Source organism: Pseudomonas sp. 06C 126, assembly GCF_001855215.1.
Taxonomy (GTDB): Bacteria; Pseudomonadota; Gammaproteobacteria; order Pseudomonadales; family Pseudomonadaceae; genus Aquipseudomonas; species Aquipseudomonas proteolytica.
In genome coordinates this window covers 1-111376 of the sequence record NZ_MIFU01000073.1, presented here as the reverse complement: position 1 = coordinate 111376, position 111376 = coordinate 1, and the positions used below count along the sequence as shown (strand labels likewise).

The 111376-nt window shown below is 61.4% G+C and carries 93 protein-coding genes, 1 tRNA gene and 1 pseudogene; 27 read left to right on the top strand and 68 right to left on the bottom strand.

The annotated features are described in order from the left end of the window. The first annotated feature begins 344 nt into the window (after positions 1–344). Positions 345–1970, top strand: coding sequence for a glucan biosynthesis protein D (locus BHC62_RS08820; protein ID WP_070994766.1), 1626 nt, complete (start codon positions 345–347; stop codon positions 1968–1970). A 47-nt stretch (positions 1971–2017) separates the two neighbouring features. On the opposite strand, the gene BHC62_RS08815 is transcribed toward BHC62_RS08820, so the two are convergent. After that, positions 2018–2203: a hypothetical protein gene (locus BHC62_RS08815; RefSeq protein WP_029296308.1), complete on the bottom strand. Its 186-nt coding sequence runs from the start codon at positions 2201–2203 to the stop codon at positions 2018–2020. Between the two features lie 253 nt (positions 2204–2456). Here BHC62_RS08815 and BHC62_RS08810 point away from each other — a divergent pair, with 253 nt between their 5' ends. Further along, on the top strand, positions 2457–3053 hold the full coding sequence (locus BHC62_RS08810; protein ID WP_070994765.1) for a TetR/AcrR family transcriptional regulator: 597 nt from the start codon (positions 2457–2459) through the stop codon (positions 3051–3053). A 2-nt stretch (positions 3054–3055) separates the two neighbouring features. Continuing rightward, positions 3056–4234, top strand: coding sequence for a DUF418 domain-containing protein (locus BHC62_RS08805; RefSeq protein WP_070994764.1), 1179 nt, complete (start codon positions 3056–3058; stop codon positions 4232–4234). A 79-nt stretch (positions 4235–4313) separates the two neighbouring features. On the opposite strand, the gene BHC62_RS08800 is transcribed toward BHC62_RS08805, so the two are convergent. The 3 genes from BHC62_RS08800 to BHC62_RS08790 form a co-directional block, all read right to left on the bottom strand. Continuing rightward, positions 4314–5420, bottom strand: a complete 1107-nt coding sequence (locus BHC62_RS08800) for an NADH:flavin oxidoreductase/NADH oxidase (RefSeq protein WP_029296302.1) — start codon at positions 5418–5420, stop codon at positions 4314–4316. Between the two features lie 170 nt (positions 5421–5590). Then, positions 5591–7300, bottom strand: coding sequence for a single-stranded-DNA-specific exonuclease RecJ (recJ, locus tag BHC62_RS08795; RefSeq protein ID WP_029296300.1), 1710 nt, complete (start codon positions 7298–7300; stop codon positions 5591–5593). Positions 7301–7474: 174 nt separating this feature from the next. Then, a complete protein-coding gene (locus tag BHC62_RS08790; RefSeq protein WP_029296298.1) occupies positions 7475–8017 on the bottom strand; it encodes a YaeQ family protein in 543 nt (180 codons plus the stop codon). Between the two features lie 147 nt (positions 8018–8164). Between BHC62_RS08790 and BHC62_RS08785 the strand changes: the two genes are divergently transcribed. Together BHC62_RS08785 and BHC62_RS08780 are read left to right on the top strand one after the other, a co-directional pair. Further along, positions 8165–9364: a CaiB/BaiF CoA-transferase family protein gene (locus tag BHC62_RS08785; protein ID WP_070994763.1), complete on the top strand. Its 1200-nt coding sequence runs from the start codon at positions 8165–8167 to the stop codon at positions 9362–9364. Between the two features lie 25 nt (positions 9365–9389). Then, entirely contained in the window at positions 9390–10274 is an 885-nt protein-coding gene (locus BHC62_RS08780; protein WP_070994762.1) for a TIGR02285 family protein, read from the top strand. Positions 10275–10444: 170 nt separating this feature from the next. Here BHC62_RS08780 and BHC62_RS08775 read toward each other — a convergent pair whose 3' ends face one another. Next, positions 10445–10729, bottom strand: a complete 285-nt coding sequence (locus tag BHC62_RS08775; protein WP_070994768.1) for a DUF3509 domain-containing protein — start codon at positions 10727–10729, stop codon at positions 10445–10447. A gap of 206 nt (positions 10730–10935) precedes the next feature. Here BHC62_RS08775 and BHC62_RS08770 point away from each other — a divergent pair, with 206 nt between their 5' ends. Beyond that, a complete protein-coding gene (locus BHC62_RS08770; RefSeq protein WP_029296289.1) occupies positions 10936–11598 on the top strand; it encodes a response regulator transcription factor in 663 nt (220 codons plus the stop codon). Positions 11599–11656: 58 nt separating this feature from the next. Here the strand turns inward: BHC62_RS08770 and BHC62_RS08765 are convergent, their stop codons facing one another. The 12 genes from BHC62_RS08765 to ffh all read right to left on the bottom strand — a co-directional run bounded on the left by BHC62_RS08765 (position 11657) and on the right by ffh (position 25562). Beyond that, a complete protein-coding gene (locus BHC62_RS08765; RefSeq protein ID WP_029296287.1) occupies positions 11657–12886 on the bottom strand; it encodes an EAL domain-containing protein in 1230 nt (409 codons plus the stop codon). Between the two features lie 86 nt (positions 12887–12972). After that, positions 12973–16554: an ATP-binding protein gene (locus BHC62_RS08760; RefSeq protein WP_070994761.1), complete on the bottom strand. Its 3582-nt coding sequence runs from the start codon at positions 16552–16554 to the stop codon at positions 12973–12975. Between the two features lie 154 nt (positions 16555–16708). After that, positions 16709–18118 carry a threonine synthase gene (thrC, locus tag BHC62_RS08755; RefSeq protein ID WP_029296283.1) on the bottom strand — a complete coding sequence of 470 codons (1410 nt, stop codon included), beginning with the start codon at positions 18116–18118 and terminating at the stop codon, positions 16709–16711. Positions 18119–18184: 66 nt separating this feature from the next. After that, on the bottom strand, positions 18185–19489 hold the full coding sequence (locus BHC62_RS08750; protein ID WP_029296281.1) for a homoserine dehydrogenase: 1305 nt from the start codon (positions 19487–19489) through the stop codon (positions 18185–18187). A gap of 127 nt (positions 19490–19616) precedes the next feature. Beyond that, a complete protein-coding gene (locus BHC62_RS08745) occupies positions 19617–20348 on the bottom strand; it encodes a thioredoxin fold domain-containing protein (RefSeq protein ID WP_029296279.1) in 732 nt (243 codons plus the stop codon). 141 nt (positions 20349–20489) lie between these two features. Continuing rightward, the gene (xerD, locus tag BHC62_RS08740) at positions 20490–21386 is read right to left on the bottom strand and encodes a site-specific tyrosine recombinase XerD (protein WP_029296277.1); all 897 of its coding nucleotides are present in this window, start codon (positions 21384–21386) and stop codon (positions 20490–20492) included. Between the two features lie 108 nt (positions 21387–21494). Next, positions 21495–21908: an acyl-CoA thioesterase gene (locus tag BHC62_RS08735; protein ID WP_070994760.1), complete on the bottom strand. Its 414-nt coding sequence runs from the start codon at positions 21906–21908 to the stop codon at positions 21495–21497. A gap of 82 nt (positions 21909–21990) precedes the next feature. Further along, positions 21991–22341, bottom strand: coding sequence for a 50S ribosomal protein L19 (gene rplS / locus BHC62_RS08730; protein ID WP_003175895.1), 351 nt, complete (start codon positions 22339–22341; stop codon positions 21991–21993). Positions 22342–22386: 45 nt separating this feature from the next. After that, complete coding sequence (gene trmD, locus BHC62_RS08725; protein WP_169852258.1) at positions 22387–23160, bottom strand: tRNA (guanosine(37)-N1)-methyltransferase TrmD; 774 nt, start codon at positions 23158–23160, stop codon at positions 22387–22389. Next, complete coding sequence (gene rimM, locus BHC62_RS08720) at positions 23142–23678, bottom strand: ribosome maturation factor RimM (protein WP_010565276.1); 537 nt, start codon at positions 23676–23678, stop codon at positions 23142–23144. The genes trmD and rimM overlap by 19 nt, the downstream gene beginning before the upstream one ends. A gap of 5 nt (positions 23679–23683) precedes the next feature. Then, complete coding sequence (gene rpsP / locus BHC62_RS08715) at positions 23684–23935, bottom strand: 30S ribosomal protein S16 (RefSeq protein ID WP_003175899.1); 252 nt, start codon at positions 23933–23935, stop codon at positions 23684–23686. A gap of 250 nt (positions 23936–24185) precedes the next feature. Continuing rightward, positions 24186–25562, bottom strand: a complete 1377-nt coding sequence (gene ffh / locus BHC62_RS08710) for a signal recognition particle protein (protein WP_029296179.1) — start codon at positions 25560–25562, stop codon at positions 24186–24188. 234 nt (positions 25563–25796) lie between these two features. On the opposite strand from ffh, the gene BHC62_RS08705 reads away from it, so the two are divergent. The 3 genes from BHC62_RS08705 (at position 25797) to BHC62_RS08695 (ending at position 29518) form a co-directional block, all read left to right on the top strand. Next, complete coding sequence (locus BHC62_RS08705) at positions 25797–26609, top strand: inner membrane protein YpjD (RefSeq protein ID WP_029296177.1); 813 nt, start codon at positions 25797–25799, stop codon at positions 26607–26609. Positions 26610–26621: 12 nt separating this feature from the next. Further along, positions 26622–27860, top strand: coding sequence for an HlyC/CorC family transporter (locus BHC62_RS08700; protein ID WP_029296176.1), 1239 nt, complete (start codon positions 26622–26624; stop codon positions 27858–27860). A gap of 347 nt (positions 27861–28207) precedes the next feature. Beyond that, positions 28208–29518: an MFS transporter gene (locus BHC62_RS08695; RefSeq protein WP_029296174.1), complete on the top strand. Its 1311-nt coding sequence runs from the start codon at positions 28208–28210 to the stop codon at positions 29516–29518. 79 nt (positions 29519–29597) lie between these two features. Here BHC62_RS08695 and purT read toward each other — a convergent pair whose 3' ends face one another. From purT to BHC62_RS08675, 5 genes are all read right to left on the bottom strand, one after another. Beyond that, entirely contained in the window at positions 29598–30779 is a 1182-nt protein-coding gene (gene purT, locus BHC62_RS08690; RefSeq protein ID WP_029296172.1) for a formate-dependent phosphoribosylglycinamide formyltransferase, read from the bottom strand. Between the two features lie 69 nt (positions 30780–30848). Beyond that, a complete protein-coding gene (locus BHC62_RS08685; RefSeq protein WP_029296170.1) occupies positions 30849–31316 on the bottom strand; it encodes a VUT family protein in 468 nt (155 codons plus the stop codon). Positions 31317–31581: 265 nt separating this feature from the next. After that, positions 31582–31797, bottom strand: a complete 216-nt coding sequence (locus BHC62_RS27325; RefSeq protein WP_071610014.1) for a DUF1289 domain-containing protein — start codon at positions 31795–31797, stop codon at positions 31582–31584. After that, positions 31794–32318, bottom strand: a complete 525-nt coding sequence (locus BHC62_RS08680; protein ID WP_070994759.1) for a gamma carbonic anhydrase family protein — start codon at positions 32316–32318, stop codon at positions 31794–31796. Before BHC62_RS08680 ends, BHC62_RS27325 begins: the two co-directional genes overlap by 4 nt. Before the next feature lie 35 nt (positions 32319–32353). Then, on the bottom strand, positions 32354–32956 hold the full coding sequence (locus BHC62_RS08675; RefSeq protein ID WP_029296164.1) for a CoA pyrophosphatase: 603 nt from the start codon (positions 32954–32956) through the stop codon (positions 32354–32356). Positions 32957–33102: 146 nt separating this feature from the next. Here BHC62_RS08675 and BHC62_RS08670 point away from each other — a divergent pair, with 146 nt between their 5' ends. The 8 genes from BHC62_RS08670 to BHC62_RS08635 all read left to right on the top strand — a co-directional run bounded on the left by BHC62_RS08670 (position 33103) and on the right by BHC62_RS08635 (position 47366). Further along, positions 33103–33651, top strand: coding sequence for an NUDIX hydrolase (locus BHC62_RS08670; RefSeq protein ID WP_070994758.1), 549 nt, complete (start codon positions 33103–33105; stop codon positions 33649–33651). A 23-nt stretch (positions 33652–33674) separates the two neighbouring features. Further along, a complete protein-coding gene (locus BHC62_RS08665; protein ID WP_029296160.1) occupies positions 33675–34178 on the top strand; it encodes a murein L,D-transpeptidase family protein in 504 nt (167 codons plus the stop codon). Between the two features lie 261 nt (positions 34179–34439). Then, complete coding sequence (locus BHC62_RS08660) at positions 34440–35198, top strand: GntR family transcriptional regulator (protein ID WP_029296156.1); 759 nt, start codon at positions 34440–34442, stop codon at positions 35196–35198. Between the two features lie 9 nt (positions 35199–35207). Next, entirely contained in the window at positions 35208–36314 is a 1107-nt protein-coding gene (nagA, locus tag BHC62_RS08655) for an N-acetylglucosamine-6-phosphate deacetylase (protein WP_070994757.1), read from the top strand. Beyond that, entirely contained in the window at positions 36295–37317 is a 1023-nt protein-coding gene (locus BHC62_RS08650; protein WP_029296152.1) for an SIS domain-containing protein, read from the top strand. The genes nagA and BHC62_RS08650 overlap by 20 nt, the downstream gene beginning before the upstream one ends. Before the next feature lie 37 nt (positions 37318–37354). After that, positions 37355–39868, top strand: coding sequence for a phosphoenolpyruvate--protein phosphotransferase (gene ptsP, locus BHC62_RS08645; protein ID WP_070994756.1), 2514 nt, complete (start codon positions 37355–37357; stop codon positions 39866–39868). A 26-nt stretch (positions 39869–39894) separates the two neighbouring features. Continuing rightward, the gene (gene nagE / locus BHC62_RS08640) at positions 39895–41610 is read left to right on the top strand and encodes an N-acetylglucosamine-specific PTS transporter subunit IIBC (protein ID WP_070994755.1); all 1716 of its coding nucleotides are present in this window, start codon (positions 39895–39897) and stop codon (positions 41608–41610) included. A 77-nt stretch (positions 41611–41687) separates the two neighbouring features. After that, positions 41688–47366, top strand: coding sequence for a membrane-targeted effector domain-containing toxin (locus BHC62_RS08635; protein WP_070994754.1), 5679 nt, complete (start codon positions 41688–41690; stop codon positions 47364–47366). A gap of 339 nt (positions 47367–47705) precedes the next feature. Here BHC62_RS08635 and BHC62_RS08630 read toward each other — a convergent pair whose 3' ends face one another. Together BHC62_RS08630 and purL are read right to left on the bottom strand one after the other, a co-directional pair. Then, positions 47706–48017, bottom strand: a complete 312-nt coding sequence (locus tag BHC62_RS08630; protein ID WP_015885716.1) for an NIF3 1 — start codon at positions 48015–48017, stop codon at positions 47706–47708. Positions 48018–48021: 4 nt separating this feature from the next. Beyond that, positions 48022–51918, bottom strand: coding sequence for a phosphoribosylformylglycinamidine synthase (purL, locus tag BHC62_RS08625; RefSeq protein WP_070994753.1), 3897 nt, complete (start codon positions 51916–51918; stop codon positions 48022–48024). Positions 51919–52205: 287 nt separating this feature from the next. On the opposite strand from purL, the gene mltF reads away from it, so the two are divergent. Beyond that, positions 52206–53666 (top strand): membrane-bound lytic murein transglycosylase MltF, encoded by a 1461-nt coding sequence (gene mltF, locus BHC62_RS08620; RefSeq protein ID WP_029298487.1) that lies wholly within the window; start codon positions 52206–52208, stop codon positions 53664–53666. Positions 53667–53804: 138 nt separating this feature from the next. Here mltF and BHC62_RS08615 read toward each other — a convergent pair whose 3' ends face one another. The 5 genes from BHC62_RS08615 to treP form a co-directional block, all read right to left on the bottom strand. Continuing rightward, on the bottom strand, positions 53805–54089 hold the full coding sequence (locus BHC62_RS08615; protein ID WP_029298489.1) for a PTS transporter subunit EIIB: 285 nt from the start codon (positions 54087–54089) through the stop codon (positions 53805–53807). Positions 54090–54091: 2 nt separating this feature from the next. Then, complete coding sequence (ptsP, locus tag BHC62_RS08610; protein ID WP_070994752.1) at positions 54092–56614, bottom strand: phosphoenolpyruvate--protein phosphotransferase; 2523 nt, start codon at positions 56612–56614, stop codon at positions 54092–54094. Positions 56615–56777: 163 nt separating this feature from the next. Beyond that, the gene (locus BHC62_RS08605; protein ID WP_029298493.1) at positions 56778–57998 is read right to left on the bottom strand and encodes a carbohydrate porin; all 1221 of its coding nucleotides are present in this window, start codon (positions 57996–57998) and stop codon (positions 56778–56780) included. 150 nt (positions 57999–58148) lie between these two features. After that, positions 58149–59795 (bottom strand): alpha,alpha-phosphotrehalase, encoded by a 1647-nt coding sequence (treC, locus tag BHC62_RS08600; RefSeq protein ID WP_070994751.1) that lies wholly within the window; start codon positions 59793–59795, stop codon positions 58149–58151. A 118-nt stretch (positions 59796–59913) separates the two neighbouring features. After that, positions 59914–61356, bottom strand: coding sequence for a PTS system trehalose-specific EIIBC component (treP, locus tag BHC62_RS08595; protein WP_070994750.1), 1443 nt, complete (start codon positions 61354–61356; stop codon positions 59914–59916). 310 nt (positions 61357–61666) lie between these two features. Here treP and treR point away from each other — a divergent pair, with 310 nt between their 5' ends. The 3 genes from treR to BHC62_RS08580 all read left to right on the top strand — a co-directional run bounded on the left by treR (position 61667) and on the right by BHC62_RS08580 (position 65925). After that, on the top strand, positions 61667–62371 hold the full coding sequence (treR, locus tag BHC62_RS08590; protein ID WP_029298502.1) for a trehalose operon repressor: 705 nt from the start codon (positions 61667–61669) through the stop codon (positions 62369–62371). Positions 62372–62436: 65 nt separating this feature from the next. Further along, a complete protein-coding gene (locus BHC62_RS08585; protein ID WP_070994749.1) occupies positions 62437–65496 on the top strand; it encodes a membrane-targeted effector domain-containing toxin in 3060 nt (1019 codons plus the stop codon). A 117-nt stretch (positions 65497–65613) separates the two neighbouring features. Continuing rightward, positions 65614–65925: a hypothetical protein gene (locus tag BHC62_RS08580; RefSeq protein ID WP_070994748.1), complete on the top strand. Its 312-nt coding sequence runs from the start codon at positions 65614–65616 to the stop codon at positions 65923–65925. Positions 65926–66073: 148 nt separating this feature from the next. Here BHC62_RS08580 and guaA read toward each other — a convergent pair whose 3' ends face one another. From guaA to BHC62_RS08560, 5 genes and pseudogenes are all read right to left on the bottom strand, one after another. Next, entirely contained in the window at positions 66074–67651 is a 1578-nt protein-coding gene (guaA, locus tag BHC62_RS08575; protein WP_070994747.1) for a glutamine-hydrolyzing GMP synthase, read from the bottom strand. A gap of 81 nt (positions 67652–67732) precedes the next feature. After that, entirely contained in the window at positions 67733–69202 is a 1470-nt protein-coding gene (guaB, locus tag BHC62_RS08570; RefSeq protein ID WP_070994746.1) for an IMP dehydrogenase, read from the bottom strand. A 122-nt stretch (positions 69203–69324) separates the two neighbouring features. Then, positions 69325–69411 (bottom strand): annotated as a pseudogene (locus BHC62_RS29295) (outer membrane lipoprotein carrier protein LolA); the annotation flags it as partial. 8 nt (positions 69412–69419) lie between these two features. Continuing rightward, positions 69420–69968, bottom strand: coding sequence for a sugar ABC transporter ATPase (locus tag BHC62_RS08565; protein ID WP_070994745.1), 549 nt, complete (start codon positions 69966–69968; stop codon positions 69420–69422). A 137-nt stretch (positions 69969–70105) separates the two neighbouring features. Continuing rightward, positions 70106–70873, bottom strand: a complete 768-nt coding sequence (locus BHC62_RS08560; RefSeq protein ID WP_070994744.1) for a sulfite exporter TauE/SafE family protein — start codon at positions 70871–70873, stop codon at positions 70106–70108. Positions 70874–70972: 99 nt separating this feature from the next. On the opposite strand from BHC62_RS08560, the gene BHC62_RS08555 reads away from it, so the two are divergent. From BHC62_RS08555 to leuA, 4 genes are all read left to right on the top strand, one after another. After that, on the top strand, positions 70973–71863 hold the full coding sequence (locus BHC62_RS08555) for a LysR family transcriptional regulator (RefSeq protein WP_070994743.1): 891 nt from the start codon (positions 70973–70975) through the stop codon (positions 71861–71863). Between the two features lie 30 nt (positions 71864–71893). Then, positions 71894–73273, top strand: coding sequence for an exodeoxyribonuclease VII large subunit (xseA, locus tag BHC62_RS08550; protein ID WP_070994742.1), 1380 nt, complete (start codon positions 71894–71896; stop codon positions 73271–73273). A 3-nt stretch (positions 73274–73276) separates the two neighbouring features. Continuing rightward, on the top strand, positions 73277–74098 hold the full coding sequence (locus tag BHC62_RS08545; protein WP_029298523.1) for a M23 family metallopeptidase: 822 nt from the start codon (positions 73277–73279) through the stop codon (positions 74096–74098). 382 nt (positions 74099–74480) lie between these two features. Continuing rightward, positions 74481–76160, top strand: coding sequence for a 2-isopropylmalate synthase (gene leuA, locus BHC62_RS08540; protein ID WP_070994741.1), 1680 nt, complete (start codon positions 74481–74483; stop codon positions 76158–76160). Between the two features lie 174 nt (positions 76161–76334). On the opposite strand, the gene BHC62_RS08535 is transcribed toward leuA, so the two are convergent. The 21 genes from BHC62_RS08535 to trmJ form a co-directional block, all read right to left on the bottom strand. Continuing rightward, the gene (locus BHC62_RS08535; RefSeq protein ID WP_070994767.1) at positions 76335–77126 is read right to left on the bottom strand and encodes an amidohydrolase; all 792 of its coding nucleotides are present in this window, start codon (positions 77124–77126) and stop codon (positions 76335–76337) included. Beyond that, positions 77114–78262, bottom strand: a complete 1149-nt coding sequence (locus BHC62_RS08530; RefSeq protein WP_070994740.1) for a pyridoxal phosphate-dependent aminotransferase — start codon at positions 78260–78262, stop codon at positions 77114–77116. Before BHC62_RS08530 ends, BHC62_RS08535 begins: the two co-directional genes overlap by 13 nt. 217 nt (positions 78263–78479) lie before the next feature. Then, positions 78480–79949 (bottom strand): ribosome biogenesis GTPase Der, encoded by a 1470-nt coding sequence (gene der / locus BHC62_RS08525; protein ID WP_029298532.1) that lies wholly within the window; start codon positions 79947–79949, stop codon positions 78480–78482. Positions 79950–80207: 258 nt separating this feature from the next. After that, the gene (gene bamB / locus BHC62_RS08520; RefSeq protein WP_029298534.1) at positions 80208–81359 is read right to left on the bottom strand and encodes an outer membrane protein assembly factor BamB; all 1152 of its coding nucleotides are present in this window, start codon (positions 81357–81359) and stop codon (positions 80208–80210) included. Then, on the bottom strand, positions 81352–81993 hold the full coding sequence (locus BHC62_RS08515; RefSeq protein ID WP_029298536.1) for a tetratricopeptide repeat protein: 642 nt from the start codon (positions 81991–81993) through the stop codon (positions 81352–81354). The genes bamB and BHC62_RS08515 overlap by 8 nt, the downstream gene beginning before the upstream one ends. A gap of 41 nt (positions 81994–82034) precedes the next feature. Continuing rightward, entirely contained in the window at positions 82035–83324 is a 1290-nt protein-coding gene (gene hisS / locus BHC62_RS08510; protein ID WP_029298538.1) for a histidine--tRNA ligase, read from the bottom strand. A gap of 23 nt (positions 83325–83347) precedes the next feature. Beyond that, the gene (ispG, locus tag BHC62_RS08505; protein ID WP_029298540.1) at positions 83348–84457 is read right to left on the bottom strand and encodes a flavodoxin-dependent (E)-4-hydroxy-3-methylbut-2-enyl-diphosphate synthase; all 1110 of its coding nucleotides are present in this window, start codon (positions 84455–84457) and stop codon (positions 83348–83350) included. A gap of 2 nt (positions 84458–84459) precedes the next feature. Next, positions 84460–85452: a RodZ family helix-turn-helix domain-containing protein gene (locus BHC62_RS08500; protein ID WP_070994739.1), complete on the bottom strand. Its 993-nt coding sequence runs from the start codon at positions 85450–85452 to the stop codon at positions 84460–84462. After that, positions 85452–86210: a type IV pilus biogenesis/stability protein PilW gene (gene pilW / locus BHC62_RS08495; protein ID WP_070994738.1), complete on the bottom strand. Its 759-nt coding sequence runs from the start codon at positions 86208–86210 to the stop codon at positions 85452–85454. Before pilW ends, BHC62_RS08500 begins: the two co-directional genes overlap by 1 nt. A 12-nt stretch (positions 86211–86222) precedes the next feature. Further along, complete coding sequence (gene rlmN, locus BHC62_RS08490) at positions 86223–87371, bottom strand: 23S rRNA (adenine(2503)-C(2))-methyltransferase RlmN (RefSeq protein ID WP_029298546.1); 1149 nt, start codon at positions 87369–87371, stop codon at positions 86223–86225. Between the two features lie 28 nt (positions 87372–87399). Next, positions 87400–87825, bottom strand: a complete 426-nt coding sequence (ndk, locus tag BHC62_RS08485; protein WP_017846179.1) for a nucleoside-diphosphate kinase — start codon at positions 87823–87825, stop codon at positions 87400–87402. A 91-nt stretch (positions 87826–87916) separates the two neighbouring features. Beyond that, positions 87917–88117: a Fe-S cluster assembly protein IscX gene (iscX, locus tag BHC62_RS08480; RefSeq protein WP_029298549.1), complete on the bottom strand. Its 201-nt coding sequence runs from the start codon at positions 88115–88117 to the stop codon at positions 87917–87919. Between the two features lie 14 nt (positions 88118–88131). Continuing rightward, positions 88132–88473 carry an ISC system 2Fe-2S type ferredoxin gene (fdx, locus tag BHC62_RS08475; protein ID WP_029298551.1) on the bottom strand — a complete coding sequence of 114 codons (342 nt, stop codon included), beginning with the start codon at positions 88471–88473 and terminating at the stop codon, positions 88132–88134. A 3-nt stretch (positions 88474–88476) separates the two neighbouring features. After that, on the bottom strand, positions 88477–90339 hold the full coding sequence (gene hscA / locus BHC62_RS08470; protein ID WP_029298553.1) for a Fe-S protein assembly chaperone HscA: 1863 nt from the start codon (positions 90337–90339) through the stop codon (positions 88477–88479). Positions 90340–90390: 51 nt separating this feature from the next. Then, a complete protein-coding gene (gene hscB, locus BHC62_RS08465) occupies positions 90391–90912 on the bottom strand; it encodes a co-chaperone HscB (protein WP_038446309.1) in 522 nt (173 codons plus the stop codon). Positions 90913–90920: 8 nt separating this feature from the next. Further along, complete coding sequence (iscA, locus tag BHC62_RS08460; protein WP_010565230.1) at positions 90921–91244, bottom strand: iron-sulfur cluster assembly protein IscA; 324 nt, start codon at positions 91242–91244, stop codon at positions 90921–90923. Between the two features lie 28 nt (positions 91245–91272). Then, the gene (gene iscU, locus BHC62_RS08455; RefSeq protein WP_003443374.1) at positions 91273–91659 is read right to left on the bottom strand and encodes a Fe-S cluster assembly scaffold IscU; all 387 of its coding nucleotides are present in this window, start codon (positions 91657–91659) and stop codon (positions 91273–91275) included. 99 nt (positions 91660–91758) lie between these two features. After that, positions 91759–92973: an IscS subfamily cysteine desulfurase gene (locus BHC62_RS08450; protein WP_070994737.1), complete on the bottom strand. Its 1215-nt coding sequence runs from the start codon at positions 92971–92973 to the stop codon at positions 91759–91761. 50 nt (positions 92974–93023) lie between these two features. Then, entirely contained in the window at positions 93024–93515 is a 492-nt protein-coding gene (gene iscR / locus BHC62_RS08445; RefSeq protein ID WP_003210305.1) for a Fe-S cluster assembly transcriptional regulator IscR, read from the bottom strand. 303 nt (positions 93516–93818) lie between these two features. Further along, the gene (gene cysE / locus BHC62_RS08440) at positions 93819–94601 is read right to left on the bottom strand and encodes a serine O-acetyltransferase (RefSeq protein ID WP_029298570.1); all 783 of its coding nucleotides are present in this window, start codon (positions 94599–94601) and stop codon (positions 93819–93821) included. A gap of 2 nt (positions 94602–94603) precedes the next feature. Next, positions 94604–95374 (bottom strand): tRNA (cytosine(32)/uridine(32)-2'-O)-methyltransferase TrmJ, encoded by a 771-nt coding sequence (trmJ, locus tag BHC62_RS08435; RefSeq protein WP_070994736.1) that lies wholly within the window; start codon positions 95372–95374, stop codon positions 94604–94606. 145 nt (positions 95375–95519) lie between these two features. On the opposite strand from trmJ, the gene suhB reads away from it, so the two are divergent. After that, entirely contained in the window at positions 95520–96335 is an 816-nt protein-coding gene (gene suhB / locus BHC62_RS08430; protein WP_003175971.1) for an inositol-phosphate phosphatase, read from the top strand. A gap of 204 nt (positions 96336–96539) precedes the next feature. On the opposite strand, the gene BHC62_RS08425 is transcribed toward suhB, so the two are convergent. The 6 genes from BHC62_RS08425 to queA form a co-directional block, all read right to left on the bottom strand. Continuing rightward, positions 96540–97082, bottom strand: a complete 543-nt coding sequence (locus BHC62_RS08425; RefSeq protein ID WP_029298576.1) for a glycine zipper 2TM domain-containing protein — start codon at positions 97080–97082, stop codon at positions 96540–96542. A gap of 123 nt (positions 97083–97205) precedes the next feature. Further along, a complete protein-coding gene (gene secF / locus BHC62_RS08420) occupies positions 97206–98120 on the bottom strand; it encodes a protein translocase subunit SecF (RefSeq protein WP_029298578.1) in 915 nt (304 codons plus the stop codon). Positions 98121–98129: 9 nt separating this feature from the next. Beyond that, positions 98130–99998 (bottom strand): protein translocase subunit SecD, encoded by a 1869-nt coding sequence (gene secD, locus BHC62_RS08415; RefSeq protein WP_029298580.1) that lies wholly within the window; start codon positions 99996–99998, stop codon positions 98130–98132. A gap of 62 nt (positions 99999–100060) precedes the next feature. After that, positions 100061–100399, bottom strand: a complete 339-nt coding sequence (yajC, locus tag BHC62_RS08410; RefSeq protein ID WP_003175975.1) for a preprotein translocase subunit YajC — start codon at positions 100397–100399, stop codon at positions 100061–100063. Positions 100400–100442: 43 nt separating this feature from the next. Beyond that, the gene (tgt, locus tag BHC62_RS08405; protein WP_032858353.1) at positions 100443–101558 is read right to left on the bottom strand and encodes a tRNA guanosine(34) transglycosylase Tgt; all 1116 of its coding nucleotides are present in this window, start codon (positions 101556–101558) and stop codon (positions 100443–100445) included. Positions 101559–101563: 5 nt separating this feature from the next. Continuing rightward, a complete protein-coding gene (gene queA, locus BHC62_RS08400) occupies positions 101564–102613 on the bottom strand; it encodes a tRNA preQ1(34) S-adenosylmethionine ribosyltransferase-isomerase QueA (RefSeq protein ID WP_070994735.1) in 1050 nt (349 codons plus the stop codon). A 108-nt stretch (positions 102614–102721) separates the two neighbouring features. Here queA and BHC62_RS08395 point away from each other — a divergent pair. Then, positions 102722–102806 (top strand) — tRNA-Leu (locus BHC62_RS08395). A gap of 112 nt (positions 102807–102918) precedes the next feature. On the opposite strand, the gene BHC62_RS08390 is transcribed toward BHC62_RS08395, so the two are convergent. Genes BHC62_RS08390 through BHC62_RS08360 form a run of 7 tightly spaced genes read right to left on the bottom strand, consistent with a single transcriptional unit; the run spans position 102919 to position 110872 of the window. Beyond that, the gene (locus BHC62_RS08390) at positions 102919–104664 is read right to left on the bottom strand and encodes an ABC transporter ATP-binding protein (RefSeq protein WP_070994734.1); all 1746 of its coding nucleotides are present in this window, start codon (positions 104662–104664) and stop codon (positions 102919–102921) included. Positions 104665–104713: 49 nt separating this feature from the next. Next, on the bottom strand, positions 104714–105661 hold the full coding sequence (locus tag BHC62_RS08385; RefSeq protein WP_070994733.1) for an acetamidase/formamidase family protein: 948 nt from the start codon (positions 105659–105661) through the stop codon (positions 104714–104716). 60 nt (positions 105662–105721) lie between these two features. Continuing rightward, on the bottom strand, positions 105722–107341 hold the full coding sequence (locus BHC62_RS08380) for an ABC transporter substrate-binding protein (RefSeq protein ID WP_029298619.1): 1620 nt from the start codon (positions 107339–107341) through the stop codon (positions 105722–105724). A gap of 29 nt (positions 107342–107370) precedes the next feature. Then, positions 107371–108297: an ABC transporter permease gene (locus BHC62_RS08375; protein ID WP_032867356.1), complete on the bottom strand. Its 927-nt coding sequence runs from the start codon at positions 108295–108297 to the stop codon at positions 107371–107373. Continuing rightward, on the bottom strand, positions 108298–109146 hold the full coding sequence (locus BHC62_RS08370) for an ABC transporter permease (RefSeq protein ID WP_070994732.1): 849 nt from the start codon (positions 109144–109146) through the stop codon (positions 108298–108300). After that, on the bottom strand, positions 109143–109736 hold the full coding sequence (locus BHC62_RS08365; protein WP_070994731.1) for an ANTAR domain-containing response regulator: 594 nt from the start codon (positions 109734–109736) through the stop codon (positions 109143–109145). The genes BHC62_RS08370 and BHC62_RS08365 overlap by 4 nt, the downstream gene beginning before the upstream one ends. Beyond that, entirely contained in the window at positions 109733–110872 is a 1140-nt protein-coding gene (locus BHC62_RS08360) for a transporter substrate-binding protein (protein ID WP_070994730.1), read from the bottom strand. The genes BHC62_RS08365 and BHC62_RS08360 overlap by 4 nt, the downstream gene beginning before the upstream one ends. Positions 110873–111376 lie beyond the last annotated feature (504 nt).

Genomic DNA, 111376 nt, shown 5'->3' with positions numbered 1-111376 from the left:
GGGCATGCCGAGCCTAGGCGAGGCACCGAGTGGTGGGGCAAGAGCCCTTTGGTTACTTTGGGGCTCTTTTCCAAAGTGACCCGCCGTAAGGGCGGAACCCTAAGTGGCCGTAACCGCAGCAAACGAATATGTACTCCTCTACAGCCCCCCCTGCTGACACGTCTTGTTTCACATACAACGCCATCATCCCGCTATCAATCAATTTTCCTCGCCTACCGAACCCCTTAAGCTATCTGGCATCTGTTTACTGTCCGTTGCGTTTGGCCGAAGGCATGTCCGAACCGTTATTTCTGATCCAGCACGCGCCAGGAACGGCACGGGATTGCTCACCACAGGTTGTATTTATGCACCGCAGGAATTTGCTCAAAGCGTCCATGGCCATCGCGGCCTACACCGGACTGTCGGCCAGTGGCCTGCTCGCCGCTCAGGCCTGGGCCGGGAATCGTGCCGCCGATGGCGACGCCAAGGCGTTCGACTTCGATTGGCTCAAGCTGCAAGCCAAGCAACTGGCTGGCAAACAGTATCAGGACACGCGCCAGGTGCTGCCGCCGACCCTGGCGACCATGACCCCGCAGAATTTCAATGCCATTGGCTACGACGCCAATCATTCGTTGTGGAAAGACCTCAAAGGCCAACTGGACGTGCAGTTTTTCCACGTCGGCATGGGCTTCAAGACCCCGGTGCGCATGCACAGTGTCGACCCCAAGACCCGTCAGGCGCGGGAGGTGCATTTCCGTCCATCGCTGTTCAACTATGAAAAAACCACGGTCGATACCCAGCAGCTCAAGGGCGACCTGGGCTTTTCCGGGTTCAAGCTGTTCAAGGCTCCGGAACTGGACCGCCACGATGTGGTGTCTTTCCTCGGCGCCAGCTATTTCCGTGCGGTGGATAACACCGGCCAGTACGGTCTTTCGGCACGCGGCCTGGCCATCGATACCTACGCCAGCAAACGCGAAGAGTTCCCCGATTTCACCCAGTTCTGGTTCGAGACGCCGGACAAGGACAGCACCCGTTTCGTGGTCTACGCCCTGCTCGACTCACCGAGCGCCACTGGCGCCTACCGCTTCGACATCGATTGCCAGGCCACCCAGGTGGTGATGGCCATCGACGCCCATATCAACGCGCGGACCGCGATCCAGCAGATGGGCATCGCGCCCATGACCAGCATGTTCAGCTGCGGCACCCATGAGCGACGCATGTGCGACACCATTCACCCGCAGATCCACGATTCCGACCGCCTGGCGATGTGGCGCGGCAACGGCGAGTGGATCTGCCGCCCGCTGAACAACCCGGCCAAGCTGCAATTCAATGCCTTCGCCGATAAAGACCCGAAAGGTTTTGGCCTGGTGCAGACCGACCATGAATTCGCCAGCTACCAGGACACTGTCGACTGGTACAGCAAGCGCCCGAGCCTGTGGGTAGAACCGACCACTGCGTGGGGCGAAGGCTCTGTCGACCTGCTGGAAATCCCTACCACCGGCGAGACCATGGACAACATCGTCGCCTTCTGGACCCCAAAGAAACCGGTGGCCGCCGGCGACTCCCTGAACTTTGGCTACAAGCTCTACTGGAGCGCCCTGCCCCCGGTCAGCACGCCGCTGGCCCAGGTCAATGCCACCCGTTCCGGCATGGGCGGTTTCACCGAAGGCTGGGCACCGGGCGAGCACTACCCGCCGGTCTGGGCCCGCCGTTTTGCCGTGGATTTCAAGGGTGGTGGCCTCGACCGTCTGCCCGCAGGCACCGGCATCGAGCCTGTGGTGACCTGCTCCCATGGCGAAGTGAAAGATTTCAGTGTGCTGGTGCTCGATGACATCAAGGGCTACCGCATCCTCTTCGACTGGTACCCGACCAGCGACAGCGTGGAGCCGGTGGAAATGCGCCTGTTCATTCGCACCAATGACCGGACCTTGAGTGAAACCTGGTTGTACCAGTACTTCCCACCTGCACCGGACAAACGCAAGTACAGCTGATGCCAAACGTTCCCACGCACTGAGTGCGTGGGAACGCCGTGGCCGGGTCAAAAGCGTGAAATGCTTTTCATCGCACCAATCAAGTAGCGCATTGCAACTTGATCGTTTTCGGTCAAGGCGCGGTATTGCTCCAGCAGTTGTGCCTCATCCGAACTCAACCGACGGCCATGCAACGACAGCCTGCGGCTGAAAAAAAGCACCAGAACCCCTGTTACACCAATGGACTTGGCCATGGAATGTTTCTCCGTGTAATAAACAACAACTCCTAATGCCCATAACCCTGTCCGCGAAGTGCAATGCCTCAGCGAGCAAACAGACTGACTTCCTGGGCCAGAAGCCGCCTTACTTCAAGCGTAGAAACTATCCTGGCGCCTGTGAGATTTTTTTAGAGTATTCACTTAAATAATTCGATTGAAGCAAAAAGCTTGCGGAAAATTCTTACGCCTCATAAATTGACTGACTACTCAATTAATCAATGAGGCCGGCATGCGCACCAGTGATCCCCAACAACGCGAAAGCAAACGCATGGCCCTGTTGGACGCCGCGTCCCAGTGTTTTGCCGAGGCCGGTTTTGTCGCCACGCGCACCGCTGATATCTGCGCCCGGGCCGGTATGAGCGCGGGCAATCTGTTCCACTATTTCGCCAGCAAGCACGAGGTGTTGCTGGCGCTGGTGGCCCGCGAAGGTGCCGAGATCCAACAGGCCATGGCGCCGCTGGCCAAGGCGGCTGATCCAATGGCGCAGTTGCTGGCTTTCCTTGATCAGGTCTGCCAATTGGCCTGCGACCGCCACTATGCTGGCCTGGCGCTGGAGATCTCGGCCCTGGGTCATCGCGACGAAGCCGTGGCGCGGTTGGTAAAGGCCAATGACCGTTCCTTGCGTGACGGCCTGGAAGCACTGGTAAGGGCCGCCGACCAGGCCGGGCAATTGCACACCGCATTGAGCGTGCCCGACGCGGCCAACTGGCTGGCCGCCTTGATCGATGGCATGTTCGCCCGCGTGGCCGCCGACCCGGACTTCCACCCCGAGCAGCAGACCACGGTCCTGCAGGGCCTGGTGGTTCACCTGCTGCAGGGGCGTTGAACATGTCAGCAGCGGCCAATGCGCGCCTGGTCCAGGTCGATGCGCTGCGTGGGTTTGCCTTGTTCGGCATTCTCAGCGTCAATATCTGGGCCTTTGCCGATCCCTTCTACGCCTCGACGGCCAGCAACCCGGCCTACGCCAGCGTGCTCGATCACGGGGTGCGGTTGCTGGTGGCATTGTTGTTCGAGACCAAGTTCTACCTGCTGTTTTCCTTCCTGTTCGGCTACAGCTTCACCCTGCAAATGGCTGCCGCCGAGCGCGCCGAGGCCGCCTTCGTCCCGCGCATGCTGCGCCGGCAACTGGCACTGCTGGCATTGGGCCTGGTCCATGGAGCCCTGTTGTACTACGGGGAGATTCTCTCGACTTATGCCCTGCTGGGCCTGGTGCTGCTGGCCGCCCGCAACCTGTCAGCGGCCCGCGCCCGGCGGTGGGCAATCGGCCTGGTGGTGGTCGCCTGTGCACTGTGGATGGTGCTGGGTCTGTTGCAGGGGCTGGGAGGTGAATGGGTCGGCACGGCTCATGGCGAAGGCCAGGCAAAACTCGCCGCGTTTTCCGCCGGTGCCCTGCAGACCTTGCAATTTCATAGCCGGGAGGTGTGGGCCACGGTGCCTGCGTTATGGCTATTGCAGGGCCCCAGCGCGCTGGCGATGTTCCTGTTCGGCTACGCCGCCGGGCGACAGCAGTGGCTGGCGTCGCCACAGGCCTGGGATCCCCGTGCCCGGCGCCTGCTGCTAATCACTGCCCCACTGGGCCTGCTTGGAGCGCTGGTCTACGCCCTGACCGCCGCTTACAAACCAGGCGGCGGCCTGGAAACCTTTGCCTTCGGCCTCGGCCAACTGACGGCACCACTGCTGACAGCTGCCTATTGCCTATTGATGCTGGCGCTGTTCAACACCACCGCCGGCGCCAGGCTGTGCGCGCGCCTGGCGCCGCTGGGCAAGATGGCCTTGAGCAATTACCTCATGCAATCGATGCTGCTCGGGCTGTTGTTCACCGGCTACGGCGCTGGCTGGATCAACCAGGTCGAACCCTGGCTGCTGTTACCCATGGCGGCGGCGATTTTTATCCTGCAAATGTGGCTGAGCGCGCACTGGCTACGCCGCCATCCCTATGGGCCGTTCGAGTGGTTGTTGCGCGCCGCGACGCTACTGGCCTGGCCGAACTGGCGGCGCAGCCAATAAACACCAGGATCGTCACTCCCCGGCGACAGGCACAAACCCACCGTGATCAGCGGTGGGTCTGGGTGCCAAATGTAAACAATCAGTCGCGCAAGTCAGACTCATGAATCGGCTGGTCGCGGTGGGTCGCCCGCTGGTATTGCGCCGGCCAGATCGCCTTGCGCCCGCCCAGGTCGTCATCGGCGTGCAGCGGCCAATACGGATCACGCAGCAGTTCACGGGCAAGGAAGATGATATCGGCCTGGCAGGTGCGCAGAATATGTTCGGCCTGGGCCGGCTCGGTAATCATGCCCACCGTGCCCGTGGCCATGCCGGACTCCTTGCGCACACGCTCGGCAAAGCGCGTTTGATAACCGGGCCCCGTAGGGATTTCTGCGTTGGCCGCAGTGCCACCGGAGGATACGTCGATCAGGTCCACGCCCAGGTCTTTCAGGCGACGGGCCAGTTCCACGGTTTCATCCGGGTTCCAGCCGTCTTCCACCCAGTCGGTGGCTGATACGCGCACAAACAACGGCAGCTCTTGTGGCCACACCTCACGCACCGCTTCGGTGACTTGCAACACCAGGCGAATACGGTTTTCAAAGGAGCCGCCATATTGATCCTGGCGCTGATTGCTCAGGGGCGACAGAAACTGATGCAGCAGATATCCATGGGCGGCGTGGATTTCCACCACTTTGAAACCGGCGGTCAGGGCGCGCTTGGCGGCGGCCACAAAATCGCCAATCACCTGCCGGATTTGCCCTTCATCCAATTGCCGTGGCGCGGTGTGCTGTGGGTCGAAGGCGATGGGCGACGGGCCTACCGGCACCCAGCCGCCATCTTCGGGCTTGACGCTGCCATGCTTGCCGATCCACGGCCGGTGGGTGCTGGCCTTGCGCCCGGCGTGGGCCAGTTGAATGCCTGCCACCGCGCCTTGGGCGCTGATAAAGCGGGTGATGCGCTGCAACGGTTCAATCTGGGCATCATTCCACAGGCCCAGGTCCTGGGCGGTGATGCGGCCATCAGCGGTCACGGCGGTGGCTTCGCTGAAAATCAGGCCAGCGCCGCCGACGGCACGGCTGCCCAAGTGCACCAGGTGCCAGTCATTGGCCAGGCCATCGACGGCGGAGTACTGGCACATCGGCGAGACGGCAATGCGGTTGAGCAGGGTCAATTGGCGCAGGGTATAGGGTTCAAGCAACAGACTCATGGGGCACCTCTTCTCGTATCCGGTGGGCATTGGCTCCAGGGTTCTGTCTGACCGGTGCGCGTGACGAAAAGATGAAAGGCCCGTCCCCTTCGGGCTAAAAAACAGACAAGGTCACAAGACCAATCACACAGTGCTTAGAGACTAGTCGACAACCGGGGATTGCACAGGGTTCAGCGCGGTTCGATGTGGGCAATCATCAATTGCACGGTTTCCTGGCCGCGGAATTCGTTGACGTCCAGCTTGTAGGCCAGCTCCACCCAGCGAATGGTCGGGTTGGGCCACACTTCGCGGTCGATGCCAAAGGCAATGCCATCGAGTTTCACCGCGCCACACTCACTCTTGAGCACCACCTTGAGGTGACGCTCGCCCACCACCCGTTGCTCCACCAGTTGAAATACCCCGTGAAACAACGGCTCGGGAAAATGCTGGCCCCAGGGCCCGGCATTGCGCAGGGCGCGGGCCAGTTCCAGGTGGAATTCCTCCACGGCCAGGGTGCCATCGGACAACAGGCGCCCGGTGAGGTCTTCTTCACGCAGTTGCCGGCGCACTTCGGCGTCGAAGGCTTCGGCGAACAGCGGGAAGTTCGCTTCAGGCAAGGTCAGGCCCGCCGCCATGGCGTGGCCGCCGTATTTGGCGATCAGGTTCGGATGCTGGCTGGCCACCACCGCCAGCGCGTCGCGGATGTGGAACCCCGGCACCGAACGCCCAGAGCCCTTGAGCAGGCCATCACCGGCATCGGCAAAGGCAATGGTCGGGCGGAAATAGCGTTCTTTCATACGCGAGGCGAGGATCCCGATGACCCCCTGGTGCCACTCCGGGTCGAACAGGCACAGGCCGAATGGCATCGACTCCACCGGCAAGTCCTTGAGCTGGGCCAGGGCTTCGCGCTGCATGCCCTGCTCGATGGCCTTGCGGTCCTGGTTCATGCCATCCAGTTGCGCGGCCATTTCCCGGGCCTGGGCGAAGTCGCTGGTGAGCAGGCATTCGATGCCCAGGCTCATGTCATCCAGGCGCCCGGCCGCGTTGAGCCGCGGGCCGAGAATAAAGCCCAGGTCGGTGGAGGTGATACGCGCAGCGTCGCGCTTGGCCACTTCGAGGATCGCCTTGATGCCCGGCCGCGCACGCCCGGCGCGGATCCGTTCCAGGCCCTGGTAGACCAGGATGCGGTTGTTGGCATCCAGCGGTACCACGTCGGCCACACTGCCCAGGGCCACCAGGTCGAGCAACTCGCCGATATTGGGCTGCGGCTGTTTGTCGTACCAACCCAAGCTGCGCAAACGCGCGCGCAAGGCCATCAACACGTAGAAAATCACCCCCACGCCGGCCAGGGCCTTGCTGGGGAATGTGCAGCCGGGTTGGTTCGGGTTGACGATGGCATCGGCCGCCGGCAGTTCATCGCCGGGCAAGTGGTGGTCGGTGACCAGCACCTTGAGCCCCGCCGCCTTCGCCGCCGCCACGCCTTCGACACTGGAGATGCCGTTGTCCACGGTGATCAGCAACTGCGGCTCGCGCTGCAAGGCCACGGCGACGATTTCCGGGGTCAGGCCATAGCCATATTCGAAGCGGTTGGGCACCAGGTAATCGACATGGGCGGCCCCGAGCAAGCGCAGGCCGAGGGTGCCCACGGTACTGGCTGTAGCGCCATCGGCATCGAAGTCGCCGACGATCAGGATCCGCTGGCGTTGTTCCAGGGCCGTCACCAGCAAGTCCACGGCGGCATCGATCCCTTTGAGCTGCTGATACGGAATCAACCGCGCCAGGCTCTTATCCAGCTCATCCTGCGAGGTCACGCCACGGGCGGCGTAGAGACGGGTCAGCAACGGTGGCAATTCACCGAGGAACGGCAGGACAGCGGGCAATGGGCGGGGATCGATACGCATGGGGTGATGGGGGCTTCTGTGCAATACAACGGTTAAAAAAAACTACCAGGAACGACGAACATCAAATGCGGGAGCGGGCTTGCCCGCGATTGCGATATGTCAGTCGGCTTATCTTTAACTGATCCACCGCTATCGCGGGCAAGCCCGCTCCCACACGAGCCCGGCTCTACATCATCAGCCGCGTTCGCCGACCAGCCACTGCAGTTGCACTTCGTGCTGGCCGCGGTCATCGGTGACGAAGATCGTGCCTTCGCTGATCATCACATCCCACTTGATCACCCGTGGCATGTCCTTGGCCAGGATTTCCAGGATTTCCTGGGGCACGGCGGCGATATGTACGTTTTTCAGGTTGTTGGCCACCGGCACCACCTTGCCTTCCCACACCCGCAGGCTGCCGTAGGCCAGCAGGCTGGTACGTTCGGTGCGACGCGAACACCAGGTCAGGCGGTCGGCATCGGGCTGGCCGACTTCGATCCAGTGCAGGACCCGATCATCCAGGCTTTTTTCCCACAGCGCTGGTTCGTCTACATCTGACAGTCCACGACCAAACGACAACTGCTCGTTGTACCAAAGGGCGTAGGCCAGCAGACGCACGGTCATGCGCTCTTCGGTTTCCGACGGGTGACGGGCGATGGTTTGCTTGACGCTCTCGTACACCGAACGATCGAGGTCGGTCAGGTTGAGTTCAAACTTGTAGGTCGTGGACGGCTGGGCCATGAACGGACTTCTAGAGACAGGAAAAGGCGGCCAGTCTAACCGATGGCGGGGTCATTCAACGAATCCTGCGCTGCATCATCCTTATCCCTGGGGCGCTCGCCTATGTTAAAAGGCAATACACACCTGCCTGCGCTTGTAAGGAACCTCATGTCGTTTACCGCCAAACCGCTTGCCGGCCTGAAAGTCATCGAACTGGGCACACTGATCGCCGGCCCGTTCGCCTCGCGCATCTGCGCCGAGTTCGGGGCCGACGTGATCAAGGTCGAATCCCCTGACGGCGGCGACCCGCTGCGCAAATGGCGCAAGCTGTATGAAGGCACCTCGCTGTGGTGGTTCGTGCAGGCACGCAATAAAAAGTCCCTGACCCTGAACCTCAAGCATCCGGACGGCCTGGCGATCCTCAAGCAACTGCTGGCAGACGCCGACATCCTGATCGAGAACTTCCGCCCCGGCGTCCTCGAAAAACTCGGCCTGGATTGGGACACCCTGCATGCCCTGAACCCCAAGCTGGTGATGGTCCGGCTCTCGGGTTTTGGCCAGACCGGGCCGATGAAGGATCAACCGGGCTTCGGCGCGGTCGGTGAGTCCATGGGTGGCCTGCGCTACATCACCGGTTTCGAGGACCGCCCGCCGGTGCGCACCGGGATTTCCATTGGCGACTCCATCGCCGCGCTGTGGGCGGTGATTGGCGCACTGATGGCCTTGCGGCATCGCGAGATCAACGGCGGCCTGGGCCAAGTGGTGGATGTGGCGTTGTATGAAGCCATCTTCGCGATGATGGAAAGCATGATCCCGGAGTTCGATGTGTTCGGGTTTATCCGCGAGCGCACCGGCAACATCATGCCGGGCATTACCCCGTCATCGATCCATACCACCGCCGATGGCAAGCACGTGCAAATTGGCGCCAATGGCGATGCGATCTTCAAGCGCTTCATGCTGGCGGTCGGTCGTGAGGACCTGGCCAATGACCCACAACTGGCCAGCAACGATGGCCGCGATAGCCGGCGCGACGAGCTGTACGGCGTGATCGACCGCTGGGTCAACAGCTTGTCACTTGAGCAGGTGGTGGAGCAGTTGAACCTGGCCGAAGTACCGGCCAGCCGGATCTACAGCGCCGAAGATATGCTGGGCGACCCGCAATACCTGGCCCGGGAAATGTTCCTCAAGGCCCAACTGCCCGACGGCAAGGATTTCAAGATGCCCGGCATCGTGCCCAAGCTGTCGGACACCCCTGGCAGTTGTGAGTGGGTCGGGCCACAGCTGGGTGAGCACAATGCCGTGATTCTGCAAGCCCTGGGTTACGACAGCAACGCCGTGGCCCATTTGCGCAAGGAGGGCGCGATCTGATGCAGCTCGGAGCACGTTCAAGATAATGGCCGCCCGTTTCATCAGGGCGCTGCGGCGCCTATGGCTCACCGCCCCGCTGCTCGTGGCGCTGCCGCTATCGAGCCAGGCACAGGAAACGTTGACCTGGCTGGTGCGCGACCTGCCGCCGATGACTATCTTCGACGGCCCGCAAAAGGATCAGGGCAGCATTGATAAAATGCTGCCGTTATTGATCGAGCGCCTGCCGCAATATCGCCACCAGATCCTGCACGTCAATCGCGCCCGTGGCATCCAAATGCTCAATGCGCCCTCCTTCACCTGCGATCCCTCGCTGGTATGGACACCCGCGCGGGCCAAGAACATTGTCTTTTCCACACCGGCATTTGCCGTGTTGAGCAATGGCATCGCGATTCGCCGTAACCGACAGGACGCCCTGGCAAGCTATGTGGTTGACGGCAAATTCGATCTGGCGCGGTTTCTTGGTGCGCAGCAGACACGTCTTGGGATTGTCGCCGAGCGTAGCTATGGACCCGGGATTGACGAACAGTTGATCCACGCTGATCCACTGGAGCTGACCCCCCACTACGGCAACGATGCACTGGGCAGTTTGCTGCAGATGCAGCGCCTGGGGCGGCTGGAAGCGGTGTTGGGCTACTGGACGGAAATCCGCTACCAGGCCACGCAACAAGGCATGGATTCCCAGGACCTGGTGTTCTATCCGATCAAGGGCATGCCGCGCTATCAGCGGATCCATATCGGTTGCTCGAACACCCCGCTGGGACGCCAGGCCATCAGCCATATCAACCGCGAGTTGCAGAATATTCCCCAGGCAGCGCTGCTTGAGTCCTACGCCAACAGGCTGGACCCGCTGATGCGCGAGCAATACCTCAGGGACAACCCGCGGTTTTTCAGCGAAACACCGCCGCCTTGATAAATTTTTGGCAAAAAGAAACCCCGAGCAGTGGGGAGACAACTCGGGGTTAAACGTGGCCTACAAAGACCAGTACAACAAGCTACAAGCACCGGAGCACAATGCTTGATCCTGCTGTTACAACGTCTGACTCGCCTTCCTGTAGGAAGTTTCCAAAGATAAAACTTTGTTCATGCCTGGACGGTGATGCGTGTCTGGGCGGCGTTGCGCAAGGCTGCGATCACCGAGGGTTCCAGGCGCCCTTCGGCGATTTTCAGGTCGCGGTGCAGGCAATCCACCACGTCCACCAGGGCGCGCTTGTCGGTCAATTGCCCGCGATCCACCTCGCGTTCAACCACGATAGCGCCCGTCGGGCTCTTCACCGTCACCAGGCACTCGCCGTGTACACCCGAGGTGGTCAGCGTGACCTGATAAGGGCTCAGCGCTTCACCGAGCAATAGGCTGATACTTTCCATCTCGATCACCACTCAATCATGAGAAAAAGAAATAACCACTGTAGGAACGCCGCTCGGAAACAAGCTCGCTCCTACAGGTAAATGACCGTCGTCCAAAGCACAAAGTTCGCCTTTGGGCTGAGTCAATCGAGCATGCATGGCAAATATGACAGAGAGAAAACAGCCGCTGACAGGCTAGAATCTCCTGATTATTGCCGGAGTCCACCGTGAGAGACGCGTCTGAACAGCCCTTGCGTATTGTCATCGCCGACGATCATCCGATTTTCCTGATCGGTTTGCGGGCAGTGCTGGAGCGTGATGAGCAGGTGCGCATCGTCGGTGAGGCCAACTCGCCCCAGGCCCTCGCGGCCCTGCTGCAACGCTGCCCCTGCGATGTACTGGTCACCGATTTCATGATGCCCGCCGAACCCCAGGCCGACGGCCTGCGCCTGATCGAGCACCTGCGCCGGCATTACCCCGACCTGCCCCTGGTGGTGGTGACCATGCTCAACAATGCCGGCCTGTTCAACTCGATCCTGGAGCTTGGGGTCATGGGCCTGTTGAGCAAGGCCAGCCTGGCCGACGAACTCCCCGAGGCCATCGCCCAGGTGCGCCAGCGGCGGCCCTATGTGGCTCGCACTATCCAACAGGCCTTGGCCCTGGCAGGCGCAGTGGGGGCTGATCGCCTGCACTCGCAGCATCAGCTGTCACCCAGGGAACTGGAAGTGATCCGCTTGCTGGCAGGCGGCAAGACCGTGGGCGAGATTGCCGCGCACCTCAATCGCAGCAAGCAGACCGTCAGCGCACAGAAAGTCAGTGCCATGCGCAAGCTGGGGCTGATCAGTGATGCCGCGTTGTTCATCTACGTGCAGGAACACGGGTTGGCATAGGTTTGCCACCTGAAGTCCTGCGCAGGATTTTCGACCGCTATCGCCGGCAAGCCGGCGCCTACAGGGCAATCGCGGTAGATTGCGCCAGCCAGTGTTGCAGCACCTGGGCGCTCATCGGATGGGCAATCAGGCAACCCTGTAGCCATGCCGACCCCAGCGCGCGCACCGCGTCGCGGTCGGCGGGGGTTTCAATCCCGGTCACCACCACGCCGACCCCCAGGTGCCCGGCCATGCTCATGGCGCCGGCAACCACCGCGCATTTGCGCTCGTCGCCCGCCATCCCGCTGGCAAACGCCGGGGGAATCTTCAACTCGGTGAAGGGCAACTCCAGCAAACGCTGCAGGCTGGTACCGCCGATGCCGAAATCGCCAATGGACAGCTTGCAGCCGATCATCCGCAGGCGCAGCAACCCAGTGACATGGGCGCTGTCGGTCTTCAGGCGCGAGGTTTCCACCAGTTCCAGGGTGAGGTTGCGCGCGGGTACCGCATAGCGTTGCAGCAGCCCTTGCAGGGCCAGCGCGAAATGCTCCTGCTCCAGCAGCCGCCCGGGAATGTTGACCGACACCGGCAGCTCCCGACCCGTGTCCCGGGTCACCTGGGCGCAAAGCTGCAACACCTGCTCCAGCACGTACCAGGTAAACGCCTGCTCCAGCCCCGCCAACTCCAGCAACGGCAGAAACTCACTGGGCATCAACTGGCCATGCTCCGGGTCTTGCCAGCGTGCCAACGCCTCCACGCCTTGCAGGTCACCGGCCTGGCTGACGATGGGCTGGTAGCAGACACTGGCGTAGCGCTCGATGGCCGCCTCGCCGACTTCGGCGCACAGTTGCTCGGTTGCGAACTCACTCACCCCCAGCATCTGGCGTACGCGATCCCAGGACAACGCCTGCGGGCTAGGTCGCAAGCGCTGCCGGCACGCCTCGAGCATTTGCCCGATGGCAGTGGCGGAAGCCGGCTTGGGCATGCACCCCAGCACGTTGAGCCCCGCCTGGCGCGCCATGTTGGCCACGCCATCCAGTACATCGGGATCGGCGTCGCTCAACAGGACCAGCACCTGGGCCTGGCCGTGTTCAGCCATTTCGCGGATCAGCCCCAGTGAGTCGCCATGCTCCAGATACAAATCGCAGATGGCGATATCCACCGGGCCCTTGCTCGCCAGCGACTGGCGGGCGACCTCAACGCTGTCGGCCGTGAGTACGTTGAACACGCCGTTGGCATTGAGCATCTGGTGCAGGGCCATGAGCTGGAACGGATGGTCTTCGAGAATCAGGACTTTGAGTGAGCGCATGGGAAACTCTGGGGCTACGTGCAAGATCGTTACATTAGCCAAAACCCGCGCAAGCCCCCATAGGACGCGTCCTATTCTTTCACCTATTATTCTTGCGCCTGTAGATAAGGCCGGATTTCTTGCTGCAACACCCCCATGGTCGCGGACAAGGTTTGCCAGTGCTGCGCCAGTTCATCGTCACGGTGCTCCCGGGCACTGGTTTCGACGGCGATGCAGGCCTTGGCCAATGGCAGCGCATCCACCAGGCAACAAATGCCCTTGAGACGATGCAGGCTGGCCCGCAACTGCGCCAGGTCGCGCTCGGCCATGGCGCTGCCCAACAAGCGGTGCTCGTGCTCAAGGTTGTTCGCCAGCTCCTGCAACATGCTTTGCAGGATCGGCCCGTCGGCCTGGGTCATCTTGCGCAGGGCCTGCAGGTCGAAGGCAGGTACGGCCGTGACCCGGGCCAATACCTGGGTCCATTGCTCCAGGGTCACCGGCTTGACCAGCAGCACATCCATACCCGCCTGCCGGCCGCGTTGCCCTTCGTCTTCCTGGGCATCGGCGGTGCAACCCACCAACGCGCAACGCGGGCGCTGCTCCTGGGCTTCTATCTGGCGAATGGCCTCGGCCAGGGCATAACCCGACATACCCGGCATATGACAATCGGTCACCAGCACGTCGAACGCCTCGCTGCGCCAACGTTGCAATGCCGCCTCGGCACTATTGAGGGCCACCACCTGATGCCCGAGAAATTGCAACTGCTGGGCCAGCACCAGGCGGTTGGCCGGCAGGTCGTCGACAATCAGCACCGACAATGCCCGGCCCGGTGCCTGCACAGGCACGGCGGCGGCTGGCGCGGGCAGGTCGTCACTGCCGACCCGGTCCAGGCGCAGGTCGATGCACACGGTGGTGCCTTCGCCCAAGGCACTGTGCAGGGTGATCTCCCCACCCATCAAGTCCACCAGTTGCTGGCAGATGCTCAAGCCCAACCCGGTGCCGCCATGCTCGGCCGCTGTCAGCGGGCTGCCCTGGATAAACGGCTTGAACACCCGGGCCTGCTGTTCAACGCTGATACCGGGCCCGGTGTCTTCGACGCACAGGTGCAGGTATTCATGACCGTCACCATCCACCTGGCAGGCCACACGCAGGCGCACTTCTCCGTGCTGCGTGAATTTCAGCGCATTGCCCAGCAGGTTATGCATGACCTGGCGCAGGCGTAGCGGGTCGAACCAATAGAAGCCTTGCGCCTGGGGATCAAACGCCAGGGTCAGGTGCAGGCCCTTTTTCTGCGCGGTGGCTTCAAACAGTCGCTGGATGCCTTCAAAGAAACCTTTCAGGTCGGTGGTCTGTGGCGCCAGTTGCAGGTGGCCGGCTTCGATCTTCGCCAGGTCCAGGCTATCGCCCATCAAGGCGATCAGTTCCCGTGCCGAACGATGGGCCACCTGCAGCGCCTCGGAGACAGGCGCCCCCGAGGCCAGGGCGCGTTCCTGCTCCAGTTCGAGCAGGCCGATAATCGCCGTCATCGGTGTACGGATCTCATGGCTGAGGTTCGACACAAAGGCGCTCTTGGCGTAGTTCGCGGCATCAGCGGCGCGCCGTGCGTCCATCAGTTGGGTTTCCAGGACCTTGCGCTCGTTGATATCCACCCAACCGCCAAGCAAGCCCTGCAACTGACCCTTGGCGTCATAAAACGGCACGGTCCATTGATAGACGTGGGCAATGCCGCCGTTGAACTCCAACTGGCGGTCGACAAACAACGACTGCTGTGTGGCCAGTTGCTCCATATGCCCGATATGCAGGCGCCAGGCCGTGGTGTCAGGCAGCACTGCGCTCTGTGGCAGGGTCAGGCCGCGAATCAGCTCCAGCCGGGTGGACATCTGTTGCTCATAGCTTTTGTTGCAGGTGACCAGGCGGCCAGCAAGATCGCGCACAAATACGGGGTTGGGGATACCGTCGAGCAAGGCCCGCTTGAAGGCCAACTGGTCATTGAGCCGCCGCTCGGCCTCGACCCGCTGGCGGATCTGGCGCTTGAGCCGGCTGTTCCAGACCAGCGACATCAGCACCAACAGCAGCGCCGTGGCGACCGTCCAGTAGGCCCACGACGGCACCCGCTGCCAGGCGGGCACCGGGACTGCCACCGCGCCCATCCAACGCAAGCGCAAAGCGCTCAGTTCAGCCACCGGCAAGGCCTCCAGGGCCTTGTTCAAAATACTCAGCAACTCGGGATGGTCCTTGCGTACGGCCAGGCTGTCACTGGACCACTTGCCATCGACGCTGCGACCGACCCGCAACTCATCGGTCGGGTAACTCTGTACCTCCACTTCACTCTGGATGGTCGCGTCGGCGTCTCCCCGGGCCACCAAGGCGCGGGCCTCGATGTAGTTGGGCACCAGGCGCAGGCGGATCTCTGGGTATTGGCGACGGATATAGGCCTCCAGCACATGCCGCGCGGGCAACGCCAAGACCTTGCCCGAGAGGTGGCTCAGGTTGATCACCGGCGACGCATCGACCCGTTCGACAAACACCCAGCCGGCGCCGCCAAAACCATGGCTGAAATCGAGAAAGCGCCGGCGCTCGGTATTTTCCACCAGGGTGGTACTCATGTCCGCACCGTGGGTTTCCAGGAGTTCCAGGGTTTGCGCGGTAGAAAACACTTCCTCGAGGACAAACTGCACACCGGTCATGCGTGACAGGCGATTAAGCAGATCGATATTCATCCCTACCCAGCGGCCATCCTTGTCCTTGAATACATATGGCGAGTATTGCTGGGCCGCCACCACTACCTGGGGATGGCGCAGCATCCAGGCCTGCTCGGCGGCGGTCAGGGGGATACGCTCACCGTCAACGTCCACCCCCAGGCCGGTGGTCCAGCGAGCGAGAATTTCGCGGCGTACCGAGTCATCGATGCTGTGCAGCGCGCGGTCCATCATCCGGCCCAACAAGGGGTCGGCCTGGCGTGTGGCGAAGGCAAAGCCAATCGGCGCCAGGCGGCTCTGCTCCTTGATCTGCATCCCCAGGTAGGGGCGCAGGGACTTGTAGGCGCGCACGATCACTTCATTGCCGATAAACGCATCCACATCGCCCTGGGCCAAGGCTTCCAGGCCGCTGTAGAGGTTGGGCGCGAGCATGATGTGGCTTTGCGGGTACGCCGCATGCACGTTCTTGACGTTGGCGTAGCCATCAAGCAACACGACCTTCTTATCCTTGAGATCGTCTTGCAGAACGTCGTCAGTACGCACCACGACCACTGAACGATCCGGCATATAGTCCGGGGTAAAGGCCAGGCCGGGCACATCCCGCTCGTAGCCGTTGGCACTGGTGAGGATATCAATAGCGCCGCTGCGCAACGCCTCCACCGCCTGGGCCCGCTCTGCAAAACCCATCACTTGCATCGGCACGCCGAGCCGCGCGCCCACCAGGCTCAAGTAATCGGCGCTGATACCCTGGTAGCGATTGTGATCACGGGTGATATCGATGGGTTGGTAATCATCGATAGAGATCCCCACTTTCAAGGTGCGATGCTGTGCCAGCCACTGCCGTTCGGCGGGCGCCAGGGTCATGGGCGGCAGGGTGATAAACGCCGGCACCAGATTGAACGGCAGGCTGACGGCGGCCAGGCTGACGGGCAGTTGGCCGAGCAGGAGCAGGCTCAGTAGGCACTGGCGCCATCGGGTCGTGAACGGCACCTTGTGGGCTTCCTTGTTGGTTGTTATCGGGTGTGCTGCGGTAACGGCGCTAAGGATCAACTCCCACCTGTGGCTGTGTCCCCGCCCAAGAAAAACGGCGCCGGCCCATTTCTGGACAAGCGCCGTTTTCATTACGCGAGCAGCACTCCTGGACTCAGAGCGGCTTCCCACGATTGCCATGCTGGCTGACAAACGCCTGGATGGCTTTGAGGTCGTTAGGCAGCACGGTGCAACGCTCTTCACGCTCGAACAGGTCAGCCAGGTGCGGCGGCAGTTCCAGGGCTTTGCCGACACCGGCCTTCTGCACCGCTTCGGGGAATTTCACCGGGTGGGCCGTGCCGAGGATGACCATCGGGATATCCAGGCTACGGCGGCATTCGCGCGCGGCCTTGACGCCAATGGCGGTGTGCGGGTCCAGCAGCTCGCCGGTCTGGGCATAGACTTCGGCGATGGTCTCGCAGGTCTGGGCATCGTCCACGGCCAGGGAGTCGAACAGCTTGCGGGTTTCGGTCCAGCGTTCCTGGTCGACGCTGAAACCGCCACCCTGCTTGAAGCTGTCCATCAGGCCGGCCAGGGCTGCGCCGTTGCGACCGTGCATGTCGAACAGCAAACGCTCGAAGTTCGACGAGACCATGATGTCCATCGACGGCGACAGGGTCGCGTGCAGGGTTTCCTTGACGTACTGGTTGCCACTCATGAAGCGGTGCAGGATGTCGTTGCGGTTGGTGGCGACGATCAATTGGTTGATCGGCAGGCCCATGTTGCGCGCCAGGTAGCCGGCGAAGATATCGCCGAAGTTGCCGGTCGGCACCGAGAACGACACCGAACGCGCCGGCCCGCCCAGCTGCAGCGAGGCGTGGAAGTAGTAAACGATCTGGGCCATGATCCGCGCCCAGTTGATCGAGTTCACCGCTACCAGGCGCGTGCCCTTGAGGAAGCTCTGGTCGGCAAAGCTGGCCTTGACCATTTCCTGGCAGTCATCGAAGTTGCCTTCGACGGCGATGTTGTGGATGTTCTCGCCAAAGATAGTGGTCATCTGCCGGCGCTGCACGTCCGAGACACGGTTGTGCGGGTGCAGGATGAAAATGTCGACGTTTTCGCAGTGCTTGCAGCCTTCGATGGCCGCCGAGCCGGTATCACCGGAGGTGGCACCGATGATCACCACGCGTTCGCCGCGTTTCTCCAGCACGTAGTCCAGCAGGCGACCGAGCAGTTGCAGGGCGAAATCCTTGAACGCCAGGGTCGGGCCGTGGAACAGCTCCAGCACCCATTCGTTGCCGTTCAGTTGGCGCAACGGAGCGATGGCGTTGTGGGAGAACACGCCGTAGGTTTCTTCGAGGATCTTTTTGAAATCGGCATCGGGGATGCTGCCGGTGACGAACGGGCGCATGACCCGGAACGCCAGCTCGTGGTACGGCAGGCCGGCCCAGGAGGCGATTTCTTCCTGGGTGAAACGTGGCAGGTTTTCCGGCACGTACAGACCGCCGTCGGTGGCGAGGCCTGCGAGCAGGACGTCTTCGAAATTCAGGGCCGGTGCCTGGCCGCGGGTGCTGATGTAACGCATGACTGGCTCCTCTACAACATTCTTGAACAGAGGCCGCCGAACCTGCGGGGCCTCTGCAACCTATCGTTAGTTAAGGTGTTCGACGCGGATCCGTACCACCGGCCCGACCACGCCTTGCAAGGCTTCCAGGGCGGCGATGGCATCGTTCATGTGCTGTTCCAGCACACGGTGCGTCAGCAGGATCATGGGAACCAGGCCGTCGTGTTCTTCGACTTCCTTCTGCATGATCGACTCAATGTTGATACCGCGTTCCGAGAGGATGCTGGCCACCTGGGCCAACACGCCCGGATGATCCTTGGCCTGGATGCGCAGGTAGTAGGAGCTTTCGCAGGCTTCGATCGGCAGGATCGGGTGCGCCGACAGCGAGTCCGGTTGGAAGGCCAGGTGCGGCACGCGGTTTTCCGGGTCGCTGGTCATGGCGCGGACCACGTCCACCAGGTCGGCAATCACCGAGGAAGCGGTCGGCTCCATGCCGGCGCCAGCGCCGTAGAACAGGGTCGAACCGGCGGCGTCGCCATTGACCATCACCGCGTTCATCACGCCATTGACGTTGGCGATCAGGCGATCGGCCGGGATCAGGGTCGGGTGTACGCGCAATTCGATACCGGCCGCGGTGCTGCGCGCTACGCCCAGGTGCTTGATGCGGTAGCCCAGGGCTTCGGCGTAGTTCACGTCGGCGGTGGTCAGCTTGGTGATGCCTTCGGTGTAGGCCTTGTCGAACTGCAGCGGAATGCCAAAGGCGATGGACGCCAGGATGGTCAGCTTATGCGCTGCGTCGATGCCCTCGACGTCAAATGTCGGGTCGGCTTCGGCGTAACCCAGGGCCTGGGCTTCGGCCAGCACGTCTTCGAAGGTACGGCCCTTCTCGCGCATTTCGGTCAGGATGAAGTTACCGGTGCCGTTGATGATGCCGGCTACCCAGTTGATGCGGTTGGCCGACAGGCCTTCACGGATCGCCTTGATCACCGGGATACCGCCGGCCACCGCTGCTTCGAACGCAACGATCACACCCTTCTCGCGGGCCTTGGCGAAGATTTCATTGCCGTGCACGGCAATCAGCGCCTTGTTGGCAGTGACCACATGCTTGCCGTTTTCGATGGCCTTGAGCACCAGTTCACGGGCGACGGTGTAGCCGCCCACCAGCTCGATGACGATATCGATTTCAGGGTTGGTGGCCACGTCGAAGACATCGTTGGTAATCGCAATACCGGTCGTTTGGTACTGAGGCTTTGGCGTACGCATGGCAATTTGTGCCACTTCAATCCCACGCCCTGCACGGCGGGAAATTTCCTCAGCATTACGCTGAAGTACGTTCAAGGTGCCGCCACCGACGGTCCCTAACCCACAGATGCCTACTTTGACCGGTTTCACTGAAGAACTCCCCATGAAACGGCCGACTCAAGGTCGGCCGTGAAAAACAGCCGCACAACTGCGGCTCGCTATTAATGACCCGTCGACAGCTCGGCGGGTCTGACCGTCAAAGGCTCGACGATACTGCTTATTTGGCACCCAACGCCAGTTTGGCGATTTGTGGTGCAGGCTGGTAGCCCGGAATGACCTGGCCGTCTGCCAAAACGATGGCCGGCGTACCGTTCACGCCGATCGACTGGCCCAGGTTGAACTGCTTGGACACCGGGTTGGCACAGGCAGCAGCCTTGATGTCCTTGCCGTCGACCATCTTGTCCATGGCGGCTTTCTTGTCAGCCGAACACCAGACCGCTTGCAACTGCTTGTCGCCCGGCGAGCCCAGGCCCTGGCGCGGGAACGCGACGTAGCGCACTTCGACGCCCATCTTGTTCAGCTCAGGCACTTCGGCGTGCAATTTGTGGCAGTACGGGCAGGTGGTGTCGGTGAATACGGTGATGTGGGTCTTGGTCTCGCCAATGGCCGGGTACACCACGGTTTCGGCAACCGGAATACCGTTGATCAACTTGGACACGCCCAGGCGCTCGGCCTTCTCGGTGAGGTTGACCGGCTTGCCGTCTTTCAACTGGAACAGGTAGCCCTGGACGATGTACTGGCCGTCGGCACTGGCGTACAGCACGCGGCTGCCCTTGAGTTTGACTTCATACAGGCCGGCCATGGGGCTGGCGCTGATGCTTTCGACCGGGGTTTCGAGCTGGAGGCTTTCCAGACTCTTACGGATTGTCTTCTCGGCGGCGTCATCGGCGACGGCAAAGGTTGAGACCAACGCAATAGCTGCGGCGGCGAAAATCTGGGTCAAGCGCATGGGAACTCCTGAAGGCAGATGCAGGGACGAAGGCCAGGACGCCGATCTGGAAACACGGCTCGGGGCCGTCCCCTTTGCAAACCGGCAAAGCCTACCACAATTGGCCGCCAGGGCAGACGCCGGCGGCCAAATTGGGGCCTGTCAGCCCCTTGGGTGATGTTTGGCGTGCAGGTCCTGCAACCTTGCGCGCGCCACGTGGGTGTAAATCTGCGTGGTCGACAGATCGCTATGACCCAGCAACATCTGCACCACCCGCAAGTCCGCGCCGTGGTTGAGCAAATGGGTGGCGAACGCATGGCGCAGGGTGTGGGGGGACAGCGACTTGCCGATCCCGGCCACCTTGGCCTGGTGCTTGATGCGATGCCAGAAGGTCTGGCGGGTCATCTGCTCGCCGCGCAGGCTGGGAAACAGCACGTCACTGGGGCGCCCGCCGAGTAGTTCGCTGCGGGCATCGCGCATATAGCGCTCGACCCACACGATCGCCTCTTCACCCATGGGCACCAGGCGTTCCTTGCTGCCCTTGCCCATCACCCGTAACACGCCCTGGCGCAGGTTGACCTGCTCCAGGGTCAGGCTGATCAGCTCGGTGACGCGCAGGCCGCAGGCATACAACACCTCCAGCATGGCGCGATCACGCTGGCCGATGGCCTCGCTCAGGTCGGGCGCGGCCAGCAGGGCTTCAACGTCGGCTTCCGACAGGGATTTGGGCAATGGCCTGCCGAGTTGCGGCATATCGACTTGCAGGGTCGGGTCGACCGCAATCAGCTTTTCCCGGAGCAAATAGCGATAAAACCCACGCACTCCCGAGAGAAATCGTGCGGTGGAGCGCGGTTTGTAGTTTTGTTCAAGGCGCCAGGCCAGGTGATCGAGGATCAACTCGCGCCCGGCTTGGCTCAGCTCGAGGTTTCTCTCCAATAGCCAGCCATTGAACAGAGCCAGGTCGCTGCGGTAGGACTGGCGAGTGTTGTCCGACAGGCCTTTTTCCAGCCAGAGGGCATCAAGGAAGCGGTCGATCAGGGGGTGGTCAATGGCGGGCATGGGGGCTCAAGTTGATTACTTCGGTGTCTGGTAGATCCTATCGCAGGCAAGCCAGCTCCCACAGGGAAATACATGCCTTGCCTGCGAGAGCAACGACGCGGTCTCAGGTCAGTCTACAAACCCTGGCAGCACCGGCACCGGACGCTTGTCGGCATCGATTGCCACAAAGCTGAACACACCCTGGATCGCCTTCTCGCGACCATCGGCACTCATGCTCTCGACAAACACTTGCACTTCTACCTTGAGGCTGGTGTTACCGACCTTGATCACCCGGCCAATCAGTTCGACGATGGAACCGGCCGGGATCGCGTGGTTGAAGTCGATACGATCGGTGGAAACCGTCACCAGCGGCAAGCGGCAGAAACGTGTGGCGGTAATGAATGACACTTCATCCATCCACGCCAATGCAGTGCCGCCAAACAGCGTGTTGTGGTGGTTGGTGGTCGGCGGGAATACGGCCTTGGTTACATGGGTCACAGACAGGTCGGTGCGACGCTGGATTTCTTCGAGACGGGTGGTCATGAACGGGTTCCGGGCAAGTGGCAAATTTCAGGCACAAAAAAGCAGCCCGTAGGCTGCTTTTTTCTGCATCGGGAAGCTGGACTTAAGCCAGTTTTTCCTTGATGCGAGCTGCTTTACCGGACAGGTCACGCAGGTAGTACAGCTTGGCTTTACGTACGTCACCGCGACGTTTAACGGCCATGCTGTCGATTTGCGGGCTGTAGGTCTGGAAAGTACGCTCTACGCCAACACCGTTGGAGATTTTACGAACAGTGAAAGCACTGTTCACACCACGGTTACGCTTGGCGATAACTACGCCTTCGAACGCTTGCAGACGCGAACGGTCGCCTTCCTTCACTTTCACCTGAACGACAATGGTGTCGCCCGGGGCAAAGGTAGGGATCTCTTTGGTCATCTGCTCTGCTTCGAGTGCAAGGATGATTTTGTTAGTCATGCTGTGCTCCTAAGGTAAATCGTCGGATCTACCATCGATACGTTGTTAACTATCGTCCCGCCCGAGGATGTATTCCTCGAGCAGCTTCTTCTCTTCTCCAGAAAGCGAGCGGCTTTCCAGAAGATCGGCGCGTCGTTCATAGGTCCGACCAAGGGACTGCTGTAAACGCCAACGCCGGATGTGTGCGTGATTGCCACTTAGCAATACGTCGGGAACACGCTGATCCGCATACACCTCCGGTCGGGTGTAGTGCGGGCAATCCAGCAAACCATCCGTGAAGGAATCTTCCTCCGCGGAGTCCGCATGCCCTAAAGCTCCAGGCAGCAGTCGTGTAACCGCATCTATCAGGACCATCGCCGGCAGCTCACCGCCAGACAGGACATAGTCCCCAATCGACCACTCTTCATCGACATGAGCGTCAATAAAACGCTCGTCAATGCCTTCATAGCGACCGGCAATCAGGATCAGTGCTTCCTCATTCGCCAGTTCGCGTACCGCAGCCTGTTTCAGCTGGCGGCCTTGAGGGGACAGGTAAATTACCTTCGCCTTCTCCCCTGCTGCTGCCTTGGCCTGAACCAGGGCGTCTTCCAGGGGCTTGATCTTCATCACCATGCCCGGGCCACCGCCAAATGGGCGATCGTCCACAGTGTGATGTCGATCCGTCGTGTAGTCTCGCGGGTTCCAACAAGTGAGCTGCAAGAGCCCTTGTTTCACCGCCCGACTGGTGATGCCGTACTCGCTGATGGCGGAAAACATCTCGGGAAACAAACTGATCACTTCAATGCGCAAATTAGCCACGCTTAGAAGTCCGCATCCCATTCCACCTTCATCTCGCCCGCTGCCAGGTCGACGGCCAACACACATTGCTCGGTATAGGGCAACAGGCGTTCGCGATCATCCAGGCTGCCAGCGCAAGGCTTGACCACCATTACATCATTGGCGCCGGTTTCCAGAAGATGATCGATTTTCCCAAGCAATTGCCCGAGTTGATCAATAACCTTCAGACCTTCCAGCTGGTACCAGTAGTACTCGCCGTCGGTCAATTCAGGGAACAGGTTGCGCGGCACGCAGATCTCATAACCGGCCAGAAGACGTGCTTCTTCACGATCATCGAGACCCTTGAGCTTTGCGACCAGGAACTTGTCGTTCCCGCGTCCACTGACCAGCTCGACCTGTTTCACACTACCTTCGCGCTTGAGCGTCCAGGTCTTGTACTGCAACAGGTTTTCAGTCGGATCAGTAAAGGAATACACCTTCACTTCGCCGCGAACGCCATGAACAGAGTAAATCTTGCCGATAACGATCAAATCATCAGCAACAGCTGGCGTCGCGTTCATATTGCTCAGGCTGCGGCCTTAGCCGAGTCCTTCAACAACTTGGCAACACGCTCGGAAGGCTGTGCACCAACGCTCAGCCAGTAGGCTACGCGCTCTTGGTTCACGGACAGACGAACTTCTTGACCACGAGCAACAGGGTTGAAGAAACCAACCTGTTCCTTGTGCGAACCGTCACGCGGGTTGCGGCTGTCGGTTACGGTCAAGTGGTAAAACGGGCGCTTTTTGGAGCCGCCAAGGGCAAGACGGATTGTTAGCATGTGAACATCGTTCCTGTAGTCGGTGCTGCAAATCTAAATGCACAGCGGGCATGGGTGCCCGAAAGGCCGCATATTCTAAGGAATATCCGGACTTTTGCAAATGTCTTTTTCCGGCGCCTGACCGCGTGCCATTCAGATCTGCTATAGAGCCGTCGGTTAAAACGGCGAGTCAGCTCCCGCCAACGGCGGGTTTGCTGGAGATCCCACGTCCCTGTGGGTCTGCACAAGAGCGAACTCTTGCGCGAATTCTTTACATCTTCGGCATGCCACGACCGGGCATCATACCGCCCATACCGCGCATCATTTTGGCCATGCCGCCTTTGGCCGAGAATTTCTTCATCATCTTTTGCATCTGCTTGTGCTGCTTGATCAAGCGACCAATGTCCTGCACCTGGGTGCCGGAACCCATGGCGATCCGACGCTTGCGCGAACCGCTGATCAGCTCAGGGTCGCGGCGCTCGGCCGGGGTCATGGAGTTGATGATGGCTTCCATCTGCTTGAACTGCTTCTCTGCTGCACCCTGGGCATTGCCCATTTGCGCCAGGTTCACACCGCCGATGTTCGGCAGTTTGTCCATCAGGCCGCCGAGGCCGCCCATGTTCTTCATCTGTTGCAGTTGGTCACGGAAGTCTTCGAGGTCGAAGCCCTTGCCCTTCTTCAGCTTCTTGGCCAGTTTGTCGGCCTTGTCCTTGTCGAGGGTCTGTTCGGCCTGCTCGATCAGGCTGAGCACGTCGCCCATGCCGAGGATACGCGAGGCGATACGCTCAGGGTGGAACGGCTCGAGCGCTTCGGTCTTCTCGCCCATACCGATGAACTTGATCGGCTTGCCGGTGATTGCGCGCACCGACAGTGCGGCACCGCCACGGGCATCACCGTCGACCTTGGTCAGGATCACGCCGGTCAGCGGCAGTGCATCACCAAAGGCCTTGGCGGTGTTGGCCGCATCCTGGCCGGTCATGGCATCGACCACGAACAGCGTTTCTACCGGGTTGATCGCGGCATGCAGCGCCTTGATCTCGCCCATCATCTCTTCATCGATGTGCAGGCGACCGGCGGTATCGACGATCACCACGTCGATGAACTTGAGCTTGGCTTCTTTAATAGCCGCGTTGGCGATGTCGACCGGCTTCTGGCTCAGGTCGGACGGGAAGAATGTCACGCCGATTTCACCGGCGAGCATTTCCAGCTGCTTGATCGCGGCCGGACGGTATACGTCGGCCGAGACCACCATCACGGACTTTTTCTTGCGCTCTTTGAGGAAGCGCGCCAGCTTGGCAGCGGTGGTGGTCTTACCCGCACCCTGCAAACCGGCCATCAGCACAACGGCCGGCGGCACGGCGCTGAGGTTCAGGTCTTCGTTGGCCGCGCCCATCAGGCTTTCGAGTTCGGCCTGGACGACCTTCACAAAGGCCTGGCCCGGCGTCAGGCTGCGGGACACTTCAGTGCCGACCGCACGCTCCTTGACGGAGTTGACGAAATCCTTGACCACAGGCAAGGCAACGTCGGCTTCCAGCAATGCCATGCGCACTTCGCGCAGGGTGTCTTTAATATTGTCCTCGGTCAGCTTGGCCTTGCCGGTGACATGGCGCAGCGTCTGCGAGAGACGGTCAGTCAGATTTTCAAACATGCGCGATCCTTTCAGGCCCTATTCATCGAAATGCATTGGTAGACCGAGGTAATGGCGGCCCAGGCTGTGATAAATCGCTATTAAAAACAGCGCTCGGCGAGCCTGCGGCGTGGGCAGGTCGCGGATTATAGCGAAGACTGCCGCCATGCACACCCGCTGTCTGGCCCGGTGGTCTTTCGTGGAACGCAGGTGTGTGCCAAACTCATCGGCTTTCGGGCTTGCCTAACAGGATTTATGCTCCCTTTGTCACCCAGTTTGCTACCCAGTCTCGCCGCCGCACTCTTGTATGCCGCTGCGACCCTCTATCAGGGCACCCGCCTGGCTCAACGCGCCAGGGCGGACAAACGCCTGCTGGCCGGGCTTGGCGTGCTCGCCTTGCTGGCCCACGCCGCCAGCCTGTTCACCCACCTGATGACGCCGGTGGGCCTGGGCCTGGACTTTTTCAGCGCCGCCAGCCTGATTGCCGCCGCGGTCATCGCCTTGACGCTGCTGGCCTGCGCGCGGATCCCGGTGGAGAACCTGCTGTTGCTGCTCTTCCCCCTGGGGATGCTGACGGTGCTTCTGGCGCAATTCGCCCCCACCGGCACCGTGCAGGTGATCGATGAGGAGCCGGGCATCCTCGCCCACATCCTGTTGTCGATCCTCGCCTACGGCATGTTCACCATCGCGGTGTTCCAGGCTTTGCTGCTGCTTTTGCAGGACCACCAGCTCAAGCACAAGCATCCTTCGGGGCTGATCAAGAACTTCCCGCCGCTGCAGACCATGGAAAGCCTGCTGTTCGGCTTCCTCTGGGCCGGCTGGACGCTGCTGTCGCTGTCGCTGATTTCCGGCTGGCTGTTCGTCGAGAACCTGTTCGCCCAGCATCTGGTCCACAAGACCCTGCTGGCGTGCCTGGCCTGGGTGGTGTTCAGCGTGCTGCTGTGGGGCCGCAATCGCCTGGGCTGGCGTGGGCACAAAGCGATCCGCTGGACCCTGGCCGGTTTCTGCCTGCTGATGCTGGCGTATTTCGGCAGCAAGCTGGTTCGCGAATTCATCCTGCATATCTGACGGGCAACGATCATGGACAACTTGCCCCTTGAGCCAATGCTCGCGGTAGTCGCGCTGCTGGTGTTGTGGTCGGCGCTGTTTACCGCCATCGAAGCCGCCCAGCACCATTTGCTGGCCCTGCGCCCTGGTACACGCCAGGGCGACAAGGCCGCTGCCCGCCTCAGCTTCCCGCGCAACAGCCTGATCCTGTGCAACACCCTGTGCCGCGCGGTGGTGGTGATTCTCTGCACCCTGCTGGCGATCCATGTCTGGGCCGAAAACGGTCCCTGGCTCGGCTGGCTGATCTCCAGCGGGCTATTGCTGGTACTGGCCGACTACCTGCCCCGCACCCTGGCCACCCGCTATCCGCACGCGGTGCTGGGGTTTGGCAATACGCTGCTGGGCATCCCGCTAAAGATCCTCTACCCCCTGGCCTGGGTGCTCAATGGCATCAGCCTCCTGCTGCTGCGCCCTTTCGCCCGCAAGTCGGGGATCGTCAAGAATAGCGACGAGCCTCAGCCCGACCGCTCCGACGAGCAGGCCACGGACGACAGCGAAGACCGCGCCCCGGGCATGCCCGGCATCCACGCCCTGGACAACATCACCGTCAATGACATCCTGGTGCCACGCAGTGAAGTCGACGGCATCAACCTCGATGACCCTATCGAAGACATCATCGAACAGCTGCGCACCTCCCAGCGCACACGCCTGCCGGTGTTCCACAGCGATATCAACCAGGTCGAGGCGGTGCTCAACACCCGCCAGATCCAGCACTTGCTGCCCGACGCCAGCCTGACCAAGGACGCCCTGCTCGCGGCTTGCCACGAGCCGTACTTCGTGCCGGAGAGCACGCCGCTGCAGCTGCAATTGCTGAACTTCCACAAACAACAACGCCGCCTGGGCATGGTGGTGGACGAATATGGCGAAGTGCTGGGCATCGTCACCCTGGAAGACATCCTGGAAGAAATCGTCGGCGAATTCGAAAGCGAACAGAGCCTGGACAACCCGCTGATCCAGCCCCAGCCAGACGGTCGCTACGTGATTGATGGCGCGGTGTCGATCCGCGAACTCAACAAGTGCCTGGGCTGGCACCTGCCCAGCGACGGCCCCAAGACCCTCAACGGCCTGGTGACCGAAGCGCTGGAGACCATTCCCGATTGCGCGGTGTGCCTGAAAATCGGCCGCTATCGCCTGGAAATCCTCGAGACCGAGGACAACCGGGTGAGCAAGGTACTGATCTGGCATATAGGCTCGGCACCGATAGCCACCTGACTCACCGCGGCTGGGCTTGTGTGGGAGCGGGCTCGCCCGCGATAGCATCACCTCAGTGTCACTGATACACCGAGGCGCCTGCATCGCGGGCAAGCCCGCTCCCACATTTGATCTCCTGCGTTCGCACCTCTTGTTGTATCCGCGCGCGCCTTCCTATAATCGATCCCGCTTACCCAAGCCCCGCCCGACCGCGTGCTATCCGCACTGAGCGTGTCCAGGCACCGCTTTATCGTGTCTGACCGGTACTCGCTCCCATCCCGAGCCGATGCCGCGCACTGCCCTGATCCATGGGTGCAAGACCAATAATAATCCGCGCCAAAGGCGCAATGACCATCAGGGATACCTCAATGAGCACCACCTATAACGAGGCCGCTCCCGCCGCCCCGACCAACTCGACCAGCCGCGTCGCGACCGCGAGCATCATCGGCACGGCCATCGAGTTCTACGACTTCTATATCTACGCCACGGCCGCTGCGCTGGTGATCGGCCCGGTGTTCTTCCCGCAGAGTTCCGGCACCGCGCAAATGCTGGCGGCGTTCCTGACCTTCGGTATCGCGTTTATCGCCCGGCCATTGGGCTCGGCGCTGTTCGGCCATTTCGGTGACCGCATCGGGCGCAAATCGACGCTGGTGGCCTCGTTGCTGCTGATGGGCGTGTGCACCACCTTGATCGGCTTGCTGCCGGGCTACGACACCATCGGCGCCTGGGCACCGATCCTGTTGTGTGTACTGCGTTTCGGCCAGGGCCTGGGCCTGGGCGGGGAATGGGGCGGCGCCGCCCTGCTGGCCACCGAGAACGCGCCCAAGGGCAAGCGCGCCTGGTTCGGCATGTTCCCGCAGTTGGGGCCTTCCATTGGTTTCCTGGCGGCCAATGGGCTGTTTCTGATCCTGGCGATGAACCTGGATGATGAACAATTCCGCAGCTGGGGCTGGCGCATTCCGTTCCTGCTCAGCGCAGCGCTGGTGATGGTGGGCCTGTATGCACGCCTGAAACTGCACGAAACCCCGGTATTCGCCAACGCCGTGGCCAAGGAAAAACCGGTGAAAGTGCCGTTGGTGGAGCTGTTCAGCCAGCATTGGCTGCAGGTGCTGCTGGGCGCCGCGGCGATGGTGGTGTGTTATGCGCTGTTCTATATCACCACGGCATTTTCCCTGAGCTACGGTGTGAGCACCCTGGGCTACAGCCGCGAAACCTTCCTCGCCCTGCTGTGCTTTGCCGTGCTGTTCATGGGCGCCGCCACGCCGCTGGCGGCCCTGGCCAGTGACCGTTACGGGCGCAAGCCGGTGCTGATCGTCGGTGCGGTGCTGGCAATTCTCTCGGGCTTCACCATGGAACCGTTGCTGACCCATGGCTCGACCTGGGCGGTGGCGTTGTTCCTGTGCCTGGAACTGTTCCTGATGGGCGTGACATTTGCACCGATGGGGGCATTGTTGCCGGAATTGTTTCCGACACGCGTGCGTTATACCGGGGCTTCGGCGGCGTATAACCTGGGCGGGATCGTCGGGGCTTCGGCCGCCCCGTTCTTTGCGACCAAACTGGTGGCAATGGGTGGGCTGAGTTATGTCGGCGGGTATGTGTCGGCGGCAGCGTTGCTGAGTTTGATTGCGGTGCTGTGCCTGAAAGAGACGCGGGATAATGATTTGAACAAGGTCGCCTGATAGACCGCTATCGCGGGCAAGCCCGCTCCCACACTGGGAATGTATTCCACATGTGGGAGCGGGCTTGCCCGCGATGCTTTTAGAGCTCTACAACCACTGCCTGCGAGGCACGGGTCGCCTTGGCCCGGGCAGCCTCGATCGACTCATCCCGCGCCAACGCCACGCCCATGCGGCGCTGGCCATTCACTTCTGGCTTGCCGAACAGACGCAGCGCGGTATCTGGCTCGCTGAGGGCTGCGCCGAGGTTGGCGAAAGCGGTTTGGGTCGACTGCCCTTCCACCAGGATCACCGACGATGCCGATGGCCCGAACTGACGGATCAACGGAATCGGCAAGCCCAGGATCGCCCGCGCATGCAGGGCAAACTGCGACAGGTCCTGGGAGATCAAGGTCACCAGGCCCGTGTCGTGGGGGCGCGGCGAAACTTCGCTGAACCACACCTGATCACCCTTGATGAACAACTCGACACCAAACAGGCCACGGCCACCCAGGGCCTCGGTCACGGCTTTGGCGACGCGCTCGGATTCAGCCAGTGCCGCCGGGCTCATGGCCTGGGGCTGCCAGGACTCCTGGTAGTCGCCCTTCTCCTGGCGGTGACCCACTGGCGCGCAGAAGGTGGTGCCGCCCACGTGACGCACGGTCAGCAGGGTGATTTCGTAGTCGAAATCGATAAACCCTTCGATGATCACCCGGCCCTTACCGGCGCGGCCGCCTTCCTGGGCGTAGTCCCAGGCTTTTTGCACATCATCGGCACTGCGCAACAGGCTCTGGCCCTTGCCCGACGAACTCATCACCGGCTTGACCACACATGGGAAACCCAGGTCTTCGACGGCCTTGCGGTAGTCTTCGACGGTGTCGGCAAAGTGGTACGGCGAGGTCGGCAGGTCCAGCTCTTCAGCGGCCAGGCGGCGGATGCCCTCGCGGTTCATGGTCAACAGCGCCGCGCGGGCGGTGGGGATCACGGTAAAGCCTTCGGCCTCCAGCTCAACCAGGGTGCCGGTGGCGATGGCTTCGATTTCCGGGACGATGAAATGCGGTTTTTCCGCTTCGATCACCGCACGCAGGGCCGCGCCATCGAGCATGTTGATCACATGGCTGCGATGGGCCACCTGCATCGCCGGCGCGTTGGCGTAGCGATCCACGGCAATCACTTCAACGCCCAGGCGTTGCAGCTCGATTACCACTTCCTTGCCCAGCTCACCGCAGCCACACATCAATACGCGGGTCGCGGTTGGCGACAATGGAGTTCCGATTCGGGTCATCTCAGGTCCTCAGGGGAGCGGATCAGGGGGAGAAAGGCCGGCATTTTACATGAACCGCAGGCGTTGGCCTCAGTTGGCGACACGCTGGCGACGCAAACGCCAGGCCATGGCCAGCCACACCACGGTGACCCCGGCAAATTTCGAGGCCAGGGCGGTGCCGACCACAGCGGGTGTCAACGCGCCGATCAGGCCAAAAAAGATAAAGGTATCGAGGGGAATACTCAGCGCCGAACTGATCCACAGCCGGTCATGCAACGGGCGCTTGGTGATGCTGAAAACCAGCCAGTCGATGCACTCGGACACCGCGAACGCCGTGGCACTGGCCAAGGCGATAGACGGATCGGAGGTGATATAGGACAGCACCAGCGCCGCGAGCATGGCGATGATCGCCCCGTGGCCGAAGCGGGTTTGCACCATGTCACGCAGGATAAACACCAGGCCACCCCAGGCGGACCAGATGACATCCAGATGCGGGGCAGTGGAAAAGGCGAAGTTGATCAGCACAACGCTGCTGATATAGGCGATCAGGAAGAGCATGGGGCGATGGACCTGTGGGCAAGGGCCACAGGGTACTGCACAAGAAACCCTGTGGCGAGCGGGCCTGTTGTGGCCACTGAACCTATTGTGGCGAGCGGGCTTGCCCCGCGCTGGGCTGCGTGGCAGCCCCCCCTCAGGCACTCCAGTTACTTCTGACACACCGAGCCAGCAAAGTTTGGGGCTGCTACGCAGCCCAGCGCGGGGCAAGCCCGCTCGCCACAACAAGCCCGATCGCCACAACAGGCTCGCTCGCCATTCAAAAATATCAGGCGTCGGATTTTCCGGGGATCATCCACAATATTCCACTGGCCTTCGCCCGTTCATGGCACAACCCCAGCACTACCCGGCGCTCGGCGTTGTCCATGCGACTCCAACGGGTGATTTCGTCGACATTGCGCTGGCAACCGGTGCAGATATCGTCATCATCCAGCGCACAGATACTCACACAGGGCGAGGCGACGGGGCGTTCTACCGGGTTCATTCTGGCTGCTCGACCAGATCACGGGCATAGCGCTGCGAGTTATGCACGTAGTGCGCAGCACTGGCCTCCAGCATTCTTTTCTGCTGCTCGGTCAATTCCCGTACGACCTTGCCGGGCGAGCCCATCACCAGCGAGCCATCGGGGATTTCCTTGCCTTCGCCGATCAACGAGTTGGCGCCGATGATGCAGTGCCGGCCGATCTTGGCACCGTTGAGGATCACCGCATTGATGCCGATCAGGCTGTAGTCGCCGACGGTGCAGCCATGCAGCATGGCGTTATGCCCCACCGTCACACCAGTGCCCAGGGTCAGCGGGTAGCCCATGTCGGTGTGCATCACGCTGCCGTCCTGCACGTTGCTGTTCTTGCCGATCAGGATCAGTTCGTTATCGCCACGCAACACCGCGTTGAACCAGACGTTGGCCCCCTCTTCCAGCTTGACCTTGCCCACCAGCGTGGCATTGGGCGCCACCCAGCTGTGTGGATGGGTCTCGACGCGGGCATCGCCCAGGCGGTATTTCATGGTCTTCCCTCACGGCTTGCCATTCAAACGATGGCTTAGGTATTGATAAAGCTTTTCGGCGGTCGATGCAGACTGATGTCGGCATCGTCATAGAGCAGGTTGATCAACTCTACGATCATGATCGCCGTCAGGCCCCAGATCTTGTATTCACCGAACCGATAGCTGGGCACGTACCAACTGCGGCCCTGGTAATCGATGCGATGGGTGTGCTCGCGCGGGTCCTGGCGGAAAAACTCCAGGGGCACGCTGAATACCGCAGCAATCTCGGCGTCGTTGGCCAGGTACTCGACATAATCGGGAATCACCCCCACATACGGGGTCACGCGGATGCCGTGCAGGGAGATCAGCGGGCTCAAGGGGCCGATCACTTCCACCAGGCCCGGCGGCAGGCCGATTTCTTCTTCGGCCTCGCGCAGGGCAGTGAACACCAGGTCCGGGTCTTCCGGGTCGCGCCGCCCTCCCGGAAAGGCCACTTCGCCGCCGTGGGTCGACAGCCCGCTGGCGCGCAGGGTCAGGATCAGCTCGGGTTCGTCACTACGGGTAATCGGCACCAGCACGGCGGCCTCGGGGAAACGTCCGTCAGTTTCCAGCGTGCGTGGCGTGTGATTGCTTACCCGGCGAAGTAGCTCGTCCAGCATGAGTCATCTCGATCTGTTGGCTACCTTGCATCATGCACCAAAGCGTACGGGTGCCCAACCCCAAAACCCCGGCGGTGTCGCTAAACGACAACTTGCAGGCCACTGCCCTGCACGCCAAGATAGGCGCAGTCCCCAGGAACCCAAGCATGAACTTCTGCAGCCAGTGCGGTAAACCGGTCATCCAGCGCATTCCCGAAGGCGATGCACGCCTGCGTTATGTGTGTGACCACTGTCAGACCATTCACTACCAGAATCCCAATATCGTCGCCGGCACCCTGCCCGTCTGGGGCAACCAGGTGCTGCTGTGCCGACGGGCCATCGAACCGCGCCTGGGTTTCTGGACCCTGCCTGCAGGCTTTATGGAAAACGGCGAGACCGTCGAACAGGGCGCCATGCGCGAAACCCTTGAGGAAGCCTGCGCCAGGGTGCGCAACCTGAGCATCTACACGCTGATCGATGTACCGCACATCAGCCAGGTGCATATCTTCTACCGCGCCGAACTGATCGACCTGGACTTTGCCGCCGGCCCCGAGAGCCTGGAAGTCAGGCTGTTCGACGAAGCCGATATCCCTTGGTCCGAGCTGGCTTTCCGCACGGTCAGGCGTACCTTAGAATGCTTTTTCGCTGACCGTCGGCAACAGGTGTTCCCCGTGCGCAGCGAATCGGTGCCGCCTGCGACTCAACCGGCGCAATAAGCCTTTATACGGATATCGTTTCAATGCGTTGGTTGCTTGCCCTGCTCTGCCTGTCGTTCGCCAGCCTGTCGTGCGCCACCACCCTGCAAACCCTGGGCGGCAAACCCGTCGAGAAGATCCTGGTGCTCAAGTCCGCCCATCAGTTGCAACTGATCAACGACGGCAAGCCGCTCAAGACCTACCGTATTTCCCTGGGCAAGAACCCCAAGGGCCACAAGCTGATCGAAGGCGACCGCCGCACCCCGGAAGGCTTCTACTGGATCGACTGGCGCAAGACCAGCGACCGCTTCAACCTGTCCATGCACATCTCCTACCCCAATATCAGCGATGCCGCCCGCGCGCGCCGCGAAGGGGTCAAGCCCGGCAGCATGATCATGATCCACGGCACGCCAGACAGTGAGGAATACCCCGAGCAGTGGTTCCACACCCTGGACTGGACCGACGGCTGCATCGGCATGCGCAATGTCGACATGCGCGAAGTGTGGAACCTGGTCAAGGACGGCACGATGATCGAGATCCGCCCGTAACCGGCACCGTTCGTAAAATAATTCAAAAAAAACCTGCCTCCCCCACAGCCCCTGCCGGTGAATACCATTTCACTGCCAGGGGCTGCGTCTTTCTGCGCGCGATAAAGACCTCTCTAATACCACTTGATACCAGGCACCTTTAAGGTGCCTGCAAACAGCCGTTTGCACGCTTTTGACGGCATTGACATGGTATTTAAGTGGTATTAATTTCCGGCCATTACCGGGCGACAACACTCCAATAACGCATCGGAAACCCTACAGATGAATCCCATCCAGACCCTGCGTCCTGACGACCGACAATCCACGCCGCTGTACCTGCAACTGGCCCGCAATCTGGAAGCCGCGATCCATGCCGGCCAGTGGAAATCCGAGCAGGCCTTGCCCTCGGAGCGCGTGCTCAGCGAGCAGTTGAGCATTTCCCGGGTCACCGCCCGCAAAGCCCTGGAAGTGTTGTTCGCCCAAGGCTTGATCCGCCGCAGCCAAGGCTCCGGGACTTTTATTACGCCGCGCCTGGAACAACCGCTGTCGCGCCTTTCGGGGTTCAGCGAAATGCTGCGGCTCAAGGGGTTTGCCCCCAGTTCGCAATGGCTGGTGCGCGAGATCACCCCGCCGACCCATGAAGAACTGATCCGCCTGGGCCTGTCGCCCACCGACAAAGTGGCGCGGCTCAAGCGCCTGCGCAAAGCGGACGACACCGTGATGGCCATCGAGATGAGCGCCCTGCCCGCTTCGATCATTCCCAACCCCCAGGCCATCGGCAGCTCGCTCTACGAATACCTGGAAGGCATCGGCAAACCGGTGGTGCGGGCCCTGCAACACATCCAGGCAATCAACGCCTCGGACGAGTTCGCGGCCCTGGTGGGCATCGCCCCCGGCACCGCCATGCTGCTGATGACCCGGGTCGGCTACACCGCCGACAACACGCCCATCGAGATCACCGACACCTACTGCCGCAACGACTACTACGACTTTGTCGCAGAGCTGCGTCGCTATGACTTTGCCGCCGAGTTGCGGCCTTAGAGAACTGCCATGTCCGAAGACAATATCCTCACGCCCCACGGCTGGATTCGCGGCCGCCTGGTGCACCACGAAGGCAAGGTCAGCGCCGTCGAAGGCGTGCCTTGCGATCCGGCCGACAACGACCTGCCCTACTTGCTGCCGGGTTTTATCGACCTGCATGTGCACGGCGGCGGCGGCAAGGACATCATGGAAGGCGGCAGCGCCTTCGAGACCATCACTCGCACCCATGTGCGTTTCGGCACCACCTCGTTGTTGGCCACCACCATGACTGCGCCGGTCGAGGAAATCTCCCGGGTGCTCGGCGAACTCGGCCAGTTCTGCGAACAGCGCCCGGCCGGCAGCGCCCGAGTGCTGGGGGTGCATCTGGAAGGCCCCTACATCAACCCGGGCAAACTCGGCGCCCAACCGAACTTCGCCCACACAGCGCTGATGGCCGAGGTTGAGGAATACCTGCGCCTGGCGCCGATCCGGGTGATCACCATTGCCCCGGAAATCGCCGGCCATGACGGCCTGATCCGCGCGCTCAGCCAACGCGGGGTGCGCATGCAGATCGGCCATACCCTGGGCAGCTATGAAGAAGGCGTCGCCGCCCTGGCCGCCGGCGCGACCAGTTTTACCCACCTGTACAACGCCATGAGCCCGCTGCATCACCGCGAGCCGGGCATCGTCGGCGCCGCCCTGGCCCATGCCAAATACGCAGAGTTGATCCCGGACCTGCTGCACGTGCACCCCGGCGCCATGCGCGTGGCCCTGCGCTCGATCCCCTGCCTGTACTGCGTCACCGACTCCACGGCCGCCGCCGGCATGCCCGACGGTGAATACAAGCTGGGCAGCCATACCGTGACCAAATGCCTGGGCGGCGTGCGCCTGGCCGACGGCACCCTGGCCGGCAGCACCCTGACCATGGATCAGGCGCTGCGCAACCTGGTGAAGATCGGCCTGCCGATCAACGAAGCCTCACAGCGCCTGTCGCAATTTCCTGCGGACTATCTGGGCCTGGATCAACGCGGCCGCCTGCAACCCGGCAGTTTTGCCGACTGCGTGCGCCTGGACCGCTCCCTGCACCTCACCGACGTAATGGTCGAAGGAGAAACCATTGACTTCAAAAATGCTTGAAGAGGCCCTGGCCTCCTGTGAGGCCGTCGCGGCCCAATTGCAATGCCTCGACCCGCTGCTGGCCGAAGTCGCGGGCCGCCTGCGCCGCCAGCCGCCGCAAGTGGCGATGACTGTCGCCCGTGGCAGTTCGGACCACGCCGCCAGCTACTTCGCCTACCTGACCATGCAACACGTGGGCGTGCCGGTGGCGTCGCTGCCGATGTCGGTGGTGACACTGGCGCAGGCGCCGCTGAAAGTCAGCGGTCAGGCCGCCTTCGGGTTTTCCCAGTCGGGGCAAAGCCCGGACCTGGTCAACAGCCTGCGCCTGCTGCGCAAGCGCGGGGCGTTGAGCGTATCGATGGTCAACGCCGAAGACTCGCCTTTGGAGGCCGCGTGTGAATTCCATGTGCCCCTGTGCGCCGGCCCCGAACGCAGTGTGGCCGCGACCAAGAGCTTCATCGCCACCTTGAGCGCCAGTGCCCAGTTGGTCGGCCACTGGAACCAGGAAGACGGCCTGCTCGAAGCCTGCCACGCCTTGCCTGCCGGCCTGCGCGAAGCGGCGACCCAGGACTGGAGCCTGGCCATCGACGCCCTGCGCGATTGCCAGCGCCTGATGGTCATCGGCCGTGGCGCCGGGTTTGCCATCGCCCAGGAAGCCGCGCTCAAACTCAAGGAAACCTCGGCGATCCAGGCCGAAGCCTTCAGCAGCGCCGAAGTGCGCCACGGGCCGATGGCCTTGATCGACGCCAACTACCCGTTGCTGGTGTTCGCCCCACGCGGCGCCGAACAGCCGGGCTTGCTGACCCTGGCCACGGAAATGCGCCAACGCGGCGCCCGCGTGCTGCTGGCCGCACCCGACGATATCGCCGAGCGTGACCTGACCCTCAGCCGCGCCGAACACCCGGCCCTGGACCCGATCCTGGCGATCCAGAGCTTTTACGTAATGGCCGCCGGCCTGGCCCAGGCCCGGGGCATGGACCCCGACCAGCCGCGCCACCTGAGCAAAGTCACCCGCACCCACTGAAGTGATGTGCAGCGTTTTCCTGATGAGTACCGTGCCCATGACCAACAATAACAATGACCTGACCCTCAACGCGCCCCTGACCGGGCCGGTGCGGACCCTGGGCAACGTGCCAGACGAGGTGTTCGCCAGCGGCGCCATGGGCGATGGCCTGGCCATCGACCCGCTCAACGATTGCCTGTATGCGCCATGCGATGGCGTGGTGATTCACCTTGCCCGCACCGGGCATGCGCTGACCCTGCGCGCCGACAACGGTGCAGAGATCCTGTTGCACGTGGGCATCGACACCGTCGAGCTCAAGGGCGAGGGCTTTGCCCTGCTGGTCAAGGAGGGCGCCCGGGTGAGCAGCGGTCAGGCCCTGGTGCGCCTGGACCTGGACCGCATCGCCCGCCAGTGCAAAAGCCTGATCAGCCTGATCATCCTCACCAACAGCGATCAGTTCGAGCTGCGACCGTTCAGCATGCAAATGGCGACCGTGGGCCAACCGCTGATGCAGGTCTGCCCGCGCCACACCTCGGCCACCCGCACAGCGCCTGGCGCGCACACCGGCAACGCCGCCAGCGCCAGCATTCGCATCACCCACAAGGGGGGCCTGCATGCACGCCCCGCTGCGCTGGTCCGCAAGACCGCGCAAGGTTTCAGCAGCCAGTCGCACCTGCATTTCGCCGGCAAGTCTGCGCCGTGCGACAGCCTGATCGGCCTGCTGGGCCTGGGGATTGGCGAGCAGGACGAAGTGCGCGTCAGTTGCCAGGGCGAAGACAGCGAAGCCGCCTTGCAAGCGCTGCTCGCGGCGCTGTCGCTGGAGGTTCCCCACACCGCCCCGGCCCCGGCCGCCGCCCCTGCACATCGCGCCCCCGCCGAAGCCGGTGTGTTGCAAGGTGTCTGCGCCGCGCCCGGCCTGGTCTGCGGGCCATTGTGGCGCATGAGCAGCATCGAGTTGCCAGCAGACCCGCGAACCCACGTCGCCGATGAGCAGTTGCAGCAACTGGACGCCGCCCTGGAGCAGGTGCGCGGGGAAATCCGCCGTACCCTGGAGCACGCCCGCCGGCGCAAGGACGTGGACGAAGAGGAGATCTTCGCAGCCCACCTGGCCCTGCTGGAAGACCCTGCCCTGCTGCACAGCGCCAGCCAGGCCATTGACCAGGGCAGCGCCGCCACCCATGCCTGGCGCGATGCGATCCAGGCCCAATGCGCCGTACTGCTGGGCTTGGGCAAGCCGTTGTTCGCCGAGCGCGCCAACGACCTGCGGGACTTGCAGCAGCGGGTCCTGCGGGCGCTGCTGGGTGAAGCCTGGCAGTTCGAGTTGCCGGCCGGCGCCATTGTCGCCGCCCATGAATTGACCCCCTCGGACCTGCTGCAGTTGAGCGAGCAGAACGCTGCGGGCCTGTGCATGGCCGAAGGGGGCGCCACCTCCCATGTGGCGATCCTGGCCCGGGGCAAAGGCCTGCCCTGTGTGGTCGCCCTGGGCAGTGAAGTGTTCGACGTGCCCCAAGGCCAGCGTGTGGTGCTGGACGCCGCCAACGGCCGCCTGGAACTGACGCCCGATGATGCACGCCACGCCGAGGTGCACCAGATCCGCGATGCGCAAAAACTGCAGCGCCAACAGCAACAGGCCCAGGCCCAGACAGCGGCCAGCACCCTTGATGGCGTAAGCGTTGAGGTGGCGGCCAATGTGGCCTCCAGCAGCGAGGCACAGATGGCCTATGAAAACGGCGCCGATGGCGTTGGCCTGTTGCGCACCGAATTTCTGTTTGTCGAGCGCCGCACCGCGCCCGATGAACAAGAGCAGCGCCAGGCCTACCAGGCGGTGCTGGACGCCATGGGCGACAAACCAGTGATCATTCGCACCATCGATGTGGGCGGCGACAAACAGCTCGACTATCTGCCACTGCCCGCCGAAGCCAATCCGGTGCTGGGCCTGCGCGGCATTCGCATGGCCCAGGTACGCCCGGAACTGCTCGACCAGCAACTGCGCGCCCTGCTGCAGGTCAGCCCGTTGCAGCGCTGTCGGATCCTGTTGCCGATGGTCAGTGAAGTGGACGAGTTGCTGCACATTCGCCAGCGCCTCGACGACCTGTGCGCTGAACTGGGGTTGACCCAGCGCCCGGACCTGGGGGTGATGATCGAAGTGCCGGCCGCCGCGCTGATGGCCGAGCAACTGGCCGAGCATGCGGACTTTTTGTCGATCGGCACCAATGACCTGTCTCAGTACACCCTGGCCATGGACCGCGACCACGCGGGCCTGGCTGCCCGGGTCGATGCACTGCACCCGGCGCTGTTGCGCCTGATCGCCCAGACCTGCGCCGGCGCCGCGAAACATGGCCGTTGGGTCGGCGTGTGTGGCGCCCTGGCCTCCGACCCGCTGGCCACGCCGGTGCTGGTGGGCCTGGGGGTGCGCGAGCTGTCAGTGAGCCCGCCGCAGATTGCTGAAATCAAAGACCGTGTGCGCCACCTCGACGCCACGCAATGCCGGCAACTGAGCCAGGGCCTGCTCAACCTGAGCAGCGCCGGGGCCGTACGCCAAGCCTGTCACCAGCACTGGCCGTTGAGCTGACAACAACAAGAAAAAGGAGACTCGCCATGTACCAATTGTTCATCGAAGGCCTGCAACGCCTGGGCCGCGCATTGATGCTACCCATCGCCATCCTGCCGATTGCCGGCCTGTTGCTGCGCCTGGGTGATACCGACCTGCTGAACATCGCGGTGATGCACGACGCCGGGCAAGCGATCTTTGCCAACCTGGCCCTGATTTTCGCCATCGGTATCGCCGTCGGCTTTGCCCGGGACAACAACGGCACGGCCGGGCTGGCGGGCGCCATCGGTTACCTGGTGATGATCTCGACCCTCAAGGTGCTGGACTCGACCATCAACATGGGCATGCTGGCCGGGATCGTCAGCGGCTTGATGGCCGGCGCCCTGTACAACCGCTTCAAGGACATCAAGCTGCCGGAGTACCTGGCTTTTTTCGGCGGGCGACGCTTCGTGCCGATTGTCACCGGGTTCTCGGCAGTGGGCCTGGGCGTGGTGTTCGGCCTGATCTGGCCGCCGGTGCAGCACGCCATCAACGGCTTCGGCGTCTTGCTGATGGAAAGCGGCAGCCTGGGGGCGTTTGTGTTTGGCGTATTCAACCGCCTGCTGATCGTCACCGGCCTGCACCATATCCTCAACAATATGGCCTGGTTCGTGTTCGGCAGCTTCACCGACCCGGCCACCGGCGCGGTGGTGACGGGCGACCTGACACGCTACTTTGCCGGCGACCCCAACGGCGGCCAGTTCATGACCGGCATGTTCCCGGTGATGCTGTTCGGCCTGCCGGCGGCGTGCCTGGCGATGTACCGCAATGCCCTGCCGGAGCGGCGCAAGATCATGGGTGGGATATTCCTGTCGATGGCCCTGACCTCGTTCCTCACCGGGGTGACCGAGCCGATCGAGTTCGCGTTCATGTTCCTCGCGCCGTTCCTGTATCTGCTGCATGCGCTGCTGACAGGCCTGTCGATGGCCGTCACCAACCTGCTGGACATTCACCTGGGCTTCACCTTTTCCGGCGGTTTCATCGACATGGTCCTGGGCTGGGGCAAATCCACCAATGGCTGGCTGGTGGTGCCCGTGGGCCTGGCATATGCGCTGATCTACTACAGCGTGTTCAGCTACTGCATCCGCCGCTTCAACCTGAAAACGCCAGGGCGCGAAGACATTCAGGTGGCCCAGGCCGAGGTCATGACGGATAACCAGCGGGCCCATGCGTACCTGCGCGCATTGGGCGGTGCCGCGAACCTGTTGAGCGTCGGCGCCTGCACCACGCGCTTGCGCCTGGACATGGTGGACCGCAACAAGGCGCTGGATGCCGAGTTGAAAGCCCTTGGCGCCATGGCGGTGGTCCGTCCCGGCAACGGCGGCAGCCTGCAGGTCGTCGTCGGGCCGCTGGCCGATAGCATTGCCGATGAAATCCGCCTGGCGATGCCCTCATCCAATCACGTGCCGGTGGCCGGCGCCGCCATGCCAACGCCAGCGGCCAGCGCCGCTACAGTCGCCACGGCCCAGGCACAGCAATGGCTGGATGCATTGGGCGGGCAGGACAATGTGGTGCAACTGGACTGCATCGCCATGACCCGTATCCGCCTGCAACTGGCCGATGAAAAAGGCCTGTCGCAGGCGCAACTCAACAGCCTCGGCTGCCAGGGTGTCAGCCGGCTTGAAGACGGCGTGTGGCATTTGCTGGTCGGCGACCAGGCCCAGGGCTTGAGCGACGCCCTCAAGGCCCTGGCACAACGCAACCCGGTGCGCGCGGGCGCCTGACCTACCTATCTACCGCCCCGCCCGGGGCGGCCCTGCCCATGCTGACGGCTCTAACCCTCAGCATGGAGCCCGTGCCTGTGAGCACTTCCAATCCCCCCTTGAGCTTTGACGAGATCAAAGGCTCACTCAACCTGATCGGCCACCACCTGCTCGATGTCGATGGGCCGTTGCTGCCTGCGCAAACCCAGTCGGCAGACCTGGCTTATCTGGAACGCTTGAACACGCTTCTCAAACAGTACCGGCAACAGTTCCTCGATAAGAGCCGTGCGCTGTACCAGGAATTGGCCGAGCGGGATCTGCAAAGCGCTGAAGGCCAGACCCTGCTGGCCACCCTCAGAACCACGCTGAACACACAACTGCAGGACATGGACCGCCGCGAGCAGATCGACGGCAAGGCACGTAAATCCTTCATGACCTTTGAGGCCGGCTACACAGCCCTGACTCACGAAGCCGCACTCGCGGGCGCCGACCGCCTGCTGCACCCGCAGGAGTTGGCGATCCTGGACCGCATACCGCTTGGCGTCACACAACGCCCAGGCCTGTATGCACTGACCTTTGAATACCAAGGGCAAACCGTCGAATTGGCCGCAGCTTTTGTGCTGACCGAACATTCAAGCCCGCAGGTGAGCGAGCTTCAATCGAGCACACCGGTCGGCCGTGTGGCGCTGTTTACCCCCTCACGCGGGATCGAGTTTTTTGCCACCCTCATCGACCTCGACACCGCGCTGTTCCAGCGCCTGGACGCCGCCGCCGAGCGCACGCACTTCATGGGCCTGCTGCCCACCGACTACCAGGCGTTGACGCCACACGCCATCTGGCCGCTGGGGTTGAACCCGATCAGTGAGCGGCCGCTGTTCGAACACCTCGACAACCAACTGATCGCCAAGCGCAGTGATGACATCACCCGTGCCCTCAGCCTGGTGGACAACCCGCACAGCGACGCGCAAGCCCTGATCAACGCGCTGGAGCAGGCCATCGCAGCTGCCGTTCCCGACGTCAGCGCGCGCCTGCAATGGCGTGCCCAACTGCTGCTCGATCGCTGGCTGCGGTACAGCGCGCCGGACTGGTACCGCAGCGCCACCGCCCCCCAACGCGCTCAACTCGCCGAACATCTGCACCATTACAACCAGGCCCGGCAACATCTGGAGCAACTGTTCGGCGCCCTCGCCACGCCTTACGCGCTGGCGCGTCACCAATGGCTGGAGCGCCTGAGCGATGAGCTGGATATCCACGACCTCGAACCGCAACGCCTGCTGGTAACCACGCGGCGCTTGCTCAACCCGATCGGCGAATACAACCACGAGCGCGACCTGGTCGAGCTGGCCTTGCGCGGCCTACATCCCGACGATGAGCACACCGGCTCCGACTTCCTGAAAAAAACCAGCCTCAGCTACGACGGCGCGCCACTGCCCGCCGCCTACGCCGAGCTGACACCAGGCTGGCTCGCGGAGCAACTGGGTACGCTACAACCGCGTATCGACTTCAGTACCTTGCAAAAGCAACTCCACGCGAAGACCGAACTGTGCCAGGCCATCGAGGCCATGCTTGATCACAGAATCATTGCCCTGGCCTGCACCGCGCTGCTGCAGGGGCATCTCAGCGCTGACGATGTCGAGCTGATCAAGCGCGTGCGCCAAGGCAGCGACCCGTTGCTGAGCGCCTCAACCCTGGCGTTGCACGAGGCTCAGTTGCAAGACCTGTGGGTGCTGCGCCGGCGCAACGCCAGCGGCGCCGTCGACCGCGTGTTGCTGTGTACGCCGCAAGCACCGCGCGCGCAGCAATTCCAGGCGTTCGACAGTGAAGTTGCCTGCCAGAATCACATCCTCGGCTGGACCCTGGACAATGGCGTCAAGTCACCGCCCGGCACCCTCACCGATTACCTGGTCACCCGCGTCGCCCTGCGCTTTCGCGCCAAGATGAAACAGGTGCTCAGCGGCCTGAGCTACAAGTTTCACGCCCAGGAGCACCGCGAAATCAGCTTCGGCCCCACCGTCAGCCATGCCGATTGCCTCAAGGCGATGGCCACCCATGTGTTGGCCACGCGCCTGGATGACGATGAGTTCAGCACCCCCGCCTGGTTCCGCGCGGCGCCGCTACCCACGCGGCGCACCCTGATGAAACTGGCGGACGACACCGAAGGCGGTCTGCGTGCCTACAACGATTACCCCTTGTCCGAGGCGCAGGTGCCGAGCTTCAGCGCGTACCTGCATGAGCAGGCGCGCCAGCGCCTGGGCACGCTGCTTGGGCGCCCGCGCTCCGACGTCGACCCCGACAGCGTCTGGGCCTACGCACCCACGCTCGCCAAGGCTGCGCCAATCAGCTACACCCAGCTGTACCGCGATGGCTACGCCGACGGCATCGGTTTTCTCGACGAGAAATTCTCCCGCTCGGCTCGCTTCAAAGGCCCCGACGGCGTGGACCTGAGCGCGTTGACTGCCGAGAAAGTCGCGCGCTCGGTCACCGGGGTCTGGATCGGCGAGCGGTATATCAATGAGATCAAGACCCGCCTGCTCAACGTCGACAGCCCGGACTACGCGCTGCGGCGCAACGCCACCCTGGCCCTGACCCAAGGGCAACTGCGCAGCGCCGCCCTTGAATGCCGCCTGCAAGGGCATATCGCCGCGCTCGACGGCGCTTGGCTGGAGCGCAGCATCGCCAGCATGGACCAGACCTCGCCGGCGATCCGCCGTGATCACGCGATCCACCGCTTGAGCATCGACGGCGAATGGGTGATCGGCTGCTACCTCTTCACCCATGCCGAGGCCCCGACGCTGCTCTACACCCCCAACGCCCCGGACGGCATCAGCGTGCGTGAAGCCAGGCAGTTCAACTACCTGTTGAAAAAACTCCCCGGCATGCTCGGTTACCTGGTGCAGCGCGTCGCGGTGCAGTCCCAGGGGCGGGTGCGCACCTTCCTTGAGGACGCCCGGCGGCAGTTGCCACAAGGGCTGGATAAAACCAGTGTCAGCCCGCCGCGCCATGACCCGATCCGCGCACAAACCCAGATCCAGGACCTGCGACGCGAGGTGTATGACCTCAAGCTGCAACGCACGATGGATGACGTGAAAGCCACCACCGTCAACCGCACCCAGATGATCAGCGGCATCGCCTGGACGTGCGTGGAATGGGTCGCCGCCATCGCCACCGCACCCTTCCCGGTACTGAGCCTGAGCGTCGGCCTGGCGCTGGCGTTCAAGGACGGCATGCTCGCTCTGCACGCCTACCATCAAGGCGACAACGCCCAGGCCCTGGAACACTTGATCGGTTACCTGCTCAACAGCGCCGGCGGCTTGTTCACCGATCTGCGCCCGGCCCTCGGCACCCTGCAACAGTTTGCCGTGCGCCAGGCCCCCAGGCGTATTGTGCAGAGCCCTGCGCTGAGACTGATCAGCCCACTGGAACCGCCGCCGCTCAAGCCTGCGGGGATGCAATCGGTGTTGTTCCAGGGCGAATTTCTCTGGGCGCACAAAACACCGGACCCGATCGGGCGCTATCTGCTCTACCGCCTGGACCCGGTCACCGGCAAACTGGTGTCCACCACCCGCCTCGCTGCCCCGGATGACCTGGGCATTTGGCGACGCACTGGCGTGATCGGCGGCGCGCCGAAGTATGAAAAACTGCCACAGACACCCGACGCACTGAAGCGTTATGAGGTGCCGGCCAAGTACGCGGACAAGCTGGAGCACGTGCTCAACCCCGACCTCAAGGCGCAACTGCACCAACAGGGCGACTGGGTGTACGAAAACCCCCACATCACCTTGGCCGCAGCGGCCCGGCACCTGCGACCGCTGCGTGAGGTGTACCAGCAACAGGTCAACCAACTGACCCGCGATGCCGAGGACTTCTTCCGCCAGCAGCCGCCCGTGGCGCCCCGTGCCGAGGTGCCGGCCGTCGCGTTGGAGAACTCGCTGGCCGCACTCACCGACAACGCTGCGTTTACCCGCGCACCGAACCTGATCATCGGCGCCATCCCCGACAGCGGCGTCGGCCAACAGGTGCTGATCGACAACCTCGAGGCGCTGTTCGACAAAGGCTTCAAGCGTCTGTACATCGAATACCTGCCCAGTGATGTATTCCGCCCGAAACTGGACAAGCTCAACAGCGGCAAATCCTGGAAGCACATCGAGCGGCATCTGATGCATGTGGACAAGGCCCTCGGGTTTGCCGACGACGCCGAATTTTCCTACCTGGCGCTGGTGCGCAAGGCTTCAGCCAAAGGCATCAAGATCAAAGCGCTGGACGCCTCGACCTGCTACGACCTGGATGACGCCCTCCACCTCGGCGACACCCCGCCCACCACCACGCGCGGCACTGCCTTGCGCAACTTCTACTCGCACAAAGTCCTGCTGGCCGACAGCGAAGCCGTGCCCGATGAACGCTGGATCGCCCTGATGGACCCGGCACGCATGACCACAACCGATCAGGCGCCGGGCCTGGCCGACCTGCACAAAGCAATTGCCGTACGCGTGGAGGATGTCGGCGCTGATCAGGCCGTGGGTTTGCGCATTGATGCGGGCGACACCACAGCCGATTACACCCTGGCCGTGCGCGCGCCTGAACGCCCCGTAATATCGCCATGCCCGTCGATGGCGGAGGCAACGGTCACGCATTTCAGCGACTACGATCTGGCTGCCGACCTGCGCGAAAGCATCCTGGCCCAGTCCAACCAGTATCGCGGGCTGGACACCCGTTACCTGCCGGCGCCCGCGCATCGCAAGGCGTTTTCGGCCTTCAAAAGCACACGAGACCGTCTGACCCTGGATGCCCAGCAGTATTTCAGCCAGCACACCCTGCCGGCCCGCCCGGAATTGTCGCGGCTCAACGGCCAAACGCTGCCGGAGCCGTTTTTGCGTGCGGTGAGTGAAAGCCAACTGGCGGGGCTGGTCATCGGCGAGGCGCACAGCGCGCAGGCGAGCAAAGCGTTCCTGATCAAACACATGAAGCAACTCAAGGCGCTGAAGTTCGACACGCTGTACGTCGAACATTTACTCACCGACTTGCACCAGGCGGAGTTGGATGCCTTGCGCCAGTCAAAACGCCTGTCGCCCGCGCTCAAGGACTACCTCAAACGCCAGGATGCCGGGCATATGCCGCTCTACAGCGGCGCCAACAGCTATTTTGAAGTGATCCAGCAAGCCAACAAACACGGGCTGCGCGTGCGAGCGCTCGATTGCACCGCCAGTTATTACGTCAAGGGCGCCAACCCTGAAGCGCGCAACCAGATGTTCAGCTACTTCGCCTCCCGGGTGATCGACGCCGACCAGGCGGCACACGGCGCGCACAAATGGGTGGCGTTCATCGGCAGCGCCCACACCAACACCCACCTGCAAGTGCCTGGCCTGGCCGAGCTGCAAGGCGCCGCCAGCCTGCACATCCGCGACGCAGCGCCCAGCCGCTCACTCCCCATCCAGCCCGGTCGCTGGGAGACGAACCTGGAAACCCGCTGGGCCGCCCTGCGCAGCGACTTCACCTTGCAGGTCGGCATCGCCGACATCCGCGAACCGACCGCCTTCGTACCGCTGGACCGCACGCGACTGAAAGTGTCCGGGCACTTTCTGGTCGAACGCCCGTCCACGGCAGAAACCAACCTGCTGCATAAATCCAGAACAGGGGAAATCGTCTCGACCCCGATCCAGGTGGACGATCAGGGCATGTTCTTCATCGATCGCTGGGGCATGACCGAGCAGCGCTTTGTCTACCAGACCACCTTGATCGACGCCATTCGTGCCGAGGTAAAACTCACGCCCGCGCCATAAGCCGGGCAAAAATCCGCCTTCCCGGTAGAGAGGGCAGGTTGTTTGGACGGGCTATCGCAGCATAGCTATCCACACAACGTCCAATAACTAACAAACTTCCCCGTGGCGAGCGGGCTTGCCCGCGCTGGGCTGCGAAGCAGCCCCAGTAAGCCGAATGCGGTATATCAGATACTCCGTAGCGGCTGATTTTGGGGCTGCTTCGCAGCCCAACGCGGGGCAAGCCCGCTCGCCACAACGGCCCTATCTGCTTATTGTGTAGGTATCGAGGGCTATCACAGGCAACAAAAAACCCGCTGACCAAACTGGCCCAGCGGGTTTCTTGTTTATGCAGCCTACGAATCAGAAATCCGCCAACTGCCACACCTCATACGCCGGTGTCTCGTAGGGGTGGCTGAGCTTCAACGCAGCCACAACCGCCACGATCAGCTCATCAGCCACCACCAGCTCAACCTTCCACTCCTCAACCACTTCAACCTGGCCGACCTGCCCGATAAACGGCTGGCTGCCATCCAACGCGCGGAATTGGCCCTGGCCCAGCACTTGCCAGGCGCAGCTGTCGTAGTTGCCGATGCGCCCGCCGCCGGCTGCGAAGACGGCAGTTTTCACCGTCTCCACATGGCTGTCGGGCACAAAGAAGCTGAGCTTGTACACAGCCTTAGTTCACCCACACGCGAGCGTTACGGAACATGCGCATCCACGCGCCGTCTTCGTTCCACTCTTCAGGGCGCCAGGAGTTCTGCACGGCGCGGAATACACGCTCCGGGTGCGGCATCATGATGGTCACGCGACCGTCGCGGCTGGTAAGGCCGGTGATCCCGCGCGGCGAGCCGTTCGGGTTGGCCGGGTAGCTTTCGGTGACCTTGCCGTGGTTGTCGACAAAGCGCAGGGCCACGGTGCCGGACAGATCGGCTTCCAACAGGGCTTCTTCGCTCTCGAACTCGGCATGGCCTTCACCGTGGGCGATGGCGATTGGCATGCGCGAACCGGCCATGCCTTGCAGGAAGATCGAGTTGGATTCCTGCACCTGCACCATGGCCACACGGGCTTCGAACTGCTCGGAACGGTTGCGCACAAAGTGCGGCCAGAACTCGCTGCCCGGGATCAGCTCGCTGAGGTTGGACATCATCTGGCAACCGTTGCACACACCCAGGGTGAAGCTGTCGTTACGCTCGAAGAACCCCTGGAACGCATCGCGGGCACGGCTGTTGAACAGGGCCGACTTGGCCCAGCCTTCACCGGCACCCAGTACGTCGCCGTAGGAGAAACCACCGCAGGCCACCAGGCCTTTGAACTCGTCGAGGTCAACACGGCCGGCGAGGATGTCGCTCATGTGCACATCGATCGCGTTGAAGCCGGCACGGTCGAACGCCGCCGCCATCTCCACCTGGCCGTTGACGCCCTGCTCACGCAGTACGGCAACTTGAGGACGGATGCCTTTCTTGATGTAAGGCGCGGCGATGTCCTGGTTGACGTCGAAGCTGAGCTTGGCGCTCAGGCCCGGGTTGTCTTCTTCCAGGATCACCTCGAACTCTTGCTCGGCGCAGTCGACGTTGTCGCGCAGGCGCTGGATCTGGTAGCTGGTCTCGGCCCACTGGCGTTGCAGCAAGCGGCGCTGGCCGGCAAACACGGTATCGCCGTTGAACGAGATATTGATTTCGCCGTTGTTGATCGGCTGGCCAATCACCGCCACGCAATCATCCAGGCCAGCGGCGCTGAATTGTGCGAGTACATCCGGGGTGGCGTCCTGGCGCACCTGGATCACCGCGCCCAACTCTTCGTTGAACAGGATGCCGTTGATCTCGGCAGCATCCTCGGCAACGCTGTCGAGCACGATGTTCAGGCCGCAGTGACCGGCGAACGCCATCTCTACAACGCTGGTCAGCAAACCACCGTCGGAACGGTCGTGGTAAGCCAGCAGGTGGCCGTCGGCATTCAGGCCCTGGATCACGGCGAAGAAGGCTTTGAGGTCTTCCGCATCATCCACGTCCGGCGCGTGTTTGCCGAGTTTGCCGTGGGTCTGCGCCAGGATCGAGGCGCCCATGCGGTTCTGGCCACGGCCCAGGTCGATCAGGATCAGATCGGTGGTGCCCTTGTCCATGCGCAGTTGCGGGGTCAGGGTCTGGCGGATATCGGTGACCGGGGCGAAGCCGGTAACGATCAACGACAGCGGCGAAGTGACGCTCTTGTCGCTGCCATCTTCGTTCCAGCGGGTGGCCATGGACATGGAGTCCTTGCCCACCGGGATGGTGATGCCCAACTCGGGGCACAGCTCCATGCCGACCGCTTTTACAGTGTCGTACAGGCGCGCATCTTCGCCCGGATGACCGGCGGCCGACATCCAGTTGGCCGACAGTTTGATGTCGGACAGCTTGCCAATACGGGAAGCCGCGATGTTGGTGAGGGTTTCACCAATGGCCATGCGGCCCGACGCCGGGGCGTCCAGCAGGGCCAGCGGCGTGCGCTCGCCCATGGCCATGGCTTCACCGGTATACACGTCGAAGCTGGTGGCAGTGACGGCAACGTCAGCCACTGGAACCTGCCATGGGCCGACCATTTGGTCACGGGCAACCAGGCCGGTGATGGTGCGGTCGCCGATGGTGATCAGGAAGCTTTTGCTCGCCACGGCCGGGTGGTGCAGCACGCGTTCGATGCTGTCGGCCAGTTCCAGTGTGCTTGGGTCGAAATCATCGCCCAACTCGGCTTCACGTACCGCCGAGCGGTGCATGCGTGGGGCTTTGCCCAGCAGCACTTCAAGGGGCATGTCTACCGGGCTGTTGCCGAAGTGGCTGTCGGTGACAGTCAGTTGCGGCTCGGCAGTGGCTTCGCCGACCACCGCAAACGGGCAGCGCTCGCGCTCGCAGATGGCCTGGAAGCGTTCGAAGTCCGCCGGGCCAACGGCCAGTACGTAACGTTCCTGGGATTCGTTGCTCCAGATTTCGTGCGGGGCCATGCCCGGCTCGTCATTTGGAATGTTGCGCAGTTCGAAACGGCCACCACGGTCGCCATCGTTGACCAGCTCAGGGAAGGCGTTGGACAAACCACCGGCGCCGACGTCGTGGATAAAGCTGATGGGGTTCTTGTCACCCAACTGCCAGCAACGGTCGATGACTTCCTGGCAGCGACGCTCCATCTCGGGGTTTTCGCGCTGTACGGAAGCAAAATCCAGGTCTGCCGAGCTGGTGCCGGTGGCCATCGAGGAAGCGGCACCGCCGCCCAGGCCGATCAGCATCGCCGGGCCGCCAAGCACGATCAGCTTGGAGCCGACCAGGATCTCGCCCTTCTGCACGTGGTCTTCACGGATGTTGCCCATGCCGCCGGCCAACATGATTGGCTTGTGGTAACCGCGCACTTCATCGCCACGGGGGGTGGTGATGGACTGCTCGAAGGTACGGAAGTAACCGGTCAGCGCCGGGCGCCCGAATTCGTTGTTGAACGCGGCGCCGCCCAGCGGGCCTTCGATCATGATGTCCAGCGCAGTAACGATGCGCTCAGGCTTGCCGTACGGCACTTCCCATGGCTGTTCGAAGCCTGGGATCTGCAGGTTGGACACGGTGAAACCGGTCAGGCCCGCCTTGGGCTTGGCGCCACGGCCGGTTGCACCTTCGTCGCGAATCTCGCCGCCCGAGCCGGTGGCTGCGCCCGGGAACGGGGCAATTGCGGTCGGGTGGTTGTGGGTCTCGACCTTCATCAGGATATGCACCGGCTCCTGCACCGCGCCGTACTGGCGGGTTTCAGGGTCCGGGAAGAAACGGCCGGCAACGCTGCCGACGATCACCGAGGCGTTGTCTTTATAAGCCGACAGAACGCCTTCGCTGTGCATCACGTAGGTGTTCTTGATCATGCCGAACAGGCTTTTTTCCTGGCTCTGGCCGTCAATGTCCCAACTGGCGTTGAAGATCTTGTGCCGGCAGTGCTCGGAGTTGGCCTGGGCGAACATCATCAGTTCGATGTCGTGGGGGTTGCGCTGCAAACCGTTGAAGGCGTTGACCAGGTAGTCAATTTCGTCTTCAGCCAGGGCCAGGCCCAGCTCGGTGTTGGCCTTCTCGAGGGCCGCGCGGCCACCGCCGAGCACGTCAATCGCAGTAAGCGGCTTGGGCTCGGCGTGGCTGAACAGGCCGGCGGCCTGTTCCAGCTGGCTGACGATGATCTGGGTCATGCGGTCGTGCAGGCTGCTGGCGATCAGCTCGGCTTCGGCATCGCTGAACTGGCCCGCCACGTAGAAGGCGATCCCGCGTTCCAGGCGCTGGATTTTTTCCAGGCCGCAGTTGCGGGCGATATCGCTGGCCTTGCTCGACCAGGGCGAGATGGTGCCGAACCGCGGCAGAACCAGGAACAAGCGGCCGGTCGGCTCTTGAACGGGAACGCTGGGGCCGTACTTCAGAAGGCGTGCCAGCACTTGCTGTTCGTCGGCGGTCAAAACGCCGTTAACGTCGGCGAAGTGAGCAAATTCAGCATACAAGCCAGTGACAGCTGGAACCTTCTGGCTCAGTTGCTCAAGGAGTTTGCTGTGGCGAAAGGCAGAAAGGGCAGGAGCGCCGCGCAGGATCAACATCTTCGGGACAGCCTCGGGAAGGGGGTGTGCTTTGAGGCCGTGCATTCTAGCGTAAACCTGCGCCAACGGCACCCGAAACGGCACTGCTGGCCGCTGCCGAACGTCAGTTGGCCGCGATTGCACGGTATCGAGGGGTTTTCCGGGGCTGCTGGTGCAGTTATTTTCACCGTCACAATCATGCGCCAGGCCACGTTTCTGCGGGCTGCAGCACAGTTTTGCGGGTGCTAGCAGACAACGCCCATGCTGTCGAGATATGGCGCCGTGGGCCGTTTGCGTATACTGCGCAGATGTTCTCCCCAACTGCTTTGCGCCCGCGATGTGCCAAATGGCTCCTCGCCACCGGACTCTTCCTGATGCTCAGCGCCTGTGTTGATAAGCCCAGCACGCTCGAGCGAATCAAGGAGGATGGCGTATTGCGGGTGGTTACCCGAAACAGCCCGGCCACCTATTTCCAGGACCGCAACGGCGAAACCGGTTTCGAATACGAACTGGTCAAGCGCTTTGCCGACGACCTGGGGGTGAAGCTTGAAATCGAGACGGCCGACAATCTCGACGACCTGTTCGGCCAGTTGGGCAAGCCCAACGGCCCGGTCTTGGCCGCCGCCGGTCTGGTCAGCAGCGAACAGCGCAAGCAACAGGTGCGCTTCTCCCATGCATACCTGGAAGTGACCCCGCAGATCATCTACCGCAACGGCCAGTCCCGCCCCACCAACGCGGCCGACCTGGTGGGCAAGAAGATCATGGTGCTCAAGGGCAGCACCCACGCCGAGCAACTGGCCGAGCTGAAAAAGCAGAATCCTGCGATTGAATACGAAGAGTCCGACGCCGTTGAAGTGGTCGACCTGCTGCGCATGGTCGACGAAGGGCAGATTGACCTGACCCTGGTCGACTCCAATGAAGTGGCGATGAACCAGGTGTACTTCCCCAACGTACGGGTGGCCTTTGACCTGGGCGATGCCAGCAACCAGAGCTGGGCGGTGGCTGCAGGTGAAGACAACAGCCTGCTCAACGAGGTCAACAGCTACCTCGACAAGGTCGAGAAGAACGGCACCTTGCAGCGCCTCAAGGATCGTTACTACGGGCATGTCGATGTGCTGGGCTACGTGGGCGCCTACACCTTTGCCCAGCATTTGCAGCAGCGCCTGCCCAAGTACGAAAAGTTCTTCAAGACGTCGGCCAAGGAAGAAAAGGTCGACTGGCGGCTATTGGCAGCCATTGGCTATCAGGAATCGCTGTGGCAACCGGCGGTCACCTCCAAGACCGGCGTGCGCGGCCTGATGATGCTGACGCAGAACACCGCCCAGGCGATGGGCGTGTCCAACCGCCTCGACGCCCGGCAAAGCATCAAGGGCGGGGCCAAGTACCTGGCGATGATCAAGAGCGAACTGGACGACAAGATCCTTGAACCTGATCGCACCTGGTTTGCGCTGGCGGCCTACAACGTAGGCGGCGGCCACCTCGATGACGCACGCAAGCTGGCGCAAAAAGAAGGCCTGAACCCGAACAAATGGCTGGACGTGAAGAAAATGCTGCCGCGCCTGTCGCAGAAGCAGTGGTACAGCAAGACCCGCTACGGCTACGCCCGTGGCGGCGAGCCAGTACATTTCGTGGCCAACATCCGTCGTTACTACGACATCCTGACCTGGGTGACCCAGCCGCAGCTGGAAGGCAACCAGATGGTGGAAGGCAACCTGCACGTCCCGGGCGTGGACAAAACCAAGCCCGCGCAAGACAGCCCCCAACTCTAACCCCTGGGAACGATCAGACACACAGAACCCCAATGTGGGAGCGGGCTTGCTCGCGAAAGCGGAGGGTCAGTTGATGAATAATTGACTGACACACTGTTTTCGCGAGCAAGCCCGCTCCCACATTTATTTTGTGGTGTTCTACAGGCCAGTGATCAGATGCACCACCCCGCCTGCCAGCACCATCACCGCCGTGATACCCGCCGTCTTTAGCGCCACCTCGTCCATTCGTGTCGAGTCCTGTAGCTGAACCCGGATCCGCGTCAATGCCACCCGCTGCTGTGTCTTGAGATTCGCCGCCCCACCCAGCGCACTCAACACCGCCGGCGCCAACATCGCGTCAGCCGCAGGCTCGGTGCTCGGCGTTTCGGCCACCAGGTCCGGTGTCAGGGCCTTCCAGAACGCCCGCTGTAATTTCTCGAACATGCTCAATGCTCCACGACAGGTAAAGTTTCTACAGTCGCCGTGTGGTAAAGGCGCAAGGCCTCGCGCACTTGGCCGGCTTCTTCAAGGCCCAGGACCTGGCGGGCGATGATCTGGCAATCCGCCAGGTCCAGCTCGCGCACGGTGGCCTTGATACTGGGGATCAGCGGCACGCTGACGGACAGTTCGTCCACCCCCAGCCCGATCAGCATCGGCACCGCCAGCGCCTCGGACGCCAGCGCGCCACATACGCCCACCCACTTGCCATGGGCGTGGGCGGCCTTGACCGTGGTGTCGATCAGGCGCAGCACCGCCGGGTGAAAACTGTCGGCCTGGCTGGCCAGGCGTGGATGGTCGCGGTCCATGGCCAGGGTGTATTGGGTCAGGTCATTGGTACCAATGGAGAAAAAATCCACATGGGGCGCAAACACATCCGCCATCAACGCGGCCGACGGCACCTCGATCATGATCCCCAGTTTCGGCAATTCGCTAAGCCCCAGGGCCAGCGCTTGCTCTTCCAGGATCTCGCGGGCCTGGCGCAGCTCCGACAGCAGGCTGACCATCGGCAACATGATGTGCAACCGCGCCAAGCCCGCGCTGGCCAGGATTGCCCGGAACTGCTCGCGCAACAACTCGGGACGTTCCAGGCACAAGCGAATCCCGCGCAGGCCTAGAAATGGATTGGTCTCGCTGTCCATCGGCACATAGGCCAAGGGTTTGTCACCGCCCACATCAAGGGTGCGCACCACCAGATTGCGCTCGGGGCCCAGCACACCGGCAATGGCGCTGTAGGTCTGGGCCTGTTCCTGCGGGCTCGGCGCGCGGTTGCGGTCCAGATAGAGAAACTCCGAGCGCAACAGCCCCACCCCCTCGGCTCCCAGCGCCAGGGCTTGCTGTACCTCTTGCAGCGAAGCGACGTTGGCCGTCACTTCAATATGATGACCGTCGCGAGTGGTGGCGGCCAAGGCAGCCTGCTGCACATCGCGTTGATGGCGCACAACCTGCTGCTCGCGCGCGGCCCGCAGCGTCTCGATCACCCCCGGGGCCGGCTCGAGGTGCAGTTCGCCTTTGTCGGCGTCCAGCAACACTGGCGAGCCATCGGGTATCGCCAAGACCTGGACCGGCACACCGCAAATCGCCGGCAAGCCAAGAGCGCGAGCAAGTATGGCGACGTGACTGGTGGCCCCTCCGGCCACGGTGATAAACCCCAACACCTTGGCCGGGTCGAGGCTGGCGGTTTGCGAGGGGGTCAATTGCTCGGCAATCAGGATGGCCTGCTCCGGCAAATCCCAGGCGCCGTCCTGGACCCCGAGGATCAGCTTGAGCACCCGCTGGCCAACATCCGCCATATCGGCGGCACGCTCGGCCAGCAGTAGGCTGCCGGATTGCTCGAACAGTGCAGCGGTGGCGAGGGTGGCGCTGTTCCAGGCGAAGGCCGCGCTCTTGCCTTGGGCCAGCAGACCGTGGGCGTGTTCCAGCAGGGTCGGGTCTTCGAGCAATTCCTGATGGGCACCAAAAATCTGTGCCTGGGCGCTCCCCGAGGCTTTGTCCTGTAGCGCTTGCAGTGCTTGGGCTGCAGCCTGTAGGGCGCGCGTCAGCGCGGCACGTTCCGGGGTCTCGCCAGTGCCCTTTTCAGTCACGTTCAGCTCAGGCTCGGCGACCTGAACCACATGGCCAAACGCCGAGCCTGGCGATGCGCACACGCCCCGCAACACCGTTGCCGATGACAGCGGTGCGATGGCCTCGGCCACCACGGCCACCGCTTCGCCGCACCCTTGGGCCAACAACGCGACCAACGCCTCGATCGCCGCCGCCGCATCCGCCCCCGCCGCACTCACTTGCAGGGTATCGCCGCGTACTGTTTGCAGGCCCATGATCGCCACCAATGACTTGGCGTTGGCGCTCTGGGTTTGCTTGTGCAGGCAGATGCTCGCCTTGAACCCCTTTGCGGCCTGGGCCAGCACGGCCGCCGGACGGGCATGCAGGCCGTTGGCATTGGGCAGCGTCAGGGGCTTGGAAAACAGGGCGTCGCCCTCTTCTTCCGCGTCATTGGCAGCACCTATTGCAGGCGTCACGCGCAGCAACGGTTGCCCGGCTTCAACCAGCCCCGTAGCCGCCGCCAGCAGCGCAAATGGCTCGCCGCTGACCACCAGCATCAGGGTCAGCAAACTGCGGGCATTGAGGGCGATGTAGTCGGCATCAAACTCGATCAGCGGTTGCCCGGCCACCACCCGCTGGCCTTCCTCGACCAGCCGGGTGAACCCCTTGCCCGCCAGGTTCACGGTATCCAGGCCGATATGCATCAACACCTGCACGCCGTGGTCGTCAGTGACGCTGACCGCATGACCACTGTCCTGGATATTGCTGATCACCCCGGCCAGCGGCGCGCAGAGGGTCTGCGAGGTGGGATCGATACACACGCCGTCGCCAATCAGGCGGCTGGAGAACACCGGATCCGGCACCTGGTCCAGGGGCAACAGCACCCCGGCCAGGGGCGCCAGCAGTTCCAGGGGTTGATTTGTGGTCATGACATCACCTGCTGTTTGGTTCTGTAAAAATCATGGGTGAATGCAAATCCCTGTAGGGGCCGGCTTGCCGGCGATGCTGACGACTCGGTCTCTGCCAAAGACCGAGGGGCCGCCATCGCTGGCAAGCCAGCTCCCATATAAGGGGTCACTACATCGGCCGTATTTATTTCCACCAGTATTCGACCTGCACACCGAAGTTGGAACCGTGCCGCGCACTGCCGTAGGAGCCGCTGTCGGACAACGCCGAACCCGCCGCCAGTTCATTGGCCGCACGCTTGGCCGCCTGGTTCCAGGTGGCATAGGTGTAGTACAAGCGCACTTCCGGCCGCGCCCAGAAATCCGGACCTTTGGGCGACCAGGTCGGGGCGAACGTGAACTTGCTGAGCTTGCGCGTGCCGCCGCTGGCATCCACTTGGTCATGGCCCAGCTCGGTGACCAGCTTGAACTGTTCGCTGATGGCATATGCCGGGCGCACACCAATGGACATCCAGGTCTGGTCCTGGCTGCCTGGGCGCACATCTTTCTGGTACACCGCCTCGACCTGGCCACCGAAACGCGGGGTCACTTGCCAGTCAAAAAACTCCACCGCGCGGTAGCTTTTGCTGCTGCGTTCCAATGCCGTATTCCCGGTGTAGCCAAGGCCCGTGCCCGGCCCTTCACCGTACTGCAGGGCAAACTTGTTCTTGCCGCCGAGGAAGGCCGCCTGCACATGCTGGGCAGTCAGGGCCCAGCCGCTGTGGGTATCGCGCCCGCCAGCCTGTTCGATGTAGCTCAGGCCCAACTCCAGCTCCCCGCCGGGGTTGGTCTTGAAGCCTGCCACGTTGAAGTCGTGACGGGTGGCGTATTCCTTCTGGTACAGGTTGTCCTTGCGCGACAGGGCGTAGCTGTATTTCAGATCGCCAATCAGCACGTCCTCGATACCGCCGCCGGTGGCGCTCTGGTTCCAGTAGTAGAAGTCGGAAATATGGATGTCATTTCGTTTGTAGTAGCGCCGGCCGGCCCACAGTGAACCGCCGTTGAGGCTGGGCATGTTCGACCACTGCGCATACATCTGCGGCATGCGGGCCGAACCATTGTTTTCGCCCTGGAACTTCAGTTCGCGGTCGTACTTGTTGTACAGCGAGGCCATGGCATCGACGCTCAGCACCGAGCCGTCGTCGAGGGTGAACAGGTCCTGGCGTAACTCCAACTCGGCGTATTGTTCGCATTCGTTGCCCAGGCGGTATTTGGATTGGGCGCCCGGCAGTTGGAAACACTGCTGCGGGCCGCTGCCGGTCGAGGTGCCGGCACCACTGCGCAGATAGCCGGCGAATTCCAGGGCGTGGGCCGCCAGGGGCAACGTCAGACAGGATGCAGCGAGGCCCAGCTTTATTGTTGTTTTCATGAAGCGCTCCTTTTTTCTTATTGTGTGTAACGCGATTCTGTAGGAGCGAGCTTGCTCGCGAAAATCGTCAACGGTGACGTGGGCATTGCGGATGCACGCGGCGCTTTGAAGTTTTTCGCGAGCAAGCTCGCGCCTACAAAAAGGGGAATGTCAGTCGGTCAGGTGCAGCACAAAAGACTCGTATGGGCGCAAGGTGATGCTGTCGGTGCGCACCGGGCAGTCGGGGTAGTTGCTGATCAGCAGCCGTTGCGCGCTCGCCGCGCTGAGCACTTGGCCAGGCAGTTGGATCTCGCAAGGCTGGCCGTAGAAGTTGTTCAGCACCAGCAGGCGCTCGCCATGGCCTTCACGCAGATACGCCCAGACTTTGGCGTGATCGCACAACAGTTGGCGGTACACGCCCTGCTGGATCAGCGGCTCAAGGCGACGCAAGGCGATCAGCGCCCGGTAGTGATGCAGCACCGAATCCGGGTCATCCAACTGGCTCTGCACATTGATCTGCGCCGCATTGGCCGGGATGCCAATCCACGGTTCACCGCTGCTGAAGCCGGCATTTGCCTGGCCGTTCCATTGCATCGGCGTGCGCCCGTTATCCCGGGACTTTTGCATGATGGCGGCCATGCTTGACGCTTGCGACTCGCCCGCATCGCGCTTGAGGCGGTAGATGTTCAGGGTCTCGACATCGCGGTACTGCCCGATCTGGTCGAACCCCGGATTGGTCATGCCCAGCTCTTCGCCCTGGTACACAAACGGCGTGCCCTGCAGAAAGTGCAAGGCGGTGGCGAGCATCTTGGCCGAGGCCACGCGGTACTCGCCGTCATCACCAAATCGCGAGACCACCCGCGGCTGGTCATGGTTACACCAGAACAGCGCATTCCACCCGCCACCGGCCTGCATGCCCAGTTGCCAGTCAGAGAGAATCTGCTTGAGTTGCAGGAAGTCGAAGTCGGCGCGCACCCATTTTTGCAGGTTGGGGTAATCCACTTTCAGATGATGAAAGTTGAAGGTCATCGACAGCTCTTTCGACTCCGGGCGCGAGTAGCGAATGCAGTGCTCGAGGCTGGTGGATGACATCTCGCCAACGTTGATCAGGTCGTGGCCTTCGAACACTTCGCGGTGCATTTCCTGCAGGTACTCATGCACGTGCGGGCCATCGGTGTAGAAGCGCCGGCCATCGCTGTTGTCTTCGGGAAAGTCCGCCGGCTTGGAAATCAGGTTGATTACATCCAGGCGGAAACCGCCCACGCCTTTGTCACGCCAGAAGCACATGAGTTTGTAGACTTCGGCGCGCACCTTGGGGTTGTCCCAATTGAGGTCGGCCTGGGTGTGGTCGAACAGGTGCAGGAAGTACTGGCCGGTCTGCGCCTCGTATTCCCAGGCCGAGCCGCCGAACTTGGACTCCCAGTTGTTCGGCTGGTCGCGCCAGATGTAGAAGTCGCGGTACGGGTTGTCGAGGCTGCTGCGTGCCTGCTGGAACCATTCGTGCTCGATGGAGGTGTGGTTGACCACGATGTCGAGCATCAGCTTGATCCCGCGCTTGGCGGCTTCGCCGATCAGCAGGTCGCAGTCGGCCATGGTCCCGTAGCTGGGATCGATGGCGTAGTAGTCGCTGATGTCGTAGCCGTTGTCGCGCTGGGGTGAGCGCAGGAACGGGGTGATCCACAGGCAATCGACACCCAGCCATTGGAGGTAATCGAGTTTGTCCACGATGCCCAGCAGGTCACCGGTGGCGTTACCCGCATGGCTGTGGAAGCTTTTTGGGTAGATCTGGTAGATCACCGAGTGTTGCCAGTCTTGCATGGTGGGTTCCTTCAGTAGAGTTATGTGCTGGCCTTGCGGGCCTCTTCGCGGGCAAGCCCGCTCCCACATTTGAAATGCATCCCCCTGTGGGAGCTGGCTTGCCTGCGAAAGCGATCGATCAGGCGACGCGATAACCCGGCCGCACGATCTTCATGCTCAACCCACAGGTCAAAACAAACGGCACCACAATCGCGATAACCATGCCGATGACGAAGCTTGGGATGTACTGCGGGATGATCGAGATAAACCCAGGCAAACCACCGACGCCGATGGCCGAGGCCTGGACCTTGTTCAGTGAGAGGAAAATGCTGCCCAGCGCCGAGCCGAGCAACGCGGCATAGAACGGGAACTTGAAGCGCAGGTTCACCCCAAACATCGCCGGTTCAGTGATGCCGAAGTAGGCAGAAATCGCCGAGGTCGAGGCCATGCTTTTGTCCCGTGCATTGCGGCTCATGTAGAACACTCCGAGCGCGGCACTGCCCTGGGCCAGGTTGGACATGACGATCATCGGCCAGATAAATGTGCCGCCCTGGGTCGAGATCAGTTGCAGGTCCACGGCGAGGAACATGTGGTGCATGCCGGTGATCACCAGCGGCGCATACAGCAGGCCGAAAATCGCCCCGCCGACCATCGGCGCCAGGTCGAATAACGTGACGACGCCTTCGGTGATCAGGATGCCGAGGTGACGGGTGACCGGGCCGATGATCGCCAGGGCCAGCACGCCGGTGACGACGATGGTGGTGATCGGTACCACGAGCAATTGGATGGCATTGGGCACGCGCGCCCGCAGCCACTTCTCAATCACGCTCATGACATAGGCGGCCATCAGGATCGGCAGGATCTGGCCCTGATACCCCACTTTCTCGATCTGGAACCAGCCAAAAATATCGAAGTACGGCAGGCTCTGGCCGTCGAGCCCGGCCACTGCCTTGCCGTAGTTCCAGGCGTTTAGCAGGTCCGGGTGCACCAGCATCAGGCCGAGTACGATGCCGAGGATTTCACTGCCGCCAAAGCGCTTGGCCGCCGACCAGCCCACCAGCGCCGGCAGGAACACGAACGAGGTGTTGGCCATCAGGTTGATCAGGCTCCACAGGCCATCCAGGTTCGGATAGGCCTCCAGCAAAGTCTGGCCCTCGATGAACATGCCTTTGGCGCCCATCAGGTTGTTGATGCCCATCAGCAGGCCGGCAATGATCAGCGCCGGCAGGATCGGCATGAACACGTCGGAGAACACGCGAACCAGGCGCTGCAGGGCGTTGGTCTTGTCGGCGCCCTTCTTCTTCACATCGGCGATGGTGGCGGCGGCAAGGCCGGTCTGTTCGCGCAGGGCGGCGTAGACCTTTTCTACTTCGCCAGGGCCGATGACGACCTGGAACAGGCCGCCGGTGAAGAACGAGCCTTTGACCAGATCGACCTGGTTCAATGCACTGGCGTTGACCAGGCTTGGGTCCTCGAGCGCCAGGCGCAGGCGCGTCACGCAGTGGGCCGCTTGCTCAAGGTTGTCGCTGCCCCCGAGATGTTCGAGGATCTCGCGGGCAATGTTGGAATAGTCGTGGCTCATGCTTGTTCTTCCACTTTAGATTTTTGTTATTGGCAGCACGCCGAGGGCAAAAGTACTCGTACAGACGAGTTAAAGCAACAACTCGTCTGTACGAGTTACATTTTGTTTATTTTCTGTAGGCGCGAGCTTGCTCGCGAAAAACTCAAACCCACCGCGTGCATGCAGCCCCCCCCACGTCATCGTTGGCGATTTTCGCGAGCAAGCTCGCTCCTACAGAGGCCCTGGATATCCAAGGGTCTAATGGACAAACCCCCTCTGTGCCACTAAGGTTCCTGCCTTGAATGATCAAGTCGGGCACAGAGCCATCCCCATGAGCAAATACAACCAGATCTATACGGATCTGCTTGCCAGCATCACCACCGAACGCCTGCAACGCGGCACGCGCCTTCCCTCTGAAACCGAATTGATGGACGCCTACCAGGCCAGCCGTGGCACCGTGCGTCGGGCCATCGAGCAATTGCAAGAGCGTGGGTTCGCGCAAAAGATTCATGGCAAGGGCACGTTCGTGCTGTCGCCCAACCCGATTGAGTTCCAACTGGGGGGCATCGTCAGCTTCCACGAAACCCACGCCGACCTGGGCGATGACGTACGCACCGAAGTGGTCGAATTCACTCAATTGCCCCTGGAAGGCTCCCTGCAGCAGCATATCGAGGCCGAGCCCGGCACCCTGATCACGCGCATCAAGCGAGTGCGGCGCATCGGCGGCAAACGGGTGATCCTCGACATCAACCACTTCGTCGCCGACCTGATCCCGGGCCTGGACCAGACGATTGCCGAACAGTCGATCTACGCGTTTATCGAGCAGACGCTGCAACTGCAGATCAGCTACGCCCAGCGCACCATCGAAGCCCTGCCCCGCAGCAAGGACGACCAGGCGCACTTGGACCTCGACGGCCAGAGCCATGTGATTGTGGTGAGTAACCAGACGTTTTTGCAGGATGGGCGGCAGTTCGAGTACACCGAATCGCGGCATACGTTGGATAAGTTTTACTTTTCGGATATTGCGCGGCGCTAACTATCTACCCCTGCCCCCCGCAACAACCCCGGCATGCTTTTTCTCTCTAGCCACAGGAGAACGACATGCCGATGATCGATACATCCCCCGCCGCCCAGCACCAGCTCAAGGCCCTGGCACCTACAGTGCTCGACGCGTGCCCGAACATGCAGGCGATGGCGACCGACACAGCCCGCGAGATTCTCGCCAGGCACGACCTCGCGGGCCTGGACCCCGACCACGTGTACTGGCATCGATTCAAGGGCGGCATTGGTGACGGCCAGGCATTTACCGGCTGGATCCACAACGAGAAACCGTTGGAGTCCATGACCCTGCCACAACTGGTGATTCACCGTTTCAGCCTTCACGATCAGGACAACGCGGACCTGCTCGACGGTGACGGTGGCTTCTACAGCGTGGGCCCCGAAGCACGGGCTTTTGATCACCGCAACGAGGTGCGCCTGTCTGCCAGAGCGGTGCTCAACGACTTCTGGGACATCAACTTCAGCGACCGCTACAGCACCCGCATGGGCAGCTTCTGGCACACACACCAAGACGACTTCCGGACCCTGTGCAAGGTCAATTTCCTCGCCAGCGCCCTGCAAGCCCGGCAGGCCGACCAGTTGACCGAGGTGCAGTTCCAGAACGTGATCAAGGCCGCCGCCCACGGCCTGGACTGGCCCCCGACCTTATCCAACCTGCAGGCCAGCGCCCCTGCCATGCCAGGCCTGAGGTTGGCGGCGCTGGACATTGGCGGGCATGTTGCCAGCGATATCCTGCGCATCATCGACCGCGACGGTCGGCAAATCCTCTATGTGCCCGGCCAAGCCCAAGCCTTTCATTGCTTCAGCACACCGGCTGACCTGCATTTCTGGTTGTTGTGCCAAACCAATCATCCGGATAACCGCGCACAGTTCATGACCCACTTCCCGCTCTCGGCGCAGATCCAACAAGACGACACCGATGCGGTGACCTGGAAACAGATGCTGCTGACGCCGATCCTGATCTATCGCACCGCCCAGGCCCTGACCGGCACACTGCCAGCCGACTGGGTGGACAAGGGGCTCAATGCGAACATCGATCAGTTGTTCGTGACCTGGGGCCAGTGGAATCATCACCTGATCAACCAGGCGGACACGACCATCGACGGCGATGCGTTCACTTGGCTCGCCCAGGCCAGCAAGGCGCGCATGCAAAATGACGCCGACTTCTGCCTGCACAGCAACGGCGACCTGCGCAAGAAACTGTGGATCGGCTACCTGAACGCCTTCAGTAAAGTCTTCGGCCCGATGGCTGTGGTCGGCGGGCCGGTGGCCCTGGTGGTACTCGGCGCCAGCACGGCCAACCTGGGGCTTAATATCGACCAGGCGATCAATGGCAAAACCCTGGCCGAGCGCCGCGTAGGAGAACAAGGAGCGGTTTTCAGTGCCATCGACACCCTGTTCAACCTGAGCCTGTTGAAAGCCGACGGGGTACTGCCGGAAATCGTCGAGACCCCGGAGCGTTTTGCCCCAGCACCGGTGGAGCCACTCGCCCCACCGCCCGCTACGGTCCTGGAGGTAGTGGAACCCAAGCTGATGGTGCCGGCCCATTACGAGGCCAACCTGATTCTCGAAGGCGCGCCTCCTAGCACCACGCCGGGCAAGTTCTTTCAGGTCTACACCCTGAAAACCTCAAATGGCATGCCTCAACACGCCATCCTGATGAACGACATGGCCTACTACGTGCGCTACGAAAGTGACCTGAATGGCCCGGGCTACTGGGTCATTGTCGACCCGGCCAACCCGCAGGGATTCACCGCAACGGTACCGGTGCGCTTGAACGCACTGGATGAGTGGGAGCCCGTATCTGGCAGCCGCGGCTTGAAGGGCGGAGGCGGCAACTCCAGCAAGGCGGCCAAGGTCAAGGTCAAACCGGTGGCCGATGCCGGCGCCGCCGAGCCTGGAACATCGAGTGCGATTGGCAGGGTAACCACCGAGTTCGACGCGCGCCCATCGATCCGCCACCAATTGAAGGAATGGGCGCTGGGGATCATTGAAATCCATATCGACAGCCGCTTCCTGAACCTCGATCGCTACAATTTCTACTTCGGCTCCACCCACGCCAGGCTGCTGGACTCGGCCAAAGCCTTCTACCGCGAACTCTCCTGGAGTCGCTTGCCGCCGCGCCCGAGCGTTCCCATCGTGCCCCCGCAAACCTCGTTCAGCGAACTGATAGAACAACTGCCGCACGACCTGCCGGGGCTGGTTATCGGCGAAACCCTGGACCGCATCACCAGTACGCGCCTGATCATCGAGAACATCCCCCTGCTCGCGCGCAAGGGCGTCAGAACCCTGTACATGCGGCGTCTGCTCAACGACTTTGCCCAGGACGACCTCAATCGCTACTTCCAGAGCGGGTCAATGTCAGAAGAGCTGCAGGACAGCCTGGAGGCGATGAGCACCGACCCCGCAGAACAATTCAACGAACTGCAACTGATCAAGACAGCCAGGAGCAACGGCATTCGCGTGCAGGCCATCGACTGCGCCGCGCACTACAAATACACAGACCCGCTTGTCGACCGCTCGGCGCAAATGGCGCGCAACTACCTGGCCCACCGGATTATCAACGCCGACAAAGCCTTGAACGGTGGTGGCAAATGGCTGGTCATGACCGCGCCGACCAGCACCAACACGTTCAGGGAGCTGGCCGGCATCAGCGAACTGGAGGGCGGGATCGGAGTGCGTATTGAGGAGGTGTACCCAGGGGAAGGCCACGATATACGGGTAGATCCAGGCGCGCCGGTGGATCACGACACGATGGAGCCGGACGAACACATGAGCGTCCCCTTCAATACCCTGCACGCCGACCTGCGGGTACAGGTCGAGGCACCACCCGTGCAGCGCACGGAGCTGCAAAACCGGCAATTGCTGTTTCGCAAGGGCATGTACCTGATCGATGAGACGCAAGGTTCGTACAGGCTGTTTCACCGCAGTCGGGATCTAAGCGTCGTCATCACGCCCATCACCCGACTGGCCGACGGCGGCTTCGTAATCGAGCGCCCTACCTGGCCGCTGGTGCACCAGGTGCATTTCCCCACGCTAGACCAACTGTCCACCGCGATCACCAACACCGGCTTGAGCTTGCAAAGCAGGCTGCCACGCTGAGTCGTTCAACGGAGTGAAAAACCTGGCCGAGGCCAGTTTTTTTTGCTGCGCAACCGGCTGCTTGTTGTCGAACGGTGTCTCACACTTTATCCACGTCAAACCATGAGGGAGAACACCATGCTCACGAGGAGCCTGTTACTGAGTGTTTGCGCCGTGACCTTGGTTGGCTGCACGGGCAGAGGCTTTCAACCGCCGCCGCCAGAATTTACCAATTGGAAAAAGGTCGGGGTGGCTGAAAAGGGCGTCAAAAACGCTATGATCGCATGCGGCTATACCAACCTGGTAGGGACGGGAGACACGACGCCGATTGACCAGGTGCTCACACGGTTTTATTGCATGAAAGACGCAGGTTTCAAGCGCACCGATAACATTGACCTGTGCAAGGAAGGTCGCATCGGTGAATCGCCGGTGTGCGAAGGCCGCCGGTAATCCAGTACGGCATCGCAGCAGGGCAGTTGCGCCTCCTCGACCGCCATCATCGGCGAGCCTGGGGAGCCCAAAAAAGCCAAAAGCCCGCAATTACGCGGGCTTCGGGGTACTTTTTGCTATTGGGTGCCGGTCAGTCCCGGACGTCCAATCATTCCCACTCAATCGTCGCCGGCGGCTTGCTCGACACGTCATACGTCACGCGCGAAATACCTTCGATCTCATTGATGATACGGCCGCTGACAGTCTCCAGCAGTTCGTACGGCAGGTGTGCCCAGCGGGCGGTCATGAAGTCGATGGTTTCTACCGCACGCAGGGCCACGACCCAGGCGTAGCGGCGGCCATCGCCTACAACGCCAACCGATTTCACCGGTTGGAATACCACGAAGGCCTGGCTGACTTTGTGGTACCAGTCGGCCTTGCGCAGTTCTTCGATGAAGATGTGGTCGGCACGACGCAGCAGGTCGGCGTATTCCTTCTTCACTTCACCGAGGATCCGCACGCCCAGGCCCGGGCCCGGGAATGGGTGGCGGTAGACCATGTCGTACGGCAGGCCCAGTTCCAGGCCCAGACGGCGGACTTCGTCCTTGAACAGTTCGCGCAGCGGTTCTACCAGCTTGAGGTTCATTTCCTCAGGCAGGCCACCCACGTTGTGGTGGGACTTGATCACGTGGGCCTTGCCGCTCTTGGCGCCAGCCGACTCGATCACGTCAGGGTAGATGGTGCCCTGGGCGAGGTACTTGATGTTGTCCAGTTTGTTGGACTGGGCATCGAAGACGTCGATGAAGGTGCGACCGATGATCTTGCGCTTCTTCTCCGGGTCCGACTCGCCGGCTAGGTTGTTGAGGAACTGGTTCTCGGCGTTGGCGCGGATCACCTTGACGCCCATGTTCTCGGCGAACATGGCCATCACTTGCTCACCTTCGTGCAGGCGCAGCAGGCCGTTGTCGACGAAGACGCAGGTCAGTTGGTCGCCAATCGCCTTGTGCAGCAGCGCGGCAACCACGGAGGAGTCAACGCCGCCGGACAGGCCCAGCAGCACGTTGTCGGTACCGACCTGGGCGCGCACGTTGGCGATGGCGTCTTCAGCAATTTTCGACGGGGTCCACAGGGCTTCACACTCGCAGATGTCGAGGATGAAGCGCGACAGGATGCGCCCGCCTTGCTTGGTGTGGGTCACTTCCGGGTGGAACTGCACGCCGTAGTAACGACGCTCGTCGCTGAACATGCCGGCAATCGGGCAGCTCGGGGTGCTGGCCAGGATGTGGAAGTCTTCCGGCATCTTGGTGACCTTGTCACCGTGGCTCATCCAGACGTCGAGGCCGAACAGGCCGTCGGCGTCGACGTGGTCTTCGATGCCGTCCAGCAGGCGGCTCTTGCCGACCACGTCCACACGGGCATAACCGAATTCACGCAGCTCGGAGCCTTCGACCTTGCCGCCCAGTTGCTCGGCCATGGTCTGCATGCCGTAGCAGATACCGAAGACCGGCACGCCCAGGTCAAACACCGCTTGCGGGCAGCGCGGGCTGTTGGCTTCGTGCACGGACTCGGGGCCACCGGCGAGGATGACGCCTTTAGGGGCGAATTCGCGGATCGCTTCGTCATCCATATCGAACGGATGCAGTTCGCAGTACACGCCGATTTCACGCACGCGGCGGGCGATCAGTTGGGTGTACTGGGAACCGAAGTCGAGGATCAGGATACGGTGGGCGTGAATGTCGAGGGCCATGAAGTCAGTCTCGTCTAATGAATCAGAAACAACTCGGGGCTGAAAGAACAGCCCCGGTTACTTAACGTTTTGCTGGAAGCCTCAACCTACGCGGTAGTTTGGCGCTTCCTTGGTGATCTGCACGTCGTGGACATGGGATTCAGCCATGCCGGCGCCGGTGATCCGTACGAACTCTGGCTTGGTGCGCATTTCTTCGATGTCGGCGCTGCCGGTGTAGCCCATCGAGGAACGCAGGCCGCCCATCAGTTGATGGATGATGGCGCTCAGGGTGCCCTTGTACGGCACACGGCCTTCGATGCCTTCCGGGACGAGCTTCTCGGCGCCTGCCGAGGAGTCCTGGAAGTAGCGGTCCGAAGAACCTTGCGCCTGGGACATGGCGCCCAGCGAACCCATGCCGCGGTAAGCCTTGTAGGAACGGCCCTGGAACAGTTCGATCTCGCCTGGCGCTTCTTCGGTACCTGCGAACATCGAGCCCATCATCACGCAGGATGCACCGGCTACGATGGCCTTGGACAGGTCACCGGAGAAACGGATGCCGCCGTCGGCGATCAATGGTACGCCAGTGCCTTCAAGGGCAGCGGCAACATTGGCGATGGCGCTGATTTGCGGCACGCCCACACCGGCGACGATACGCGTGGTGCAGATCGAGCCTGGGCCGATACCGACCTTGACTGCGTCAGCGCCGGCTTCGGCCAGGGCCTTGGCGGCAGCGCCGGTGGCGATGTTGCCGCCGATCACCTGCACGTCAGGGAAGTTCTGCTTGACCCAGCGTACGCGGTCGATCACGCCTTTGGAGTGACCGTGGGCAGTGTCGACCACCACCACGTCAACACCGGCAGCAACCAGGGCCGAAACGCGGTCGCCGGTGTCTTTACCGGTACCAACGGCGGCGCCAACGCGCAGACGACCTTGGTCATCCTTGCTGGCAAGCGGGTAGGCCTTGGCTTTTTCGATATCGTTGACGGTCATCATGCCCTTGAGGGCGAATTTGTCGTCGACGATCAGCACGCGCTCGATGCGGTGCTTGTGCAGCAGTTCACGCACATCGTTCTTGTCGGCGCCTTCCTTGACAGTGACCAGGCGCTCTTTAGGCGTCATCACTTCACGGACGGTGACTTCAAGACGGTTTTCGAAGCGCACGTCACGGGAAGTGACGATGCCGACCAGGTCGCCGTCGTGCAGCACAGGAACACCGGAGATGTTGTGCAGGCGGGTCAGGTCGAACAGGTCGCGTACGGTGGCGTCGGCTTCGATGGTGATCGGATCTTTCACCACACCGGCTTCATAACGCTTGACCTTGCGCACTTCGGCAGCTTGCTGGTCGATGGTCATGTTCTTGTGGATGATGCCGATGCCGCCTTCCTGAGCCATGGCGATTGCCAAACGGGCTTCGGTGACGGTGTCCATGGCAGCGGAAACCAGGGGAATATTCAGCTCGATGCCACGGGTTAGGCGGGTCTTGAGACTGACTTCGTTAGGAAGCACCTCGGAGTAACCGGGCACTAGGAGAATGTCGTCGAATGTCAGAGCTTCTTGGCTGATACGCAGCATCGCGGGGGCTCCCGAGCGGGAAAATGGAAGCGCGCCATTATATACATGCGCCCTGCCGGGCTCAATGTAAAACTCTGACAAACTTGGTAATACTGATAGATGGGTAAAACACGCCGCCTTTCGGTAGGAGCGAGCTTGCTCGCGAAGAGCGTGAAGGCACCGCGCAAAACCAGACAGCCAGCATTATCGTTGACGATTTTCGCGAGCAAGCTCGCGCCTACAATTCGACTTTGACCCAGCTGATTTTCTGGTCGAGCCAATCGGCAAATTCGTCGATAAAGCTCTGCTTGAAGCCCGCTTCGGCCCAGTTGTTGAAGATGAAGCCCAGGTTGGAAAAGCCGCACTCCTGCAAGAATAGAAACCCGTTGATGTCATCTTCATGCCCACACAGCGGGCAGGTGAAGTTGTCGGTATGACCGGGCATCCAATCCTCCAGGCTCTCGAACAGCGCCTCGCCGACTTCTTTAAGGCATTGCGGGCAGCCGGCTTCTTCGAGAAACCCCTTGGCCGGGGTATAGATGCAACGCTTGTAGATGATTTCCAGGCCATTGACCGGCTCGTTGAATGGCAACGCCTCGGGGTGCAACACCACGGCGCGGGCGCCGTCGGCCAGGGCATAGCCCATGCGGTTGCCGGTGCGGCCACAGGTGGTCAGCTCTTCCTTGATGATGTTCTTGCGCACCAGCCAGCGCACGATGGCCCGGGCGCGGGGTTCGTGGACGGGCAAGGTGGAGATTTTCGGGACAAGGATGCTTTGGGAATTCATGGGAGTCCTGCGGTGTGGCTGCTGGCCTCATCGCGGGCAAGCCCGGCTCCCACAGTTGATCGCATACCAATGTGGGAGCCGGGCTTGCCCGCGATAAGGCCCTAGAGCCCGGCAGCTTAATCCCTGCCACCCACAGGTCAAGTACTCAAATACCGCCCAATCAACGCGATGCCACTGGCCAGCACCAGCCACGTCACCAACCGCACAAACGCCTCGCGGGACATGCGCAGGGTCAACCTGCGCCCCGCCCACAGCCCCAGGGCCATCGCCGGCAGCAGGCACACCGCCAGCAGCAGCAAGGGCAATTGGGCATACACCCCGGCGATCAAAAACAAACTCAGGCGTACCACCGTGCTCGCGCTGATCAACGCACTTTGGGTGGCTCGCGCGCCGTCCTTGGGCAGGCGGCTGTTCAGATAAATCGCATACAAAAAGCCGCCACTGCCAAACAAGGCGCCGAACAATCCGCCCACCACGCCCATGGGCACCGACCAGCCGGCAGCCAGGGCTGTGGGCTTGGCCTTTACCGCCAGGCTGTAGATGGCATAGGCGCTGATAAACAGGCCCATCAACAGCAGGAGCAGGTCCGAATGCAGGTTAAGCAAGAAGATCACACCAAGGGTGCAGCCAATGGCCATGCACGGCAGTAACCGCAATAGTTCCGGCTTGACCACATCCCGCCGCGATTGCAGCAGGTTGCCAAAGGCCGCGACGAAATCCAGCAGCACCAGCAACGGAATGATCTTCGACAGCGGCATGAACATAATCAGGATCGGCCCGGCCACCAGTGCTGTGCCGAAGCCGGCGATGCCAAACACGATATAGGCCAGGGTGATCCCCAGGCCGATCACCAGCCAATCCACCGGACCAAACGACCACTGCGCCATCAATTCAACCAGGCTCATGAAATATTCCTTGTTAGCGATGGCCCTCACTTTAGCCAAGCTGATGTGTTGCGACTAATATCTTCAAAGCCATCCATTTATCTCAAAAAGGCATGACTGGTGATTTCTACCCGACAACTGCGTTACTTCGTCGAAATAGCCGAGAGCGGCAGCTTCAGCGCCGCCGCCGAACGCCTGTTTGTCGCGCAATCGGCCCTCAGCCGGCAGATAAAGGAGTTGGAAACCCTCCTGCAAACCCCACTGTTCGAGCGCACCGCCCGCCTCCCGCGCCTGACGGCCGCCGGCGAGGCGTTTTATCCACGGGCGCGCAACCTGCTGGGCGAGTTGCACAAGGCCAGTGAATTGGCGACCCAGGTCGGCCACGGCCAACTCGGCACGCTGCGCCTGAGCCACTCCAGCACGGTGCCGATGAGCGGGCGCGTCCTGCGCGGGATCAGCGCCTGGCTGGAGCAGTGTCCCGGGGTGTCGATGGATATCGTCAAACTGTCCTCAGAAGCGCAGTTGGAGGACATTGCCGACGGTCGGCTGGAGGTCGGCCTGCTGCGCCTGCCGGTGCTGCGCCAGCGCGAAGGGGTGCGCATCGTGCCCCTGTATAAAGAGCCACTGCTGCTGGCAGTCCCTCCTACCCACCCTTTGGCCCGGCATTCCTCGGCCATTGAACTGGCGCAATTGAAAGACCAAGCCTTTATTTCGATCCCCCACCCACAACGCGGCGGCCTGAGTTACCTGTCGGCCGAGTTGTGCATGCGTGCCGGATTTTTCCCCAAGGCCGCGCGGGTGATGTCGCGCAAGACCACCCAACTGCAGTTGATCCAGGCTGGATTTGGCATTGCGCTGCTGCCCGAGTCGATGCGTGATATCGCTCCGGCCAACATTCACTTCCTGCCCCTGGCCGACCCTGATTGTCACAGCACAGTGGCCCTGGCCTGTGCGCAGGCGCCGAGCGCGTTGGTTGCGCAGTTCTGTCAAACACTGGCCGAATGCCTATAAACTGCCGCCCATGACTAAAGATCTCTTGCCATGATGAAAGACCCGTTTGCCCGCCTGGGCCTGGACCGCGAAGTCCTGACTGTCAGCCAGCTCAACGGCCGCGCTCGGGTGTTGCTCGAGGACGTGTTCACCAATATCTGGGTCGAAGGCGAGATCTCCAACCTCGCCCGCCCGGCCTCTGGGCATGTGTATTTCACCCTCAAGGACAGCGGCGCGCAGGTGCGTTGTGCGTTGTTTCGCAATAACGCCGCGCGGGTGCGCCAGGCGCTGAAGGATGGCCTGGCGGTCAAGGTGCGGGGCAAAGTCTCGCTGTTCGAGGGGCGTGGCGACTACCAGTTGATCCTCGACACTGTAGAGCCAGCCGGCGATGGTGCGCTGCGCCTGGCCTTCGATGCCTTGAAGGAAAAGCTCAGCGCCGAAGGGCTGTTCAGTGCCGAGCGCAAGGTGCCGCTGCCGGCCCATCCGCGCCGCATCGGCATTATCAGTTCACCCACCGGCGCGGTGATTCGCGACATCATCAGTGTATTCGCCCGCCGTGCACCAAACGTGCAACTGACCCTGATCCCCACCGCCGTACAGGGCCGCGAGGCCGTGGCGCAGATCGTCCGCGCCCTCAAGCTGGCGGATGCCCGGGGCTTTGATGCGCTGATCCTCGCCCGTGGCGGCGGCTCGCTGGAAGACCTCTGGTGTTTCAACGAAGAAGCCGTGGCCCGTGCCATCGATGCGTGTGTCACGCCCATCGTCAGTGCGGTTGGCCATGAAACCGATGTATCCATCAGTGACTTCGTGGCCGATGTGCGCGCCCCCACGCCCTCGGCTGCCGCTGAGTTGCTGGCGCCGGATGCCAGCAACCTGGTACGCCAGGTCGAAAGCCTGCACCGGCGCCTGGTGATGTTGATGCGCAATCGACTGACCCACGACCGCCTGCGCCTGGAAGGCATGGCCCGGCGCCTGCGTCACCCCGGTGAGCGTCTGCGCCAGCAGGCCCAGCGTCTGGATGACCTGGATATGCGCCTGCGTAGGGCGTTCGAGCGCAGCCTCAATACCCGTCGCGAACGCCTGATCCGCCTCGAAACCCGCCTGGCCGGCCAGCACCCGGGGCGCCAACTGGCCCTGCTGCGCCAGCGCCTGGACAGCCTCGCCGAGCGCCTGCCCCGGGCCATGCGCGAAGGTCTCAAGGCGCGCCGCCTGCAACTGCAAAGCCAGGTGCAGACGTTGCAGGTGGTCAGCCCGCTGGCGACCCTGGGCCGTGGCTACAGCATCCTGCTGGACGAGCGCGGCCAGGCCATTCGCAATGCCGCGCAAACCCACACCGGACAGCGCCTGACCGCGCGTCTCGGTGAGGGCCAACTGCAAGTGCGGGTGGAAGATAACCACCTGACACCCGTCACCCTTTCATTACTGGATTGATTGATGCCTCGTCTATTTAGCCTGTTGCTGCTGCTGTGCCTCGCTTTTAACGCCCACGCCGACAGCTACATCACCCGCACCCTGAACAAGCCGGTGCCCGGTGGCGTGGCCGTGGTCGACCTGGGCCCTGGGGCCGTCGCGCCAAAAGCCACTTATCAGGGCAAACCGGTGCTAGTGGTCAAGGAACAGGACAACTGGCTGGCGATTGTCGGCATCCCGCTGACGGTCAAGCCCGGTAACGAGCGCATCAGCAGCGGTGGGCGCAACCTGCCGTTTATCGTCGGTTTCAAGAAGTATCCAGAACAGCGCATCACCCTGAAGAACAAAAGCCAGGTCAACCCCGAGCCTGCGCAACTCAAGCGCATCGAGGGCGAGTTGGCCGTGCAGCTCAAGGCTTACCGCAGCTTCAGCCCGAACCTGCCAAGCAACCTGGTGCTGGACAAGCCAGTGAACGGCCCGCTGTCCAGCAAGTTCGGCGTGCGCCGCTTCTTCAACGGTGAAGAACGCAACCCGCACTCGGGCCTGGACTTCGCGGTGCCCGCTGGCACGCCGATCAAGACCCCGGCCAATGGCAAGGTGATTCTGGTGGGGAACTACTTCTTTAACGGCAACACGGTGTTTGTCGACCACGGCCAGGGCTTTATCAGCATGTTCTGCCATATGTCGAAGATTGATGTGAAGGTGGGCCAGCAACTGGTGCGCGGGGCGGTGGTTGGCAAGGTCGGTTCGACGGGCCGAGCGACCGGGCCGCATATGCATTGGAATATCAGCTTGAATGACGCGCGGGTGGACCCGGCGATTTTTATAGGGGCGTTCCAGCCTTGATCTGATCGCAGGGCAGACTGGCGTCATCGCAGGCTTGCACGCGATGGCGCCAGATCAGTCTGCACTGATTGCGCATCTGCAAACCCTCACGCAAATAAAACAAAGCTTCCAGACTTTACTCACCATAAAATCTCGTTTACCAAAGCAATAGCAGAACTTCTCTCAATTTTTTCCGACTGCTTGCCATCTTTCACCTCGCCGGTTAGGGTTGAGCTTATGAAAACCTCTCACACCCTCATTCAGCTCCGCCAGCACCGCAGCCTGTGCCTCGTCAGCGCACGACTGCCAGGCTGAATCGATCTGCCTCGTCCCCGGTTTGCATCCCTAATAAACGCTTTCTGGCAGGCCGCCTCTTCTCGGCCCTACAACAAGGATTCTTCTGATGAGCATGCTCAAAGACCCGTCTTCGAAATACCGCGCGTTCCCGACCATTGATATCCCGGACCGTACCTGGCCGTCGAAGACCATCACCACCGCGCCGATCTGGTGCAGTTCCGACTTGCGCGACGGCAACCAGTCGTTGATCGAACCGATGGACGCCGTGAAGAAACTGCGTTTCTGGAAAACCCTGGTCTCGGTGGGCGTGAAAGAGATCGAAGCCTCGTTCCCGGCCGCTTCGCAGACTGACTTCGACTTCGTACGCACCCTGATCGAAGACAACCATATCCACGAGGACACCACCATCCAGGTGCTGACCCAGGGCCGTGAAGACTTGATCGCGCGTACTTTCGAATCCTTGCGCGGCGCCAAGAAAGCCATCGTGCACTTGTACAACGCCACCTCGCCGTCCTTCCGCCGTATCGTGTTCAATCAGGACAAGGACGGGATCAAGGCCATCGCGGTCGACGCCGCCAAGCTGTTCGTCAAGTACGCCGCCCAGCAGCCGGAAACCCAGTGGACTTTCGAGTACTCGCCAGAGACCTTCAGCGCCACTGAGCTGGAGTTCGCCAAGGAAGTATGTGACGCAGTGATCGAGGTGTGGAACCCGACGCCCGAGCACAAGATGATCCTCAACCTGCCGGCCACCGTGGAGTGCGCCACGCCGAACATCTATGCCGACCAGATCGAATGGTTCGGTCGCCATATCAACCGTCGTGACAGCGTGATCATCAGCCTGCACACCCACAACGACCGTGGCACTGGCGTCGCCGCCACCGAGCTGGGCCTGATGGCGGGTGCCGACCGTGTCGAAGGCTGCCTGTTCGGCAACGGCGAGCGTACTGGTAACGTCGACCTCGTCACCGTCGCCTTGAACCTCTACACCCAGGGCGTAAACCCTGAGTTGGACTTCTCCGATATCGACGGCGTGCGCAAAGTGGTCGAGGAGTGCAACCAGATCCCGGTGCACCCACGTCACCCGTATGTGGGCGATCTGGTCCACACCGCGTTCTCCGGCTCGCACCAGGATGCAATCCGCAAAGGCTTCGCCCAGCAGAAACCGGATGCCTTGTGGGAAGTGCCGTACTTGCCAATCGACCCGGCCGATATTGGCCGCAGCTACGAAGCGGTGATCCGCGTCAACAGCCAGTCGGGCAAGGGCGGTATCGCTTACCTGCTGGAACAGGAATACGGCATCAGCTTGCCACGCCGCATGCAGATCGAGTTCAGCCAGGTAGTCCAGGCCGAAACCGACCGCGTGGGCCTGGAGATGACCGCCTCGCAGATCCACGCGTTGCTGCAGCGTGAATACCTGCAAGCCAACACCCCGTACGCGCTGGTCAGCCACCGCTTGCAGGAAGAAAACGGCAACAGCTCGGTAGAAGTTGAAGTCTCCGGCAAGGGCCAGGGCGAAACCAACCTGCGCTGGCACGGCAAAGGCAACGGCGCGCTGGAAGCGCTGGTGGCCGGCCTGCCGATTGGTGTCGAGATCATGGACTACAACGAGCACGCGATCGGCGCAGGTACTAACGCCAAGGCTGCGGCTTACATCGAACTGCGCGTGAACGGCGAGCGTCCGGTGCATGGCGTGGGGATTGATGAAAACATCACCACGGCCAGCTTCAAGGCGGTGTTCAGCGCGCTGAACCGCTCGTTGAGCCAGCTGGAAGCGAAAGCGGCGTAACTGACCGCTGAAAAGCCAAAGGCCCCTGGATGCGAATCCAGGGGCCTTTTTGCTTTGGGGCTGGCGTGGTGCTGATGGCCCTATCGCGGGCAAGCCCGCTCCCACATTTGGAATGCATTTCCCTGTGGGAGCGGGCTTGCCCGCGATAGCTATCTCCCATACACCAAAGATTTATCAGACAAACTGAAAGCTATCGGCATCCAGGTTCGCCGGAAACCTCTGGCGATACTCCGCCAACTGCGCCGCCTCCAGGCAGACCTGGAACACCCCGTCCGCCTCCCCTGCGCTCAACAGGCTTTCGCCCTGGAAGTCGAGGACTTGGCTGTCCCCCGTGTAAGCAAACCCCTTGCCGTCCGTTCCCACCCGGTTTACCGCCGCCACATAGCACAAGTTCTCGATGGCCCGCGCCGGCAACAGGCGGTTCCAGTGCTGGCGCCGTGCCCCCGGCCAATTGGCGGTGTACAACAACAGGTCCGTATCCTGGGCATCACGACTCCACACCGGGAAGCGCAGGTCGTAGCAGATCAACGGGCGAATCCGCCAGCCCTTGAGCTCGAACTGCACCTGCCGCTCGCCCGGGGTGTAGTGATTGTGCTCACCCGCCATGCGAAACAGGTGCCGCTTGTCGTAGTGCAACACCTCGCCATCGGGTCGCGCCCACAACAGGCGGTTGCGGTGACTGCCATCGGCGGCCTGGATAATCACGCTGCCGGTAATGACCGCGTTGTGCTTCTGTGCCTGGACCTTGAGCCACTCATGGGTCGGGCCGTTTTCGGCTTCGGCCAGGGCTTCGGACTCCATGGAAAAACCGGTGGTGAACATTTCCGGCAGCACGATCAAGTCGGCGCCCCTGGCTTGCTCCAGCAGCAACTCGAAATGCTCCAGGTTGGCCTGGCGGTCATGCCAGGCCAGGGTGGTCTGGACCAGGGCGATGTTCAGATCGGGTAACGCACTCAGATCACGCATAGTTTCTCGGCTGCTTGGCGCAGCGTCTCCTCGCGTTTGGCAAAGCACAGGCGCACCAGGCGCTGGCCTTGGGGTGGGGTCTGGTAGAACACCGAGACCGGAATCGTCGCCACGCCATGTTCGCGGGTCATCCACAGCGACATGGCCACGTCATCCAGGTCCGGGCGAATCTGTGAGTAATCCACCAGTTGAAAGTAAGTACCGGCCACCCGCGTGAAACTGAAACGCGAGGGGGCCAGCAGATCGCAGAACAGGTCACGCTTGGCCTGGTAAAAAGCCGGTAGCTCCTCGACGTGTTCAGGGTGCTCGGCCATAAAGTCGGCCAGGGCGAACTGCAACGGCGTCACGCCGCAGAAGCTGACGTATTGATGCACCTTGCGCAGTTCGACGCTCAAGGCCGCAGGCGCAACCACGTAACCGGTTTTCCAGCCAGTAACGTGGTAGGTCTTGCCAAAAGAGCTGACCACGAACGCGCGCCGATACAGCTCCTCGTGGGCCAGGACGCTGACGTGGGGAATGCCATCGAATACCAGGTGTTCGTAGACCTCATCGCTGACCAGATAGATATCACGGTCACGGATCAGCTCGGCCAACTGGTCCAGCTCGGCACGGCTGATCAGGGCGCCGCTGGGGTTGTGCGGGGTGTTGAGGATGATCATGCGCGTGCGCGGTGATAGCGCGGCCTTGATCTGCTCGAAATCCAGGCTGAAGTCCACCAGCCCCAATGGCACATGCACACAACGACCGCCGGCCAGCTCCACGGAGGGCTCGTAGCTGTCGTAGCACGGGTCGAAGACGATGACTTCATCACCGCTGCGGATCACCGCCTGGATCGCACAGAAGATCGCCTGGGTGGCGCCGGGGGTGATGGTCACCTCGCTGTCGGGATCAACCTGCACGCCGTAGCTGCGGGCGACCTTGGCCGCCACTTGCTCGCGCAGGGCCGGTAGACCGGTCATTGGCGCGTATTGGTTATGACCGTTGGCAACATGTTTACCCACCGCGTCGAGCAAGGCCTGGGGGCCGTTGAAATCGGGGAAGCCCTGGGACAGGTTCAGCGCGCCGGTTTGCGCAGCGAGTTGCGACATGGTGGTGAAGATGGTGGTGCCGACGTTTGGCAGCTTGCTGGTGATCATTCGGTGGGCCCCTGACGGTGAGTTACAAGTTGTAAGCTGCAAGCGCCGAGGGGTCAATCGTGGGGCACAAAAAAGGGCTCGTTCAGAGCCCTTTTTGGGTAACGCCTAACTGGTATAGGTACTGGCTTGCCTGGGTAGCGGTGGGTCAGTCAGCAAGTTGGTGTCTGATCTATCGCTATCGCGGGCAAGCCCGCTCCCACACAAGCCAGCCCCACAGTCAGCGGCGGTCTTTACGCTTTTTGTCAGCCTTCTTGTTGTGGCTCATCAAGCGACGTTTCTTGTTCACTTGGCGGTCAGTCAGGCTGTTCTTGTTGCCTTCGTACGGGTTCTCGCCACCTTTGAACTCGATGCGGATCGGCGTACCGACCAGCTTCAAGACACGACGGTAGGTGTTTTCCAGGTAGCGCACGTAGGACTTAGGCACCTTCTCGATCTGGTTACCGTGGATCACGATAATCGGCGGGTTGGCACCACCCAAGTGGGCGTAACGCAGCTTGATCCGGCGGTTGTTGACCATCGGCGGCGCGTGCTCGCCAACTGCATCCTCAAGGATCTGGGTCAGGCGGTTGGTCGGCCAGCGGGTGACCGCGGACTTGAACGAGTTCTGTACCGAGGCGTAGAGGTTGCCCACGCCGGTGCCGTGCAGCGCCGAGATAAAGTGGATGTCGGCGAAGTCGACGAAGAACAACCGGCGTTGCAGCTCGACCTTGACGAAGTCACGCTCGCTCGGGGTCATGCCGTCCCATTTGTTGATCGCGATCACCAATGCCCGACCGGCCTCCAGGGCAAAGCCCAGCAGGTTGAGGTCGTGGTCGACCACGCCTTCGCGGGCGTCCATGACGAAGATCACCACGTTGGCGTCTTTGATCGCCTGCAGGGTTTTCACCACCGAGAACTTTTCGACTTCCTCGTGGATCTTGCCGCGCTTGCGCACACCGGCGGTGTCGATCAGCGTGTACTTCTCGTCGTTGCGCTCGAACGGGATGTAGATGCTGTCACGGGTGGTGCCGGGCTGGTCATAGACGATTACCCGGTCTTCACCGAGCATGCGGTTGACCAGGGTCGACTTGCCGACGTTCGGACGGCCAATGATGGCGATCTTGATGCCGTCTTTTTCGCTTGGGCCAGGAATGCGCTTGGCTTCCTCACCTTCGGCAACGAGTTCTTCTTCGCCTTCAACTTCGTCGGCGTCATCCTTGGGAAAGTCGCGCAGGGCGATTTCCAGCATCTGGGTGATGCCGCGACCATGGGCACCGGCGACCGGGATCGCGTCACCCAGGCCCATCGGGCTGAATTCGGCGCGGGCCGCCTCAGGATCGATGTTGTCGATCTTGTTGGCGATCAGATAGGAACGCTTGTTGCGCTTGCGCAGGTGCTCGCCGATCATCTGGTCGGCAGCGGTGTAGCCCGCACGGGCATCCACCAGGAACAACACGACATCGGCTTCTTCAATGGCCAGCAGCGACTGCTCGGCCATCTTTTCGTCCATGCCATGCTCGTCACCGGAGATACCACCGGTGTCGACAATAATGTAGGAGCGCCCTTGCCACTTTGCCTCACCGTATTGGCGATCACGGGTCAGACCGGACAAGTCGCCGACGATGGCGTCGCGAGTCCTGGTCAGGCGGTTGAACAAGGTGGACTTGCCGACGTTAGGTCGGCCCACCAGGGCGATTACGGGAACCATGCGGCTCTCCACTGCGTTATTTCAGAAAATACAAAAGCCGCTGCAAGGCAGCGGCTGGTGCTCGGGGCGGCATTTGAAATGCCACATGCCCTGCTCTGCCCCCGCTACTGTAGGAGCGAGCTTGCTCGCGAAAAACCCGAGGACAACGCGTTTATCCAGAAAACCCGCGTTATCGTTGACGTCCTTCGCGAGCAAGCTCGCTCCTACAGCAACAGGTATTGAAGTAGGGCCGCCTGGGGGTTACCCCAAGCATAGTTCTTACTTGATGGTCAGGGCTTCCAGCTTGCCGCTGTTACCAAACACATAAAGCATGTTGCCTACCACCAGCGGACGCGCACGCAGGCCGTCGCTGTCGATACGTTCACGGCCGACAAAGCGCCCGTCCACCTGGCTTAGCAGGTGCAGGTAACCTTCCAGGTCGCCTACCGCTACATAGCTGGAGAACACTTCCGGCGCCGACAGTTGACGGCGAGCCAGCGAGTCGTTGCTCCACAGGGCTGTGGTGGAACGCTCGTCGACGCTTTCAACGGTACCGGATGCCAGGCTCACGTAGACGCTGCCAAACCCTTGGGCGACACCGGCGTAGCTGGAGGCATCACGCTGCCAGAGAACACGGCCGCTTTGCAGGTCCAGCGCCGCAACGCGGCCCTGGTAAGTGGCGACGTACAGGGTTTCACCCGACAGCAGCAAGCCACCGTCGATGTCCACGACACGGTCCAACTCGGAGCGACCTTGCGGAATGGCGACCCGCGATTCCCAGGCCGGCACGCCGTTCTGGGTATCCAAGGCGACCACTTTACCGGTCGAAAGACCTGCCAGCGCCAGGTTATTGGTCACAACCGGACCACTGGTACCGCGCAATGTCAGCACCGCAGGGGTGCTGTCGTACAGCCAGCGCTGCTCACCGGTGTTGGCGTCAAGGCCGATGACACGGTCATCCTGGGTTTGCACCACGACGATATCGCCATTGGTGGCAGGCGGTGCGAGCACTTCACTGGTCACGCGAGCGCGCCATTTCTCTTCACCGGTGCTCGAATCCAGGGCCACGACTTCGCCTTTCAGCGTGCCGATCATCACCATGCCGTAACCCACGCCAACGGCGCCGGAAACCGGCAGTTCGAGATCTTTCTTCCACTTGACGTCGCCGTTCATGCGGTCCATGGAGATCACGACACCATTCACGTCAGCGGCCACAATGTTGTCACCGTCGATTGCCGGTACCAACATGTTGTAGGTATCACCCTGGCCGTCACCGATGGAGCGGCTCCACTGCTTTTGCAGGACCACTTCTTCCTTAAAGCTGGTCAGCTCGGCCGGAGGCAGTTCTTTTTTGCTGTTGCTGCTGCAACCCGCGGCCAAAACGGCCAGAGCCAGCAATGCTGCATGTTTCCAACGGATCACGTCACGCATCCCCTTTGGCCAAGTCGTCCAGCTTGATTTGTAAGCCACCGACCGCTGCTTCATCAGACAGCGCAGCCTTGGCTTTTTGGTACGCAGCATTGGCTTCGTCGGTACGACCCAATTGGACCAGCAGGTCCCCCTTGAGCTCTTCGCGAGTGGCTACAAATGCCTTGTCAGCATCGCCGTCGAGCAGTTTCAGTGCTTCGTCGGCCTTGTTCTGTGCAGCCAGGACCTGGGCCAGGCGCTGACGTGCGATTTCACCCAGGGTCGGGTTGCTCGGCTTGTCGGCGATGGCTTTGAGTTCGGAGGCTGCGTCATCCAGCTTGCCGGTATCGACCGCGACTTTCGCGACGAACAGGCTGCCGTATTGGGCGTAGGTGCTACCGCCAAATTCGTTTTTCAGCTTGCCGGCCAGGTCCGCCACTTGGGCAGGATCAGGCTTGCCAGTAGGGGTCAGCGTGGTTTCCAGCAGTTGCTGATAGAGCATCGAGGCGCCTTGCGACTGATTGCTCTGATACTTCTGGAACGCCTGCCAACCGAACACCACCACCAGCGCCAACAGGCCGCCAGTTACCAGGGGTTTGCCGTTACGCTGCCACCAGTCTTTGAACTCGGCCAGCTGATCATCTTCAGTACTCGACACCCCAATACTCCTTAATCGCTAAATTCGGCTGTTTGACAGCTTCAACCCTGCACGATGCAGGTGGCCAAGTGCGCGGCAAGCGCATCAAAGGCAATGCTTTGTTGTTCGCCCTGGCCACGCAGGGGTTTGACACTTACTACTTGCTGGGCCAGTTCATCGTCGCCCAGGATCAGCGCGTACAACGCGCCACTCTTGTCGGCTTTCTTGAATTGGCTCTTGAAGCTGCCAGCGCCGGCGTTGACCTGCAGGCGCAGGCTCGGCAGTTGGTCGCGCAACTGTTCGCTCAAGGCCAGGCCAGCCAGTTCGGCCGCCTCGCCAAAGGCGCACAGGTAAACGTCCACCTGACGGGAAATTTCTTCGGGGATCTGCTCCAGGGTTTCCAGCAGCAGGATCAGCCGCTCGATGCCCATGGCAAAGCCCACGCCCGTAGTCGGCTTGCCGCCCATCTGCTCGACCAGGCCGTCGTAGCGACCACCGGCACACACGGTGCCCTGGGCGCCGAGCTTATCGGTGACCCACTCGAACACGGTCTTGCTGTAGTAATCAAGGCCACGCACCAACTTGGGGTTGATCACGTAGGGAATACCGGCCGCATCCAGGCGAGCCTTGAGGCCCTCGAAATGCGTGCGGGATTCATCGTCCAGGTAGTCGGCCATTTTCGGCGCGTCGACCAGCACGGCCTGGGTGTCGGCGTTCTTGGTATCGAGGACGCGCAACGGGTTGGTCTTCAGGCGACGCTGGCTGTCTTCATCGAGCTTGTCCAGGTGGGCCGACAGGTACTCGACCAGGGCTTCGCGGTAGCGGCCACGGGATTCGCTGGTGCCCAGGCTGTTGAGTTCGAGCTTGACCGCGTCGCGAATGCCCAACTGGCCCCACAGGCGCCAGGTCAGTACGATCAACTCGGCATCGATATCCGGGCCATCGAGGTTGAAGACTTCGCAACCGATCTGGTGAAACTGGCGGTAACGGCCTTTTTGCGGGCGTTCGTGCCGGAACATCGGGCCGATGTACCATAGCTTCTGAGTCTGCCCACCACCGGTGATGCCATGTTCGAGCACGGCGCGCACGCACGCAGCGGTACCTTCCGGACGCAGGGTCAGGGAGTCGCCGTTGCGGTCTTCGAAGGTGTACATCTCTTTTTCGACGATGTCGGTCACTTCACCGATGGAGCGCTTGAACAGCTCGGTGAACTCGACGATTGGCATGCGGATCTGCTTGTAACCGTAGTTATCCAGCAGGCGCGCGACCGTGCTCTCGAAATAGCGCCACAGGGGCGTCTGTTCGGGCAGGATGTCGTTCATGCCACGGATGGCTTGCAGAGACTTGCTCACATCAAATCCTTAAATTCGTTCAATCAGCCGCGAGCGATCAGCGCTGCGTCTGCGGCGACCTTCTCGGCCGCTTTGTCGCGGATCAGCTTTTCCAGCTGATCCACCAGATTGTCATTCGTCAATTTCTGCGACGGCTTGCCGTCGATGTAAATCAGGTTCGGGGTACCGCCGGTCAGGCCCACATGTGCCTCTTTGGCCTCACCTGGCCCGTTGACCACACAACCGATGACCGCGACATCCAGCGGCACCAGCAGGTCTTCCAGGCGTACTTCCAACTCGTTCATGGTTTTCACCACGTCGAAGTTCTGCCGCGAGCAGCTCGGGCAGGCAATAAAATTGATGCCACGGGAGCGTAGATGCAGGGATTTGAGAATGTCGTAGCCGACTTTCACTTCCTCTACCGGGTCCGCCGCCAGGGAGATGCGAATGGTATCGCCAATCCCGTCGGCCAGCAGCATACCGAGACCTACTGCAGATTTCACTGTGCCTGAACGCAAACCGCCGGCTTCAGTGATGCCCAGGTGCAACGGCTGCACGATTTCCTTGGCCAACAGGCGGTAGGCTTCTACGGCCATGAACACGTCGGAAGCCTTTACGCTGACCTTGAAGTCCTGGAAATTCAGGCGTTCAAGGTGCTCGACATGGCGCAGTGCGGACTCGACCAGCGCTGCCGGAGTAGGCTCGCCATATTTCTTTTGCAGGTCTTTTTCCAGGGAACCGGCGTTGACGCCGATACGGATCGGGATCCCGCGATCGCGGGCAGCGTCGACCACGGCACGCACTCGGTCTTCGCGGCCGATGTTGCCCGGGTTGATCCGCAGACAGTCGACGCCCAGTTCGGCTACGCGCAGAGCGATCTTGTAGTCGAAGTGAATATCGGCGACCAACGGCACCTTGACCAGTTGCTTGATGCGGCCGAAAGCTTCGGCGGCGTCCATATCCGGCACGGAAACCCGCACGATATCGACGCCCGCAGCCTCCAGGCGGTTGATCTGGGCCACGGTGGCCGCCACATCATTGGTGTCGCTGTTGGTCATGCTCTGTACGGCGATGGGGGCATCGCCACCCACCGGCACGGAGCCAACCCAGATCTTGCGCGATACGCGACGTTTGATTGGAGATTCGCCGTGCATGACTATTGTCCCAACTTCAGGCGAGCGGTCTCGCCACTGGTGAACGGCGCCACGTCCACAGGCTGGCCGTTGTAGGCCACTTGCGCGCCACGGGCAAAGCCCAGACGCAGCGTCAAAGGAGGCTTGCCGACCTGATCAAGCGTATCTCCCTTACGCTTCAAAGCACTGAACAGGACCTTGCCATTGCCATCGGTGACTTGTGTCCAGCAGTCAGCGACGTAGGTAATCTGGAGACGGCCATCGCCGGCCACACTGGCAGGCGCCTGGGCGACAGGGGCGGCTACCGTTGGCGCGACCGGGGTCGGGGCCGGAGCGGCGGGCGCCTGGGCCGCAGTGGCCGGGGCCGGGGCCGGGGTTGCCGGCACGGCTGGAGCCGGCGCAACGGTGGCCGGAGCCGATTCAGTGCCGGCATCGACGGGCGGTTGAGCCGCTTGCAGGTCAAGGTTGGTTCCAGCTGCGGCCTCGCCCTGGGCCACAGCCTGGTCTTCCGGCTCGTCCAGGGGGTGGATCTGGGTGGTGCCGTCGGCGCTTTCGACTTCGACATGCTCCAGGGCGTTGCTGACCAGGTCCTTGCTGCGCAGCGAGGTCTGATCCTGCCACCAGATAAAGCCACCACCGATCACTGCAATCAGCAGCAACAGGCTGACAATTCGCAAAATAGTGTGGGAAACGCGCACCGGCTCTTCAATACGACCGAGACCGTGCACGTTGCTGCCCTGGGAGTCGGTACCGGTGAACTGGTCGAATTGCTGGACCAGGATGGCCTGGTCGGTGCCCAACAGCTTGGCGTAGGCACGGATATAACCGCGGGCGAAGGTATGCCCGGGCAGTTTGTCGAACGCGCCGTTTTCCAGGTTGCCCAGGGAAGTGGTGGTCAAATTGAGCTTGAGGGCCACTTCTTCCAGTGACCAACCATTGCTTTCGCGGGCCTGACGCAAGGTCTCGCCTGGGTTAACGCGATTAGCGGCTACAACTTCCGGGTGCGCGGCTTTCATCATTGCTCCGACAGGTATTGCTGATATTCCGGCGTACCGGGATAGAGTCGTTCTAGTTGCTGGCCAAAACGTGCGGCCTTGTCGCGTTCTTCATGAACCGTGGCCAGGCGCACACCGAGCAATAGACTACGTGCATTTTGCCCACTGAGCAGGCTAAAACGCTCGTAATAGTCACGTGCCGGCACATAATGCCTGTCTTCAAACGACAACTGGGCCATTTCAAGCAAGGCCCGTGGCTGGCGTTGGTTCAGGTGCAGGGCTTTTTCCAGTTGCTGGCGGGCTTTTTCCCGCTGGCCAAGGCGCACAGACGTCACCCCAAGGTTCTCGAAAACCCGCGAACGTTCAGGATATAGGGTATCAGTGGCTGCCTGCTGGAAATAACCGGATGCTTGTTCATAACGTTCCTGCTGGAACAGGAAGCTGCCGTAGTTATTGAGCAGGCGCGGATCATGGGGGCGAACCGCCAGAGCCTTCTGGTAATACTGGTCGGCCAGCTCGGGCTCGGCCTGGGCCTGGAATACCAGGGCCAGCGCCGCATTGGCGTCGGCATCCTGGTTGTCGAGGGCCAGGGCCTTTTGCAGCGGCACCTTGGCCTGCTCGCTCAACCCCTGGCGCAGGTAACCCAGCCCCAACTGCACATAGGCAGCACGCGCTTCGTCACGGCCCTTGCCGGTTTGCAACGGGCTGTCAGAGCCCGATGAAACACAGCCAACCGAGAGGCTGGCAACAAGCAAAAGCAGCGCAAGGCGCAAGGGCATAGAGATCCTCTCTCAGATTCGATTCACAGCAATTTGCGGCAAATCGTCGGCGGCGTTCAGTTCACGCACGGCGATATAACGCTCGCTACGACGGGTGCGGTCCAGCACCTGTCCGACCAATTGGCCACAGGCGGCGTCGATGTCTTCACCACGGGTGGTGCGCACAGTCACGTTGTAGCCTGCCTGGTGCAGTTGATCCTGGAAACGGCGGATGGCGTTGTTGCTCGGCCGCTCGTAGCCAGAATGGGGAAACGGGTTGAACGGGATCAGGTTGATCTTGCACGGGGTGTTCTTGAGCAACTCGATCATCTCGACCGCGTGTTCGACCTTGTCGTTGATGTCCTTGAGCATGGTGTACTCAATGGTCAGCACGCGCTTCTCACCCAAGGTCGCCATATAACGCTGGCAAGACTCGAGCAGCATCTTAAGCGGATACTTCTTGTTGATCGGCACCAATTGGTTACGCAATGCGTCATTGGGTGCGTGCAGCGACAACGCGAGGGAGACGTCGATGTGCTTGGCCAGCTCATCGATCATCGGGACCACGCCGGAGGTCGACAGGGTCACACGGCGCTTGGAGATGCCGTAGCCCAGGTCGTCCATCATCAAATGCATGGCCGCAATCACGTTGTCGAAGTTCAGCAGCGGCTCACCCATGCCCATCATCACCACGTTGGTGATGGCACGGTCGACGGTTGCCGGGACGCTGCCAAAGGATTTGTTGGCAATCCACACCTGGCCGATGACTTCGGCGGCAGTGAGGTTGCTATTGAAGCCTTGCTTGCCGGTGGAGCAGAAACTGCAGTCCAGGGCACAGCCTGCCTGGGACGAAACGCACAAAGTGCCGCGCTTGCCCTGGGGAATGTAGACGGTCTCGACGCAACTGCCGGACGCCACGCGCACCACCCACTTACGGGTGCCGTCGCTGGAGATGTCCTCGCTGACAACCTCGGGACCACGGACCTCGGCAATAGCCTTGAGCTTGTCGCGCAGGGCTTTGCTGACGTTCGTCATGGCGTCGAAATCGTCGACGCCAAAGTGGTGAATCCACTTCATTACCTGACCGGCACGGAAACGCTTCTCCCCGATTGAGTCGAAGAATTTTTCCATTTCCTGTTGAGTCAGCCCCAGCAGGTTGGTTTTTACAGTCGATGTAGTCATGGATTCACCTTCACTCTTAAGCCAATGCTTAGCGAGTGGTTACTTCAGTAGCTGCGAAGAAGTACGAAATTTCGCGAGCAGCAGCGGCTTCGGAGTCCGAACCGTGTACAGCGTTGGCGTCGATGGAGTCAGCGAAGTCAGCACGGATGGTGCCGGCAGCAGCTTCTTTAGGGTTGGTAGCGCCCATCAGCTCACGGTTCAGAGCGATAGCGTTTTCGCCTTCCAGAACCTGTACAACAACAGGACCGGAGATCATGAAGGCAACCAGGTCGCCGAAGAAACCACGAGCGCTGTGCTCAGCGTAGAAGCCTTCAGCTTCAGCCTTGGACAGTTGCTTGAGTTTCGAAGCTACAACCTTCAGGCCGGCTTTTTCGAAACGAGTGGTGATCTCGCCGATGACGTTTTTTGCAACAGCGTCAGGCTTGATGATGGAGAAAGTACGTTGAACAGCCATGGTGTAACTCCAGAAACGGTAATTTGCGAAAAATTAAACCCGCGAATTATACGCGGGTTCTTGGGTATTGCCTAACTGCGTGAGGGAGGCTTCAGTCCTGTTCTTCTTTCCAGGCAGTCTGGATAGCTTCAAGAACCTTTTCACCGCCGCGATCCCGCTCGTCGTCGAACCCTGGCAAGGCCATGACCATGTCACGCAAAGCTACAAAGTTCACCGAATAGGGATCCATATCCGGATGGCCATCGGCCAGCAGAATAGCGATCTCTTGCACATCAACCCATTTAAGACTCATGACACTTCCTTGAATCAGTGCGGCGCTTCGGCCGCATGGTTGAGCGAATACTTCGGAATTTCGACGGTGAGGTCTTCAGTCCCCACCTTTGCCTGACAGCTCAGGCGCGAAGTCGGTTCCAGGCCCCATGCCCTATCAAGATAGTCCTCTTCCAGCTCATCGGCCTCTTCGAGGCTATTGAAACCTTCGCGGATAATGCAGTGACAGGTGGTGCAGGCATTGACGCCACCACAGGCACTCTCAATCTCGATGTGGTTGTCATGGGCGACTTCGAGAAGGGACTTGCCGGTCTCAGCCTCCACGACCATACCGTCCGGGCAATGCTCGGCGTGTGGCAGAAAAATGACCTGCGGCATCAGTTATTCCTCAATTTCATTCAGGTTGCGTCCCGCCAGGGCGGCTTTCACCGTCTGGTTCATACGACGGGCGGCAAAGGCATCGGTTACTTGTGAAAGGCGCTTGGTCTGTTGTTCGATGGCATAACCATCGGTGCCTTTCATCAATTCGGCCAGTTCCTGCATCTGCAGGTCGATGACCAGGCGTTCTTCAGCATCCAGAAGGCGCTCGCCGTCGGCCTCAAGGGCGCCCTGCACAGCCTCGAGAAGGCGCTGGGCATCGACTTGCTGTTCACGCAGTACACGGGCGACCTTGTCATCACCGGCATACTGGAACGAATCCTTGAGCATCTTGGCGATTTCGCCGTCGGTCAGGCCGTAGGACGGCTTGACCTGGATACTGGCTTCAACGCCCGAGCCCAACTCACGCGCGGCCACACTGAGCAGGCCATCGGCGTCGACCTGGAAGGTCACGCGAATCTTCGCTGCACCCGCGACCATCGCCGGGATGCCGCGCAATTCAAAGCGCGCCAGGGAGCGGCAGTCGCTGATCAGCTCACGCTCGCCTTGCAGCACATGAATCATCATGGCCGTCTGGCCATCTTTATACGTGGTGAAGTCCTGGGCGCGGGCGACGGGAATGGTGGTGTTGCGTGGAATCACCTTCTCCATCAAGCCACCCATGGTTTCCAGGCCCAGGGACAACGGAATCACGTCGAGCAGAAGCAGTTCGCCACCCTCTCGCTTGTTGCCAGCCAGGGTATCGGCCTGGATCGCAGCACCAATGGCCACCACTTGATCCGGATCGATTTCGGTCAGCGGCTGACGACCAAAGGCTTCGGCCACGGCTTCGCGAACCCGTGGCACACGGGTCGAACCGCCAACCATGACCACTGCGCCAACTTCTTCCAGCTCGATACCGGAGTCACGCACGGCGCGACGGCAGGCTTTCAGACTACGGGCAACCATCGGCTCGATCAGCGCATCGAAGGCTTCACGGGTCAGTTGAGCCGACCATGAGCCGTAGGAAACCTCAACAGATGCAGCGTCAGTCAGGGCTTCTTTGGCCGCGCAGGCCGTTTGCAGCAGATTGCGCTGGGCGCCCGGATCGAGGTCGGCGGACAAGCCGGCGCTGGTGATGATCCAACCGGCGATGGCGTGGTCGAAGTCGTCACCCCCCAGGGCACTGTCGCCACCGGTAGCCAGGACTTCGAAAACACCGCCAGTCAGGCGCAGGATGGAAATATCAAAAGTACCGCCACCCAGGTCGTAAATCGCGACCAGGCCTTCGGCATGCTGGTCCAGGCCATAGGCCACGGCAGCAGCGGTTGGCTCGTTGAGCAGGCGCAAGACATTGAGGCCGGCCAGTTTCGCCGCATCCTTGGTGGCTTGGCGCTGGGCATCATCGAAATATGCCGGAACGGTGATCACCGCCCCTACCAGCTCGCCGCCCAAGGTGGTTTCGGCGCGCTGGCGCAGGACCTTGAGGATATCGGCCGACACTTCCACCGGGCTTTTCGGGCCTTGGATGGTGTCGATAAACGGCATATGGGATTCACCGCCGACAAAGCGGTACGGCAGTTGATCGCCCAATTGCTTGACGTCGGACAACCCACGACCCATCAAGCGCTTGACCGACAACACCGTGTTCAACGGATCGGTAGAGGCCGCGAGCCTGGCCGACTCGCCCACTTCGGTGCGGTCAGCGTGATAGCGCACGGCGGACGGCAGGATCACCTGGCCATCAGCATCGGGCAGCGGCTCGGAGAGACCGCTGCGCAGTGCGGCGACCAGTGAATTGGTAGTACCCAAGTCGATGCCAACCGCCAGGCGACGCTGGTGCGGTTGAGGACTTTGGCCGGGTTCGGCGATCTGCAGTAGAGCCATGGTAATCAGGTCTTATCTGTCTATCAGGCGTGCAATCTGTGCAGCACTGGGTTAATCGTCGAGGCGCTCTTCTAACTGGCGCACTTCGTAAGTGAGCTTGTCGAGGAACTGCATGCGCCGCATCAGGCGTTCGGCCTGTTCACGCTGCGCTGCATCATCCCAACAAGCTGCGAAGCTTTCGTTGAGCTCATCCTGGGCCACTTTCAGACGGCGCTTGAAGACCGCGACGCCAGCCAGATCGGCCTCGTCCTGCAAGTCTTCGAGCTCCTCGCGCCATTGCATCTGCTGCATCAGGAAATCAGGGTCATGGACCGTAACTTCCAGCGGCAACTCGCGACCGCCCATGGCGAGCAGGTAACGCGCGCGCTTGGGAGGGCTTTTGAGCGTCTGATAGGCTTCGTTGAGGCTGGCTGACTGCTCCAGCGCCAGGCGTTGCTCACGCTCGGAAGCGTCGGCAAAGCGGTCCGGATGCACCCCACGCGCCAATTCACGGTAGCGCGTGGCAAGCTGTTCGAGGTCCAGGCGAAAACTCGGCTGCAACTCGAATAAAGCGAAATGACAAGGAGTACCCACAAATAGCCTCAGATGTTGAAGCTTTCGCCGCAGCCACATTCACCGCGCACGTTGGGGTTGTTGAACTTGAAGCCTTCGTTCAACCCTTCCTTGACGAAATCGAGCTCGGTGCCGTCCAGGTAGGTCAGGCTTTTAGGGTCGATGATCACTTTCTCGCCGTGACTTTCGAACACCTGGTCTTCCGCAACCACCTCGTCGACGAACTCCAGCACATAGGCAAGGCCGGAACAGCCCGTGGTGCGCACACCCAGACGAATCCCCTCACCTTTACCGCGCCCATCCAGGGAGCGTCGCACGTGCCGCGCAGCCGCTTCTGTCATGCTGATAGCCATCGTTGACTCCTTACTCGTCGCCAAATGCTTAGATCAAGCCTTTCTTCTGCTTGTAGTCGCGAACGGCCGCCTTGATGGCGTCTTCTGCGAGTACCGAGCAGTGAATTTTCACTGGCGGCAGGGCCAGTTCTTCGGCCAGCTGAGTGTTCTTGATGGTCTCTGCTTCATCCAGAGTCTTGCCTTTCATCCACTCGGTCGCCAGGGAGCTGGAGGCGATGGCCGAACCGCAGCCATAGGTCTTGAACTTGGCATCTTCGATGATGCCCTGCTCGTTGACCTTGATCTGCAGGCGCATGACGTCGCCGCACGCCGGAGCGCCGACCATGCCGGTGCCGACATCAGGATCTTCCGCGTCCATCTTGCCGACGTTGCGCGGGTTTTCGTAGTGGTCGATGACCTTTTCGCTGTAAGCCATGGTACTCAATCCTCACTCATCAGGGCCGCTCTGGAACCCTGTAGAAACGCCTGCGTTTTCCGCCACGTTCCTACAGAGCTTGGGTGGCGGCTTCTATATTTAGTGTGCCGCCCACTCGATCTTGGAAATATCGACACCGTCTTTGAACATGTCCCACAGCGGCGACAGAGTGCGCAGCTTGGTGACCGCTTCGCAGACTTTCTGCGCCGCGTAGTCAACTTCTTCTTCGGTGGTGAAACGGCCGAACGTAAAGCGGATGGAACTGTGCGCCAACTCGTCGTTGCGGCCCAGGGCGCGCAGGACATAGGACGGCTCAAGGGAGGCCGAGGTGCAGGCCGAACCAGACGAAACCGCCAGGTCCTTGAGCGCCATGATCAGCGACTCGCCTTCAACGTAGTTGAAGCTCAAATTCAGGTTGTGCGGTACGCGGGCGGTCATGCTGCCGTTGATGTACAGCTCTTCAAGGTTCTCGACCTGCTTGTAGAAGCGATCGCTGAGGGCCTTGATGCGCACGTTTTCGGCAGCCATGTCTTCCTTGGCTACGCGGAAGGCTTCGCCCATGCCCACGATCTGGTGGGTCGCCAGGGTGCCCGAACGCATGCCGCGCTCGTGACCGCCGCCGTGCATGGTGGCTTCGATGCGCACACGTGGCTTGCGGCTCACGTACAGCGCGCCAATGCCTTTGGGGCCGTAGGTCTTGTGGGCCGAGAACGACATCAGGTCGACTTTCAGCTTGGACAGGTCGATGTCGACCTTGCCGGTGGACTGGGCAGCATCGACATGCAGCAACACGCCCTTGGAGCGGGTCAGCTCGCCAATGGCGGCGATGTCGTTGATGGTGCCGATTTCGTTGTTTACGTGGATCACGGAAACCAGAATGGTGTCTTCACGCATCGCGGCTTCGATCATGGCCGGGGTGACGATACCGTCAGTGGTCGGCTCAAGGTAGGTAACCTCGAAACCTTCACGCTCCAGTTGGCGCATGGTGTCGAGGACGGCCTTGTGCTCGATCTTGGTGGTGATCAGGTGCTTGCCCTTGGTCGCATAGAAATGCGCGGCGCCCTTGATTGCCAGGTTGTCGGACTCGGTGGCACCGGAAGTCCAGACGATTTCACGCGGGTCGGCATTGACCAGGTCTGCGACCTGGCGACGAGCGTTCTCCACCGCTTCCTCGGCCTTCCAGCCAAAAACGTGGGAGCGAGAGGCCGGGTTGCCGAAGTTTCCGTCAACCAGCAGGCACTCGCTCATCTTTTGCGCGACACGCGGATCAACCGGGGTGGTCGCTGAGTAATCAAGGTAAATCGGCAATTTCATGGACTTTCTCCTAAATCAGGCTGGCTGGCGTGCCGTTAGCTCTGCGGCTGTCACTCGACGGCGGACGCTTCAATCTTGTCCAGGCGCGGCGCCTTGGTGTTGCATCGGCGCTGGTCCTGACGCTGGGCTACTTCCTGCACCTCACGGCGAGTCACAAGATCAGCCAAGCTGATACCACTCAAAAACTCATGGATCTGCAGGCTCAGGTCACACCACAAGTGGTGCGTCAGGCAGGTGTCGCCGGCATGGCAATCACCCAGGCCCTGGCACTTGGTGGCATCGACGGATTCATTCACCGCGTCGATCACCTGGGCAACCTGGATGCCCTGCATGTCGCGGGACAACTGATAACCGCCGCCCGGGCCGCGCACACTGGAAACCAGGTTACTGCGGCGCAACTTGGCGAACAGTTGCTCAAGGTAAGACAGGGAAATGCCTTGGCGCTCGGAGATATCGGCCAGGGACACCGGCCCGTTTTGCGCGTGCAGGGCCAGGTCAAGCATGGCGGTCACCGCGTAACGGCCTTTTGTAGTCAGTCTCATGGACAAGTACCAAGGTGTTTCAGAATGGGAGCAAGTATGCGATTCCCGAGTATTTAAGTCAACTATAAGACCTAGTACTTTAGTCAGGAATACCCGTAAAAAGGGCGCGCGAATTGTAGCAGGACGGGGTGGGATCGAACAGCGGCAGCGGACAACCTGCATTGCCAGGCACGCGGCAGATCAATTGTGGGAGCTGGCTTGTTCGCGCAGGCGGTGGGTCAGCCATTCGTTTAGGCGACTGAGACACCGCCTTCGCGGGCAAGCCCGCTCCCACAGGGGGGGGCTTGCGATGATCGCGAGGACTCAGCCGGCCTTGGTGGCGGCTTCGTCCTTTATTTCGGCGAAGTCTTCTTCGCGCAACTCAGGCAGATCCTTCGCACAGTAGGGACTGCCCAGATCCTTCAGCGCGCCGCACATGCCGTCCAACTTGCCGTCTACCGCCTGCAGATGGTCGAGCAACTGGCCAATGGCGCGCGCCACCGGGTCCGGCATGTCTTCGCTGACGCCGTAGGCATCGAAGCCGATTTTCTCGGCCATGGCCTTTCGTTTGGCCTCCTGCTCATCGCCGACTTCCGGTTTGACGATGATCCGCCCGGGAATCCCTACCACGGTGGCGCCTGGCGGCACCGCCTTGGTGACTACGGCATTGGAGCCAACCTTGGCCCCGGCACCGACGGTAAACGGCCCCAGGACCTTGGCCCCCGCCCCGACCACCACGCCATTTTCAAGGGTCGGGTGACGCTTGCCCTTGTTCCAGGTGGTGCCCCCCAGAGTCACGCCCTGGTAAAGGGTCACATCGTCACCAATCTCGGCGGTTTCACCAATAACGATGCCCATGCCATGGTCGATAAAGAAGCGACGACCCACCTTGGCCCCCGGATGAATCTCGATCCCGGTCAGCCAGCGACCGAAGTTCGACACCAGCCGCGCCAGCCACTTCCAGCCCATACCCCACAAGGCACCGGACAAACGGTGAATCCAGATCGCATGCATCCCGGGATAGCAGGTCAGCACTTCAAAGGCGTTGCGCGCCGCCGGGTCACGGTGGAAAACACTCTGGATATCTTCTCGCAAACGCTCGAACATTTTTAATCCTTCCGCTTAAGAAGCTCGCCACGGGCCGCTTTCTGGGTTTCCGTGAGGATGCCACGCAATATATTCATTTCTGCCCGGCTGACCGAGCTGCGTCCGTAAAGCCTGCGCAGGCGCGCCATCAAGTGCCGTGGTTTTTCCGGATCGAGGAATTCGATGGCCACCAGGGTTTGCTCCAGGTGTTCATAGAACCGCTCCAGCTCATCCATGGTGGCCAACTCGCCACTTTTGGTGGATGCAACCTCGTCCTTCTCCATCTTGCTCGGCTGGCCTTGTGCCGCCAACCAGGCCATTCGCACTTCATAACTCAACACTTGCACGGCGGCCCCGAGGTTCAGCGAGCTGAATTCAGGGTCCGATGGGATGTGCACGTGAAAATGACATCGCTGCAGCTCGTCATTGGTCAGGCCGGAGTCTTCACGACCAAATACCAAGGCGATTTCGGCGCCGCCGGCCGCCTCTTCGACCACTTTGGCCCCGCATTCGCGAGGATCGAGCAGCGGCCAGGGAATGCGGCGGTCGCGGGCGCTGGTGCCGAGCACCAGATTACAACCGACCAGAGCATCTTCCAGGCTGGCGACGACCTGGGCTTTTTCCAGGATGTCATTGGCGCCGGAGGCGCGAGCGTCGGCCTCATGGTGTGGGAACACACGTGGCTCCACCAGCACCAGGCGCGTCAGCCCCATGTTCTTCATAGCCCGCGCCACCCCGCCGATATTGCCGGGGTGACTGGTATTGACGAGGACGACACGAATGTTTTGCAGCAAGGGAGGCGCTCTCGGACACGGGAAAGGGGAGCAAATCTTACAGAACAGCCTAAGGTTATGCCATGAAAGCGAACGTCGTCCTTCACCTGAAGAAAGTTTCTGCTAGAATGCTCGGCTTTCTTTAACAACCTTAGGTGACACATCCATGCAGCCCATGCTGAATATCGCGCTGCGCGCCGCCCGCAGCGCCAGTGAATTGATCTTCCGCTCCATCGAGCGCCTGGATACCATCAAGGTCGACGAAAAAGACGCCAAGGATTATGTATCCGAGGTGGATCGCGCCGCCGAACAGAAAATCATCGACGCCCTGCGCAAGGCCTACCCTACCCACGGCATCCTCGGCGAAGAAACCGGCCTGCACAAAGGCAGTGGCGAAGGCGAAGACTACCTGTGGATCATCGACCCACTGGATGGCACCACCAACTTCCTGCGCGGCATCCCGCACTTTGCCGTGAGCATTGCCTGCAAATACCGTGGCCGCCTGGAACACGCAGTCGTACTCGACCCGGTTCGCCAGGAAGAATTCACCGCCAGCCGTGGCCGTGGCGCCCAGCTGAACGGTCGTCGCCTGCGCGTCAGCGGTCGCACCAGCCTGGACGGCGCCCTGCTGGGCACCGGCTTCCCGTTCCGTGATGACCAGATGGACAACCTGGAAAACTACCTGGGCATGTTCCGCGCCCTGGTTGGCCAGACCGCCGGCATCCGCCGCGCCGGTGCAGCCAGCCTGGACCTGGCCTACGTGGCCGCCGGTCGTTTTGATGCGTTCTGGGAATCAGGCCTGTCCGAGTGGGACATGGCTGCAGGCGCCCTGCTGATTCAAGAAGCCGGTGGCCTGGTGAGCGACTTCACCGGCGGCCACGACTTCCTGGAGAAGGGTCACGTGGTTGCAGGCAACACCAAATGCTTCAAGGCAGTACTGACGGCGATCCAGCCGCACCTGCCGGCTTCGCTGAAGCGTTAAGCGAGCGAGCACAAAAAAGCACCCCGAGGGGTGCTTTTTTTATGCCTGGGATTTGGCCGGAACCAGCTCCTACCGATTTGGGCAATGCCCAATGTGGGAGCTGGCTTGCCTGCGATAGCGCTCTGCCAGCTAGCTTACCGGTACAGACCCACCGCTTTCGCGAGCAAGCCCGCTCCCACACTTTGAACTTCGCCAGACTTGGTATTACTGCTGATTCTGGCCGAGGATCAGGCGACCCTCTTTATCCACAGGGATCTGGCTACCAGGATCACGCTCCATACGCACCGATCCTTCCTTGCCATCCAGGTTGTAACGCACGTCATACCCGACAACCTTGTCACTGATGTCGTTGACGGTGTTACAGCGCGTCTGGGTGGTGGTGTAGGTATCACGGTTCTGCATGCCTTCCTGAACCTTGTTACCGGCATAACCACCACCCACTGCACCGGCTACGGTGGCAATCTTCTTGCCAGTACCGCCGCCGATCTGATTACCCAGCAGGCCGCCGGCCAGGGCGCCAACCACGGTACCGGCGATTTGATGCTGATCCTGCACCGGACGTTGCCGGGTCACGGTGACGTCCTTGCAGACTTCACGAGGGGTTTTGATCTGGGTCTTGACCGGCTGCACCGCCAGCACTTGCGCATACTCAGGGCCGCTTTTTACCAGGCTGTAGGTGGCAACAGCACCCCCGGCAGTCACACCGACAGCACCCAATACCGCACCAACCAGTAACGACTTGTTCACGTGAACCTCCTGACCATCACAAGCGGACTGAAACGTCCGCGCTATACCCAGCCTTGGAGCAAAAAAAAAGGCGCGAGTTCAATACTCACGCCTTCTTTGTAACAGCAGATCAACAAACACCCATCAAGGGCGGTCGTCGACCTCCTTGTCTGTCGCAACAGGAGGAATAAGGTCTTCGCTGTTGAGGTTCAGCCAGATCAGCACCACGTTGGCGATGTAGATCGACGAGTAGGTGCCCGCCAGTACGCCGATAAACAGCGCCAGGGAGAAGCCCCACAGGTTGTCGCCACCGAAGATCATCAATGCGGCAATCGCCAGCAAGGTGGAGATCGACGTCGCCATGGTGCGCAACAGGGTCTGGGTGGTGGATATGTTGATGTTCTCGATCAACGTCGCCTTGCGCAGTACCCGGAAGTTCTCGCGAACCCGGTCAAATACCACGATGGTGTCGTTGAGGGAGTAACCAATGATCGCCAGCACCGCCGCCAATACTGTCAGGTCGAAGGTGATCTGGAAGTACGCCAGGATACCCACGGTCACGATCACGTCGTGGATCAGCGAGACAATGGCACCAACCCCGAACTTCCACTGAAAGCGGAAGGCCAGGTAGATCATGATGCCGGCCAGCGCCATCAGCATGCCGAGGCCGCCTTGGTCGCGCAGTTCTTCACCCACCTGCGGGCCGACGAACTCGACGCGCTTGACCGACGCCGGGTTGTCGCCGCCGACCTTGAGCAAGGCCTCCGCTACCTGGTGACCCAGTTGCGGGTCTTCGCCAGGCATACGCACCAGCAGGTCGGTGGTCGCGCCAAAACTCTGCACGATGGCCTCGTGATAACCGGCCTCGTTCAGTTGGGTACGCACCTTGGTTACGTCGGCCGGCTTCTCGTAGGTCAGCTCGATGAGCGTACCGCCGGTGAAGTCCAGACCGTAGTTCAGGCCCTTATGGAACCAGCTGAACAACGCCAGGACGGTAAGGAGCACAGTGACGCCGAACGCAACGTTGCGAACGCCCATGAAGTTGATTGTACGTAACATGGCAGCCCCTTAAATCCACAACTTCTTGAAGTCACGCCCGCCAAAGATCAGGTTGACCATTGCGCGGGTCACCATGATGGCCGTGAACATCGAGGTAAAGATACCGAGGGACATGGTCACCGCAAAGCCCTTGACCGGACCGGTGCCCATGGCAAAGAGAATCCCGCCAACCAGCAACGTGGTCAGGTTGGAGTCGAGAATTGCCGTGAATGCCCGGCCGAAACCTTCGTTGATTGCCCTCTGCACGCTCATGCCCGCCGCGATCTCTTCACGAATCCGCGAGAAGATCAGCACGTTGGCGTCCACCGCCATACCCATGGTGAGTACGATACCGGCGATACCCGGCAGGGTCAGTGTAGCCCCCAGCAGCGACATCAAGGCCAGCAGCATGACCATGTTGCCCGCCAGCGCGACGGTGGCGATGACGCCAAAGAAGCGATAGATGGCGATGATGAACAGGGACACGAACAACATGCCCCACAGCGACGCATCGACACCCTTGGTGATGTTGTCGGCACCCAGGCTTGGACCGATGGTGCGTTCTTCAGCGAAGTACATCGGCGCAGCCAGGCCACCAGCACGCAGCAGCAGGGCCAACTCGGAAGATTCGCCTTGGCCGTTCAGGCCAGTGATGCGGAATTGAGCACCCAGTGGCGACTGGATGGTCGCCAGGCTGATGATCTTCTTCTCTTCCTTGAAGGTCTGCACCGCGACGTCTTTTTCGACGCCATTGACCATTTGCTTGACGTAAGTGGTTACCGGACGCTGCTCGATGAAGATCACCGCCATGCTGCGACCGACGTTGCTGCGGGTTGCGCGGCTCATCAGTTCGCCACCATGACCATCCAGGCGGATGTTCACTTCAGGCGTGCCATGCTCACCGAAACCGGCCTTGGCGTCTGTCACCTGGTCGCCCGTGATGATCAGACTACGCTCGATCTGCGCTGGAGGACGGTTGCCTTCACGGAACTCGAAAGTCTCGGAGGTGGCCTTGGAAGCACCCGGCTCGGCGGCCAGGCGGAATTCAAGGTTGGCAGTCTTGCCCAGGATCCGCTTGGCTTCAGCAGTGTCCTGCACACCCGGCAGTTCGACCACGATGCGGTTGGCACCCTGGCGCTGAACCAGAGGCTCGGCCACACCCAGCTCGTTGACGCGGTTACGGACCGTGGTCAAGTTCTGCTTGATGGAGTATTCACGGATTTCCGCCAGCTTGGCCGGGGTCATCGCCAGACGCAGCACCGGCTGACCATTGAGGTCGGCGGGCACAATGTCGAAATCGTTGAAGCTCTTGCGAATCAGGGCGCGCGCCTGTTCACGGATAGCCTCGTCAGCAAAGCCCAGCTGGATGGCACCGTTGAGCTGCGGCAGGCTGCGATAACGCAGGCGCTCTTTGCGCAGCAGGCTCTTCACATCGCCTTCGTAGACTTTCATGCGTGCGTCGAGGGCTTTGTCCATGTCCACTTCCAACAGGAAGTGCACACCACCGGACAAGTCCAGGCCCAGTTTCATCGGGTGTGCGCCGATGCTCCGCAGCCATTTTGGCGTGGTCTGTGCCAGGTTAAGCGCGACTACGTAGTCATCACCCATCACCTTGCGCACGACATCCTTGGCCGGCAATTGGTCTTCCTGCTTGGTCAGGCGCAACAAGCCGCCCTTCGCATCAGCTGCCAATGTTGCCGCCTTGACCTGGATTCCCGCGTCAGTGAGCGCTTTGCTCGCGCGGTCCAGATCAGCCTGATTGACCTGCAGCGAAGTGCTGGCGCCAGTGATCTGGATCGCAGGGTCATCAGGATAGAGATTGGGAGCGGAATAAATAAAACCGATCGCCAGCACCGCCAGGATCAGTACGTATTTCCACAGAGGGTATTTGTTCAGCATCACGCCGCCCGCTTATGACGCGGGGCGCCTTGCGCGCCCCGTCGATTGGTAAAAGTTGTTACTCAGATCGCTTTGAGCGTGCCTTTAGGCAGCGTGGCGGCGATGGCGCCTTTCTGGAACTTCATTTCAACGGTGTCGGAGACTTCCAGGACTACGAAAGCGTCGGAAACCTTGGTGATCTTGCCAGCGATACCGCCGGTGGTCACAACTTCGTCACCTTTTTGCAAGCTGCCCAGCAGGTTTTTCTGCTCTTTGGCGCGCTTGGCCTGTGGACGCCAGATCATCAGGTAGAAGATGACCAGGAAGCCGACCAGGAAAATCCACTCGAAACCACCGCCCATAGGACCGGCAGCGGCCGGTGCAGCGGCGTCAGCCATAGCGTTAGAGATAAAAAAGCTCATTTAGCACTCCAGTTGCAAATAGTGAATCTTAGGGTCGGGAAACTCAGTCCAAGGGCGGCACGGGAAGCCCGCGCTTGGCATAGAAGGCATCGACAAAGGCGGCCAATGTACCCTGTTGAATAGCCTCGCGCAAACCAGCCATCAGGACTTGGTAGTGACGCAAATTGTGGATGGTATTCAACATGCTACCCAGCATTTCCCCGCATTTGTCCAGATGGTGCAGATAAGCACGGGAGAAGTTCTGGCAGGTGTAGCAATCACAGGTGGGATCCAGCGGCGAATCATCATGGCGATGGAACGCGTTACGGATCTTCAGCACGCCTGTATCAATGAACAGATGCCCATTGCGGGCATTACGGGTTGGCATCACGCAATCGAACATGTCCACACCGCGGCGCACACCCTCTACGAGATCTTCTGGTTTGCCAACGCCCATAAGGTAACGAGGTTTGTCAGAAGGCATCAGGCCTGGGAGGTAGTCCAGCACCTTGATCATCTCGTGCTTGGGCTCGCCCACCGACAGGCCACCAATGGCCAGGCCATCGAAACCGATTTTGTCCAGGCCTTCGAGCGAGCGCTTGCGCAGGCTTTCGTGCATGCCGCCCTGGACGATGCCGAACAGCGCAGCAGTGTTGTCGCCGTGGGCATTCTTCGAACGCTGGGCCCAACGCAACGACAGCTCCATGGAGATGCGCGCCACGTCTTCATCGGCCGGGTACGGCGTGCACTCGTCAAAAATCATCACGATGTCGGAGCCCAGGTCGCGCTGGACCTGCATCGACTCTTCCGGGCCCATGAACACCTTGGAACCATCCACCGGCGAGGCGAAGGTCACGCCCTCCTCCTTGATCTTGCGCATGGCGCCCAGGCTGAACACCTGGAAGCCACCGGAGTCGGTGAGGATCGGGCCTTGCCACTTCATGAAATCGTGCAGGTCGCCATGCTTCTTGATCACTTCCGTGCCCGGGCGCAGCCACAGGTGGAAGGTGTTGCCGAGGATGATCTCGGCGCCGGTGGCAACGATGTCACGCGGCAGCATGCCCTTGACGGTGCCGTAGGTGCCGACCGGCATGAACGCCGGGGTCTCCACGGTGCCACGGGGGAAGGTCAGGCGACCGCGACGGGCCTTGCCGTCGGTGGCCAACAATTCAAACGACATACGACTCATAGTTGTTCCTCTGGGCCGCGCGGCGCCGGATTACGGGTGATAAACATCGCATCACCGTAGCTGAAAAAACGGTACCCGTTATCGATGGCGGCCTGGTAGGCGGCCATGGTCTCGGGGTAACCGGCAAATGCCGAGACCAGCATCAATAGCGTGGATTCGGGCAAATGGAAGTTGGTGACCAGGCAATCGACCACATGGAATGGCCGGCCTGGGTAGATAAAGATATCGGTGTCGCCACTGAACGGCTTGAGCACGCCATCGCGCGCCGCACTCTCCAGGGAACGCACACTGGTGGTGCCCACTGCGACCACTCGCCCACCGCGCGCCTTGCACGCGTCGACCGCGTCCACGACGTCCTGGCTGACTTCCAGCCATTCGCTGTGCATATGGTGGTCTTCGATGTTATCCACACGCACCGGCTGAAACGTCCCGGCCCCCACGTGCAGGGTCACATAGGCAGTCTCGACGCCCTTGGCGGCAATCGCATCCAGCAGCGGCTGGTCGAAATGCAACCCGGCAGTCGGCGCAGCGACCGCGCCCAGGCGCTGGGAGTACACCGTCTGATAGCGCTCGCGGTCCGAATCTTCGTCGGGGCGGTCTATATAAGGAGGCAACGGCATATGGCCGACACGCTCCAGCAGCGGCAACACTTCCTCGGCAAACTTGAGTTCGAACAACGCGTCATGGCGCGCCACCATCTGGGCTTCGCCACCGCCATCAATCAGGATGCTCGACCCTGGTTTGGGCGACTTGCTGGAGCGCACATGGGCCAGCACACGATGGCTGTCCAGCACCCGCTCCACCAGAATTTCCAGCTTGCCGCCGGAAGCTTTCTGGCCAAACAGCCGCGCCGGAATCACCCGGGTATTGTTGAAGACCATCAAGTCGCCTGGGCGCAAATGCTCAAGCAAATCAGTGAATTGACGGTGTGCAAGGGCACCGCTGACCCCGTCCAGGGTCAACAGTCGACTGGCGCGACGCTCGGCCAAAGGGTGGCGAGCAATCAGCGAATCCGGGAGTTCAAAAGTAAAGTCAGCAACGCGCATGATGGGGTTCGTCTAGCAGGGCCGGGAAGTCTAGCGGAAATAGTGAAAATAGACCATGAAACGTGATTGACCAACGGTAATCACCTCTCTATACTTCGCCGCCATTGAGCCCTGATGGCGGAATTGGTAGACGCGGCGGATTCAAAATCCGTTTTCGAAAGGAGTGGGAGTTCGAGTCTCCCTCGGGGCACCATATAGCAGTATCTGAAAGTCTCTACCAGGCTTTCAGCAACAGAGAAACCGGCCACTTGAGCCGGTTTTTTTGTGTCTGGCCATCGGCCCGGCCAGAGCGCAATCGCGATCGACTACCCCACCGCCACCCAATGCCCACCGCCCACTTCACGAAACTTCTGCAGCGGCGCTTCAAACCCCTTGCCCTTGATCGGGCTGGGTTGCTCGAACTCTTGCAGCAACGCCTTGAAATCACGTTTCTGGTCGACATCAGGCATCGGCACGGCGCTGAGCAGGCGTTTGGTGTAGGGGTGCTGGGGGTTGTGCAGCACGTGATCACGGCGGCCGATCTCGACTATCTGGCCGCCATACATCACCGCGACGCGATGGCAGATGCGCTCGACCACGGCCATGTCGTGGGAAATGAACAGGTAGCTGAGTCGATGCTGTTCGCGCAAGTGTTCCAACAGCTCAAGCACTTGGGCCTGCACTGATACGTCGAGGGCGGAGACGGATTCATCGGCGATGATGACTTTGGGGTTGAGCGCCAATGCGCGGGCAATGCAGATACGCTGGCGTTGCCCGCCCGAGAACTGGTGCGGATAGCGGTACATGGCGTCAGCCGGCATATCGACCTGGCGTAGCAGTTCGGCGACACGTTCCTGTCGTTGCGCCCGTGGCAATTGGTCATGGATCAACAGCGGCTCGCCTACCAGCTCCAGGATGTTTTTGCGTGGGTTCAGGGCCGCGTAGGGGTCTTGGAAGACCATTTGGATATCGCGGCGCACGGCCTGCAGTTCGGCGCCGTGCAAGCCGTTCAACTCTTTGCCGAACAACTGCACGCTGCCTTGATAGGCCAGCATATTCATCAGGGCCTTACCGGTGGTGGATTTACCACAGCCACTCTCCCCCACCAGCCCCAGGGTTTCGCCTTGGCGCAGTTCAAAGTTGAGCCCTTCTACCGCGTGCACCTGTTTGTCTTCTTCGAACCAGCCCATGCGCACAGGAAAGCGCACGGACAAGTCGCGCACCTGCAAGACCACCGGTTGCTGGCTGACGTCGCCCGGCTGGCCCGCCGTGCCCAGCACGGGCACCGCCGCGAGCAATTTACGGGTGTAGTCGGCCTGGGGCTGGGTGAATAGCTGCCGCACGGGCGCTTGTTCTTCGGTGCGCCCATGGTTCATCACCACCACCTGGTCGGCCATTTCAGCGACCACCCCCATGTCGTGCGTGATCATCAGCAAGCTGGTGCCGTAGACCTGTTGCAGTTCGCGCATCAGTTCCAGGATCTGCGCCTGGATGGTCACGTCCAGCGCGGTGGTCGGCTCATCGGCGATCAGCACTTTGGGCCGACAGAGCATGGCCATCGCGATCATCACACGCTGGCGCATGCCACCGGACAGCTCATGGGGATACTGCTGCAGGCGTTTTTCCACCTGCGGCATGCGCACCGATTCAAGCATCTCCCGGGCGCGCTGGCGCAGGGCCTGACGCCCCAGCGGTGCGTGCCGGCGCAGCGTTTCCTGCAGCTGTTGGCCTACGGTCATCAGCGGGTTGAGCGACGTCATCGGTTCCTGGAAAATCATGCCGATCTGTTTGCCGCGCAGCCGTTGCAACTCGCGCTCGGGCGCGCCGATCAAGTCGCGCCCTTCAAAGCTGATCGCGCCTTCGGCCACCCGCACCGCCTTGGGCAACAGCCCCATGATCGCCAGCGACGACAGCGATTTACCACTGCCGGACTCCCCGGCGATACACAGTGTCTGGCCGGCGAACAGGTCGAAGCTCAGGTGATCGACCACGCGCCGGGAGCTGGCCCCCATGCCGACATCGATGGACAACTGCTGCACCGACAAAATCGGCTGGGAGGTCCCGTTACTCATCAAAGCTCCTCACGCGTGAAGCGATAAACGCCAAGTCGTTGGCGAGCCATCAGGCAAATACGATTTTCGGGAAGTAGAACGACACGACCCAATTGGGCAGGTCGACGATCTCGCTGATGCGCAAATCGCCACACACCGAACACAACATGTACGCCTGCTCGGCGGGCATGTGGTGCTCACGGCACAGCCAGTCGATGGTGTTGCTGACGGCCTGACGTGCGGCTTGCATCAAGTCCGGGCCAATGCCGGTGAAGGCTTCGTAGCCCGCACCGTCCAGGTGACGGGTCACGGGGCCTGGGGTGCTGAAGCGCGGTGTTGCCAGGGGGGTGTTCTTGATCAGGTCCAGCTTCACCACCACATCCATTGCGCTTTCGATCGCGGTGCCGCACACCTCACCATCGCCTTGCGCCGCGTGGGTATCGCCAATCGACAACAAGGCGCCGCTGACCTCCACCGGCAGATACAGCGTAGTGCCGGCCGACAGGTCGCGAATGTCCAGGTTGCCGCCGACCCGGCGCGGGGGCACCACCGAGTGCAAGCCCGCCAATGCCGGCGCCAGGCCGATGGTGCCAGCGAAGGGCTTGAGCGGAACCTTGGCGAAATCACTGAAGGCCGCCGGGCTCAGGGCCACTTTGTCGTAGTGCCACAGCATCAGGGCGGGGTCCGTGAACTGGTCCGCAAGCAGGCCAAAACCCGGGATGTTGGCTGTCCAGCCGAAGCCGCTCGGCTTGAAGCTGTCGAGGGTGATTTTCAGCACGTCGCCAGGCTCGGCACCCTCGACAAAAATCGGCCCGGTGACAGGGTTGATCGTATCGAACGGCACCTTGCCGACATCGTCTACCGTCGATTGCGGCGTGAAGAAGCCGTTGGACGAATCGCGACAGCAGAACTCCAGCATGGCACCTGGCGCCACCCGGGCGGTCGGTTCGATGCTGTTGTCCCAGCCGAAATGGCTGTTGACGCTGTGAATGGTCTTGACCAGGCAGTTCTGGCACATAGGGAGAAAACTCCGCGTAAAGACCACGCCCGGAAGGCGTGGTGGCAGGCCGGCTGCGCTTTATTTCAGGTAGATGTAGTTGTAGTTGACCGGGATGTGCACCGGATCGACATACAGTGCGTCGCTGCCGCCCATGCGCGAGGAGCGCACGGTGAAGCGCTGTTCGTTGAAGATCGGGACCCACGGCGCATCGGCCATCACATCGATGAAGATCTTCTTCCACAGCGCAGTCCGTTCGGCCTGTTGCTCCGGCTTGGCCATGCTGTCGGCCTTGGCGGCCAGCGCATCCAGGCTCTTGTTGCAATACAGCGCCCAGTTCCAGCCACCGTCCACCGCACTGTCACAGCCCAGGATCGGCCCGTAGAAGTTCGAGGGGTCCGGGAAGTCGGCAATCCAGGCCATGCCGCCGGACCACACCATCGGCGCCTGATCCTTGGAACCGCCTGCCGCAATCACGTTGGCCTGCGCCAGGGACTTGATCTTCACACGCACCCCGACCTTCGCCAGGTCTTGCTGGATAGCCTGGGCGATACGCGGCTGCGGGTCGGTGTTCATCACGTACATCTCGGTGTCGAAACCCTTGTCGAAACCGGCTTCGGCCAAGAGCTTCTTCGCGCCTTCGACATCGTAGGCGTAGCCTTTGTAGTCCTTGTCGTAGCCCGGCATCGCGGGCGGCAGCGGCTGGTTGGCCGGGACCGCACGGCCGTTGATGATGCGCACGATGCGATCCTTGCTGATCGCCATGTTCACTGCCTGGCGCACCTTGAGGTTGTCGAAGGGCGGCAGTGTGGTTTTCAGGGTCAGGTAGCCGGTTTGCAATTGATCACCGGTGACCACCAGGCTCTTGAACTTGGGGTCGTTCTTGAACTCGAGGAACTTGGCCGGCGGTACACCGTCGCCCGCGATGTCGACCTCGCCCTTTTGCAAACGCAACAACGCGACCATCGGATCCTGGCCGACCTCAAAGGCGATCGTGTCGAGGTGCGGCAGGCCCGCCTTGAAATAGTCCGGGTTCTTCTTGAACAGAATCTGCTGCCCCAGCTTCCACTCCGCCAGGCTGTAGGCACCGGTGCCCACCGGGTGTTTGCCGAAGTCGGCGCCCCACTTCTCGACCTCCTCCTTGGGTACGACAAAGGAAAAGTTGATCGCCATCACCTGCAGGAACGTCGCATTTGCCGACTTGAGCGTGATCTTGACGGTGTAATCGTCGACGACCTCAATGCCCGCCAACTGCTCGGCCTTGCTGGCCGCCATGTCTTCATAGCCCACGATCGAACTGAAGAAACCCGCACCCGGGCTCTGGGTTTTCGGGTTGACGGTACGCTCCAGGGAGTACTTCACGTCGCTGGCCTTGAGTTCGCGACCGTTGTGGAACTTCACGCCTTTCTTCAAGGTGAAGGTATAGACGGTGCCATCCTCGGAGATGCTGTAGTCCGACGCCAGGTTCTTGGTCAGTTCCGTGGTACCTGGCTTGTAATCCATCAGCCCGTCGAACAGGCTTTTGATCATCGACCAGTTCTGCCAGTCATAACCGATGGCCGGGTCGAGGGTGGCCACGTCGTTTTGATAGGTAATCACCGCTGCGCCACCGTCTTTGGCGTTTGGATCAAAGTCATCGGCCAACAGATTGCCGGCAAACAACGCAGCCGCGATGGCCAAGGATAATGCTTTGCGATTCATGCTCCAGCCCCTTACCTATGGTGATGTTCCTAGTGTTTTTTGATGTCGATACGCGGGTCGACCCAAGGGATCACCAGGTCGGCGACCAGGTTGCCCAAAACGATTGCCACCGCTGAAACCGTGGTCACCCCGACAATCACCGGGATGTCGACTTGCTGGATCGCCTGCCATGTCAACTGGCCAATTCCCGGCCAGCCGAAGACCGACTCGACCACCACCAGCCCGCCCATGAAGATCCCAATATCGATGCCGATCATCGGAATCACCGGCACGATGGCGTTGGGCAGTACATGCCGCAGCACCACGCGTACGCGGCTCAAGCCCTTGGCCCGGGCGGTGCGGATGAAGTCTTGGTGCAGCACCTCGATCATTGAGGAGCGCACCATGCGCGAGTACCAGCCGCTGCCGAGAATGCCCAGGGTCAGGGCCGGCAACAGCAGGTGTTCGAAGCCGCCATAACCGCCCATGGGGAACCAGTCCAACTGCACGGCGAAGAAGTACAGGAACAGCATCGCCGCGATGAACTGCGGGGCCGATACGCCGATGAACGAGAGGGCCATCAAGGCTTTGTCGGCCCAACTGTCGCGGCGCAATGCAGCGATCACGCCGAGGCTGATACCAATCAGCAACTCGAAACCGATGCCCGCGGCCATCAATTCCAGGGACGGACGCAAGCGCGCGCCGATCAGTTCCGTCACCGGGCTGCGCTGGATGTAGGAGCGCCCGAGGTCGCCTTGCACCAGGTTGCCCAGGTAATTGGCGTACTGCTGATAGAACGGCAGGTCGAGCCCTAGCTGCATGCGGATCCCGGCCACCACTTCGGGCGTGGCGCTACGCCCGGCAATCTGGCGTGCCGGGTCAGCAGGCAGCATGAACAGCAGTAGGTACGTGATGAAGGTCACGCCAAGCAGGATCAACAGCGAGTAGCCGATGCGACGACTGATAAAGGCCAACATTCAGCTTCTCCCTTGCAGGGTAGGATCGAGTTCGTCGCGCAGGGCATCGCCCACCAGGTTGAATGCCAGCGACAGCAGGACAATCACAATGCCGGGGAAAAACACCAGCCACGGCGCCGAGGTGAAATAGGTCTGGCTCTCGAAAATGATGTTGCCCCAACTCGGCGTTGGCGGTTGGACTCCCACGCCCAGGTACGACAAGGTGGCTTCCAGCAGCACTGTGGTCGAGATGCCCAGGGTGGCCCAGACGAGGATGGTCGGTAGCAGATGAGGCAGCAGGTGAGAGAACAGAATGCGCAGCGAGCTGGCTCCCAGAGTTCGCTCTACGGCCACAAAGTCACGGGCGCTCAGGGCGATGGTTTCGGAGTAGATCACCCGGGCGATCTGTACCCAGTTGACCATGGCGATCACCAACGCAACGATCCACACGCTGGGCTGGAAAATCGCCGACAGCGCAATCGCCAGCAGCAAGGCCGGGAACGCCATCATCAAGTCAGTGAAGCGCATCAGCGTGCTGCCGACCCAGCCACGCAGGAAGCCCGCGCTCAGCCCCACCAGCGTGCCGATCAGCACCGCCAGGCCATTGGCGAGCAAGCCGATGAACAACGACGTCCGTGCGCCATAGATCAGCCGCGACAGCAGATCACGGCCGAGTAGATCGGTGCCCAGCAGGTACGGCGTATCGGGGGGCAGCGGCGCACCTTCCAACGACAGGCCTTCGACAAATTGCTCGGACGGATCGTATGGGCTCATCCACGGTGCAAACAACGCCAGTAACACGACAATCACGATGTACAACAGCGACAACGCCACCGCAGGACGGCGAACCAAGGCACGCAACACCTTCATAGCTGGCCCCTGCTCGGTTGCAGGCGATCTGCCGCCATCTCAGCACACAAGTCATCCAGGCTACGGTTCAAGTGCATGGACAGGCTGCGCAGGCGCTCATAGGCCTCGCGCTCATCGATCTGCTGCTCGACCATCAACCGCGCCAACGCCTGGGCCAGCAGCGGCCGTGCCAGGAGTCGCTGTTGCAGCGCTTCAATGGTGCGGCTGTCGCTATCAAGTCGTTCACGCAGACCGATCGCCATCATCAGCGTGGTGTAGACCGAACCTTGGGTGATCGGCTTGTTCAGCAACGCGGTCGCCCCCAACTCAATGGCGCGCTGGATGTGCGACAGGGTTTCGTGGGAGGTCAGCGCCACAATGGGCACGCCGGCAGCGCTCAGGCGTTGCAGGGTGGTGGGGCTGGCAAAGGGTTCCAACTCGACGATGGCAGCAAAACAAGCATCGAGCGAATCATCCGCGTCCTCAAACAACTCCTGCGCGGTAATGCCCAGCCGCTGCAAGCTCTTGTGCAGGTTAGCCAGGCTACGCGGCTCGCAGTCGATCAACAGCAACCGACCCGCTTCAAAGTCTGGGCGTTTGAACAGGCTCATTTGACGATCCTCAGGCGGGGTGCGGGTGCAACTGCGCGCAGACGTTGAAATTCACTCAGGTCGGTGGCGGTCAGGTAAGGGTCGGCCGGCAGTGGCCGTGCCTCACTGTGCAGGACGACGAAGCGGCCCGCGCGCAGCTCAGCAATATGGCAAGGCTGGCTGCTGTGGTTGTTGCGCTCGGCGATGGCCAGGGTGCCGAACACGCTGTCCTGCGGGTGGTCGTACACGTAGCGGCAAATACCCTCGGGGTCATCGCTGCCACACTGGTCCAGCGCTCGGGCAAACAGGTGTAGGGCTACGTACATCCCGGTGTAGAAGTGCGAAATCGGGTGCACCCCATGCAGCATGTGCTGCTGCTGGCTGAACGCAGGGGCGACTTCTTCAAAGAACGGACCACATGACAGCACACGCAGGCTGCGCAGGTCGCCGACGTCACTCAATTCGGCCTCGGTCAGGTTGCAGCTCAACACCGGCAGGCTCCAGCCGACGGAGTTGCACGCGGCATCCAACTGCCGCAAAAAGGCGTAGGAGGACTTCCCGATCAAGTTGTTGAGAATGAACGCCGGCCGTTCTACCAGCAACGTCTGGATCAACTCACTGAAAGGCGTTGCGTCCAGATGGATGTAGCGCTCCAGCAACACATGGGCGCCGGCCACTTCGAGCACTTCACGGGCGACCCGATTACTTTCCCAACCCCAGCTGTAATTCGACCCCAGCAGCACGGCGCGCTTGCCAAACGTCTGCAGGGCGTAGCGCAGCAAGGGGATCAATGTCTGGTTCGGGCAACCGCCGAGATACAGCACATGTTCGCTGCTCTCGAACCCCTCATACGGGCAGGCGTACCACAACAGACCGGCGTTCTGCTCCAGGTCCGGAATGATCTCCTTACGACTGGCGGAGGTAGTGGTGCCGAAGATGTGCCGTACTCCGGACTGCATCAACTCAACAGCCCCTTCGCTGTACCGGTGCAGAACGCCTCGTGGATCGCGGTGGGTGGCCTGCAGGATAAAGTCATAGCCAGGGTTGCCATTGATTTGCGCGAGCGCGTGGGTTGCCCCGGCCAACGCATTGCGCCCAACACTTTTGTAAGTGCCCTCGGTGGAGAGCAACAGCCCAACCTCAATGGTACGACGCATCTATTTTCCCCAAAAAAAAACCTGATCGACCAGGGGACTGGTCAATCAGGCTTCATTACCTGGCGCTCAAGGCGTGCGATGTCTGTCGGCAAGACTTAGTGGCATGGCCAGGCTTGCTCGTGGGTATCGCTATGAAATAAGCGTGCCATCTTTACAGTGGCGCGGGAGCTGGGGCTTTTCGGAATGTACAGAGGGCGCGTCGGCACTGAGTTGGAACACAGTGGCGGTTCTGAGCTTCACTAGAGTGCACAGCAGATGGGGCAGACTTGTACCGACTTCGGGCGAGACTCTTGCGTACAGATGTAACGTTAATTCCCAAGCTGTTGCCGGCGCCTTTGCCCGAGTGCGGCAATACGAGACAAGTTGGTGGTATCGAATCGTGCTGCTGGAAACTTGCCGCAGTGCCTTTTCGACCGCCCAAAACAAAACCCCAACTGCTTTCGCAATTGGGGTTTCGGAATTTAATCTTGACGATGACCTACTCTCACATGGGGAAACCCCACA

Excerpts from the sequence above, each read along its gene's own strand:
- ndk (WP_017846179.1), bottom strand. The coding sequence starts at position 87,825 with ATGGCTGTTCAACGTACTTTCTCCATCATCAAGCCTGACGCTGTTGCA.
- BHC62_RS08585 (WP_070994749.1), top strand. The coding sequence starts at position 62,437 with ATGCCGATGATCGATACATCCCCCGCCGCCCAGCACCAGCTCAAGGCC.
- BHC62_RS08765 (WP_029296287.1), bottom strand. The coding sequence starts at position 12,886 with ATGCGCTCACTCAAAGTCCTGATTCTCGAAGACCATCCGTTCCAGCTC.
- guaB (WP_070994746.1), bottom strand. The coding sequence starts at position 69,202 with ATGCTGCGTATCAGCCAAGAAGCTCTGACATTCGACGACATTCTCCTA.
- BHC62_RS08535 (WP_070994767.1), bottom strand. The coding sequence starts at position 77,126 with ATGCGTGATCTGAGTGCGTTACCCGATCTGAACATCGCCCTGGTCCAG.
- rplS (WP_003175895.1), bottom strand. The coding sequence starts at position 22,341 with ATGACTAACAAAATCATCCTTGCACTCGAAGCAGAGCAGATGACCAAA.
- rlmN (WP_029298546.1), bottom strand. The coding sequence starts at position 87,371 with ATGACTACATCGACTGTAAAAACCAACCTGCTGGGGCTGACTCAACAG.
- yajC (WP_003175975.1), bottom strand. The coding sequence starts at position 100,399 with ATGAGCTTTTTTATCTCTAACGCTATGGCTGACGCCGCTGCACCGGCC.
- BHC62_RS08580 (WP_070994748.1), top strand. The coding sequence starts at position 65,614 with ATGCTCACGAGGAGCCTGTTACTGAGTGTTTGCGCCGTGACCTTGGTT.
- suhB (WP_003175971.1), top strand. The coding sequence starts at position 95,520 with ATGCAGCCCATGCTGAATATCGCGCTGCGCGCCGCCCGCAGCGCCAGT.
- BHC62_RS27325 (WP_071610014.1), bottom strand. The coding sequence starts at position 31,797 with ATGAACCCGGTAGAACGCCCCGTCGCCTCGCCCTGTGTGAGTATCTGT.
- BHC62_RS08815 (WP_029296308.1), bottom strand. The coding sequence starts at position 2,203 with ATGGCCAAGTCCATTGGTGTAACAGGGGTTCTGGTGCTTTTTTTCAGC.
- BHC62_RS08370 (WP_070994732.1), bottom strand. The coding sequence starts at position 109,146 with ATGAAGGTGTTGCGTGCCTTGGTTCGCCGTCCTGCGGTGGCGTTGTCG.
- BHC62_RS08735 (WP_070994760.1), bottom strand. The coding sequence starts at position 21,908 with ATGACCACCCGTCTCGAAGAAATCCAGCGTCGCACCGACCTGTCTGTG.
- secF (WP_029298578.1), bottom strand. The coding sequence starts at position 98,120 with ATGTTACGTACAATCAACTTCATGGGCGTTCGCAACGTTGCGTTCGGC.
- xerD (WP_029296277.1), bottom strand. The coding sequence starts at position 21,386 with ATGCCCGCCATTGACCACCCCCTGATCGACCGCTTCCTTGATGCCCTC.
- trmD (WP_169852258.1), bottom strand. The coding sequence starts at position 23,160 with ATGGGATGCGGACTTCTAAGCGTGGCTAATTTGCGCATTGAAGTGATC.
- purL (WP_070994753.1), bottom strand. The coding sequence starts at position 51,918 with ATGTTGATCCTGCGCGGCGCTCCTGCCCTTTCTGCCTTTCGCCACAGC.
- xseA (WP_070994742.1), top strand. The coding sequence starts at position 71,894 with ATGATGAAAGACCCGTTTGCCCGCCTGGGCCTGGACCGCGAAGTCCTG.
- BHC62_RS08745 (WP_029296279.1), bottom strand. The coding sequence starts at position 20,348 with ATGCGCTTGACCCAGATTTTCGCCGCCGCAGCTATTGCGTTGGTCTCA.
- BHC62_RS08450 (WP_070994737.1), bottom strand. The coding sequence starts at position 92,973 with ATGAAATTGCCGATTTACCTTGATTACTCAGCGACCACCCCGGTTGAT.
- leuA (WP_070994741.1), top strand. The coding sequence starts at position 74,481 with ATGAGCATGCTCAAAGACCCGTCTTCGAAATACCGCGCGTTCCCGACC.
- BHC62_RS08530 (WP_070994740.1), bottom strand. The coding sequence starts at position 78,262 with ATGATCACCAGCAAGCTGCCAAACGTCGGCACCACCATCTTCACCACC.
- BHC62_RS08780 (WP_070994762.1), top strand. The coding sequence starts at position 9,390 with ATGGCCGCCCGTTTCATCAGGGCGCTGCGGCGCCTATGGCTCACCGCC.
- BHC62_RS08665 (WP_029296160.1), top strand. The coding sequence starts at position 33,675 with ATGCGTTGGTTGCTTGCCCTGCTCTGCCTGTCGTTCGCCAGCCTGTCG.
- BHC62_RS08810 (WP_070994765.1), top strand. The coding sequence starts at position 2,457 with ATGCGCACCAGTGATCCCCAACAACGCGAAAGCAAACGCATGGCCCTG.
- iscR (WP_003210305.1), bottom strand. The coding sequence starts at position 93,515 with ATGAGACTGACTACAAAAGGCCGTTACGCGGTGACCGCCATGCTTGAC.
- BHC62_RS08360 (WP_070994730.1), bottom strand. The coding sequence starts at position 110,872 with ATGCGTCGTACCATTGAGGTTGGGCTGTTGCTCTCCACCGAGGGCACT.
- BHC62_RS08615 (WP_029298489.1), bottom strand. The coding sequence starts at position 54,089 with ATGTTCGAGAAATTACAGCGGGCGTTCTGGAAGGCCCTGACACCGGAC.
- BHC62_RS08785 (WP_070994763.1), top strand. The coding sequence starts at position 8,165 with ATGTCGTTTACCGCCAAACCGCTTGCCGGCCTGAAAGTCATCGAACTG.
- ptsP (WP_070994752.1), bottom strand. The coding sequence starts at position 56,614 with ATGACCACAAATCAACCCCTGGAACTGCTGGCGCCCCTGGCCGGGGTG.
- hscA (WP_029298553.1), bottom strand. The coding sequence starts at position 90,339 with ATGGCTCTACTGCAGATCGCCGAACCCGGCCAAAGTCCTCAACCGCAC.
- nagA (WP_070994757.1), top strand. The coding sequence starts at position 35,208 with ATGTCCGAAGACAATATCCTCACGCCCCACGGCTGGATTCGCGGCCGC.
- treR (WP_029298502.1), top strand. The coding sequence starts at position 61,667 with ATGAGCAAATACAACCAGATCTATACGGATCTGCTTGCCAGCATCACC.
- BHC62_RS08705 (WP_029296177.1), top strand. The coding sequence starts at position 25,797 with ATGCTCCCTTTGTCACCCAGTTTGCTACCCAGTCTCGCCGCCGCACTC.
- secD (WP_029298580.1), bottom strand. The coding sequence starts at position 99,998 with ATGCTGAACAAATACCCTCTGTGGAAATACGTACTGATCCTGGCGGTG.
- BHC62_RS08380 (WP_029298619.1), bottom strand. The coding sequence starts at position 107,341 with ATGAATCGCAAAGCATTATCCTTGGCCATCGCGGCTGCGTTGTTTGCC.
- BHC62_RS08660 (WP_029296156.1), top strand. The coding sequence starts at position 34,440 with ATGAATCCCATCCAGACCCTGCGTCCTGACGACCGACAATCCACGCCG.
- BHC62_RS08605 (WP_029298493.1), bottom strand. The coding sequence starts at position 57,998 with ATGAAAACAACAATAAAGCTGGGCCTCGCTGCATCCTGTCTGACGTTG.
- BHC62_RS08500 (WP_070994739.1), bottom strand. The coding sequence starts at position 85,452 with ATGAAAGCCGCGCACCCGGAAGTTGTAGCCGCTAATCGCGTTAACCCA.
- thrC (WP_029296283.1), bottom strand. The coding sequence starts at position 18,118 with ATGCGTTACATCAGCACCCGCGGCCAGGCACCGGCCCTGAATTTCGAA.
- nagE (WP_070994755.1), top strand. The coding sequence starts at position 39,895 with ATGTACCAATTGTTCATCGAAGGCCTGCAACGCCTGGGCCGCGCATTG.
- guaA (WP_070994747.1), bottom strand. The coding sequence starts at position 67,651 with ATGGCCCTCGACATTCACGCCCACCGTATCCTGATCCTCGACTTCGGT.
- BHC62_RS08775 (WP_070994768.1), bottom strand. The coding sequence starts at position 10,729 with ATGGAAAGTATCAGCCTATTGCTCGGTGAAGCGCTGAGCCCTTATCAG.
- BHC62_RS08545 (WP_029298523.1), top strand. The coding sequence starts at position 73,277 with ATGCCTCGTCTATTTAGCCTGTTGCTGCTGCTGTGCCTCGCTTTTAAC.
- purT (WP_029296172.1), bottom strand. The coding sequence starts at position 30,779 with ATGACCCGAATCGGAACTCCATTGTCGCCAACCGCGACCCGCGTATTG.
- BHC62_RS08805 (WP_070994764.1), top strand. The coding sequence starts at position 3,056 with ATGTCAGCAGCGGCCAATGCGCGCCTGGTCCAGGTCGATGCGCTGCGT.
- rpsP (WP_003175899.1), bottom strand. The coding sequence starts at position 23,935 with ATGCTAACAATCCGTCTTGCCCTTGGCGGCTCCAAAAAGCGCCCGTTT.
- der (WP_029298532.1), bottom strand. The coding sequence starts at position 79,949 with ATGGTTCCCGTAATCGCCCTGGTGGGCCGACCTAACGTCGGCAAGTCC.
- fdx (WP_029298551.1), bottom strand. The coding sequence starts at position 88,473 with ATGCCGCAGGTCATTTTTCTGCCACACGCCGAGCATTGCCCGGACGGT.
- iscX (WP_029298549.1), bottom strand. The coding sequence starts at position 88,117 with ATGAGTCTTAAATGGGTTGATGTGCAAGAGATCGCTATTCTGCTGGCC.
- cysE (WP_029298570.1), bottom strand. The coding sequence starts at position 94,601 with ATGTTCGAGCGTTTGCGAGAAGATATCCAGAGTGTTTTCCACCGTGAC.
- rimM (WP_010565276.1), bottom strand. The coding sequence starts at position 23,678 with ATGAACGCGACGCCAGCTGTTGCTGATGATTTGATCGTTATCGGCAAG.
- ffh (WP_029296179.1), bottom strand. The coding sequence starts at position 25,562 with ATGTTTGAAAATCTGACTGACCGTCTCTCGCAGACGCTGCGCCATGTC.
- pilW (WP_070994738.1), bottom strand. The coding sequence starts at position 86,210 with ATGCCCTTGCGCCTTGCGCTGCTTTTGCTTGTTGCCAGCCTCTCGGTT.
- BHC62_RS08560 (WP_070994744.1), bottom strand. The coding sequence starts at position 70,873 with ATGAGCCTGGTTGAATTGATGGCGCAGTGGTCGTTTGGTCCGGTGGAT.
- iscA (WP_010565230.1), bottom strand. The coding sequence starts at position 91,244 with ATGGCTATCAGCATGACAGAAGCGGCTGCGCGGCACGTGCGACGCTCC.
- bamB (WP_029298534.1), bottom strand. The coding sequence starts at position 81,359 with ATGCGTGACGTGATCCGTTGGAAACATGCAGCATTGCTGGCTCTGGCC.
- BHC62_RS08365 (WP_070994731.1), bottom strand. The coding sequence starts at position 109,736 with ATGAGCCTGTTCAAACGCCCAGACTTTGAAGCGGGTCGGTTGCTGTTG.
- BHC62_RS08820 (WP_070994766.1), top strand. The coding sequence starts at position 345 with ATGCACCGCAGGAATTTGCTCAAAGCGTCCATGGCCATCGCGGCCTAC.
- BHC62_RS08385 (WP_070994733.1), bottom strand. The coding sequence starts at position 105,661 with ATGTGCCAGAACTGCCTGGTCAAGACCATTCACAGCGTCAACAGCCAT.
- BHC62_RS08800 (WP_029296302.1), bottom strand. The coding sequence starts at position 5,420 with ATGAGTCTGTTGCTTGAACCCTATACCCTGCGCCAATTGACCCTGCTC.
- BHC62_RS08375 (WP_032867356.1), bottom strand. The coding sequence starts at position 108,297 with ATGTTGGCCTTTATCAGTCGTCGCATCGGCTACTCGCTGTTGATCCTG.
- ispG (WP_029298540.1), bottom strand. The coding sequence starts at position 84,457 with ATGCACGGCGAATCTCCAATCAAACGTCGCGTATCGCGCAAGATCTGG.
- BHC62_RS08790 (WP_029296298.1), bottom strand. The coding sequence starts at position 8,017 with ATGGCCCAGCCGTCCACGACCTACAAGTTTGAACTCAACCTGACCGAC.
- BHC62_RS08685 (WP_029296170.1), bottom strand. The coding sequence starts at position 31,316 with ATGCTCTTCCTGATCGCCTATATCAGCAGCGTTGTGCTGATCAACTTC.
- BHC62_RS08680 (WP_070994759.1), bottom strand. The coding sequence starts at position 32,318 with ATGAAATACCGCCTGGGCGATGCCCGCGTCGAGACCCATCCACACAGC.
- mltF (WP_029298487.1), top strand. The coding sequence starts at position 52,206 with ATGTTCTCCCCAACTGCTTTGCGCCCGCGATGTGCCAAATGGCTCCTC.
- recJ (WP_029296300.1), bottom strand. The coding sequence starts at position 7,300 with ATGCGTATCGATCCCCGCCCATTGCCCGCTGTCCTGCCGTTCCTCGGT.
- queA (WP_070994735.1), bottom strand. The coding sequence starts at position 102,613 with ATGCGCGTTGCTGACTTTACTTTTGAACTCCCGGATTCGCTGATTGCT.
- BHC62_RS08565 (WP_070994745.1), bottom strand. The coding sequence starts at position 69,968 with ATGAATTCCCAAAGCATCCTTGTCCCGAAAATCTCCACCTTGCCCGTC.
- treP (WP_070994750.1), bottom strand. The coding sequence starts at position 61,356 with ATGAGCCACGACTATTCCAACATTGCCCGCGAGATCCTCGAACATCTC.
- BHC62_RS08670 (WP_070994758.1), top strand. The coding sequence starts at position 33,103 with ATGAACTTCTGCAGCCAGTGCGGTAAACCGGTCATCCAGCGCATTCCC.
- treC (WP_070994751.1), bottom strand. The coding sequence starts at position 59,795 with ATGCAAGACTGGCAACACTCGGTGATCTACCAGATCTACCCAAAAAGC.
- ptsP (WP_070994756.1), top strand. The coding sequence starts at position 37,355 with ATGACCAACAATAACAATGACCTGACCCTCAACGCGCCCCTGACCGGG.
- BHC62_RS08390 (WP_070994734.1), bottom strand. The coding sequence starts at position 104,664 with ATGAGTAACGGGACCTCCCAGCCGATTTTGTCGGTGCAGCAGTTGTCC.
- iscU (WP_003443374.1), bottom strand. The coding sequence starts at position 91,659 with ATGGCTTACAGCGAAAAGGTCATCGACCACTACGAAAACCCGCGCAAC.
- tgt (WP_032858353.1), bottom strand. The coding sequence starts at position 101,558 with ATGTCGTTTGAATTGTTGGCCACCGACGGCAAGGCCCGTCGCGGTCGC.
- BHC62_RS08700 (WP_029296176.1), top strand. The coding sequence starts at position 26,622 with ATGGACAACTTGCCCCTTGAGCCAATGCTCGCGGTAGTCGCGCTGCTG.
- BHC62_RS08695 (WP_029296174.1), top strand. The coding sequence starts at position 28,208 with ATGAGCACCACCTATAACGAGGCCGCTCCCGCCGCCCCGACCAACTCG.
- BHC62_RS08675 (WP_029296164.1), bottom strand. The coding sequence starts at position 32,956 with ATGCTGGACGAGCTACTTCGCCGGGTAAGCAATCACACGCCACGCACG.